Origin of the sequence: Aquimarina sp. AU119 (assembly GCF_900312735.1) — a bacterium.
Lineage (GTDB): Bacteria > Bacteroidota > Bacteroidia > Flavobacteriales > Flavobacteriaceae > Aquimarina > Aquimarina algiphila.
Map to the genome: position 1 here is coordinate 1 of NZ_OMPF01000006.1, position 115,343 is coordinate 115,343.

The following is a 115,343-nucleotide window of genomic DNA, read 5'->3' on the forward strand; positions in this document are numbered from 1 at the left end:
TCCAAAATTAAAATTTACAAATGAACTGGAAGTATTAATAATCAAAGATATCATCCTAAAATGTGGCGGAGATCCTAATAAAATTAATGAAATAATAAACTCAACATAAAGGTTTCGAACACTTATGATTACAAATCCGCGCTATCGCTATTAATAAAAGTAAGTAATGAGAAAAACATGTATTCTAGCATCCTTAATTATTTCAGGGCTATTTATATTGCTAGGAACCTATGATTACTTTAGTAGGAGGAGCATATCTCTGTATTTTGATAATATACAAGATGATTTAGGTTATTCTATTATCCGACCAGCAAAACTTTTTGGCATAATGGCTAGATTTATTGGTAATTATATTTATGATTCAGACTTGTTTTTCGTTTTAGGCCAATTATTAGGATTTGTAATTTATAGTTGTTTGATTTGGGTATTTATAATGCTTTTAAAAGTAGCTTATAAAAAAGTAAAATAGAGAAAACCATTTTGAATTAAATTGTTGAGAAATGACCTTATGAGAAAATTTAGAGGTATAATTATTGTTTCAATAATCATTTTAATTGTTGCAATAATCGGTTTAGGATACTTTAATTCTTATATCGGATATCATGGATATAATAAAGATAGTTATAGAAGGTTTTCAAAAACTGTTCGAGAGTCAAAAGAAAGAAAAGTTTTTATAAAGAAATTGAATTATAAAGCTAATACAGATAGTGTTGAAATTCTAAATGTATTTATTGAGAAAGGATATCGTTGGAGAAATTCATCTGATGAGATAGTTAAATTAGAAAAAGATGATTCACTGGTAAGAAATACTCCAAAACTTCCATTTCAAGTTGTAGTTTCATTTAAAAAAGATCAAAAATTTGGAAAACTATCTGTTTTTTCAGGAGAAAAATATAATAAGTACAGTCCATTTATTCCCATAGAACGGAATGTTCTAACAGATACAGTGAGTTTTAATCTTATTTTAGAGAATAGAAATGTTGGTAAGGTAAAAGCTTGGGAAAATAAGGATTGATCCCAATTTTCATTAGAGTATTATTGAAAGCACGGATTTCAAATCCATATGATCAGTTAGAAGAACTGACAAAAAGTTATAAAAAATGAAGAAAGATTTCAAAATACAAAGATGTATCACTTTTTATGAAAAAAGTAGTGAGACGTTTATTGGTGAACGAATTTTGTTAGAAGAAGATTTTCCATTAATAGAACTAAAAAGAATATTTAAAGCTTCTAAAAAAGCCCCTTTGCTTTATGAACAATATGATATAAATAAGAGAATGGCAAACTGTATAGCTAATACGATTGATTTTTCTTTTGATTTTGATAAATATGAGTACTTCTTTGAAACTTTTAATGTTGATGCTGACCTAGAAATTGGAAATGGAGTCAGATTGAAAGATCATTAATGTAAAATTAATTGCTTGGTTTCAAAAAATGAAACTAGTTAGTTTTACATTTGCTATAGATATTATTGACAGGGATTGCAAATCCTCGCGATCGGAATATAATTATGGACGATAATTTAAAAGATCTTTTTTCTTATCTAAATCAATCTCTCCCAAGTGATATTGACTATAGAGAATTGTCAAATTTATGTTTAACATTATTTTGTACTACTGGTATTTTACCCGAAAAATTTCAATCTTTAGAGCTCAATAAGGAAAATTTAGCAATCATCTTTTCTAAAATTGCAAAAGAAAAAAAGTTACCTACTTATCCTTCCTTAGCTTCATTGTATGGAGCTTCATTTCATAAAAGTCATGATAAGGGACATTGGTTAGAGGTTATGGCTAGTATTTTAAAATTAAAAAATGAACCCGATATAAAAGAAGCTGAAAAATTACTAATATTAAGTTGATCTTATATAAAAAACCAATACCGCAGATTTCAAATCCGTGCTAAGTATTATGAACAATCACTAAGACCATTAAGTTCACTATACGGCATAAAAAAAGCTGCTTCTACTATTAGAAACAGCTTTTTTAAACTATGTGGTCCCACTTGGGCTCGAACCAAGGACCCCCTGATTATGAGTCAGGTGCTCTAACCAGCTGAGCTATGGGACCTAAAACGGAGGGCAAATTTAAGGATTTGATATAAACACGCCAAACATTTTTTTCTATTATTTTAAGTATTCTATATTCTTGTACTATTTATTTGTAGTAACCGCTTGTTATATAGGGTATGAGAGCATCTTATTTTGGAACTTCCTGGCACAATTCTACCAAAACTCCATTAGTGGTTTTTGGATGAATAAAAGCGACTAACTTATTATCAGCTCCTTTCTTGGGCGTTTTATTAAGGATCTGAAATCCTTCTTGCTCTAATCGTTCCAATTCGAGTACAATATCATCTACATCAAAAGCAATATGATGAATGCCTTCTCCTTTTTTGGCAATAAATTTTCCGATGGGACCATCATCCTGTGTACTGGCCAGCAATTCTATTTTGCTATCACCTACCTTAAAAAAAGAAGTAATGACAGCTTCACTTTCTACAGCTTCCTGTTTATATGGAGGAACGCCCAAAAGCTTTTCGTATAAAGTATTGGCTTGTTCGATATCCTTAACGGCAATACCCAGATGTTCTATTTTATTAATATGGTTCATAATATACATTTATAACTACGTTGGTAAAAGTACAATTAATATGTATTTTTGCACCATGGAAACAAACAGACAGAAAAAAATAGCAGGAGTATTACAGCGCGATGTTGCCGATGTGATACAACTGGCATTGCGTGAAGCGGGAGTACAGGGGATTTTGGTTTCCGTAACCAAAGTAACAGTAACTACAGATCTTTCTATCGCAAAAGTATATATGAGTGTTTTTCCGCATCAGGAAGGTGAAAAAGTACTAAAAGAAGTAAATGCAGTAAAATCACAAATCAAACACCAGGTAGCACAACGAACCAAAAATCAGTTGCGTCGTATGCCAGAGGTGTCTTATTATATTGATGATTCTCTGGAGTATATCTCTAATATAGAAAAAGCAGTCAAAGGAGAAGAGAACCCACTTTTGAATCCTGATCTTCTGGAAAAACGTAAAAAGAAATAAAAAGATTCTTTAATAAAGGTTCGTTAAGTATCAAAACTAATTTTTTAGTGCTCTTTTTTAGGAAATTCATGGTAAGTAACAGAAATAACATTTTCATTTCTCTTTATTCTCTTATCTTTATTCCCAAATCAAATATAGTATCCCTTTTTTGAGTTGATACTCATTATAGGTATTCACAACTTAATGATCATCATAGCGAATTGAATTTTTCATTATACATCGCCAAGCGATATTTATTTTCTCCAGGAAGTAGTAATGCAATTAATATTATAACGATTATTGCAGCAGCAGGAGTGGTGATAGGAGCTATGGCGTTATTCCTGGTGTTATCGGGTTTTGCAGGTCTTAAAGATTTTAGTCTTCAGTTTTCTTCTTATTTTGATCCTGATCTTAAGATTTTTCCAGAAAGCGGAAAGACATTTACCTTTACCGATACCCAAAAAGAAAAACTGTCAAAACTCGAAGGAGTGATCAACTTCTCCGAAATTGTAGAGGAACGTGTATTTTTAGAATTTAGAGAAAAACAAAAAACAGCATATATCAAAGGTGTTGATAGTAATTACCATGAGGTCATCCAGACTGATAGTATTTTGGTGTATGGAGAATGGCTCACCAATAACGATTTTCAGGTAGTTGCCGGTAATGGAATTAGTAGAGAATTGAGCATGGGGGTCGAACAGACCTATACCAATCTGTTGAGTATATACGTGCCAAAACCAGGTAAAGGCATCCCTAATGACCCATCAAAAGCATTTAGCTCAGAAAAAGCTGTAAATATTGGTATTTATAGCCTTAATGATGAGCTTGATAAGAAATACATATTTACGACTACTGGTTTGGCACGCAAATTATTAGAATTACCGCAAGATAAAGTAACCCATATCGAACTTAAATTGGCACCTCAAGCCGATGAAGCAAAAGTAGTACAGGAGTTAGAAGCTATTTTTGATCATAAGGTGATTGTAAAAAACAGGATTCAGCTTAATGAGACCCTTTACAGAATGTTGAATACCGAAAATTTGGTTTCATACCTGGTGATTACTTTGATTGCCATCATAGCCTTGTTTAATGTAGCAGGAGCTATTATCATGATGATTATCGATAAGAAAAGTAATGTAAAAACACTATACAATGTAGGGGCATCCTTGGCGGGGATCAGAAAAATATTTTTGTTTCAAGGTTCCCTTATGACTATTTTAGGAGCGTTGCTGGGGCTACTTCTAGGGTTTATAATCATTGTACTACAACAACAGTTCGGCTTATTGATGATTACTCCGTCTTTACCTTATCCAACCCGCATTACTGGGATTAGTTTTGTAGTAGTGTTTTTCACGATTACCATTATTGGTTTTATTGCTTCATTACTGGCATCAAGTAGAATTAATCAGAAACTGGTAAGTTAACGGTTCATCTATTGCTATGCTGAGTTTTTGTCGAAGTGTATTCGATAATAACACTTTTAATACATCATCAAGTTCTAGATTGATAAGACCTGTCATTCCAACGTATGTAGAATTTACTTAAGAGCATAAATCATAGATTCTGGTCTACACCAGAGTGACAACTCTATTAATTATGATGTAATCTTTTAGGTTTATGATAAGATTTGGGCGTTCGAGCGGGCTATTCACGCTACACGGTAGCTTGTTCCTATCCCTAACGCAATTATAGCATATAGGATAGTAAAGAATTTATGTCGTTTACATTGATATTTAGAAGTATCGTAACATTATTGGTCATTTAGGTACATATTAGAGTAATTAATACCAATTTTGTAGTAATATTGGGTGTAGAAAACAAAATTTAATATGAATTTAAGTAGCATTCCCAGGGATCTTAAAACGGTTATAGACTCAGAACAAGTAGACTTTTTGGTAAAAAGTAAAAGGAATCATCCTATAAAAAAGTCGATCGCAATTTTGTTGTTTTCTCTTTTCTGGAATGGGTTTGTAAGTATTTTTGTAGTTGCTTTTTTTGGACCATTATTTAAAAAAGAAGAAGTTCATTTTACATCTAACGGGACTGCAATGGTAGGGAGCCTCGATAATTTAGAACCCTTATTATTTCCAGGACTAATTATTGGTTTGTTTGTTATAATTGGTATAGCAATGTTGATTTGGGGAATGTTTATGCTTTTTCAAAAAGGAGGATACTTTGTAGGAACCGAAAATAGATTAATAAAATATAGAAAAGGAACTATAGAAATAAAAGATTGGGAGCAGTTTTCGGGGAATATACAGATTAAGAAGAACAGAAATTCTGGTAATCTCGAATTAGAATTAAGAACCGGAAAAATGAGAAATAGAAAGAATGGTTCAAATCATTTTGTACCTGATATTATTTATATTTCTCAAATCGATAACGTCTTCGATATCGAAAAGAAATGCAGAACTAGAATTAAAGAGAACGATCCAACGCCAGTAGTACGCACAGATAATTATGGGTAAAGAAGTATTTTAATCAATATTAAACAAACTCAAATCCTGTAAATGTTTTTTGTACTTCGTCAAAGGTTGCAAATACATCTTCAGGATGGTCACTGGTAACCATTTTGGTTCGATATTCTTTAAAATGAGGTATCCCTTTAAAATAATTGGTATAATGTCTTCGGGTTTCAAAAACACCTAATTTTTCTCCTTTCCAGTCAATAGCCATTTGTAAATGCCTGCGTGCAGCAATCACACGTTCATCCAATGTTGGGGGAGGTAAGTGCTTACCGGTTTCAAAATAATGTTTCACTTCTCTAAAAAACCAGGGATATCCAATACTGGCACGACCAATCATAGCACCATCAAGGCCATACTGATCTCTCATTTCCATAGCACGTTCGGGAGTATTAACATCACCATTACCAAATACAGGGATGTGCATTCTAGGATTGTTTTTTACCTCGGCAATCGGTTTCCAGTCGGCATTACCCTTATACATTTGTGCACGGGTACGCCCATGGATAGAAATAGCCTTTGCTCCTATATCTTGTAATCGCTCTGCTACTTCTACAATTCTGATCGAATCATGATCCCAACCCAATCTCGTTTTTACCGTTATGGGGAGTTTAGTATGTTTAACCATGGCCTCGGTAAGGGAGACCATAAGGTCAATATCTTTTAATATTCCGGCACCAGCACCTTTACTTACTACTTTTTTTACAGGACATCCAAAATTAATATCAATGATATCCGGTCCTGATGCCTCTACGATTTCTACCGATTTAAGCATAGAATCCAGATTGGCTCCAAAAATCTGAATCCCTACAGGACGTTCTTTTTCGTAAATATCAAGCTTGATTACACTTTTGGCAGCATCTCGAATTAAGCCTTCGCTAGAGATAAATTCTGTATATACAACATCTGCACCTTGTTCTTTACACAACGCGCGAAAAGGTGGATCACTTACATCTTCCATCGGGGCTAATAACAACGGGAATTCCCCTACATCTATATCTCCTATTTTGGCCACAGCAATTAATTTTTTTGACAAAAATACGAATAATAACAAATCTTAAGACTACTATTCTTTAATCTCAATTTCTTGCACTATTCGTAGTGTTAAGAATAAGGTAGTTTTCTTTTAATTTACTTACTCTACAACAATCTTTAAAGTTTTAATGGTATCTATATTTTCCAGAGATAAAAAATAGAATTGTTTACTCAGAGGTTTTAATTCAATTACACCATTATTTATCACTCCTGATTCTACAAAACGTCCCGTTAAATCATACAATGAGTAAGAAGTAAATTCATCACTGTTTATAGAAATTTGATTTTCGGTAATAGGGTTAGGATAAATGATTAACTCTTCATTTATAGAGTCATCTTCTAGAATATTACTTATCACACCATTAGGATCGAGTTTGGCTAGTCCCCGTCCAGTTGCAAATATAGCATCCTGGATTTTGTTTATTCTAAAAGGATCAAAATCTATGGTTTGTAATAATCGTATAGTCTGTCCCCCGTCACCAGAATAATATATGTCATCGTTGTTAAAAAAATAAAACTCTTGAGAATTAACAAAAGTAAAGGCTCCTATATACTTATCTTGTAGCATAATTAATGGGATAATTTCATAAGAACCCCAGCCATCGGTAGTTTTATATAAATTAGGGGTAGTAACCGTGTTTCCGTTATTGTCAATGCTATTTTGAGGAACAATAGCATATCCGCTATTTTCATTTTCCATTGAAAACGCAGTTATATCTCTTGTATTTAAAATGACTGACCAATTCATACCTCCATCGGTACTCTTATAGATGCCGGTATTTGAATCGTAATTAAAAAATAATGAGCTATTTATAACTTCAAAATTGGGTATCCATGCAGTAGAAAATTGACATTGACAACTCCAGGTATTTCCTTTATCATAGGTAATGATGTATTTTCCAGATTGGAATGCTGTAATTATAGCAGTAGATTCATCAAGAATTATGATATCATATGGTTGAAAAATACCTTGACTTGTTGATGGGTTAAATTTTTGCCATGTTAATCCGCCATCAGAAGTTTTTAAATATTCTTCGGTAAAACTTCCTTTGATTCCGATGATACCATCAGTATTATTAAAAAAACCAACAGAGATAGGCACCCCTTCAACACTCATAAAAGGGTTAAGAGTTGTTTTATTCCAAGTGCTTCCACCATCAGTAGAAATCCCATAAAAGTAATTAGTATTTCCATTATTAACTTGATTTCCTACCATGTGTAAGGTATCGCCATATCCAGAAATATCGCTTACATTACCTTGGTTGATCTCTTCCCATGTTTGGCCATATGTGTACAATGATAAAAATAAAAATGGAAGTAGTAGTATATTTTTCATCACTATTGTTTTTTAGGTTATTTTATGCAATAAATTAATGATTCTGGGGACAGAAGTAGATTAATATATTTTTAATTGAGGCTCTTGAAATAAGAAGAAATGGGATAAGATAAATATACAAAAAAGAAAGGTTAGTAATAGAAACTGAATTTGAAATAAGTGTATTACATAGATGATCATGATAACTTTTATTACTTTTTCTAGAGAAAAAATAAGTGTAATGTATGTTTATAGAGCTCTTGTTTTGAGTAAATAGGATTAGTCTAAAAATACGGTAAGGGATAGTATAAAGCTTCTAAAATCGATTATATTTGCAGACTAAATGATTTTAATTCAGTTGAATTGAACTCATCGGGCAGGGATAGTAGTGGCATCCTTTTTATTTGTATGCTGAGCCTATCGAAGTATACAAATAAAAAGATATAACGAATAGCCCGGTTCAGCCCGCATAATTATTTGAAAAAGAAGAATGAAAAAGATTAGAAATTTTTGCATTATTGCGCATATTGATCACGGTAAGAGTACACTTGCGGATCGATTATTAGATTTTACAGGATCGGTAACTGCTCGTGAAGCACAAGCACAATTGCTGGATAGTATGGATCTGGAGCGTGAACGTGGAATAACTATAAAGAGTCACGCGATCCAGATGGAATATACGTATAAAGGAGAGGAATATATCCTCAATCTTATCGATACTCCCGGGCATGTAGATTTTTCTTATGAGGTATCTCGTTCTATCGCGGCATGCGAAGGCGCACTATTGATTGTCGATGCTGCACAAAGTATACAAGCACAAACGATTTCTAATCTATATCTGGCATTAGAAAATGACCTGGAAATTATACCGGTACTCAATAAAGTGGATTTGCCAAGTGCTAATCCAGAAGAAGTGACCGATGATATTGTAGATTTATTAGGTTGTGATGCAGAAGATGTAATTCCCGCCAGTGCCAAAACCGGTATCGGAATTGAAGAAATTCTTTCTGCTATTATAGAACGTATTCCTGCTCCAGAAGGGAATCCTGAAGAACCTTTACAGGCATTGATTTTTGACTCAGTATATAATCCGTTTAGAGGAGTAGAAACATATTTTAGAGTCATAAATGGAGAGATTAAGAAGGGGCAACAAATTAAATTTGTTGCAACGGGGAAGGATTATTCTGCAGATGAGGTAGGTACCTTAAAACTTAATCAGGTTCCTAAAAAGGTGATTAAGACAGGAGATGTTGGATATTTAATCACAGGGATTAAAGATGCTCGCGAAGTAAAAGTAGGAGATACTATTACAGATGCTAAAACTCCTACTCAAAATGCTATTGAAGGTTTTGAAGATGTGAAGCCTATGGTATTTGCAGGAATTTATCCTGTAGATACAGAAGATTATGAAGAATTGAGGGCTTCGATGGAAAAACTACAGCTTAATGATGCTTCATTGGTTTTTGTACCAGAGAGTTCTGCTGCTTTAGGTTTTGGATTTCGATGTGGATTCTTAGGAATGCTTCACATGGAAATTATACAGGAACGACTCGAACGAGAGTTTAATATGACTGTAATTACTACAGTACCTAATGTGTCTTATCATGCGTTTACTCACAAGCATCCTGATGATATCATTATTGTAAACAATCCATCAGATTTACCTGATCCTTCTTCTATGAATCGTGTAGAAGAACCCTATATTAAAGCATCGATCATTACCAAGTCTGATTTTGTAGGTTCGGTAATGTCATTGTGTATCGAAAAACGTGGGGAGATTACCAATCAGACTTATCTTACTACAGAACGAGTAGAACTAACATTTGACATGCCATTAGCAGAGATTGTTTTTGATTTCTATGATCGTTTAAAAACGGTGTCAAAAGGATATGCTTCTTTTGATTATGCCCCGATTGGTATGCGTTCTTCTAAACTCGTAAAAGTCGATATATTACTGAATGGAAATATTGTGGATGCGTTGTCTGCATTATTGCATAAAGATAATGCCTATGATATTGGGAAAAAAATCTGTGAAAAGTTAAAAGAGTTGATCCCGCGTCAACAATTTGATATTCCGATCCAGGCGGCAATTGGAGCAAAGTTTATAGCTCGTGAAACCGTAAAAGCACTTCGTAAAGATGTAACGGCCAAATGTTATGGTGGTGATATTTCACGTAAGCGAAAGTTATTAGAAAAGCAGAAAAAAGGTAAAAAACGTATGCGCCAGGTAGGAAATGTTGAGATTCCTCAGGAAGCATTTATGGCAGTATTGAAATTGAATGATTGATACGGTCGACAGTTGTGTCGATAGCAAGTAATTTTTGTTGAAGATTTTTAATTTGAGAGTTAATATGTAATAATTAAAAACTCGATTTTGAAGAAGTTAACATTGTTTTTATTGCTTGTTCCGGTTTATGTATTTTCCCAAAGTGTTAGTGGTGTAGTTGTCGATCAGAAAACGAAAAAACCTATTCAAACCGTAAATGTCTACCTGGAAAAAGTAAAAGAAGGGACGATTACAAATGAGAAAGGGGCTTTTTATCTTAAACTTGACTCTAAAGTCAAAAAAAAAGATACACTATATTTCTCTCACTTAGGGTATAAAACGAAGAAGTTGCTATTTTTGGAGCTTAAGAAAAAAGACACTATTTATCTTGTTAATGATCTTGAGAAACTGAATGAAGTTACTCTTATTTCTGATAAAAAATTAAAACCCAAAATTCAGTTTACAAAACTAGCTTCTCTAAAAAGTGGACTTTACTCTTTTGGATCCTTATTAATAGATAATAAAATCTATATAATTGGAGGTGATGCTTCATCTGAGGCAGATGTTGCTTTAAAAACTTTGAATGATCATCCCGAATTAAACATGCCAGGTGCAACGTTTAAAGATTTTTTGGAACAAACAAGGATTAGTACAAATTCTTTATGGAAGAATTATAATGGAAAACTGTCGATCTATGATATAACATTGGATACCTGGAAAGAGTCTTCACTAAAGTTTAGAAAAAGAGCATATCATAATCTTAACTACCACAATGGTAAGATTTATGTCTTGGGAGGCAAATATTTATCTGATAATAGGAAGTATGAATATCTGGATAATAAAATCGAAGTATTTGACATCAAAAAGAATATAATCAGTATTGATGATACCAATCCTCATCAAGCTATAGATTTTATGTCTTTTACCTATAAGAACCACATTATTGTAATGGGGGGGCTACTAAAGCTAAAAAAGACGGAACTAAAATATATACGAATAAAGTACATTTATATAATTTAGAAACAGGTTTTTGGTATAAGTTAGAAGATATGCCAGGTGCTGAAAAAATGAAAGGTATTCTGGTTAACCATAAAATATATTTGATAAGGAAGCATAAAGTAAAAGCTGTTTCAGAAATTAAAACGTATGATTTGATTTCTGGAAAATGGGAAAATGAAGGGGAATTACCTCTGAGAATTGATAATGCCGGAATCGTCTATAAAGAAGGGATCATTTATTTTTTTGAAGAAGGGAAATTATGTACATATAATGTAAATACCAAAGTACTGAATGAATATTTAATCAATTTGTTTTTGAAAGAATCTAGATTACATTGTGCAGATAATACACTTTATGTATTAGGAGGGTTCGAGGAAGATAGATTTTCAAAAGAACCATCGTCGGGAGTGTTTAGAATTGATTTAGATGAGTTAATACAAACTAGAATTCACAAATCAAAAAACCTGTAAAATTATATTCTGGAGAGTAAGGATATAATAATTTTTAACGAGCTTTTTTAGCTTCAATCATTTTGATCAACATATGTTCTACTCCATTATCATTATTACTCTTTGTTGAGTAGTTGGCAATAGCTTTTACATTGGGATGTGCATTTTCCATAGCAAAACTATATTTTGCTCTAGTCATCATTTCTAGATCATTGTTATAATCTCCAAAAACCATCGTTTCTTCAGGAAGTATATTATTTTTTTCCTGTAACTGCTGAAGCGCATGACCTTTATTGGCAAGGTTATGAGATAAGTCTAACCAGATTTCTCCAGATACTTTTACTTTTAACCTATTCTCGAGATGTTTTAATGCTGGATAAAGATATTGTTCTGAGCCTTTTTGATTGCAAATAGCAATTTTAAGATATTGATCGTCTACAACTTGAGACAAGTCTTGTACGATTTCATATCGGCCATAATATTCTGTGAACATATCGACAAAATCTTGTCCATAATCTTCGATATATCCTTTTTTTCTTCCGCAAAGGATCACTTGCGAGCCTTGTAGTGTTTTAGTGATATCAAGAAGTTCAAGATAAGTTTCTCGATCAATTTCTGTAGTCTGAAGCTCCCGATCCTGATGCATAGTAAGCGCTCCATTTTCGGCAATTACATAAATATCATCTTTGATGGGCTTTAACTTATCAATAATACTATAATATTGGCGACCACTAGCAGCAACAAAAGTTACTCCGAGATCGTTTAATTCTTCAAAAAGTTCGAAGAAGTGACGGCTTACTTCTCCTTTTGTATTAAGAAGTGTTCCATCCATATCGGTAGCAACCATTTTGATGTGAGATAAATCCATAGCAATGATAAATTTTAAGTAGCAAAGGTATATTGTTAAGAGAAATAGAATATGTTATGACTGTGAAATTTGTATTAAATTAGTAAAACTTCTTGTTATTCCAGCCTTTCGACCCAACTCATGATCAACTAAAGGCTGTAATCCAAATAGTGAATCACAATGATTAATAAAACTGTATGTTTGTTTTAGTTATAAAAAATAGATTCCAGCCTACACTGGAATGACAAAGTGTATGAAATTTTTTCAAAAAGAAGTGAAGTTGCAAGCGTTCGCTAGAGGTTTTCACTTGATTACAACCGAAGTTGTATCAAAAATTCCAGAATTAAAAGAGATCAATATTGGTCAATTACAGGTATTTATAAAACATACCTCTGCGAGTCTTACAATAAACGAAAATGCAGATCCTACAGTACGACAGGATTTTGAAAGCCATATGAATGTTATGGTTCCCGAAGACGCTCCGTATTATATTCATACCTATGAAGGATCAGATGATATGCCAGCTCATATTAAAGCATCGCTAATGGGAGCTTCTGTGCAGATACCTATTACAAACGGAAAATTAAACCTAGGCACCTGGCAAGGGATTTATCTTTGCGAACATAGAAATTATGGAGGTTCGAGGAAACTAGTGATTACAGCTTATGGAAACTAGAAATAATGGGTGTTTAACAGCGGTTCAAAAAAACAAATCCCGGACGAAATCCAGGATCATTTTTTTGAATACATCAATATAGATAGTATTCTAAATTCTGTTTGGTTTTAAAACCACTGCGCCCAGGGGATTCTAGATAACATAAGAATCCATCCGATGGTATAAAAAATAGCGAGCATTTTAAATTTTGGAGTAGAAGTAAGTTTCTTTTTATGTTTTGAATACCCCATTGTAATAAAAACAATAGTGAGTATCATTACCATTGGGTGTTCTACATTATATAGACGTAGCGTTGCATTTTTCATAATTTCTCCCATAGAATGAGTGCCTGAGAACCAAACTACTAATGGAGATACAAAGAAAATTATAATTCCTATTAAGAGTTGAATATGAGAAACAATTAAGGCGAATAAAGAGATTCTAAAATCTTTTGGAGCATATTCTCTTTTAGTAAAAAATCCGGCAAGTGCATTAATAGTTGCAAGGGTAACCACTAGAAGAACAAGATAAGCCCAATAGGAGTGAACGATTTGAATAGCTTCGTACATAATACATCGATGTGTTTAGTTTATCCAAAGGTACATATAATGAATAAAAAAACCTCATTCAATATTGAATGAGGTTGTACAAAATATAAAAAGTTTTTATTAGAATTTATAATTCAAATTTACGTTTCCAGTTCTATCTATTCCTATATATACTTTATAGAAATTTTTAAGAGCAATAGGGGTAGTGAGTTAGATAAGGCTCGCAACCCAAAAAATCTGTTTTATCTGTGCATTGGCCTCTCGAACCATTGTAATCATCACCCGCTTTGATATTTTCTAAAGCCTTTTCGTTCAATTTGGTAATTGTCGCTTTGTTAAATTTTAAGGACCGATTAAATGCTTTTTTTTTCATGTTTTTAGTTTTAAAAGTTTATCTAAAAATATAAATTAAATAAGGAGTATTTTTAAAATATAAAGTTAAACTAAACACAAAAACACCTAAAATTTAATTTTAAGAGATTTTAAAATGCTAAAATCTGACAAAAACGAAAATCATATTCAATTATGAAAAAGAATTGGAAACTCAATTAAAAAAGCTTTACAAATACTGAGATACATTGCTAATAGAAAATCACTGGAGCAAACTTTAGTTAAAGATGCAGGTATTTGTAATGGGACCTATGGAATTGCTCAAATTTTTAATCGACTCTTTAGGGAAACTAATGAAGAATTATTTGAAGAAACAGCTAGTTATTGGATAAATATGGGAATGAGTATGTCCACGTTTGAGGATGATCTTGTAGGGTATAAGTAGTGGAATCCAGCAAAGAATATTTAGGAAAATGAAACAGATTGTCTTACTACAATAGCTAGTATTGGTTTAGCAATTATTTTTCATTTATCAGGTTTTAAAAGTAACTGGTATGAATGTTTGATGATTGTATGATATTTCTTTTACAAATACTCTAAAGACGAAGCTAAAGGAGTATATTATTTTACAATCAAAAAATTATTAAAATCAGTTTTGTTGTTTTTTTGTAATAAATCCCACAACGACTTTAAAGAATTTCTCTTTTCTTTTGTTGTCTTTTGCTTTAAAGCATTGACGTAAATTGAAATAAAATTTTTATCAGGAAACTTATTTATCATATATTTATTTCTAAAATTAGAATCAAAAAAATAAGAATCTAATTTAAAACAACCAGGATGAATAATTTCAATTTTAAGTATTTTTGAATATACTAAAAAGATTTTGTTTAAAAATAGATAATAGTTCAAATCGAATTGATATCCTTTATTTTTAAGCAACTCGTCCTTAAGTTTACAAGTAGCGTATAGTTCCATTTTAATTTCTGTTTCACTTAATTTTCTAAATGGTTTTGACATTATATCTTTGGCTTCATTTTTTAATAACTCTAGTTTTCCGCTTTTATCAAAAAGAATTTTCCCGGTACAAAAAATTCTTGCTTGGAATTTAGAAAAAAGATATAATTGATTATCAAACATTTTGTAAACATCATCTATTGAACTCCCTAAAAATGAAATTTGCTTTTCTTCAATAATTTCAACTCCTTTTATAAATTTTTGACCATTATTATTTAAAATGATTCTAAAGTCGATGTCAGAATCTTTCATTTGCAAGCCAGTAGCGTAACTTCCTGTAAGAAGTATTCCTTCTACATTTTTTTCGGATTTCCATTTTTGAACAAATTTTTCAATTATTAAATTAATATCCATATTTTCTTTTCTTTAGGTTTATTTTTTGAAAGACAACTTATATGAAGAGAATTTTGAAACCTAAATGTTAATTCGAGCTTAAGTTAATAAAAATGTTCTATTGTTTTAATAAGAAATTTTATGAACGATTACTATAAATAATGCAGAAAATTGCTTAAATTTTTTCATGGTCTGCGTTTCCATGATACTACAAAAACATGAAGGATTTGAAGTTACGAAATGAGAACTATTTTTAATTCTGCGCTATCAAGCTTGGTGTTGAAGGCTAAAATCAAAACATCCAAAGTCATAATTGAGTAGATATTCTCTACTTATGGGGCTTCTTTTAATACTGTATATAAAAGCCTCATACGCTGAACGTATGAGGCTTTTTGTAAAATATAATTTTTATATATATTTAGAAGTTATATCTGATACTTGCGTTCCAGGTTCTTCCTAGACCAAAATATCCTCTATTACTTACATTGATACCATTAAAAGTTTCGTCTCCATCTTCTACTTGGTTCGCAGTAGTTAATTCTGATAAATAAACCTCATAGAAAAGGTTGTTTACGTTAACTCTAAAATCAATAGAACTTAACTTGTCTTTACCTAATAACATTTTATAAGAAATACCAGCATCTACAACATCATAACTTGGTAATTCAAGATTATCTTTTAATGTTCTGTCAGAATAAAGATCGTTATATAATCTCCAGTCTGCATCGATAGATAATCTCTCAATGATTTGATATTTTAACCCTAATCCAACAGTAAATTGTGCAGCATCTCCAACTTTTCCGCCGTCTACATCAGTATCATCTACAGAAAGAACATTCAATTCCTCGTCTCTTGTAGTAACCCTTACATTGTCTACATACTCCCAGTTTCCGAATGATGCGAAACCATTAATTCCTAATTGAGGAAATGGTTTTGCGGTAAAATCTATTTCTACACCTGTATGTAATTGTTCTACGCCTTCATTGGTAATAAAGATTTGATCACCAGTGGTTTCGTCACTATCAATTTCTGTAGTTACTCTATCTTTCCAAGAAGTTCTATATGCATTTACATTAGCAGAAAATAATCTACTTCTAAACTGATAACCAGCTTCTATACCAAGGATTTTTTCATTCTTAGTTAGAGGGTTTACAAAGTTTGTAAAATTTAAGAAAATATTATCATGATACGGCTGACGATCATAATATCCTGCATTTACGAATATTTGATTTTGCTCATTGATATTGTAACTACCACCAGCCTTTATATTAAATCCTTCGTTAGTTACGTTTTCTGAGTCCTGATTTCCTGGTAAATATTGGAATCTATCGGTTCTGTCATGAGACTGAAGAGAAGCAGCTGCTTGTAAGAAAGTAGAAAATTTATCTGTAGCATATTCTACTTGTCCAAAGAATCCACCATAACTTATGGTTTCTTCATAATCCCAAGCAATTCTTTGATCTTCATCAACATTTTCAAAAGTTGCTCTCCATGCTTGAGCAGGTAAACTTTCATTGATAGTTACGGGGATTGTTTCTCCAGTTCTTGTTCCGTTTGGACCTATTAAACGACGATCTTCAGTCCATCCATCTAGCCCTAAGAAATCAGTAGCTTGTCTATAATGTGTTCCATTATACGTTCTAAAGTCTGCACCAACATTAAAACTTAAGTTATCATTTACCTGGTGATTAAAATTAGTTACTAAACCATACCAGTTATGACTATTTATAGAGGCTCTAATAATATATGCATCGTTACCAAAAGAACCTATTCCATCAGAAACAGCATTGTTGTTTGCTACAATTGCATCAAAATCAACTCTTCCTTCAGCTGTTCTAACACGGTTCCCTCTGTTTCCAGTTCCACCACCTCGACCCCAAGAGGCATAAAGTACAGATGATAATGTAGATTTCTCACTTATGTTCCAATCCCAGTTTAAGTTAGCAACTGGCTTATGGTAGAAGTTTCTTCTTTCAGTTAAATAGTTACCACCTAAAGTTCCCCAGTTATTATTGTATCGTCTTCCAAATTCTAAATAGCTAGAAATACTTTTAGAGAAGTTCTGATCGTGAAACTGTGGAGCTCCTGTAATTAAGAAGTTAAAGTTATGGTTGTCATTTGGCTTATATCCAAAAGAGATGAAGTATGTTTGACCTTCACCAAAGTTACCTTCATTATATCCATCACCTTGCCAGTGCGATAACATAACACTTGTTCCAAATCCATTTTCGCTTATTCCTGTGTTATATGCTGCAGTTGTTTTTAAATAATTGTTATTAGCAACTCCAAGAGATACAAATCCACCTTCTCTTTTATCTGTAGCTCTAGTAACAAAATTCACTGTTCCACCAACGGAAGAGATTGCCAATTTAGAAGAACCTAAACCACGTTGAATTTGTATTACGTTTGCAATATCAGACATTCCAGACCAGTTGGACCAGAACATTCTACCATCTTCCATACTGTTAATTGGCTGTCCGTTTAATAGGAAAGCAGTATTGGTATCATCAAAACCTCTAACGATAATTCTAGAATCTCCAAATCCACCAGATTGACCAGCTACATACACAGAAGGTGTATTTATTAAAGCAGTGGTTACATCACCAGTACCAATTTTTTGTTGAATATCTTTTGCTTTGATTGTAGAAACGGCGATAGGTGTTTTTCTATCTTCAGCCAAATCGACAACTCCTGTACCAACAATTACAATCTCTTCCAGAGAGTTATCAAGACTTAAACTAATTGTTCCAAGGTCTTGATTACCATTAGTTACATCATAAGCGATGTTTTTAGCTCCAAATCCAACATAAGAAACATTAATTGTTCCTGTAGGTTTAGTTACTGTAATAGAAAATTTACCATCAAAATCAGATGTTGTTCCATTAGAAGTTCTTAATTCAACAATGTTTGCTCCAGGTAATGGACCATTTGATTCGGAATCGAATATCGTTCCTGTTACTACTCCTTGTGCAAACGTCTCCCCAACGACTGCCATAAGGATTACAACAAATAAAAATGTAATCTTTTTCATGAGTGTGTTTTAATTATTTTTAATTACGCTACGAAACCTTTAACGATTAAAAATTCCTATACTTTTAAGTATTTCAAAAACTGCTTAAATCGTATATGGTTTCAAAATAAATTATTGAGTTAATAATCGCCGCAAAAGAACGAATCTTTATGCAAACTAAGTTTACCTTAATGTTAAGAGTTTTTAACAAAAAAACTACAGATTAAAAGTAAAAGGAATTTCTAATTATGTTGGCTTTCAGGTATTTGAAGATATAAAAAGTTATTAACTAAAAAAATGTTAATTAATTATGTTTCTAAAGTTGCAACAATAAGATAAAAAAGCGGTTAGAATAAGAGATGTGTTGTGTTTTGATACGTGTTTTAACATTTTCCCTTTCTTACGTAAGAAAGGGAAAATGTTAATATGTTTATGAATTAGATTTTTCTAAATACCGTTTTAAAAGTGTATTTGTTGAAGAATCATGCTCAGAGATTTGTTTTGTATTAATTTCTGATAAGATAGTACTAGCTAGTTGTTTTCCTAATTCTACGCCCCATTGATCATAACTAAAAATATTCCAGACTACTCCTTGAACAAAAATACGTTGTTCGTACATGGCTACTAATGCCCCCAGACTTTTAGGAGTAAGTTTGTTTACTAATATTGTGGTCGTAGGCTTGTTACCTGCAAAGATTTTAAAAGGGAGTAATTGTTCTATTTTTTCTTGAGATAAAGATGTTGAGCTTAACTCCTTTGAAACTTCAGTCTTGGTTTTACCATTCATTAAGGCTTCTGTCTGCGCAAAGAAGTTTGCCATTAACTTATCCTGATGATCTTGATCTCCAAACAAAGCATTTTTAAAACCTATAAATTCTGCAGGAATTAATTTGGTTCCCTGATGGATCAATTGAAAAAAAGCATGTTGAGCGTTGGTGCCTGGCTCTCCCCATATAATAGTACCTGTTTGATAAGTTACAGGTTCTCCATTACGATCTACACTCTTACCATTACTTTCCATAATACCTTGTTGTAAATAGGCAGGTAATCTATGTAGGTATTGAGAATAAGGAATAATAGCTTCACTTTCTGCATTAAAAAAGTTGTTATACCATATACTTAACATACCTAAAATAACAGGAATATTTTTTTCAAATGGTGTGGTTTTAAAATGTTCATCCATTTCATGGGCACCGGCGAGTAATGCTTCAAAATGTTTGTAGCCTACAGAAAGACTTATCGATAATCCGACAGCGCTCCAAAGAGAAAAACGTCCGCCAACCCAATCCCATAAGGGAAAAATATTTGAAGAATCAATACCAAAATTAGTAACATTCTCAATATTACTAGATACTGCTACAAAATGCTTACCTACAGCTTCTATTGGAGCATGTTGTGTAAACCAGTTTCTTGCAGTTGTAGCATTGGATAAAGTTTCCTGAGTAGAAAAAGTTTTAGAAACAACTACAAATAGCGTTGTTTCGGGGTCTAAATTTTTTAAGCTTTGATGTACATGATCTCCATCAACATTAGAGATAAAATGAACGTTAAGGTGATTTTTGTAATAAGCAAGAGATTCAGTAATCATGGCTGGACCAAGATCAGAGCCTCCAATACCGATGTTTACAATATCGGTAAAAGCTTTGCCTTTGTATCCAGTGCGACTTCCAGAAATAATTTCATTACTGAATGCCTTTATTTTTTCTTTAACGGTATCAACTTCGGGAATTATATTTTTTCCATCAACAGTAACTGTGTTTGTTGAAGGCGTTCTAAGTGCAGTATGTAATACAGCTCTATTTTCAGTTTCATTAATAATACCTCCGCCAAAGTAGTTATGTATTGCTTCTTCTAATTTAACCTCTTTTGCAAGTTCAAGTAGCAGGGCTCTGGTGGTTTGATCAATTCTGTTTTTAGAATAATCGATATAAAAATCTTCCCAGGCAATAGAAAAAGCTTGCGCTCTGTCTGGGTGTTCCAGAAACAAATCCTTTAAGTGTGTGTCTTTTATGGTCTCATAATGAGATTTAAGTGCTTCCCAGGCTTTTGTGGTGGTGGGATTAATAGTTGGTAATGTCATTGTGTTTATAAAATTTCTTGTGGTTTAAATTGTATGCTGTCTAATGTAGCTTTTATGGGTTCTATAAAAGTAAAAAACTTAGGGCGAAGACTATCTGACAATGGTTTTGAAGCAGGGAGGTCTTGTTTGAAAGGGTCGACTTCTTTACCATTTTTCCAAAATCGATAGCAAACGTGAGGCCCTCCTGTGTTACCAGTCATACCTATATAACCAATAACATCTCCTTGTCTTACAAATTCACCTACTTTTACTGCTTGTCTGCTCATATGCAGATATTGAGTATCATAGGTTGCATTATGTCTTATTTTTACATATTTTCCATTGCCTCCTCTGCGTTCTGATTTGGTAACAATTCCGTCTGCCGTGGCTAATATAGGAGTTCCTATAGGTGCAGCAAAATCTGTTCCCCTGTGAGGTCTTATTTTATTTCCATAGTATTTGATTCTTCGTCTAAGGTTATATCTTGAAGAAATTCTACTGAATTTTACAGGAGCGGTAAGAAATGCTCGTCGTAAATTGTTAGCTTCTTCGTCAAAATAATCTACTCCCCCTGTTATCGAATCATCTTTAAATCTAAATGCATAAATGGGTTTGTTGATATGCTCAAAATAAGAAGCTTTGATTTGATCAACCCCTGCAGGAATGGTATCATCAATAAACTTTTCAACATAAATGACTTTAAACCTATCGCCTGCTTGTAATCTTGTAAAATCTATAGTCCAGGCGTAAATATCTGCCATATTGTATGCAACCAGAAAATTGAGATCTAAATCATCAAATGTTTGCATTAGGCTACTATTAATAATCCCAGATGCAGTTTTTTCTACAAGTTTTACCGGTTTTTTTCTTTTTTTGGCAATTATACTATCTCTAAAATCAATTACAGTGTAATCGATTTTATTGTTCTGATATACAAATACCTGCGCTTTTTCTGTAGTATCTTTTGATTTAAGGAGCATATATGGTTTTCCAGCCATAATTCTTGCTACATTAAATGTGTCTTTAATCTTATTTGTAATTTCGAATACTTTAGTTCTACTTATGCCATGAGTATCCATAATAGCTCCAAAACTATCACCGGGTCTAATGGTGTCTTTCACAACATTAAAATTATCTAGAACATAGCCAAATTCCTTAATTACAGGAGGTGTCTTTTTTTCTTCAACTACCTCTGGAATAGTGACTTTAGTTTCTTTTTTTTCTTTTTGACATGAAAATAATACTACCACAATTAGTAGTAAGTAACCTATTTGTTTCAACTGACGACTATTTTATTTTGCGGTATTAAATTGATGAGTAACCCATTGTTGACCCCAGTTTTCTTTTTCTTCTTCATTCCAAAGATTAGGGAAAAACATAATTCTTTGAAAGCTAGGAGGTAAGAAACTTTTCCAGTTTGTTCCTCCCGTGGCCAAAACTTCGCCTTTATCTTTATTAAGGTATCTAAAGGCGGCACCCATATGCATTAATAACCAATTAATATTCACATTGGTGTCAAAAGTACGTAATGCTTCGATAAGGTGCACATTATTTTGCTCTTTTTCTGGTAGTTCGAGATATTTATGGAATATTGTGCTATGTTGTACTTGTTTAGCAATACGCATCATTCTGGGAGTATACCGATATTCGAATTGTTTAAGAGTAAGTGTTTTTTCACCTGTTTCTTTATCAGTTGCACCAGATTTCCAGTATAAATGCTCAAATACTTCCCCAAGAGGGTCTTTTTCTGAAAATTGGGTTCTCTCCTTTGTATTTACAAGATTTGATAAAGGAGTGGAGTAAATTTCAATAAGTCTGAATTGTACAGATTGAAATCCACTGGCAGGAAGAAGTGACATTCTGTATTTAAGAAATTGATCTCTATCCATTCCTTTTATCATGACATCAAAAGAGTTGATTAAAACTCTAAAATATCGATTTACCCGATTGATTTTGGCAGTAAAGAACTCTGCAGTTTGTAATTTATCATCAATAATTTGCTTTAATTCATGTATAATGAGTTTAAAATAGAGTTCTGTAATCTGATGATAAGTGATGAATATTTCTTCGTCGGGGAAATGTGTTCTGGGTATTTGTAAGCTTAATAGCGTGTCAAGATGTATGTAATCCCAATAGGTAAGATAACGATCATGAAGAAGACCATCTAGATATGATCCTAAATCTTGACCAGAGTTTTTAAATTTTTTTTCTAATTGCTTTATTTTCTCAGCAATTTCGGGTTTGATGATTTCACTCATTGATCTATTACAATTTTGAATGGGTGTTTGAGTCCTTTAAATGCATCCAGGTCAGCTTTTATTGAGCCAACAAGGATGTCAGCTTTTATTCTCACTGGCATTCGGTTGTCATCATCACTTACCCATACAGTCATACTTTCTTCTTCTTTAAAGATTCTATCAGCTTGTACATAAGGCCTGAACTTTAAACATGCAATTTTACCCATTTTAGTTTTAATGATCTCTCTTCCTAAGAATTTTAACTTAAATCGGTAGTTTTCGTTATCAAAAAACATGTTTACATATTGTTCATCTCCTTTTTTTAATGAAGTTGTATTGATATTATTACGCAAATAATAAAAAGAAGACATCATATCCTGCACATTAGACTTTACAGGGAAAGATTTTTTGGTGTTATATTTTTTGTTAAATACTAAAGCTTCGCTTTGGTTGTGATCAAAATTAATTTCTATATCCTTAGTATGCCCTCCTTCATTGATTTTTCGAATAAACCTGTAGGGTTTAACTTCATTTTTATCGATATAGGTTTCATAATAATCCTCAACTTTAAAAAACACACTTAAAAGACCAGTAGATTTACCAGTGCCTACTACATGATGAACAGGCTTGTTATTGATAATATCATCTTTAACTTCTAGTGTTGCATAGCTTGCTGTAAAAACTCCATAATGGATCCTGAATCTAAACCATTCACCTGCATCAAAGGCTTTATGGCTTTCCTGAGCTATTGCGGGAAGAGCGATTATAACCAAAAGGCAAATTGTGATATACTTTTTCATAGTTTAGGGTATTGTTGAATTTGATATACATGCTAAATTGGTGATGTAAATACAATATCCATTCCAAAAGTACTATTTAATGTGAAGAGATAAAAATGAATACTGTTATCAAATGTAAAAATATGAACAAAAAAAGAGAGCCACCACAGCTCTCCTTTTTACTTTTATTAACCAACTAAAAACTTAAATTATGAGAATAATTATTGTTTTAGATATAAGTGGTAACCACTCCACCTATGATTACAAAAATGAACTTTTTTTGCATAATTATCAAACGAAAACGTTTTTTTATTATGAGTTTTAACAAAAATTTATAGTAAGTCGTCTAAAAATTGCATATTCCTCAAAATTTAACAAAAGTGGTTTTAATCCATAAAAAGGAATATATTCGATGTTTTTTATAAAGTACCTCTTTGTTGTTGCTCTCTTTCTATGGCCTCAAATAGAGCTTTGAAATTACCTTTTCCAAAGGATTGAGCTCCTTTACGTTGTATGATTTCAAAGAACATTGTAGGACGATCTAAAACAGGTTTGGTAAAAATTTGAAGAAGATATCCTTCATCATCACGATCAATTAAGATTCCCAATTCTTTTAATGGGGCAAGATCTTCATCTATTTCACCAACTCGATCCAGTACTGTTTCATAATAACCCGCGGGAACAGTAAGAAATTCAACTCCGCGATTTTGTAATGCAGAAACAGTCTCAATGATATTGTCTGTTGCTAATGCCATATGTTGTACTCCTGCACCATTATAGAAATCAATATATTCTTCGATTTGAGATTTTTTTCTACCTTCTGCAGGTTCATTGATAGGAAACTTGATTCGTCCATTACCATTACTCATCACTTTACTCATTAGAGCAGTATATTCTGTAGAAATATCTTTGTCATCAAAAGAGACTAGTTGTGCAAACCCCATTACTTTGGCATAGAACTCACACCACTTATTCATTTCATTCCAACCAACATTACCTACCATATGATCGATAAATTTTAAACCTGTAGATTCTGTTGTATATGGTTTATTCCATGGCATATAACCGGGTAAGAATGCTCCATGGTAATTTTTTCGCTCTACAAAAATGTGAACTGTTTCTCCATAGGTGTGGATCCCTGAAAATACAACGCTACCATTTTCATCTTCCTCTACCTTGGGTTTCATGTACGATTTTGCTCCTCGTTTAATGGTTTCTTCATAGCTTTTAGTAGCATCATCCACCCAAAGAGCCACTACTTTTACTCCGTCACCATGTGCATTGATGTGTTTATTGATGTCACCATCTGGTTGTAAAGGAGAGGTAAGGACTAATCGTATTTTATCCTGTTGCATCACATATGATACTTTGTCTTTTCTACCAGTTTCTAAACCGGCGTAGGCTACTGGTTGAAATCCCCAGGCCGATTGGTAATAATAAGCAGCTTGCTTGGCATTACCAACATAAAGTTCTACATAATCTGTTCCAAGTAGCGGTAGGAAATCTTCTGCTTGAGGAACTACTTTTTCTAAATCCTGAGGTGTTATATTAGTCGACATATTTTTTGTTTTTTTTAATTAGATAATGAGAAAATTGTACTGTGCGCTGGTTGTTTTTAGTCAAAACTTACCACATAGCTCTAAGGTGGGCTGTAATGTCTTTTCTATAATTTAGCATCATTCAGATTGTTTAAATTCTTTCATTATTCATTTTCTAATGGTTTACTCTAACCATGATTTATGATACTCTTCATCAGCTATTTTCATGGCCTCTTCGGTAACCATTAAAGGTTTAAATGTGTCGACCATAACAGCTAATTCATCGGTTTTTGTTTTACCAATGCTTCGTTCTGCTGCTCCTGGGTGAGGCCCATGTGGTATTCCTGCTGGATGTAAAGAAATATGACCAGCATCAATATCGTTTCTGCTCATAAAATCACCATCTACATAATACAATACTTCATCACTATCAATATTACTATGGTTATAGGGAGCAGGGATACTGTCTGGGTGATAATCATATAATCTAGGTACAAATGAACAAACTACAAAAGCATCTGTTTCAAAAGTTTGATGAACTGGCGGTGGTTGATGAATTCTTCCTGTTATTGGTTCAAAATCATGTATTGAAAAAGCATATGGAAAATTAAAACCATCATACCCTACAACATCAAATGGATGTGAAGCATATATCATATCAAAAATCTCATCTTGCTTTTTTACTTTGATCAAAAAGTCCCCTTTTTCATCATTTGTTTCTAATTCATAAGGAGCTCTAAGATCTCGTTCGCAGTATGGAGAATGTTCTAATAATTGACCAAACCAGTTACGATATCTTTTTGGAGTGTAAATAGGTCTTCTGGACTCGACTATAAATAAACGATTATCAGTAGAGTCAAAATCAAGTTTATAAATTGTTCCTCTTGGAATAACAATATAATCACCGTACTTAAAATCGAGATTTCCTAAATGACTACGAAATTTACCACTTCCTCGGTGTACAAAAATCAATTCATCTGCATCTGTATTCTTATAGAAGTAATCAGATGTAGATTCTTGAGGTGCAGATAAAATGATACTCGCATCACTATTAGTCAGGACATTTTTTCTGCTTTGTAAATAATCTTTTTCAGGATTTATTTTAAATCCATGAAATCGATAGGATTTAATATTGTTATTAATTGCTATTTTGGGAGCTACGCTATAACTTCCTTTAATTTCTTTTACTTGTGTTGGCCTTTGACAATGGTATAGATTAGTTGACATTCCGTCAAAACCTATTGTTCCGAATAATTGTTCGTAGTAAAGACTACCATCTGGTTTTTTAAAGATAGTATGGCGTTTGGGGGGTATTTTTCCCAGGGTGTGATAAAAAGGCATGATGTTGCAAGTTTAAGGTATTAACTATTTTCTAATAAGACAATAAATAGCAAGTCTACCTTATTCGGGATTGCGCTTAATAAGGTAGTGTAATAATAATAGTAAATCCTGCCAAAACAAGTTCATAATATTACAAATATCGTAAATATTTCTGTGATTTAAGCTATTAGTATCATCCATTTAAAACCAAAAACCAACACTAAAGAACCATAGACTTTCATCTAATTCTGGAGAATACGTATATTTTACTTGTATTGGGCCGGCAAAAGTATCCAGACCATACCCTAAGGCATATCCAGAATATTCTGGATCTTCGAACCATCTTCCGGTACTAAATAATTTGTTACCGGCATTTGCAAAATTAGCTGATGCATTAAGATGATGGTTTTTTAATATTTCGTAATCAGCTGTTATCAATGTTTTTGCAAAACTTTGCCCGGTTATTGCTAAAAAGTCATAGCCATAGAAAGGGATGAAGTTATTAATGGTTTTAGCTCCAAAACCACCAAGTAGAAAGTCAAGTGAATTAATAGCATTGTTTCCTATTTTGGTTCCTGCTTCTGCCGTAAAATTTAAAGTGAGATTTTCGTATAGTGTAGTGGCATACCCTAATTTTGCTTTGGCAATAGAAAATTCATCAAAACTATTTGTAAAATCAGAAGAAAAAAGATAAGTATGAATATCACCTTCGAACAAGATTCCTCGTTTTGGAAAATATTTATTGTCATAGGTGTCTAATTTGATATATCCTAAAGCACTCCAATAATCACTATTATCAAAGACAGTTCTCGGGATTTGGTTTTCATCTTCTCCAAATGTTTCTGAAATTATCCTAAGCCTTTTATATTCGGCACCTAGACCTACAGAGAATGTTTGTCTAAAAGGTGTTTCAACATAAGCCTGAACATTAAAATCAGTATAATCGATATCAATTGTATTAATATTTAAATCTGGGATTTCTCCAAATTGACCTATAAAGTCAAAATCAAATGCCTTCTTAAAATTGTTATAGCTGTATTTTAGTCCCGGACTTAGGTAGAACCCTTTGTAGATATGATAATCCAGATTATATCGGATATTATCTCCCAAAGCAGCATCTAGTGAAAGAACATCGTTATTAAAAAACAATCCTTTTCGCGTTACATTGACTAAAGCAGCAGTTTTGTATAAATCATCATAATGCAATGCAAAGCGTAATAGCATTTTATTTTCACTTTCTGTAACAGAAAGCTTGAGTTGCTTGCCTTCTTTTGTATCTACTAATCGATGACTTACACGATCAAAATTTCCTGTAGCGGATAGATTGTTTATTCCTTCGTTTAGTTTTTCATAGGTCGTGACCCGAGGAACTTTTAATTTTAATTTTCCCTTGATATAAGATCTGGTATATTTTTTATTACCAGATATGGTGAGACTATTAATTACAATAGTTTCAGAGTTTTTAGGAATTCTAGCTCTTGGGGCAGTTGGTTTTTGACGCTTTTTTATAGCTCTTAGTTTTTCAAAACTATCAAAAGCTGCTTTTTCACCACTGGCTATTATTTTATCGGCTTTGTCAAATGACATTACAGAAAACGCTTTAATAGATGGTTTAATATATACATCAGTTTCAGAAACTTTTGCTTTCATAGCATTGTAAGTCCTGAAATTACTGATTTGTAACATAATATTGGTTACAGAGTTTAACTCTTCTTTAGAAAGTAAACTGTCTTGTACATCAACACCTATAACTATTTCTGCTCCTTTTTCTCTTATTTCCTTTACAGGATAGTTATTGGTTACTCCTCCGTCAGTCATTAGTATTTCATTTAACTCTACGGGACTAAAAATAGATGGCAAAGCTCCACTTGCAGCTACAGCTTCAGGTAGATATCCTTTGTCTAAAAGTACTTGTTCTCCTGTTTCAATATTAGTAGACATGCAGAAAAAAGGAATAGGGAGGTCATTAAAATCATGTATATCATTTACATGAGCAGTATATCTTGAAAACTGGTTGTAAAAATTTTGCCCTTTAGACAAACCTTTAGGTAAACCAATTTTAAATTTATCAAAAGGTAAGGTGATCGCGTATTTTTCAGAATCTTCACGTTCATAAAAAGTCTTAGCATCTCTGGGTAGTTCGTCTTGTATAAATGCATTAAAATCCACTGATCTAAATATGGAATCGAGTTCTGATGGACGATAACCAGAAGCATATAGTGCTCCCACTATTGCTCCCATACTAGTTCCTCCTATATAATCTATGCGAACACCTGCTTCTTCAATTACTTTTAAAGCACCAATATGAGCCAGACCTTTTGCGCCACCACCACTTAAAACCAGTCCTACTTTTATGTCTTCTTGAGTAGATGAAGCATTAGGAGAACTTGTAACCTCTTTTTCTTGACCGCGAATGATATATGGACAGCAGGTCATTACTATAAGTATCAATCTGATCAAAAAGAGTTCTAAGGGGTTGTGTCTGTCCACGTTTATTCTTTTTTAGAAAGATAGTAATTAAACACTTTGGTTGCGCGAGAATCACCTATCACTTCACTTAATTCACTTTTAGAAGCTTCACTTATTCTTTTTACAGATCTAAAAGTCTTAAGTAATTCTATAACTGTTTTTTCTCCGATACCTGGAATCACATCTAATTCTGTATCTAATGCCGCCTTGCTTCTTTTTTGTCTGTGAAAAGTAATTCCGAATCGATGTGCCTCATTACGTAAGTGTTGTATCACTTTTAAAGACTCTGATTTTTTATCCAAATAGAGCGGAATAGAATCACCTGGATAGTAAATTTCTTCTAATCGTTTGGCAATACCAATAATTGTAATTTTTCCTCTTAATCCAAGATCATCAAGTGCTTTTAATCCAGAAGAAAGTTGTCCTTTTCCTCCATCCACAATTACAAGTTGAGGTAAAGGTTGCTCTTCTTCTTTTAACCGTTTATACCGTCGATAAACAACTTCTTCCATAGAGGCAAAATCATTAGCACCTTCTACTGTTTTTATATTAAATTTTCTATATTCTTTTTTGCTGGGTTTTCCATTTTTAAAAACTACACAGGCAGCAACGGGATTGGTTCCCTGGATGTTCGAATTGTCAAAACATTCAATATGTACAGGCTCTACTGGTAATCGAAGATCCTTTTTCATTTGTGCCATTAAACGCTTTACATGTCTATCTGGATCAATAATTTTGATTTGTTTAAAACGTTCTAGCCTAAAGTATTTTGCATTCCTTAAGGAAAGATCTAAAATTTTCTTTTTGTCCCCTAATTGAGGAACTGTAATTTTTAATTTTTCACCTAAATCCAATTCAAAAGGGACAAATATTTCTTTTGATTTAGAACCAAAACGTTGACGTAATTCGATAATTGCTAATTCTAAAAGCTCAGCATCAGATTCGTCCAGTTTCTTTTTAATTTCAGTAGTATGTGATCGTATAATAGATCCATATGATAATTGAAGAAAGTTTACATATCCATAGGATTCATCTGAGATAATCGAAAACACATCTACGTTGCTAATTTTTGGATTAACTACTGTAGATTTTGCTTGATATTTTTCTAAAACTTCTATTTTTTCTTTAATCCGTTGTGCATCTTCAAATTCCATCTTCACTGCATGTTCTGCCATTTGCTTTTTAAAACGACCAAGAGAATCTTTAAAATTACCTTTTACAATTTGCCGAATAGCTTCAAGGTTATCCATATATTCTTTCTCATCCTGCAAGTCTTCACAGGGGCCTTTGCAATTTCCTAGATGATACTCGAGACACACTTTATATTTACCATTATTGATTTTTTCCTGAGATAAATCATAATTACATGTTCTAAGTTGATATAACCCTTTGATAAGATCTAATAGCGTATTTACAGTCTTAAAATTGGTGTATGGGCCATAATATTCTGAACCGTCTTTGATTAAGTTACGAGTGGGAAAAATTCTGGGGAAACGTTCTTTTTTAATACATATCCAAGGATATGTTTTATCATCTTTGAGCATTACATTAAAACGAGGCTGATGTTTTTTGATGAGATTATTCTCTAACAATAATGCATCGGTCTCTGTTTCTACAACAATGTGTCTTATAGAGTGGATTTTTTTTACGAGAACTTTGGTCTTATAATTATCATGATTCTTATTAAAATAAGAAGACACTCTTTTTTTTAAGTTTTTTGCTTTTCCAACATAGAGTAATTTATCATCTTTATCATAATATTGGTATACTCCAGGTCCAGTTGGTAGTATTTTAATCTGTATGTCTAAAGTGGCTTCTTGCATAATCCAATGGTAAAGTTAAGGGTTTACCGTAATTGTAAAACAAAGATTGCGGATTTAATTTTTGTTAAATCAGTATAAAAATAACACCATTTATTAAAAAAGAAGGATAACATACAATGCATCTTGATTTTTATTACATTAGTAGTCCCAATATCAATCATATCTTTTGGAAAAAGAAAAGAAAATAATTGGCAGGACTGATAAAGCAGATTTTCCTCTTTTAGAATTGAAAAATATCGATGCTAAAATCGATACAGGAGCTTATACATCATCTATTCATTGTATAGATATCAAGGAAATTGATCAAACATTACAATGTAGTTTTCTTGACCCGATGCATCCAGAATATAATGGCAAAAGATTTACATTCAAAAATTATGATATCACTGCAGTAAAAAGTAGCAATGGTAAAGTAGAAATGCGATTCACTATTAGAACACAAATTATCGTATTTGGTAACACATATCCAATAACGTTCACATTATCTCCACGTGACGATATGCGTTTTCCTGTATTGATAGGGCGTAAATTTTTAAGCGGAAAATTTTTGGTAGATCCTCAATCAGAAAATCAGTCATATAATCAAAAATTGTAATGAATATTAAGATTTTGTCGCGTGGTGCGAATTTATATTCGACTAATGCACTTGTTCAGGCTGCAGTAAAGCGTAAACATAATGTACAGGTAATAGATCCTTTAAATTGTGATATTGTAATTGAGAGACAAAAACCTGAAATTTATTATCGGGGAAGAAAATTAGACCATGTTGATGCTGTAATTCCGAGAATAGGATCTTCTATTACTTTTTATGGTACTGCTGTGGTTAGGCAGTTTGAAATGATGAATGTATTTACTACTTTAAAATCACAGGCACTGATACAATCCAGAGATAAATTAAGAAGTTTACAAATTTTGTCTAAGGCTGGTTTGGGACTTCCTAAGACTGTATTTACTAACTATTCTAAAGATGTCTCTGAAGTAATTTCTCATGTGGGAGGAGCACCATTAATTATTAAATTGTTAGAAGGTACTCAAGGCTTAGGTGTAGTTTTAGCAGAAACTAAGACGGCGGCAGAATCGGTTTTAGAAGCTTTTAATGGATTGCAGGCTAGAGTTATTGTTCAGGAATTTATAAAAGAAGCAAAAGGAGCAGATGTTAGAGCTTTTGTTGTAGATGGTCAAGTAGTAGGAGCAATGAAGCGACAAGGTAAAGAAGGGGAGTTTAGGTCTAATTTACATAGAGGAGGTACAGCATCTGTAATTAATTTGACCAGACATGAAGAACAGGCTGCTATTATGGCCGCAAAAGCATTAAAAATGGGTGTAGCAGGAGTAGATCTGTTACAAAGTAATAGAGGACCTCTTATTTTAGAAGTGAACTCTTCTCCAGGGTTAGAAGGTATAGAAACTGCAACTGGAAGAGATATCGCAAAATCTATTATTCGTTATATTGAAAGAAGTTTGTAATACAATGACAAAAACAACTAATAATAATGTACTTAGTATTCTGGGAAATGAAGTATTACCCGGAATTAGTACTACCATAAATTTTAATATAGCAAAACTATATACTTCTACCAAGGTAGAAATACCAATCATTATAGAGAGATCAAAAATACCCGGCCCAACTGTACTTATTACAGCCGGTATCCATGGTGATGAAATTAATGGAGTAGAAGTTGTACGACAAATCATAGCAAAGAAAATCAATAAACCTGCAAAAGGCAGTATTATATGTATTCCTGTTCTTAATGTATTTGGTTTTTTAAATATGAATCGTTTTTTTCCTGATGGTCGTGATCTCAATCGGGTTTTTCCTGGCACCAAAAATGGCTCTCTTGCAAGTCGTTTTGCGTATCAATTTATAAATGATATTTTACCTGCTGCAGATTTTTGTTTAGATTTTCACACTGGTGGAGCCAGTAGGTTTAATGCGCCACATATTAGAGTAGATCCCAAAAACGAGAACCTCGTCGCATTGGCTAAAATTTTTAATGCACCATTCACCTTATTATCTAAAAACCTAGAAGGCTCCTATCGGTCGACCTGCGCTAAAAAAGGAAAGAATATATTATTGTTTGAAGGAGGAAAATCTCAAAACAGTAGTAAAGAGATTGCCATAGAAGGGGTTCAGGGAACGATGAGGATATTAAGTTACCTGGGTATGCTGAAAACTGAATTTGAAGTACCTGTTCGAGATTCTGATACCTTGCTAATTAGTACAAGCTTTTGGATAAGAGCAAAATATAGTGGTTTGTTACATATTAAAATACCTATTGGGAAACATGTCAATAAAGGTGAGATTCTAGCAACAATTACAGATCCTTACGGTAAAATGAGGCATGTTGTAAAAGCTACAAATGAGGGGTATGTAATTAATGTAAACGAAGCGCCTATTGTATATAAAGGAGATGCTATTTTTCGCATTACAAAGGAATTAGTAAATGAATAAGAAAGAGCTAAGGACACATTATAAAACATTACGATCTCAATTAAGTGATGAAGAAGTTGAGAATTTAAGTGTAGATATCGCAAATCAATTACTTCAATTACCAATTTGGGAAAAATCGTATTATCATATCTTTCTTCCTATAGAAAAACAAAAAGAAATCAATACAGAATATATTCTTCATATTCTTCAGGGAAAGGATAAAAATATACTAGTGTCCAAAAGTAATTTTGAAAATAATACGCTAGAGCATTTTTTACTAACAGATGGAACCAAATTAGAAGTAAATTCCTGGGGAATTCCTCAACCAGTAGATGGAATCCAAATACCAGAAAAAAAAATAGAAGTAGTTTTTATACCCTTATTAGCATTTGACCATATTGGCAATCGTGTAGGGTATGGTAAAGGTTTTTATGATAAGTTTTTAGCCAAATGTAATTCTGATACGTTAAAGATCGGACTTTCATTTTTTGATGCAGAAAAAGAAATTCAAAATGTAATCCCTACAGATATAGGTCTCGACGTTTGCGTTACTCCAACAGATATATATAATTTTGGGAATTAATTAACATTTTTTGTGTTCTATGATACTTTATGCTATATTCGAGACTTTTAATTGTTAGTAGCCCCTTAGAATGTCCCAAAATATAGAGCGTGTTTGCATCATAGACGATGACAATATTTATATAAGTTTAGTTCGTAAAATTATTGAATTAAAAAAACTATCAGATGTAGTTTTGGTTTTTAATAATGGTAGAGAAGCGTTGGATTTTTTTCTAAAATCCCTTGGCGATGAACAAAAAGAAGAAGTTCCTCAAGTAATTTTGTTAGATCTCAATATGCCTATAATGGACGGATGGGAGTTTTTGAATGAATTTTCTAAGATTAGAAATAAGATTAGTGAAAAAATAGACCTTTATGTGGTTAGTTCTTCTATAGATTCTAGAGATATAGAACGAGCAAAAGCGATAGATGTAGTATCTGACTATCTTACAAAACCCATCAAATTGAATGACTTCGAAAGGATACTAGTATGATTTAATAAAAGTCAGAGCTTGTTATTGATTTCTCTAATTACCATATAACCTCGTTATAACAATTTATAAGGAGAAGGTATTTTAAAAAAGGGTATGAGGGATATCTGTTGTCATCTCTTAAAAGCGAGAAACTACTAAACGGTATAATTTGGATGTCTCATAATCAATACATAAACCTACATCTTCAAAAGTATCATATTCTATTTCTTCGATCTCAATAATTACTTCAATAGTGAAATTTCCAATATCTGTTGGGTATCCAGAGATTTCGATAGTATCACAATCATATATATAATAATCTAAACCTCTTGGAAGATCTAAAATAAATACATCAGAAATACAATGATCAAAAGGAATCTTTGCCGAAATTAATTCAAAATAATCCTCCTCATAACTAGCTACAGATAATTCCTTATCCCTAAGCTCTGTAGTAGTACCAAATACACAACGTACAGTATCTTCGCAGCCGATAGATAAAAATACAGCTAATACTAATAGCATCTTAAATGATTTCATAAGGTTTTATCATGAATAAGTTGAGCTCTATATTTATCAAGAGTTATGCCAACCTTTAGACTCATTTTCTTTCTGATCTATGTCTGCTGCGGAAACTACTGGTATAAGAAGTTAGAGGATACCGATAAAAAAAGGAAATTATAATTATCTTTTTGAAATCATTTTTTTGGAAAAGCTTTTTTATTGAAGATAATCAATAAGAAAACTCCAACGCTTATTGCAGAATCAGCAATATTGAATACTGGATCAAAAAATGAAAAATGATCACCGCCCCAAAAAGGAATCCATTCTGGTAGGGTATCATCGTAAAATGTGAATTGGATCATATCAACCACTTTACCATAAAAAATGCTTTCATAACCACCACCTTCTGGTAAAAAACTTCCAATTGTTACTGGTGTGCTTTCGCTAAATAATAAACCATAAAATATAGAATCAATAATATTTCCAAATGCCCCAGCAAAAATCAATGCTATACAAAAAGTAAGAATTGCGGGACTATTTTTGCGAACCGAATCATAAAGCCAGTATCCAATCCCAGTAATAGCTACTAGTCTAAATAAAGAAAGTACTAATTTTCCATAACTCCCAGGAAGTTCAAAACCCCACGCCATACCTTTGTTTTCGACAAATATGATACGGAACCAATCAAATACCTTCATCTCTTCATGAAGAGAGAAATGAGTTTTAATATAGATTTTGGTGATTTGGTCAATCAGTAGAACTAAAATTATTACTAAAATAGATTTCTTTAAAGACATATAAGTATTGGTTTGTTTGGGTATTAAAACCGACGGACAAAAATAGTGTTTTATTTTGTTTTATAGATACTTATGTTTTTATGAGTTTTTAATTTTAATATTATACCCCATACCCTTTGATTTTAGGATTGATAGACCCAAAAAATGATTGTCCTATTAGATAAAAATTATAGGTACTATTTAGCTTCAAGAATCTGTTGCGTATATTGGATCCATTTGTGATCAGGAATGCTTTTATGGATATAATAATCAGGTTGAATACCTTTATCATCTATTGTCATTTCTGGGATTCTCATGCTTTTGGATATACTGTATCCGAGCTTTAAATCTTTACATGGAAAATCGACTAAATGCATATTAGAAATGTCTAGAACTCCAACGGTTGTGGTTCCGAAAAGCTTAACTTTTTTGCTTTGTTTGGCAGCTAATAAAAATTGTTCGGCAGTGCTTCCATTGCCTTTGTTGATCAGTATTGCAACATTTTGAGGAAAAGAATAAATGGTATCTAATTTTTTTGTTTTGACTATGTTATCATTAAGGTTAACAAACTCTCCCATATTTTTATTTAGTTTTTCTAAACTTTCCTTTGCCCATTTTTTATCCTTATCTGACCAATTTGGATCTTTCATGAATTTTTCCATTCTACTGTTATTTAGAGGAGTGGAGAGCAATTTGACCCCTACAGTTCTTATGGGGTTAGTGTATAAATATGGAATAATTTTCTCATAAGAAATATCGCTGCCTCCACCGTTATTTCTAATGTCAATGATGAGGTTTTTTTTATTAGTTAATTTATCGTGATTCGCCAGTATAAGACTATCAATACTTTTTTTATTAGAATGAGAAAAAGAAGGAATTCTAAACAGTATTGTGTTATGACTTAATTCCTTGATTAATGGAGTAGGAGTTTTAATAAGAGAATAGTGTTCTTCGATTGTTTTGTCAACTTCAAAGTTTGGTTTTAATCTCTTCAGGGTTATAGAGCCTATTTTTAGATGATTATTTCCTAATAATTCTACTTCTGTAAAATTTCTTACAGAATGATTTCTCATATAAAAAGTAGCTTCTTTTTTGTTGTCTTTAGTGTTTTTAATTCTAAATTTCACTTGGTTTTTTCTCCAGTAGATTCCATCAGCTTCAAGTATAAAACCAACATACCCTGTTTTGGTTTTAATAACCCCTATTTTATAAGGTTTGGATTCCCAGATCCCTTCATAACCTGGTTTGCTAAGTTTAGAAATGTATTTTTCAAAAGCCACTTCCTCTATTTTATATTTTTCCCAAGTACTAAACCGTTTAATAATTTCTTCTTCTGTTTGGTTTTCTTGTTCTACATTTTCCTGGATGATTAAATGTCCTGATCTAAAAAATAACAACCAATTATTTAGTACTGAAATACATTCCTCTTTTTGTTTGATTGCTTTTAAGCTGTTCAGGGTTTTTGTATTATGAGTTTTATATGCATTTTCTCCTTTTTGTTCTAGAGCATAGGAAAAACCAGCGTCATTTTCTTCAAATGTTTTTTTAAGCCAATTAAAATTATCTTCACAAGAACATTGTTGCGAAAAACCAAAGGAAGTAATAAAAACGAATAGAAAGGATAACTTTTTCATAGCAATTACACTAATAAAACCCCACTTTTATCTTTTGAATTAAAATCGAAATCACAGTGGTAAAGTGAGGTTTTTGAATTAACACTTTTGAAAATAATTTTATTGTTTTCTCAGGAAGATACTACCGCTTATAGTTTTAAGATGTAATTCGTTTTTTACATCTCCAAAAGTTCCGGTTACTTTACTTCCTACCACACGGTTTTTTCCATGATCAAATTCCATATCTTTATCAGAATAAATCATTCCAGAAATAGTTTCGGCTTTTAGTTTTGATTTGGCTACATTAATATCAATATCTCCACTTATAGTTTTTAGATTTAAGTCTCCGTTATAGTTTTTGATGTCAATATTTCCACTTATAATATCAACAATCAACTCTCCCTGGTAATTCTCAGATTCGACATCTCCAGAAATACTTTTTACTCTTAACGTTGAGCTTTTTGGAAGATAAAGAGTATAGTTGGCATCAATGTCTAAGTTGTTACAAGGGTTCCAATTGTTATTACGATTAGATCCTCGCTCTTTATTCCATTTGTCAAATAAATCTCCATAATCTGACTCGATATCAAGCACAGAGGATGTATTTTCTATTTTCAGATTAAAATAATCATCAAATTCGCCGCCGTTAACACTAACCTCTGCCTTTAAATATATATTATTCTTATCCCAGGTTTTTATAATAATATTATCAGCGAATTTGAATTCTACCTTAGTTAGACTGGTAGGAGTTTTAAGTTCTTTTTCGATTACTTTTTGTGCATTTATTTGTAATGAAACAAGGCACAATACCATAAATTTTAATACAGTTTTCATATGAGTTGTTTTTTGATTAGTGCCGAAACAAGTTCGGCATGAATTGATGATGACCTCTTTTATTTTTTTCTTAAATAAATACTTCCTGTGGATGACCTTAGAGCAATGTCCACTCCTCCGTTATTGATTTTGGTATTTATTGTTCTTCTTCCCCCGACTACTTTCATGTTATTATTTTCAGCAGGAAATTTTATATCAAAATCGGTATAAATCTCTCCCATAGATGTCTTTAATTCTAAATTGGCTGGTGTTCCCGAAGGTAAACTTACATCGATGTCTCCTGTAGCAGATATAATAGAAATAGGAGATTTCTGGCTTACCTTATTAAATACAATATTAATCTCTCCTGTTGCAGTTTTGGCAACAATAGGCCCTGTGACATCTTTTAATGTGATTCCACCTACATTGGTTCTGGCTTCTATTTCAGAGGAAAATCCGTTAAAAAATAAGCTTCCCAGGTTACTGCTCTCTGTTGTTATATGAATATCTTTAGGAAGATAAATTTCTAAAATTTTACTATGCATATTTTTTAGATTTCTAATAACAAGAGTTTCTCCATCCTTTTTGACATATATGCCAATTCCCGTATTATCGCTCCCACCAGAATAGACAGCTTTGAGTCCTTTTGCTTTTTCGGGTGTTTTTCTTCCATCTCCTTTGATCAAAAGCTCACTTTTGTCATGGGTTTTTGCTTTCACTCCTGATTCTGAAGAGATTCTTACCTTTTTTATACCTTGTAAAGACTGAGTATAATCTTGTGCCTTTAGAGTTCCTATGGTTAGAAGTGCGATTGCTATAATTGCTATTTTTTTCATGATTATTTGTTTTCTGATTGAAATTTTTAAATTAAACTTGGTAATCCAATTTTTACTTGATCTTTTACATAATCAGGTGTTTCTTCATTCTGAAGTAATTTTTCCATAGAAGGAATTGCGCGTTTTTCCTGAATGGATACTAATATTTGAATTAATTCAATTTGCATACCTGGATCTTGTTCTTTATCCAGAGCATTAATTAATGCTTTACGAACTATTTCGTTATCCGAAAATTTTGCAAGTGCTTCTGCTGCAGCTAGTCGCACATTAATATGATCGTCAAAATGCATTTTATTGATTAAAGCATTTAAGATATCATTTCCCGGTTTTTCAAACTCTTCTGCGTAGTTCACTGCTTGTAAACGCTTACTTGCAGATTCATTTTCGATTAAAGAAATGGTCATTGTTTGCTTCATTTGTTTTTTTTCTTTTTCTAGTACTGCCATTTCTTGTGAGAAAGATGTTGTATTCTCGTGTTTTCCATAGAAATACCCAGAAATAACAAGCGCAATAGTTGCAGCGATCTGTAAAGCGATTTTCCAGGAACCTTTGCTTTTTTTGTTCATTACAATGACTTTTTGATCATTGTTTAGTTCTTTTTCCTTTGCCAACATTTGTTCAAAGTTTATTTGTAAACTTTTGTCTGGAAATTGTATAGGATCACTATCCACAGCTTCAAAAACAGTTTGAAGTTCTTGTAAATCGGTACTACAATTTTTACAACTTTGGAGATGTGCATCAAATTTTTGATGTGTTTCATGATCCAAATTGCCATCTATATAATCGATGAGTTGATCTTTTATGTGGTTACAGTCCATGACTTTCTATATATTTTGTAAATAATGATCTTTTAATTTATGAATAGCTCGATGTACTTTGGTCTTAACTGCTCCAGCAGTTGAGCCTGTAATCTCAGCGATCTCTTGATATTTAATGCCTTGATATCTATTCATAATGACTAACTCTCTATCAACATTACTTAGTTGATTCAATGCTCTTTTTAGTTCTTCATTAGTTTCTTTTATATCCATTTGATCAGGCTCCTTTTGTTCTATCTTGTATTCAATAGTATCAAATCGTTCATCTTTATTTTTTTGACGCTGATAATAATCAGTAAAAATGTTTCGAGCAATAGTATAAATCCATGATGAAAACTTTCCCTTTTTATAAGAAGCTCGATACTTAATCGCTTTGTAAAAAACTTCTTGTGTGATATCCTGACTAACCTCTTTATCTCTTGTCATTTTAAATAAAAAGTTAAAGATCTTAATGTGATACCTGTCAAAAAGAACACTCATCATATCCAAATTACCATTGGATACCAGAATCATTAATTCTTCGTCATTTAGATTTTTCAAGATGTTACTCTTTTTTGGTTAGCTTCTATTACTTATACCTTAAATTTTAAAAAAGGTTACATGAGATATAAATTATTTTGCGATTTTATTGATTAAAAATTGATTTTAATCAATAAAAGCCTTGATTAAAATCATCAGATCTATTGATTAATGGTGAATGTTGATTTTTTTATAAATGTAATTTTGACATATAAAAATGTTAACCAAATTTAAATTGTTATGAAAACCACAAAGTTACGTATACATCGTGTACACTTAAAAGGATCAATTTTAGTAGTATTTTGTATAATACTATTATCTATTTTAACTTCCTGTGAAGGGGAAGAGACAATACAAGAACCAATTGTAGATAATACCAATAGCAATACTCGTGGAGTAAGTGAAATGGAACTTGCAAATATCTACTATGGAAAATCTTCATCTACAGATTGTAATTTTGAATATGAAGGTCTTGAAGGACCTGAGTTTTGGGCTAATCTTTGCGGAGATGAATGGGTAGATTGTGGAGGTAATGCTCAATCTCCTATTAATATTATTACTAGTGCTGTTACTGAAGACGGTAGTATTAATAACATAAATATTAATTATGGTGAAAGCACAACAGATATCATTAATAATGGACATACTGTTCAGTTCAATTATGATATGGGTAGTTATGCATCTCTTGATAATATTAATTATGACCTTCTGCAGTTTCATTTTCATACGGGTAGCGAACACACTGTTAATGGTAAAAGATATCCAATGGAAATGCATTTGGTACATCAAGATCCCATTACAAAACTATTGGGAGTAGTTGGTGTTTTCTTTGAAGAAGGAGAAGAAAATGATGTTTTAGAGGAATATCTTGATGACTTACCAGAACAGAAAGGTGATCATTTTACCAATACATCTACATTTAAGGTTGAAGATTTATTACCAGGGGATATGGATTTTTATACATATGGAGGCTCGTTAACAACTCCTGGCTGTTCAGAAATTGTAACTTGGTTCGTTGTAAAGGAATCTATAACAGCATCTACAGAGCAATTAGAAAAGTTTGAAAGTATCATGCATAAAAATTATAGACCAACACAAGATTTAAATGGTAGAATAGTGAAAACGAAGAGCTAAGATGGTTATTTACTTAGGTTAAGTATTAAGATCGTTTAAAACATTTTTAAATGGTCTTTTTATAAATACAAAAGGATGTCTTAATAGACATCCTTTTGTTATACTAATTTAATTTGTTTCTTAGCTCTGCATATTCTTTGCTTCAATACTCAATGTAGCATGCGGAACTAATTTTAACCGTTCTGGATTAATTAATTTACCCGTTACACGACAAATTCCATAGGTTTTGTTTTCGATTCGTAATAGTGCATTTTTTAAATCACGTACGAATTTTTCTTGTCTAATGGCAAGTTGCGTATTAGCTTCTTTAGACATTGTTTCACTTCCTTCTTCGAAGGCTTTAAATGTTGGAGAGGTATCATCTGTACCATTATTACCATCATTTTTATATGCACTTCTAAGTAATTCCAAATCTTTTTGTGCTTTTTCCACTTTATCAAGGATAATTTCCTTGAACATCGCCAAATTAGCGTCACTGTGCCTTACTTTGATATCTTCTGCCATATTCTTAATGTTTTTTAATTATCAATTGAGTTGCAATGTCGTCAAACGCAATTTCTGTACCGTTTATTACATCCGAAGCAAATTCAATTGTCTCAGTTAAGGTTTCATTTTTAATATAATTCTCATTACTAGCAATAGCTTCCTGGATTTCTTCATTTTCCTGAAAAACAATTTCTATTTTATCAGTTACCTCCAGACCACTATCCTTACGAATATTCTGAATACGATTAATAAGTTCTCTTGCAATTCCCTCTTTTTTAAGATCTGGACTTATTGTTACATCTAATGCAACAGTCAAAGCACCAGAGTTTGCTACTAACCAACCCTCAATATCCTGAGAACTGATTTCTACATCATCGGTACCTAAAGTAATAATTTTATCATTAATTTCTACATCAAAACTGCCAGTTTGTTCAAGAATTTTGATGATTTCTTGATCGAAAGATTGTATCTTATTGGCAATCAGTTTCATATCTTTTCCGAAACGAGGGCCTAATGCTTTGAAATTAGGTTTGATTTGTTTTACTAGTATCCCAGAAGCATCATCAATAAGTTCTATTTCTTTAACATTGACTTCGCTTTTTACCAAATCAGCAATATCATTTATCTCCTTTTTTTCAGCTTCATTTAGCACCGGAATCATTATGCGCTGTAATGGTTGACGTACTTTGATCTTTTCTTTTTGACGTAAAGAAAGCACCAAAGAAGAAATAGTTTGTGCCTTTTGCATTTTATGCTCAAGTGCTTTGTCAACAAAAGTCTCATCATATATTGGAAAATGAGCAAGGTGAACACTTTCTGATGTTTCTTGTTGAGTGCCGGCTACCAAATCCTTATACAATCGATCCATAAAAAATGGTGCGATTGGAGCTCCAAGCTTAGTTATTGTGAGCATACAGGTATATAATGTCTGATAGGCAGAAATCTTATCTTGTTGATAATCTCCTTTCCAATATCTTCTTCTACTTAATCTTACAAACCAGTTACTTAAGTTTTCTTGCACAAAATCAGAAATAGCTCTTGCAGCTTTGGTAGGTTCATAATCATTATAATATTCATCTACATTTTTGATTAATGTGTGTAACTCACTTAAAATCCAACGATCAATTTCTGGACGTTCGGCTAATGCTATATCAGCTTCGGTATAGGAGAAATTATCGATATTAGCATATAAGGTAAAGAACGAATAGGTGTTATAAAGTGTACCAAAAAACTTACGCCGTACTTCTGCAATACCTTCAGAATCAAATTTTAAGTTGTCCCAAGGGTTGGCATTGCTAATCATATACCAACGAGTAGCATCAGGGCCATAGGTTTTTAAAGTTTCAAAAGGATCAACAGCATTGCCAAGTCTTTTAGACATTTTCTGACCATTCTTATCCAATACCAAGCCATTAGAAACTACATTTTTATAAGCTACATCATCAAAAATCATAGTACCTATTGCATGTAAGGTATAAAACCAACCACGAGTTTGATCCACACCTTCTGCAATAAAATCAGCTTTTCTTTCACCTGATTCTACTTTTTCTTTATTTTCAAATGGATAGTGCCATTGCGCATATGGCATTGATCCAGAATCAAACCATACATCAATTAAGTCACTTTCGCGATTCATTGGTTTTCCTGATGGAGAAACTAAAGTGATTTTATCAACTACATTTTTATGAAGATCTACTTTATTATAGTTTTCTTCACTCATATCACCAATTACAAAATCGGCAAAAATATCAGCTTCCATTACTCCCGCTTCTATAGCTTTTGCCATCTCTGTTTTCAATTGTTTTACAGAGCCGATCATAAGTTCTTCTTTACCATCATCTGTTCTCCAGATAGGTAAAGGAATTCCCCAGAAACGAGAACGAGAAAGGTTCCAGTCATTCGCATTAGCTAACCAGTTACCAAATCGCCCTTCTCCTGTAGCTTTGGGCTTCCAATTGATACCAAGATTAAGTTCGTGCATACGATCTTTAAAATCAGTAACTTTTATAAACCACGAGTCCAGAGGATAGTATAATACAGGTTTATCTGTACGCCAACAGTTAGGGTAACTGTGTACGTATTTTTCTACCTTAAAAGCTTTATTTTCTATTTTAAGTTTGATAGCGATTTCTACATCTACAGATTTCTCTGGAGCTTCTCCATCGTCATAATATTCATTTTTTACATATTTACCGCCAAGATCTCCCATTTCCTTAATGAATCGACCTTGTAAGTCAACAGTAGGAACAAGATTGTCGTTTTCATCCATTACTAATAATGCAGGGACTTCTGGAGTAGCTTGTTTAGCAACAAAAGCATCATCTGCACCAAAAGTAGGAGATGTGTGTACAATACCAGTACCATCTTCTGTAGTAACAAAATCACCAGCGATTACTCTAAATGCATTTTCTGGATTATGATAGGGTTGTACATAGTCAATAAGTTGTTTATAACGAATATCAATAAGGTCAACTCCTTTACATTCTTTTAAAATGAAATAAGGGATTTTTTTATCTCCTTCTTTAAAAGCATTAACTTCTTCTTCGGTCTCTACCTGAACAAATTTTCCAGAAAATTGTTTCCCTACTAAGTTTTTAGCAAGAATGACATTAGTGGGCTCAAAAGTATATTGGTTCAATGTTTTTACAACAACATAATCAATTTTTGGACCAACAGTTAATGCTGTATTTGATGGAAGTGTCCATGGAGTTGTTGTCCATGCTAAAAAATAAATTGTTCCTTCAATATCTTTAAGAAAAGAAGGCAACGTATCTTGTTTGGTTTCGAATTGAGCAACAACCGTAGTATCTGTAACATCTTGGTATGTTCCTGGTTGATTAAGCTCATGAGAACTTAATCCTGTTCCTGCCTTAGGAGAATAAGGTTGTATTGTATAGCCTTTATATAATAAACCCTTATTGTAAATTTGTGAAAGTAACCACCATACACTCTCCATGTATTTGGATTTGTAGGTGATATATGGATCCTCCATATCTACCCAATATCCTATTTTTTGAGTAAGGTCATTCCAGATATCGGTATATCGCATAACGGCTTTTTTACAAGCTTCATTATACTCTTCTATCGTGATTTTTTTACCAATATCTTCTTTGGTAATACCCAATTCTTTTTCTACTCCAAGCTCAACAGGAAGTCCGTGAGTATCCCATCCTGCTTTACGTTGTACCTGATATCCTTTTTGTGTTTTATAACGACAAAAAATATCTTTAATAGCACGTGCCATTACATGATGAATTCCAGGTAATCCATTTGCCGAAGGAGGGCCTTCGAAAAAGACAAACGGTTCTGCTCCATCACGCTCACTAATACTTTTGTCGAATATGTTATTCTGTTGCCAGAAGTCTAGTATTTCGTTAGCTACTTTAGGTAAGTCAAGTCCTTTATATTCAGGAAACTTCGTGCTCATTTGATCGTTCTTTCTATTAAGTCTGCGAAAATAAGGATTTTCTGGAAAAAAGAAGCCTGAAATGATACCGTGATATAAAATAAATGTTAGGTAAATATGATTTTTTAACAAAGCTTTTCTTTTTTTGGCAAAAAATCATTAAAAATACCCTAAGATGCTATACAGATTTTTTTTGGTTTTAGAAATCTATAACAATTCCTATACTGGGTATAATTTGACCTGATTCTGTTTCAATTGCTGCTAGACTTCTTGGTTCTACGATTGTTCCGGTAGTATCTCTATTAAGTCCGAACTGTGTAGGTTCTGGGATTTCTTGTCCTAAAACATTTTGAGCTTCGATAAATACATTTAACGAAAGATTTTTGAAATTCCATTTTTTATCGATACGCAGGTCGAGTTGACTAAAGGTATCTAGTTTCTCTTCTCCTAAACGATCATAATCCAAAATAACTTCGGGATAATTAGCCAAAGTAGCATTAAGATCAGTAGGGACAAAAGGCGTGTTGCCTGCAAAGCGATATCTAGTACTGATCTCCCAATTCTTCTTTAGTTTATAGCCGCCTGTAAATGAAATAAGATGACGACTATCCCATACAGATGGTAAATAGTTGTTTCTATCAAAGCCAGTAAATTCACTATAAAACCAGGTATAGGCAAAGATTCCATAAAAGTTATTAGTCAGTTTTTGCTGAAATTGAAGCTCTGCTCCATAGCTTCTTCCTTTACCAACAGTTGAGACATCTTCACTTCCTAAAATTTCGAAGTCTGCACCTTTATTGGCAAGAGAGACGCCATCTAAGACTGAAACCGGGTAATCATCATAACGTTTGTAGAACCCCTCTAAAGAAATACTTGATGAAGGACCAAAATAGTGTTGCAAGCCAAGTACATAATGATCACTTACAGTATAATCTACATCTTGATTTACAAGGACATTATTATTATTTCTGAATCCTAAAATGGTATAAGGAGGTAATTTGTAATATCTACCTATCGACCCATTTAATCTCCAGTTTTCTTTAAACTCATAGGATAATGACAATCTTGGAGAGAATGTAGATAAGATATTATTCTCTTCTGTAAAAGTATCATCGTCTACTCTAAAACCAAAGGATACATCTAATTTATCACTGAAGAACGATTTAGTTACATTCGCAAAAAGTCCATACTTGAAGAAATCTATCTCAGTGTTAAAAATACTATTATCGGTTAGATTTACGGTTTCATTACTATAATCAGAATATTGTGTATTAAAACCTGTGGTAAGTTTCCAATCATCAATGAATTTTGTGAGTTGGTAACGTAACTTAGTTTCAGATTCGGTGGCATCGTTACTAAAAATCACTCCAGTTTCATTTTCAGGATCTTCATATCGAGTAAATTCATTAACCAAAGTGTTGTTGCTCACAGTTGTTTCCATAAAACCGGATCCATCTTTAAAACGTCGTTTCCAGGATAAACCCATAGCATTAGTACGTTGATTAATAAAAGGAGCCTGATCTAGTTGTGCTTGTTGTTCTGCATCAAAATCATCTGGTGCTTCTACCGAAAAATCATCAATAGAACCTAAACCGATAAAACTGATGTCATTGTAAGTGTCGATCCTATGGTTTATTTTGTATTGATAATCCCAGTAATTGGGTCTAAATGGAAGACCAATAACTTCAAACAAAAATTGTAGATAACTTCGTCTTGCTGATACCAAAAAAGTAGTTTTTGCTTCTTCGTTTTTACCTTTAAAAAGAGGTCCTTCTAGTGTAAGTGCCGCTTCACTAGCACTAATACGAAAATTACCGTTAAAACCTCTGTTGTTTCCCTGGCGCTGACTAAACTGTAATACTCCAGAAAGTGGGTTGTCATACTGAGCGCCAAAAGCTGAGGTAGATAGTGTTACATTATCTATGAATGATACATTAATAAGTCCAACAGGGCCTCCAGCACTTCCTTGAGTACTAAAGTGATTGATATTAGGAACTTCTATTCCGTCTAGATAATAGACAGTTTCATTAGGAGCTCCACCTCGAATTATCAAATCATTACGAAAACCTCCAATAGAGGGAGAAACACCAGGAAGTGTTTGGGCAACCTGTACTACATCATTGTTGCTTCCTGGGTAGGTGGCAATTTCTACAGCAGATAATGACTGTGTGGATAATGGAGTTTCTTTTGGTCTACTTATTTTGTTAGCATTACTTATAACCACTTCATCCAATGCTTCTGTAGACTCTTTCAGAACAAAATTGTTAGTGGGCGTTCCTTTTGATTTTACAATAACATTAAATTTGGTTTGTGTTTCAAAACCAACATAACTAACGATTAAATTATAGGATCCTGGAGTTATATTTTCAATTCTGTAGTTTCCATCAAAATCGGTTTGCGCTCCTTTTTCTGTTCCTTCAAGAAAAACTGAAGCCCCTAAAATAAATTGCCCGGTTTGATCGGTTACATTTCCAGAGAGTTCTCCATATACCTGGGCATGCATATGAGAAACAAATAGTATAGAAAGTATTAAAACAGTATTTTTGATTTTCATGATAGTGTAGCTTATAATGGTTATAACTATATTTTTGATTAACAAAACAAAGTGTTTATTTTTTTTGCACAAATATTAAACAAAAAAACAACTATATAGCACTATATTATTTTAATTTAGTGTTAAAAAATTATAATTAATGAAAATTTATGAATTAATAAAAGAGTTAATTAGTTTAACAGGAGAATTTGTGAAAAGCAGATCAGATGGTGAAATTCATATTAAATCATTTACAGATTGGTTGTCTAAACGAATGGATAAAACGGTTTCGACTGAAGAGTATGAAATTACAGGGCATAGCATAGAAGCAGAAATAGCAGCATACATAGGTAGAATGAGTAGGTATTCTAATTCATATATTAAATCTGCACTGGTTGATTTACCTTTTGCAACTGATATGGATTTTGCCTTTACAGCAATTCTTCACAGAGCTGGTTCTATTGGCAAAACAGATTTGATTAGAAAAATGGCTTATGATAAATCTTCTGGAATGGAAGTAATTAAACGATTATTGAAAAATGAGTTGATTGAACAATTTCCAAACCCAGAAGACAAAAGAGGTAAGCTACTGCGCCTGACCAAAATAGGAGAAGAAAATGTGATAAAAGCATATGCCGAAGCTCATAAAGCTGCAAAAACAGTGAGTGGTTGTTTATCTAAAAGTGAACAAATAAATTTGTTAAAAACCTTAAAAAAATTAGATGAATTTCATTTTCCGATATACTTAGAAGAAGAAAAAGATTTAAATTTAATTATTAATAAGTATTCTATAAAATGAACCAAACCTTACAAATAGCGCTTATACAATCTCATCTGGCATGGGAGAACCCAGTACAGAATCGAAAAATGTTTGCTCAGAAAATTGAGGCGATAACTCAGGATGTAGATTTGATTATTCTCCCGGAGATGTTTACCACAGGGTTTACTATGAATGCCCTTGAGGTTGCTGAGACCATGCGAGGAGATACTATGGTATGGCTTGCAGCAATGGCTAAAAAGGTTAGTTGTGCTATTACAGGAAGTATAATAGTCAAAGAAGAAAATAAGTACTACAATCGTTTGATCTTTATGTTACCTGATGGTACATGCAAGTGGTACGATAAACATCAATTATTTACCTTGGCCAAAGAGCATGAAGTATTCGAATCAGGTCAGGAAGAAGTAATTATCGAGTATTTGGGGTGGAATATTAAGTTGCAGGTATGTTATGATCTTAGATTTCCTGTTTGGGCGAGAAATACTACAGGCTATGATGTATTATTGTATGTAGCAAGTTGGCCAAAACCCCGTATTAATGCGTGGGATACATTGCTTAAGGCCAGAGCTATCGAGAATATGTGTTATTGTATTGGTGTAAATCGAATTGGTTTAGATGGAAAAGGATATGAATATAATGGACATTCTGCAGTGTATGATGTTCTTGGTCATTCTGTTATAGAAGAAGAGCTAGTCGAAAAAGAAGCAATTTTATACGCTTCTTTAGACAAATCTCATATTGAAAAAGTTAGAGGTAAATTGCCTTTTCTTGAGGATAGAGATGATTTTAAGTTATATTAGTTTTTGTTTGTAAATGTGACTGTAATCTCATATCTGTGAATATTGATTAGTCATCTGACTCTTTTTTGGATTCATCCTCTGATTCATCATCATTAAGAAGCCCTTTGGCTTTATCCCATAACTTAGAACCTTGATTTTTTATCTCATCTCCGGCATTTTCAAGACTCTCCATACTAGAATATTTGTCAATGTTTTCTATAAAATTATTGAAGGTGTCAATAATCTTAAATGTCTCATCTGTATATGGAATATTCTGTTCTTTCATCAATTTTTTCCAATCTACTTTTGCCAGAATTGATATCATGTATTTTGTAGCTATTTTACTTAAGAAGTATTTATCATAAATGCCATTAAGTACCTTGTCTGGTTCTCTATCTTTAAGATAAGTAATCGATTCTTCGATAGATTCTTTTTCTTTTTTAGAAAGCAATATGCTGGATTTTAATTTTTCCAGGGAAGAAATCGCTTTTTCACTGTTTTCTTGTTTTAGATGCAGATAGGTTTCTATGGACCAAATGATTTCGTTATCAAGACCTATTTTTTCTGCATCATTAAGGAATTCTTCAAAGTCGAGTAGTGCTCTTTCCTGATCAATGTCACGTTCCATCATCAATCTATCAAAACCTCTAAAAAGATGATTAAGTGCATGTAAACCAATATGAGTTTTTTGATTGTCAAGATTTCTCCATTGAAATATAGCCCTTGTAAGTGGTAGGTCTGTGTCTGGATTATTGTTTAGCCAAACTATATTTCGGGATATTTCATCTTCTGATAAGTAATATAATTTTTTTTCGAAAAATAGAAAACCTCTAAAATATTGCATCAAGGTTTTAATTTCACTATCAGGGAGTAACTCAGGATTTGTTTTTGAGCTCTCATATAGAGAAATTTCTTTTCCAAGATCCCGGCTTGCAATAACAATTGCACTTAAAAAGGCGTGCTCAATATTTTGCGTAACTATCTTTTCTTCATTGCTAAGTAAAGGGGCTGTTTTGGTTATAGAATCTCCATATACTTTGGTTAATGCTTCAGTTAAAGTTGGAAATATGTCTTCATCTGTTTCTTCTACAAAGTTTTTCATTGCTCTGTAATCTCGATATATTGAAATATAGTCCATAAGAGAAAGCTCTTCGGAATTTTCAATATCATAGGAAACAACTTTGTTAAAAATTTTATCAAATTTTGTTTTAAACTCCTTAAACTCGGGTGATACATCATTTTGTGCAGCAGAAGATCGGATACATATTTTTCCAAATTTGTAGGCTAATACTTTATCAGAATCTAGTTGTTCAATAAGTTCTTCCTTGTCTTTTTGTAATAAAGCTTCGTCAGTTTTTTCATCAGAACAACTTGTTAGAAGTAAAACAACTAAAACAAAAAGAATATGTACATGCTTCATGTGCCAAGTTTTATCAAGTATATATAGTTTAATAATAAGTAAAAATAATTAGAGTGTGTTATTTATGATACCCTCTTTTCAGTGAAACTTGCTTAAGCTACTCTGGAATATTTTGTTGAGAAATATAATGATTTCTGGACTTTGGCTAAGTATAGTGTATCATTTTTTTCATTTATACATCAATAAATCGAGATATCTCGATTTATTGATGTATATTTATAACATGAATTTTTTAGAAATAAATAAGGTATTGTCAAATAAGGTGCGAGTTGATATTCTTCATTGGCTTAAAAAACCAGAAGATAACTTTCCTCCACAAATCAATGTACCTGATTTTAATAATGGTGTCTGTGTTTGTCATATCCAGGATAAGACGGGTCTGTCTCAATCTACCGTTTCACATTATCTTACAATGATGCATAAAGTAAATGTTCTTACTGCAACAAGAATTGGAAAATGGACCTATTATAAAAGAAACGAAGAAGAAATACTTAATTATATAAATTCATTGAGGAGTGAACTTTGATTTTTTTAGATGACTAAAATTCTTAAATCAATAATAAAAATATAAAGATGGAACAAGAATTACTTTTAATGGGTGCTAATGCTTTAAGAAAAGCAGCAGTTAACGAAGAGGTAAAAGATTTTATTCTTTCTAACGAAGCACTATTTAAAACAATTAAAAAAGCTGCTAATAGATATATCGGCGGAGAAACACTTGAAGAAACAATACTTAAGGTTAAACACCAGAATAAAAACAAATTCAAGTGCTCAATAGAGTTTATGGGAGAAAATACACTGACCGAAAAAGAAGCAAATGATGCAACAAGCGAATTTATTAGGATAGTGCATGAGATTAAAAACCAAAATCTTAATTCGACTGTTTCTCTTGACCTTTCTCATATTGGGTTGGCAATTTCAAATGATTTGTGCTTAAATAATTTGATCTCAATATGTAAAGAAGCCAGTAAAACTAATATTGAGGTAATTATTAGTGCAGAGGGTATCGATAGAACAGATGCAGTGCTCAATACATATAAAACCATATCAAAAACCTATAAAAATACTTCAATAACACTTCAGGCATATCTTCACAGAACAAAGGATGATTTTAAAGATTTAATACAAGAAGAAGGAAGAATTAGAATGGTAAAAGGAGCTTTTGAGACCCCGGCACACCTTTCTATTCCCAGAGGAAAAGAATTAGACGAGAGATATTTATATTTTGTAGATCAATTATTATCTCAGAATCATAAATGTTCAATAGCAACACATCATTCCAAAATTCAGCAAGAAGTACTTAAACTTATTCAAAAATATAAAATAAGTAAGGATATTTACGAATTTGAAAGCCTCTTTGGAATCCAAACAGAACAGCTAACTCTTCTAAAAGAGCAAGGGTATCCAACAAAATTATACTTTGTATACGGTAAAGAGTGGTATTTGTATTTATGTAATAGGATAGCCGAATATCCGATGAATTTATTTAGAGCTCTAAATGATATTGTTGAACCTATTTCTGAATAACAGAGTTAGAGCCTAATATACTTTGCGTTACTCTTCTAATGTGAAGGTTTGTTTTATTTCCCAATTTGCTCGTAGTTCTATAGGCTCAAGGAAATAACGCATTTCTTCTGGCTGTATACCTTTTAAGAAATTACCAGTATCCCATTTACCATTATTATTTTGATCAAAAATTACTCTAATAAAATATTTGGAAGGGTTGAGGTATTCAAAAACAAGGGTTTCTTGGCTTTTTGCTATTTTTTCTGAAACTACTTCTTCCTTATCGTTTGTGATCTGGACTATTACCGGATAGGCTTTGACATTTTGAAGAGTTAGAAAAATTGTACCATAATCGGTAATTTTTTTTGTTCTGAAATTAAATTGTACCGTATCATTAACATTACCAATAAAATCTTTTATTGCATCAGGAAGTAGTTTTAAGTTGTAAGCATTACTTTCTGTTTTTTCAAAAATAAGTTGTGCTTCATTTTTAGCTTTATCTAATGTTATAGAAAAAGGAACATCCAATGTATCCTTATCGGTTAATGAGATTAAACTCTCATTGATACTATCCAAAGGAGTATTGGCCGAAAAGGTAAAGTTCTTATTAGGTTCAAGACTGGATTTTACAGATGAAATTAATTTAAGTGAATCTTTATATTGATCCTTAAATCTTGCAACTAATGTATCTTGATAATTTTTAGAATTGGTGACTTCAAAAATCAATGAGTCGGCTTCAAAAAATGGTCTAAACCAATAATGTAATGTATCTTTTTCTTTATCCGGAAAAACATGAGTATCGTAGTCATCCGGTATATCACTAAGCATTTTTACATTCATACTATCCAAAAGACCTTCATAAGGAAAAAGAAATTCGTTTTTTGATACCTGTTTTGGTTTTAATGCCTTAAAATCCAGAATTTCCTTAAAAATATTAAGATTAAATACTTTTGCTGTATCCTCTGGAAGCGTGATAATTTCTTCATAAAACCCTATTTTATCCTGTTTAGGTTCATATAAATAATTATTTGAAACATCTTTTAAAGCAACAAGTTTAAATTTCCCTTCTTTTAGATTATGTAAACTAAAACCAATACTATCTAGCGTATTGGTAATGTATCGCGGAACAGTTTTGTAAACCAGTGAATCCGAATAATTTTCATCAACCTCATATAGTGCAACGGTAATATAGGAATCGGGTTCTTTTTGGTAAGCGTCACTTATTGTGCCTTTTACACTTAAAGAATCAAGAAAGTCTCCTGTAGTAAAAACATATCTAAAAAAAGAGTTTGGGTTTTCTTCATTATTATCTACAATACTTTCTCCAAAATTGATACTATAGGTGGTGTTTTCTAATAAGGTATCAATAAATTTAATTTTAATGTATTTGCTGGGTACTCCTAGAGGTGTAATTGTCGGCTTAGGATCCATAGGAGGTGAGACGATGATTTGTTTTTGAGCATCGTTTAGTTTTATATATTCATCAAAATAAATTCGAATCTCATTTCTGTCAAAATTTGTTGAAAAATTGGGAGGTAAGGCTTTAATAAAAACGGGAGGTGTCTCATCTTTAGGGCCACCAGTAATCGAACCTTTTTTGGCACAATTTACTACCAGAAGTAATGATACCAAGGTAAGCAATACCATATTTAATCTTTTGCTCATATGCTCCGAGATGATTTTAAGTGACAAAGAAACAACTATATTTAAAAAACAAAAAACATAATGAAATACTATTTTAGAGGTTTCTGTTAGAAAAAACGCTAAAACTTTATATTTAATTCATCTTTATGTTAGATTACTCGGTTATAGCCATTGTTGCAATACTAATTTTAATCCCTGGGATGGTATTTAATTCCTTTACACAAGCTTCTATGGTAGCACCGGTTGTAACAATGTCATCAATCAATAAAATATGTTTATTTACAAGTAAAGACTCATTTTCAACCTTAAATGTTTCAGATGTATTGATCCATCGGCTAAGTCGCCCGTGTTTAGATTGTTTTTTATTGTAAGATTTTTTTTTCAATACAGAATCAATGTACTTAGCACTCAGTTTTTTGGCAATTTCGATTCCGAATTTTTCAACTTGATTATACCCTCTTTCCTGTAATCTTTTTTTATGTAGTGGAACAGGGATTACGATATCAATATCTTGATATTCAGATATTTGTGATAAATCAGAGCCTAGCCATTGCCCTAATTCTGTTCCTATTTCCTCTCTACCCCTATACTTAAGGTTATGAATTAGGTTTTGCACCAAACTATCCTTATGAAAAACAAATAGAGAAGTTGCATTTTCAATTTTGGCACGACCATAAAATACTTTTTCAATTTTTTTTGCGTTTACGTTATGGAAATTGCCTAAAGGGAGCTCGTGTCTACAAGAAGTACATAGTAACCTTTCATTTTTATATAGAGGACTGTTACAGGCAGCACAATATATAGGATAGAGTAAATACGCTAAGTCTCTTAGCATTTTATTAGGGAGATTAACATTAATTATTATATTTAGCTATTAAAATAACCATCAAAAATTATAATAAATTTTAATTATGACAACTCAAAACAATAACTTGACCCTAAAAATTCTAATTGGTGTTCTAGGAGCACTGTTGCTTATTCTAGGGATTTTTACGTATAAGTTTTACAACGAAGAGAAGCAAAATAAAGCAATTTTGCAACAAGAAAAGGATCTTATTGAAAGCGAATTAGGAGAATTGATCACAAAATATGACAATGCTATCGCTCTTAATGAAGTAATGGATGATCATTTGCTTAAGGCAAAAGAACGTATTGTTGTACTATTAGATAGTGTAAAAGACAATGATGCTAATCTAGCTTTGATCTCTCGTTACAGAAGAGAAGTAGGTAAACTTAAAAAAGAACGTGAAAGACTATTTAAGCTGGCAGATAGTTTAACTGCTGCTAACACGCAGTTGGCTACAGATCTTGATAGTACTTCTGTAGCATTAAATAGAAGAATTATTTTATCTGATTCTTTACAAACACAAAACACCAAACTTGCTGATATCGTAGAAAGAGGTTCTGCACTTACTGCTGCAAATATCAAAGCAGAAGGAGTACGTGTACGTAACAGTGGTAAAATATCAACTTCTTCTAAGGCAAGTAGAGCAGAAAAAGTAAGAGTATGTTTTACACTTTCTCCAAATAAATTGACAGAAAAAGGAGATAAAGATCTTTTTGTTCAGGTAATTAATCCAGAAAATAACTTGATCGGAGATAAGATATCTGTAAATTTTGATGATGCTGTACTTACTTATAGTGGACGCAATAAAGTATTCTATGAAAATGAAGCTTTAGATGTTTGTGTATTGGTTGATGCTGCACAAGGAGAGCTTGTAAAAGGGAACTATGTGGTTAACTTATTCTCTGGGCCAAGAATGATCTCTAACACACAGTTTGAGTTAAAATAATGTATTGAAATAAATATTAGAAAACCGTCATATTGTTTAAAAATATGACGGTTTTTTTATGCTTTCGATAGAAATTAATTTTGTAAGTGTTTAATTAGATAAATTCAATTATTTTTGCGCAATGGCAAAGCAAGAAGATAAATTTAAAAAGGTTATTGCCCATGCTAAAGAGTACGGGTATATTTTTGGTTCTAGTGAGATTTATGATGGACTAAGTGCAGTATATGACTATGGTCAAAATGGTGTAGAACTTAAAAAAAACATAAGAGAATATTGGTGGAAAAGTATGGTAAATATGCATCAAAACATTGTTGGTTTAGATGCGTCAATATTTATGCATCCAACTACCTGGAAAGCTTCTGGCCATGTAGATGCATTTAACGATCCCTTAATTGATAATAAAGACTCTAAAAAAAGATATAGAGCCGATGTACTCATAGAGGATTATGCAGAAAAACTAAATCAAAAGGCTCAGAAAGAGATTGCTAAAGCCAAAAAACGTTTTGGAGATTCTTTTGATGAAGCACAATTTATAACTACCAATCCTAGAGTAGTAAAGTATCTATCCAAAAAGGAAGAAGTTGTGCAACGTATGGCAAAATCTTTAGAAAATGAAGACCTTGCTGATGTAAAAGCATTAATAGAAGAGTTAGAAATAGCAGATCCTGATACTGGGTCCAAAAACTGGACAGAAGTTCGACAGTTTAATCTGATGTTCGGAACCAAGTTAGGAGCTTCTGCAGAGTCTGCAACCGATTTGTTCTTGAGGCCAGAGACTGCTCAAGGTATTTTTGTTAACTTTCTAAATGTCCAAAAAACTGGAAGAATGAAAATTCCATTTGGAATAGCTCAAACTGGAAAAGCATTTAGGAATGAGATTGTAGCGCGCCAGTTTATTTTTAGAATGCGTGAATTCGAACAAATGGAAATGCAATTTTTTGTGCGCCCCGGAGAAGAAATGAAATGGTATGAGTACTGGAAAGAAACCAGGTTAAATTGGCATTTGTCATTAGGATTGGGTAAAGAAAATTATCGTTTTCACGATCACGATAAATTAGCACATTATGCAAACGCTGCTGCTGATATTGAGTTTAATTTCCCATTTGGCTTTAAAGAATTAGAAGGAATCCATTCCAGAACAGACTTTGACCTTAAAGCGCATGAAGAACATTCAGGTAAGAAATTACAGTTTTTTGATCCAGAATTAAAAGAAAGTTATGTGCCTTATGTAGTCGAAACCTCCATTGGGTTAGATAGGATGTTTCTAGCAGTATTTTCTACAGCATTACAAGATGAAGAATTAGAAGATGGTTCGAGCAGAGTGGTGTTAAAATTGCCAGCTGTTGTAGCTCCGGTAAAAGCTGCAATACTTCCATTAGTTAAAAAGGATGGTTTGCCAGAGATCGCACAGCAGATTGTTGATGATTTAAAATGGAAATTTAATGTAATCTATGATGAGAAAGATGCGATCGGACGTCGATATCGAAGACAAGATGCCAATGGAACTCCATTTTGTATTACTATTGATCACGATACTGTAAATGATAATACAGTTACTATTCGGGATCGAGATACGATGGAGCAAAAACGAGTGCCAATCACTGATCTAAAAAATCTTATTGCAGAAAAAACAGATGCCGAATATTGGTTAAAGTAATATAGTAAAACATTTTTTGCTGAAGCTGCCTTATACAGGGCAGCTTTTTTATTTTAGAATAGAATGTATTGGGGTATAATTATTGATACACTGTTACTTCTAAAATGACAATTAAACTACAAAACAAAAGGCTTTTTCTTTATGCCTAAGGATAAAGTACTTTATCATAGCTGTATTTTGAAGTTTAGTTGTATTTTAGTCATAGAACTCATCTTAGTGTAATGTTATGGTATAAAGAATTTTATCTTTCATGCAGAAGGTTGATCAAAATGAGTTTTCTATATAAAATGGCCAAGTCTCATATATAAATTATTGCTCATGCTATTAAAGAAGATTGTAATTATTACTTTCCTGTTTTTTGTTACTGTTGGATTCTCTCAAAAGAAGAAAGAAATCATGAATGCAACTATGATTAGTTCGGCAGAATATATGAGAACGGTTGATCCTTTAGGAGGTAAAAAACTAATTCCGGGTAAACCAAGAGAAGGTAAAATAAACCCCAGAAGGACCGGTGCAAATAGAATTGTTCCGGGAAAAGGTTTTCCGAGAGGAATGGACCCTTTATTGGCAAAAGGAAAAAGCGCAGGAAGTACAAGGGCAACAAAAGCACCTTCTCTTACATTTGATGTGAACACAAGTTCTTTTTCACCTTCAGACCCAACAGGAGCTATTGGTCCTAATCACTATGTTAGTGCTAAAAACTTTGAATTTACGATACACGACAGAAGTGGGAATGTACTGGTTCCTTCTTCATCCTTAGAAAATATATTTCCGGGAGAAGATCTGGGAGATCCCATAGTGTTTTATGATAGTTTTGCAGATCGATTTGTAATTACACAGTTTTCTGATACCCCCAATGGATTTTTGGTAGCAGTAGGACAAGGACCAGACCCTGTAAATGATGGATGGTATATCTATCGATTTAATACCGGAAGTTTTCCCGATTATACCAAATTTTCTATATGGTCTGATGGATATTATGTAACCGCAAACAAAGATCAGGGGTCTGTACAAACAAGTGAAGTTGTTTTTGTGATCGAAAGGGAAAAAATGCTAAGAGGAGAAGCAGAAGAAAATGTAAAAATAGTAGGATTCCCTCTCCCAGGTGCAAGAATAGGAGGTTTTTATAGTCCGGCATCCTTTAACGCAATAGGAAATGCATTACCTCCTGATGGGGATGCCAGAATAATTTATTTTCAGGATGATGACTGGCAAGGAGTTACCCAGGATATGTTAAAACTCTGGAAAATAGATGTAAATTGGGTTTCACCTACTGAATCTACTATAGCAGAAGCAGAAGAAATTGCAGTAACCATGTTTGATTCTACTTTTGATGGGGGTTCTTTTGGAAATATACCACAACCAGGAACCGAAGGCCAGGATATTGACGTACTACAAGGAGCAGTAATGTATGCAAGTAACTATAGAAGGTTCTGTGATTATAATGCTGTTGTACTCAATTTTGCAGTAGATATAGATCCTGATGCAGATAATGTAGCGGGAATACGTTGGTATGAATTAAGACAAAATGGGGATGGACAACCCTGGACAGTGTTTCAAGAAGGAACCTATACCTCTACAGATGGTAAAAGTGCATGGTGTGGGAGTATGGCTATGGATATTTTTGGAAATATAGGCATGGCATATACAACCATGGGAACTACTGATAATGGAGCAAGTGCAGATAGCTTTGCTTCAATACGATACACAGGTAGATTAGCAGGAGACCCATTAGGGACGATGACCTTTGCAGAAGAAACCATTGCATTGGGAACCGGAATTGATCGAACAGATGAAAATCGATACGGAGATTATGCACAACTTACTGTTGATCCTGTCGATGATCAAACGTTCTGGCATATTGCAGAATATTTTGTCGATGTCCCTGCTAGTTATTCAAGAAATGCTGTTGGAGTATTTAAAATTGCTGAAGATGTTACTGCCGATGTTGGAGTTATACGTATTGACGTACCAGAAGATGATGCTACGTTTACTAATAACGAAACAATTACCGTAACGCTAAAGAATTTTGGATCTACTACACAAAATAATATTGCTGTTAATTATTCTATTAATGGAGCAGCAGCGGTAACAGAACTATTCGCTGGTCCTATTGATCCGGGAATGACCGCTTCCTTCTCATTTGGCACAACTGCAGATCTTACTGCAGAGAGAACCTATACCATTACTGCAGAAACCAATTTGGCAGGAGATCTTAAGCCAGAGAATGATTGTAGTGATAAAACACTTCTTAATTTGTTTTCTATTGATGTTGGTGCAGGAGAATTAATAACTCCTTCACTAGATAGTGGACTTTCTGTTTCTCCAGAGTCAGTTACAGTTACTTTATATAATTATGGAACCGTGGCACAGACCAATATTCCTGTTTTTTATATGTTAAATAATGGAACAAGAATTGAAGAAACCTTTACAGGAACCATTCAGCCTCAAGAAGAGGTGTCCTATACATTCAATACACAAGCAGAACTTATTGGTATAGGTAATTTTGAATTTACTATAGGAACGACTTTAGCAACCGATGAGAATACTGAAAATGATAATATTACAAGAGTCATTGAAAGAGAATTTTGTAGACCAACTTCAAATTGTTCGCAGTTTGGAGACGGGATTAGATCTTTTGAGTTGTCAAATGTTACAAATTCTCCAATAACCTGTAATACAGGTTATGAGGATTTTTCAGATGATTTTAGTATTAATTTAAATAGATCAATAGGAACCTATACGCTTACAGTACAAACCGGGTTTGCAGATCAGAATCGATCAGAACGAATCTCTTTATGGATTGATTTTAATGACAATTCTGTTTTTGAAGAATCAGAACTTATATTAAATAATGTAGTTGTAGAAGAAGCTGATACCGACCAGGAGTTTACAGTAACAATCAACAACCAAGCTGCTTTAGGAAGGCATTTACTTAGAATTCGTGCAGGGGACGTGAATACAAATAACGGGGCTTTATTAAACGATGCTTGCGGTTCTATGGATTTTGGAACTACTCATGACTATACTGTTGAAATAGGCGAAAATAAGGATCTGGATACGGGATTAATAGTAATTAGTGAGCCAGATAATCAATTCCTGATTACCAAAGCAGATTCTGGACCAGAAACACAAGTAAGAATTTATGTTTTTAATATGTTGGGGCAAGTGATCGTTTCTAATATGATTACTAAAGATGCTAATGGAAGATTTGTATATGAACTAGATATGTCCTTTGCGAGTTCTGGAGTTTATTTTGTTCGATTTGGTAAGAGCAGAAAAGCCGATGCCACAAAGTTTGTTGTACAATAATTTACTCTTTACGGGTATTAATTTCTAAAATAGAGACTGGTCGAGCATCATTACATCTGCTAGGTCTTCTTAAACTGGCAAATTTTACCCAAACTTGTGCAGGAACTTCAGTTTTAAAAAAATCACTAAGATTTACAGGATCCAAATTATCGTTATATTCCTCAACATTTAGAATATAAGGGCAGTCTTTAGATTTACTGCTAATAATAGTGCCTTTACTAAATCCTTTTTCAATCATCTCTTTAGAAATATCTTTTTTAACAATGGTATTGGAGGAAGTATTATCATTATTCCCCATACTATTTGTGGGTTTACAGTTAGATACACTTAAAAGTATAACTAGGATATATAACTTGCTCATTTTTGTACATTTAAATTGGATACATAAAGATCATAAAAAAAAATTAGAATATAAGTGTAATTGGTATAAGCTTGCAACATGCTAATATTTGTTTTGTATTTAGTATAGATAAAATAGTAGTAAGTTTTATTTTTACTAAAATTTTAAATCAAGATACAATGAAAATCGTCTCTTATAATGTAAACGGAATTAGAGCAGCGCTTAACAAAGGATTTATAGAATGGTTGAAACAAACCGATCCAGATGTTATTTGTCTTCAGGAAATAAAAGCTAACAAAGAACAATTGGATCTGGACATATTTGCTGAAGCTGGATATGCTCATAATTTCTGGTATAGTGCTCAGAAAAAAGGATATAGTGGTGTGGCGATTTTATCAAAAACAGCTCCAGATCATGTAGAGTATGGCACAGGAATAGAGTATATGGATTTTGAAGGCCGTAACATAAGAGCAGATTTTAATGGAGTTTCTGTAATGAGTTTATACCTGCCAAGTGGAACAAATATAGAGCGATTAGAGCACAAGCTGAAGTATATGGCAGATTTTCAGACGTATATCAATGATGTAAAGAAAGATTATCCAAATCTGGTTATCCTTGGAGATTATAACATATGCCATCAGGCAATTGATATTCATGATCCGGTACGTAATAAAAATGTATCTGGATTTTTACCCGTAGAGCGAGAATGGATCGGTAATTTTATGGATAGTGGTTTTATTGATTCGTTTAGGCATTTTAATACAGAACCACACCAATATTCCTGGTGGAGTTATAGAGCCAATGCCAGAGCGAATAATAAAGGATGGCGTTTGGACTATGGTATGGTGGCACGACCATTACAAGATAAACTCAAAAGAGCCGTTATTCTATCAGAAGCAAAACATAGTGACCATTGTCCGATTTTGGTAGAATTAGAAGGAGTAATATAATCTATAAGGATAAGGAAGCTAAATAGAATTTAAATGTCACACTGAGCTTGTCGAAGTGTTGTTGAAGTAGAATTGAACGAAGAATGTATTGGTCCTTGACAGACTTAGACCGACAACACAAAAATGTCTGAGGTCAGAAGTTGGAAGCCTGAAGAGGAGTTAATTTCATATTAAACTTAGATTCTTTGCAACTTTGCTTCTTTGAGACTGAAAATTAAAAACCCCTTAAAACTCACAATAAAAATGATTAGAAAAATTGCACTCTTAGTACTGGTAGGAACCTTGATGACATCATGTGTTTCTTCAAAAGTATTTAAAGAGCTAGAAGGCAAGTATGCCCGTCTTAAACGAGAAAATCGTAAAATGAAAGACGAATTAGGAGCGTTAGAAAGAACAAGTAGTGCAGACAAGAAAGCATTAGCAGCATTAGATGCTAAGTATCAAAAGCTCAAAGCAGAAAGAGACGATCTTGAAGGAAAATATAATGCAGCACAGGCTAATTATGAAAACTTAAAAGAGTCTTATGATGCCTTAGAAAAGAATAGTTCTGCAGCTATTGCATCCAATAGTAGAAAAAATAGAGAACTATTAAGACAATTAGAAGAAAAAGAACGTGCCTTGGCGGCAGAACGTAGTCGTCTGGATAAATTGCAGAGTGACCTAGAGGCGCGCTCTAAACGTGTGAATGAATTAGAGGGATTAATTGCTGCCAAAGATGCAAAAATGCAAGCGCTAAAAAATGCAATTTCCAAAGCACTGCGAAATTTTGAAGGGAAAGGTCTTACGGTAGAAGAACGTAATGGTAAAGTGTATATTTCTATGGAAAACAAACTCCTTTTCGAATCTGGCAGTTGGGCGGTTGGAGCTCAAGGACAAAAAGCAGTAAAACAATTAGGAAAAGTATTGGGCGAAAATCCTGATATCGCCGTATTGATAGAAGGGCATACTGATAATGTACCTTACACAGGGAATGCGCAATTATCTGGTAACTGGGATTTGTCGACAAAGAGAGCGACTGCTATTGTAAATATTTTGGTACAGAATAGGCAAATAGACCCGCAAAACCTTACAGCGGCAGGTAGAGGCGAGTTTGCTCCTGTGGCGTCTAATGATAATAGTGCAGGTAAAAGTAGAAATAGACGTATCGAAGTGATCTTAACTCCAAAACTGGATGAGATTACCAAATTACTAAATGATATATAATCAATCAAGTTGAGTATAAAACAAAAAGAGCGACTCCATTTGGAGTCGCTCTTTTTATTGTATTGATGATACTTTAAATGTTTTATAAACTATTAAGTATGCTTTCAATTTCTTTTTTATCATCTTGCTTAGAGCTTTCTTTAACTCGTCTTAAGACATCAAAAAATTTATCTACTACTTTATTAGCCATCAAAGGATCTGTTAGTTTAAGTTCTCTTCCTGTAGAAGTAAGTAATTTATAGTTAAAGAATTCAATTGGGACAGATTTATCTAATTCTTTTACTAAAGAAGTGGTTCCTGTACTTTTTACAATAGAAATCACATTACCATGAGCAATTACCTTATCTGTAATATCGGCTACATCTTTTGCTAATGGATATAATTCAGTATCATAAAGTTCGCTAAGCTCAGCCCAATTATGAGTTTGAGCTTGAGTGGTTAATCCTGCGCATAGTACAAGTGCAAGTAGAAATAATTTTTTCATAATGTTTGGGTGTTTAATAATGTATTAAAAGTTTATAGGTTAATTACACCGGTTACTTTAACGAGACAATTCTTTTTTTATTGTTAAAATAACCTTAAAAATCGAGTCAAAATACTCAATTTAATTGATAAAAACCAAAAAGTGTGCCACAGATTTAGTTAACAAAAATAAAATCCTTAATTATGCATATAGCAAAAAAGCATACAGGTTTTATATAAAAGCACAAAAATACAGAAGACAGATAACAAAAGGACGTTGCCAGACGTTTATTATACCCAATTAATTTAAAACTATAAAACAAATGAAGAGGCTACCCATTTTTGTAATGTTAATAGTATCTGTGATCAAAGGAGTGAGTCAAGAAACCGAAGAAGAATACCAGAACGAAGAAGAAATACAAAGTGAAGAAGAGGTACAGGAGGGTGAAAATGGAGAAAGCAACTACCTTGACATCTATGGATATTTTAAGTTCACCAATGATGAGTATTCCAATGCCTTGGATAAGGTGAATGATATGTATCCAGAAGATCAAAATGTCCTATTTACTTTGGTAGTAGAAGTCCAAAAAGATATAGTATTAAAAGATCGCTTGTTTAGGGAGTTGATCGCAAAACCCAAAAAAAAGAATCCTTTCAAGGGTAAAGACAGCCCAGGGTTTGTCTGTATTCTACGTGGCCTTATAGAAAACAAAACCATATATAATGAAGCTATTAAAGACGGAAGTTCTGAGGGTCAGGCCAGAAATGCCGCAGCCTTAGCCGAAAGAGCTGCTCGCAGAAAATGTGGCATAGCCAAGAAAGTGAATAAGTTATAGTATGGCTGTTTCCATATATTGGCAAAAAACATAAGCTTTCCTGCTATTCCAGTTCAAGTATAGCTTGAGTTCTTATTAAATATATACTTTTACCACATCTTATGTACTCGATCTTATGCTGCACTCTTTTGAGTTGTCATTCCAGACTTGATCTGGAATCTACCAGGTGATCATGGATTCTGGTTTACACTAGAATGACAATCAAAAAAGGTAGTAATTATAGCATCCAAATCATATCATTAGGTATTTTGGATTATTATAGTATCTTTATCGGCAACCTAATCCATTAAAAACCTACGTATTATGTTTATTATCTTCGGAACAAGAGGGATAAAACACACTGTGAGTGAAAGTCCTGTATTATCAAATTCATGTCCAAACTGTAATGATGGAAATCTGGTAAATAAACTTTATCGCAGATGGTTTACCCTATTCTTTATTCCTGTAATCCCATTGGATACTGTGGATCGATTTTATGAGTGTGATCGCTGCAAGAGTGCGTATAATGAAAGTATAAAAACAGTATTACAGCGCTCTCAGGAGGAGATTAGCGAAAACCAAAAACGGGCAACTTCTGTCTATGCAAAAGCATTAGTGGCTTCTATGACACATATGTCTGTAGTAGATGGTAATTTTGCTCCAGAGGAAGAACGTGAGATTATGGATGCTATTGAAGGCTTCCCAGAAATGAAAGATGAGTTAATGGCAATACATAAAAATGTAAAGGTAAATGCTAATAAAGATAATCAGGTGTTTGATTTCCTCAATAGCGCACGAAGTGAGTTATCATCAGAAGCCTTAATTAATATTTTGGCTCAGGCAGCTGTAGTATTATTAGCAGATGGCGCTATCGAAAAAGAAGAAGAAACGTTAATGAAAGAATATTTAATTGCTTGCGGGTTGCCAAAAGAAATGTATCAGACCTTGATCGATAAGTTGAAGCAAAAGGATATGACCGAAATCAAAAAAGAACAATTGAATTAGAATTATAATAACCGTCAATTCGAGTGATTTTTCGTAATGACCTCTCGACTCCGCTCGAGGTGACAGAAGAAAAATCGTATCGAGAATAGGTTTTTAACTAAATACGAATTAAAGTTCTGTTCTATAAAAACATAAACGGCCAACTATTAATTTGGCCGTTTTTTGTTCTTAATTTATAATACCTATCTTTACATCGTACAAATAGTACACGTTCTTTGTAATACCATACTCCATAGTTCTTGAATTATGTCAATTAGAAATTCGATTGACATTGAAGTTTAATTTTTAAAACTATGTATGATGAATTGGAAAATTCAAAAACTATTGAACGGAGAGACGATTGTCTCCAAAGAACCCGGTAATTCTATGTTACCCATTCTAAAATCAAAACAACCTGTTGTTCTTGAACCCGTAAACTGGGAAGATTGTGAAGCAGGAGATATTGTTTTTTGTAAAGTAAGAGGTAACTGTTTTACGCATTTGGTCAAAGGAAAAAATGCAAAACGAGGATTACTAATCGGTAATAACCGAGGACGCCTTAATGGGTGGACCAAAAATGTTTATGGTAAAGTAATAGAAATATTACCGACATCATAAAAGTAGCGCTAAGAGCGCTTTTTTTGTTTATATACATTACCGTTTTATCAAAGTAAATTTAAATGACTACCCGCAATAGAGGAAGAGAAGCCAGCGATGATCGCCTGTTTGGGGTGATGTCAATGCAGAAAAAATTAAAAGAAGCAGCAAAAGATATGCTGTACCTCCTTTCTCGTGGCTTTGCAGAAAAATCATCTGTACAATTGGTAGGAAATCGCTATAAACTTAATGCCAGACAGCAAAAGGCTTTGCATGGTATGAGTTGTAGTGAGCAGCAAATCGCGATTCGCAAAGAACGTATGATACTGCCAAAAATGTTAAAAGGACAAACCATAGCAATAGACGGATTTAATCTATTAATTATTCTCGAAAGTGCTTTGTCTGGAGCATACATTTTTAAAGGTCTTGATGGATATTATCGTGACGTATCTAGTGTTCATGGGACATACAAACGAGTCCAAAAAACAGAAGAAGCGATTCTAATCATAGGAAATACACTTCATAAGCTAGGAGTCAATTTAGTACATTGGTATTTTGATGCACCGGTTTCTAATAGCGGAAAACTAAAAACAACACTTCGAGAATTAGCAGAACACTACCATTTTCCCTGGACAATAGATTTGGTTAATAATCCAGATAAAGAATTGGCAAATTCAAAACATATTGTGGTGAGTTCTGATGCTTGGATACTGGACAGAGCACAAAAAAATACTAATCTTGCTGCTTACCTAATTGATCATTATATACAGAAAGCAAATATTGTATTAGCAGAATAATACTTCAAACTAAGCTTTCCCTCAATCAAACTAAGCTTTCCCTCAATCTGTATTTCATAAAATAGAGATCTCCTGTATTTTTGAGTAAACCAATAAACAATAATATGTTTTAATCTAGAAGTCAAAATTGGAATCAGAAATCAAAAGAAGTAAAATAAAAGGGAGGAATGTAACATTAAGGTATAGAATAAAGCGTATAGAAGTTTATTCCTAAAAGAAATTTGATGGATGTTGGAGGAATTAATTTTAGGTTGGTTAGTTGTGTGAAACGGATGCGGCAAGGGGTAGTCGCTTCCGTTTCAATTATGTGAAACTCTGTTTTGAAAATCCGCAGTGGCGGAAAATTCAAAATAGTAAGTTGAACTTATCCCACTGTAGAGTGGGATCTGGTTCTATATCCAGAACTTTAGATTGAGGATTAAGGCTTGTCTTAAGGTTTACTATCTATTTTTTAGATGTATAGCAAAAAAAGAGCTTCTAGACAGAAGCTCTTTTTCTGGTTTAAATAAGGTGCAGTCAGTGATAACCTTATTTTTCTGGATCAAACCATTCTCCCCTGGCATTCGTATACACAGTTTTAGAATCATTTCCCATGGCTAAAACTAATTTGTAGTTTCCAATTTTATCGGTATATGCTTCTGCAATACTAGCTCCGGGAAAATCCTTTTCTACGGCAGCTTTAATAATTTCAGAAAGCCTGTCAACTTTAAGAGGTTGGTAGTTATCCTGAACTTCTACTACTTCAATTGGATCAAGAGGAAGAACTTCTTGAGATTGTTGTGCAGAGACGTTTTGCATCGAAAATACAATAGCACATAATAAGGCGATCATAGGTATCTTTTTCATCTATTCAATTCATTTAATTATACATTATAGTATATTTAGAAATAATCATTCCATAAGACAAACTAAAACACAAAGAACTGTTTGTCAAGTGTTTAAAGATGGAATGATTTTTTTAGAAGTATAGTAATTGTTGATGAAACCCCTATTGTATGTAGATATATTTCACATTTAAAAAGCGAAAGGATATTGACGAAATCTATGGTTGACTGATTTATTATGATAATTTTTACATTAGTTTAATAGAAGAGTTTCTACTTTTGAAAGCAATAATCAACTAGAACGACTATCACAGAGTGAAATTGTCAAAAACAGTACATCTGACCACTAAAACAGCAAAATAAATAGATGAGATACACCACATTACCAGGAACAGACATCAACGTAAGTAAAATATGTCTGGGTAGTATGACCTGGGGAGAACAAAATACAGAAATTGAAGGGCATCAACAATTAGATTACGCAATCGACCAAGGGGTTAATTTTATTGACACAGCAGAATTATATTCTGTACCAGCCAAAAAAGAGACTCAAGGAAGTACAGAAAAAATTATCGGAACTTGGTTAAATAAAAGAGCCAAACGAGATGATGTTGTTATTGCATCTAAAATTGTCGGACCAAGTGATTTTGCAAAACATATTAGAACTGGTGGGTTTACAAAAGTAGAATTAGAGGATGCAATACATAAGAGTCTTCAGAGATTACAGACAGATTATATCGATTTATATCAATTACATTGGCCAGAACGAAATACTAATTTCTTTGGTGTAAAAGGGTATATACACGATACTTCAGAACAATGGAATGATAATTTTGCAGAAATACTAAGTTTTCTTCAAGATTTTATTAAGGAAGGAAAAATAAGACAGATTGGAATTTCAAATGAAACCGCTTATGGTGTGATGCGTTATGTTGAAGAAGCTCGAAAAGGGCTGCCAAAAATAATTACGGTTCAGAATCCTTATAATTTATTAAACCGAAAAGACGAAATTGGTCTGACTGAAGCACTTCATCGAGAAAACATTGGACATTTACCATATTCTCCATTGGGTTTTGGAATGCTTACAGGAAAATATTTAGAAGAAATTCCTAAAAACTCCAGAGTAGATCTATTTCCTAATTATAATCGTTATATGAATGAGAATAGTTATAAAGCGACTCGTGCATATAATGAAATAGCAAAGCAACATGGTTTAAGTCTAACTCAAATGGCGTTGGCCTTTGTGAATGATCGTCCATTTGTCACTAGTAATATTATTGGAGCAACTTCTTTAGACCAGTTAAAAGAAAATATTGGTAGTATTGATCTTACGCTTTCTGAAGCAGTCCTAAAAGAAATTGAAGCTGTACACGAGAATACTCCTAATCCAGCACCTTAACTTATTTACTAATCCAAAAAGGAGTTTTGCGTACTTAAAAGTACAATTGGCTCAATAGTTGTTGATATACTATTGGGCCTTTTTTAATTTGCATTATCAATACTTTTTAAGATGAAAAAAACACTTTTATTTCTGTTGGTTGGAGTATCATTAAATGCTCAATCTGAGTTTCCTGAATTCGATAATAGTCTTATATACTCTCCTGAAGCAATCCATAGACTTCAAGAAATTGTTGGAGATAAAAATGAGGAATTTAGAAAATGTGATTTAACAAAAGATTTTGTCTCAATACCTCAGGCAAAGGGGTTTTACTTTAATATAAAAAATCGTAGTAGAACAAAAATAGTAAAGGACATAAAAGAAGGAATTTCACTAGAAGATTTTAAATTAAAATATGATAATTTAGATACAGAGTTATCTCTTATAACAAAGCGAGAATATATAGATTATAAGAATAATAGTATTGTCTCCATTACCGAAATGCCAGATGAAAACTCTATCAAAATAAAACTTGAAAACTGGGGGAAATCAAAGATGGGAAATTGGATTGTAAAAGCACAACGAGGAAATAAAAATGTAATAGTTGTTTATATTCAAGAAGAATTTAAAACCTTAAAGCTTCCATATAAGTACTCTAGAATGATTCAATATGCAGAATGTATGGTTGATACTACAACTAGAATACATTTGAAAGAAAAAAAACATTTTAAAAGATATGATTGGGACGAAATTTTAAATGAAAGAAATGCTTTTTATAAATATATAGATCAGCAATTTAAAATTGAAAAGCCTGTTCTTAGTGATGAAATTTCAGAAATAGAAGATTATATAGAAATGATTGCCACGGAAGAATATAAAACGTTTAATAAAGATAAAGAAGAGTGGGAAGAATTACGTTCTAATTTTATAAGAGACTCACTTTCTAAACAGCCATATTTTATTGAACTGATTAATAAGGCTTATGAAGAAGCTTTTGAAAAACAACATTCTAATGACATATTTGAAGATTATATTTCAAAATATTTATCCAAAGAAAAGGCTTTAAAACTTAAACGAAGTAGAGTTGTTGTAGGGATGTGTAGTCAAGACCAAAGCCCCAGAATTCATGCGATGAACATAGCTCAATTATCTGCAGAAAGTTATAATTGGAATGTTTTTTTAAGAGCGCATTTAAATATCATGAATGATAGATTTCAAAGAGCTGCTGATGGAAGTTATGCCTGGAAGAGCAGAAATACTTACATAAAAGAATTGGAGGTTCTTAATATTGATGTTCCGCCTTTGATTTATGGTATTACCCTTAGAATAGACAATCCTAGTAAAAATCATTATTATGGAAGTATAAGAAGGATAGGAAGAGCTATTGCAGAGAGTCAAGATAAAGATAAAATACAGTCAGAGTTAATAGATATGATTAAAGACAATTCTTTAGATGATTATAATAGAGTCTTAGTATTTTATCTGTATTACAATTTACAATACAATCTTGATCATGATTATGATAAAGCAAAAATAAAACCAATTACAGCTTTATTACCAAAGCATTTAATTCCGAAAATTTAAATCTTTTTAAGCAAACAAATACTCAACTACATCTTCAATTTTGGTAACCATCTGAATTTGAATTTGAGTGTTTTGTAAGGATATTTTATTGTATTTGGAGACAAAAATAGTAGAGAAGCCTAGCTTCTCTGCTTCTTGTATACGTTGTTCAACTTTGGTTACGGGGCGTATTTCTCCTGCTAGTCCAACTTCTGCTGCAAAGCAAAAATCTTTGGCGATAGAGATATCTTCGCTAGAAGATAATATCGCGGCGACAACCGCAAGATCTATTGCAGGATCATCTACAGAGATGCCTCCTGTGATATTTAGGAATACATCTTTTGCACCCAATCTAAAACCGGCTCGCTTTTCCAGGACTGCTAAGATCATATTAAGACGTTTTAGATTATATCCTGTTGCACTGCGCTGAGGTGTGCCGTATACGGCTGTGCTAACCAAAGCTTGTATTTCTATCATAAGAGGTCGCATACCTTCTACTGTAGAAGCTATAGCAGTACCACTTAATTCTTCGTCTTTTTTTGAAATTAGAATTTCACTGGGGTTAGAGACTTCTCGTAACCCGCTTCCTAACATTTCGTATATACCAAGTTCTGAAGTAGATCCAAAACGGTTTTTTAGAGCCCTTAGGATACGATACACATGATTCCGATCCCCCTCAAATTGCAATACAGTATCTACCATATGCTCCAGTATTTTGGGTCCTGCAATATTTCCGTCTTTTGTAATATGACCGATTAGTAATACCGGTGTAGCAGTTTCTTTAGCAAACTTGATCAATTCTGTTGTGCATTCTCTTATCTGTGAAATACTTCCCGCACTACTTTCTATATAATCACTATGTAATGTCTGTATAGAATCTATAATCACAATATCAGGTTGTGTTTCTTCAATTTGCCTGAATATATTTTGAGTTTTGGTTTCAGTAAGAATTAGGCAGTTATCTGTTTTTGAAGTTATACGTTCTGCTCGCATTTTTATCTGCTGCTGACTTTCTTCTCCTGATACATATAGAGTCTTATATGGAAGTTTAAGGCTGATTTGTAATAAAAGTGTACTTTTTCCTATTCCAGGTTCACCACCTAATAATGTTAAAGAACCCGGAACTAATCCTCCGCCAAGTACCCGATTAAGTTCACTGTCATCAGTATTATAACGAGCTTCCTGACTTGTGTTAATTTCTGAAATCCTTAAAGGCTTAGCTATTTTGGTTGTCTTTGGAGTAGTACTAGCACTTTTCCAGTCGCTTGCAGATGCTTTTTGAACTACTTCTTCGGCAATAGTATTCCATTGTTTACATGATGTACATTGTCCTTGCCATTTGGCATATTGTGCTCCACAGTTCTGACAGAAAAAAACAGTTTTGATTTTGGCCATAAAAAAGATCAATAAGAATGTAAAAGTACTATTATTTTGATAACCTTATAAACAAAAAAGACCCTGAAAACAGGATCTTTTTATTCTTAGTATGAGGTAAAGTTTACCAACCAAAATCTTCTTTGATTTTGTTTACTTTATCCAGCATATAATCTTTGGTTAAAAAAGCAACTTCTGCAAGCTGAAAACCACTTTCGTATGCTCTCATTGCTTTTTTAGGCTCTCCTGTTTGCTCATAAAACATACCTAGATAATAATGTCCTAACATCAAATCAGAGTGTTCTTTTATCGCTAATTTACCTAGAGGTTCTAATTCTGACCAGTTCTCATTTTTTTCTATAGCTGTTGATACGGCAATAAAATCGTTTATTCTTATTTTTCGTTTGATACCATATAACTTTTCTGTAGTTCTATATATGTCTACCAAATAATCATAAGGAGAGGACTCTAAAGTAAGGAGCACTTCTTTATACGTTTTTTTGCTTATCGGACGATACATTTCAAAAATTCCTTCTAGAGCTTTTGGAATTGCTCTTCCTACCAATGTATAATGAGAGGATTCATCAAAATTATCAAATGTATAACTCATTTCAGGGTTCTCTATCGTAGATAATTGTTCATCCAAAGCTACTACACTTTGTTTGATGTTATCTGCATCATTGGTTGCAGTGGCAAGGTAATACCAGATATCCGCAGCTGTAGAAAGTGTACTGTTAATTCGTTCACCCATTGGTGGAGCTAATTCTGGACTTATACAAATATACCCTTGAAAAATAGGATTGTCTTTAAATAGAAAATAATTAATGAAATTGGCTGTATAATCATGGCCAACAATTATTTTTAATTGCGCGGTACGGTAGTTTTGATTGATATAAGGCACAAGTTCTTGCCCTATAAATTCAAAGAATTCTGCCCCTTTAAGTTCTGGTAAAAACTCTGCAGTATCATACCTACAATCGTCTTCTCTAGTCTTTCTTTGATTAACACCAACTACTATCGATTCGGGCATGTCTTCCCAATAAGAAAAATAATCTACATTACCTGCAACGGGTTCAAATAGATAATCCCCGTCCAATACAATAATCAAAGGATATATTTTATCTTCATTTTTTTTGTAATTACGAGGAAGTTGAATTTTTAACTCTCTACTTTGATCTAGTTTTATTGATCTGAAAGACTCATAAATTACCTGTCCATAACTGGAAGCGACAAAAACAAAAGCTATAATAAGAGTTACACTTTTTTTCATAAGTATGTTAAGATTACGGTTAAGCAAGGGACAATATATAAATTATTTCCTTATTTCTCTCTGTTTAAAATGGGGAGAAATAAAAAGGATAACGCTCCGATAATTATATTTATTGCGGTCTGAGACCCCCATAATATCCAACCAAAGGCTTCTCCGGCAGGTTTTTCTATATCAAAAAGCATTAAAATTGCTGCAATTGCTAATGGAAATGCGCCAATACCTCCATTAGTAGTAGACATAGCCAACGATCCAACAACAAAGGTTGCTAATATAGGACCGATTGTTAATGAAGCTGTTTCGGGGACGGTAAATTTAATCACATAAAACATGGCTAGATAAAGTGTCCAAATAAGAAATGTATGAAATACAAAAGCGCCTTTTTGCTTCATTTTTGATATTGTCTTTATACCCTCCAGAAGGCCATAGCCAAAATCACGAAGCTTAACTAGAAAAGAGTTTTCTGAAGTCTTTATGATCTTAAGAAAGATGATACCAACAATTAATAAACCTAATAAAATAGCAAGAGTAATGAATGGACTTGCAATTTTTTCTTCTAAATAGGATAATAAATGTTCTGATTGAAAAAGTAATGTGATTCCTATAATTAATAATAGCATAATCAAATCGATCACTCTTTCAGAAATTATAGTACCAAAAGATTTCTTGAATGGGATATTTTCATAAGTAGAAATAGTACCTCCACGAAGAATTTCACCAGATCTAGGAATTCCTAAATTTGCAAGATATCCTATCATAACAGCCATAAAGCTGTTTGATGTTTTTATTGAGAATCCTAAAGGTTCTAATAAAAATTTCCATCGATACGCTCTTGAAAGATGAGATGTAATTCCCATGATAAGGGATAAAAGAATCCATTTTGGATCAGCTTGAGTAATATATTGAAGTGTTTTTTGTCTTTCTTCAGGTGTTGCAGAAGAGATAGAATACCAAATTAAAAAAACTCCCAATGCTAATGGGAGTATAATTTTAAGAAACTTTATAAGTTTAGGATTCACTATTTACTTTAATAAATTATTTTCCTCATTCGGAAAAAGTAATTGCGGCTTGAAGTTTTTAGCATCTTCAATATCCATCATAGCATAGGTAATTAATATGAGGACATCTCCTTTTGCTACTTTTCGTGCAGCAGCACCATTCAGTGTGATTTCACCACTATTTCTAGGGCCTGGAATAGCATATGTTTCCAAACGCTCACCATTGTTATTATTTACGATCTGCACTTTTTCTCCTTCAATAATATTAGCAGCATCCATTAGATCTTCATCAATAGTTATACTACCGATGTAATTGAGGTCAGCGCCAGTCACTTTAACGCGATGAATTTTTGATTTTACTACGTGTACAAACATGTTACAAAGTTAGTTATTTTTTAATTTAGGGCAATGTTATCAATGAGTCTTATTTCTCCTGCGAATACAGCTATAAAAGCTCTGTATTTTGTGTCTTTTTGTTTTCGCTTTATGGATTTTAGATCAGATACCTTAGCAATTTCGAAATATTCCAATTGTAGTTCACTATTGTTTTTGAATTGATCTGATACCCATTTGTTTAGATAGGAAACACTTTTTGTGCCAAACTCCTTTTTTACTTGTTTTAGAGTAGAATAAATCAATGGAGATATATCGAGTTGTCTTTGGTTTAACCTCTTATTTCGGGAACTCAGAGCTAACCCACTTTCTTCCCTATAAATCGGGCATCCAATAATTTGTACTGACATTTTTTCAATTTCAACTAACTTTTTGACAATCTGTAGTTGCTGAAAATCTTTTTCTCCAAAATATGCTTTGTTTGGAGTTATAATACTAAAAAAATGCTTTAACACTGTTCCGACTCCATCAAAATGTCCAGGTCTAAATTTGCCCTCCATTTCATGCTCCAATCCTTTAAAATCATATTTAATAGATAACATTTCGTCTCCATAGACCTCTTTTGGTGTTGGAGCAAATACAATTATTTCTTCAGAAAGAACTGATAAAAGTTTAATGTCCTCATCCAAAGTCCTGGGATAATTAACTAAATCTTCAGAGGTGTTAAACTGTGTAGGGTTAACAAAAATACTAACTATTACTTTTTGATTTTCTTCGAGAGCTCTCTCTATCAGGGCAAGATGCCCTTTGTGTAATGCTCCCATAGTAGGGACAAAACCAATGGTTTTCTTCTGCTTATTAAAAGCTGCAACATCGGTTAGTATATCTAGTCTTTTTTTGTGAACCCGCATTGTTGTATAACTTAAAGGCGTGCAAAAATAAGATATTACTGGCAGACTGCATAAATTTTCGTAATTTTGCAAAATTAATTCCAAAAGGAGGACGATAAAAGTATCGATTATATGAAAGATAAGAGGATATTGTATGTATCATCAGAAGTAATACCTTACCTACCAGAGACTGAAATCTCATCTATGTCTTTTGAAGCGCCAAGAATGGTAAATAGCAAAGGGGGTCAAATAAGAATTTTTATGCCTAGATATGGTAATATTAATGAAAGAAGGCATCAGTTGCATGAGGTGATAAGACTTTCGGGTATGAATTTAGTTATTAATGATTTAGATATGCCTCTTATCATTAAAGTGGCTTCTATTCCAAAAGAGCGGATGCAGGTTTACTTTATTGATAATGAAGATTATTTTAAAAGGAAGGCAACTTTAACAGATGAAGAAGGAAAATTATTTCCTGATAATGACGAACGAGCAATCTTTTTTGCCAAAGGGGTTATTGAAACGGTTAAAAAGTTAAACTGGTCGCCAGATGTAATTCATGTACACGGTTGGCTTGCTTCACTCCTACCGCTATACTTGAAAAACTATTATGCTAATGAACCACTTTTTGGTCATAGTAAAATAGTAACTTCGGTATATAACCATGGATACGAAGGTACCTTGGATATGAAAATGATGGAAAAAGTGAAGTTTGACGGAATAGATGAAGAAAAAATAAGTGATTTGGCAAAACCAACATATAGTAATCTTATGAAGGTGGCTGTTGATAATTCTGATGCTATAATTGTAGGGTCTGAAGAAATTCCGGCAGAACTTGTAGAACACTTAAAGACTATAGACCAACCAGTTTTAGAATATAAAAAACCAGATGAATTTGCAGATGCCTATGAAGCTTTCTATCAAACGGAAGTGTTGGTATAAGCAAAACGATGAAATTATTTATGAAATTGAAGAACATTTTAATTAGAACTACAGTTATAGTAGCTGTTGTTTCTACCTTTTTGTCTTGTGATGACGATTTTAATACAGTTGGTAGTGAGGTTATAGGAGATGTTAATTTTGAAGACAATCAATATACAGCGATTCCCGTAGCGTTTAGTAGAAAATTTGACAGAGTACGTACAAATAGCCTGCCTCGTGATTTACAAGGAGCAATTCATTCTAATATATTGGGAGTATATAACGATCCGGTATACGGTCAATCGGTATATAGTATCTTATCCCAGGTTCAACCATCTCAATTTAGCCCAAGTTTTGGAACTAATGCGGTCTTGGATAGTGTTGTTTTTAGTCTACCCTATTCTAGTACTATTACGGGGACTACGTCAGTTGCGATAAGTGAAACGGTTACTGAAACGGCAACTACATATAGACTGGATTCTATATACGGAGATTCGCCATTTAGGCTTTCAATTTATAAATCAGATTACTTTTTAAGAGATTTTGATCCAGCTTCTAATGATAGACAAGTGTATTATTCTGACGATATCGAGACTAATTTTGGACCAGAAGTAGAAGGAACTTTATTGCATACTAATACTGCTTTTGTACCTTCTGAAGAAGAGATTATTTTAACAACAGAAACAACTGCTGCTGATGGTACGGTGACAAAAAACCGTGAACGTGTATCTCCAAGACTAAGAGTTAAGTTTTCTGATGAGGTTGTAGCACAGTTTAAAACATTGTTTTTGGATAAAGAAGGTAGTATAGAATTAAGTAATGTGAATAATTTTCGAAACTACTTTAGAGGAATTTATATTAAGGCAGAACCTGTAAATGATACAGGAAATCTGTTGTACCTTAATACTGCTGGAGCACAGCTAACATTACATTATAGTTTTGATACGACTACTACGGCAGATGATGGTTCTGCAATTAGAGATGATGGAGAATTGGCCTTAGGTTTTTCTAATATTATCATGAATTCTATAAAAACCGATTTTGATCCGACTATCGCAGACGAATTACTTCCTGAAAACCAAGATTCGACTAATGGAGAGGCTGATTTATACCTAAAAGGAGGTGCAGGATCATATGCAGTGATAGATTTGTTCGGGGGTAATGTTATTAATGAAAATGGAGAAGAAGAAAATGAGCTTAGTTTTCTAAAAAGACAAGATTGGTTAATAAACGATGCAAGTCTTAAATTTTATATTAATCAAGATAAAGTTTTGCCAGGAGTTACTGAACCAGAAAGAATCTTTATTTTTAATACAGAAACGGGAGAAGTGCTCGTAGACTATCTTGTGGACCCATCTATAACTGCTGATTTTCCAATTGTTTCTGGAACAAATCACTTAGGGCGAATTAGTAGAGATTCAGATGGTAATGGAGAGTTTTATAGAATACGTATTACACAGTATATCTTAAATGTCCTGAATGATCAATTTGATAATGTAAAACTCGGATTATCAGTTTCTCAAAATGTAAACATAATAACAAGTTCAATCGGTGATACCCCTATCACTAATAATGAGGTGATCCCCACCTCGTCAATAGTTTCCCATGAAGGGACAGTTCTCTATGGAAATGGAGCAAGTGTTCCTGAGTCTAAACGTTTAAAACTGGATATTTTTTATACAGCATCAAAAAACAACTAACAAAAAAACTTAAATCATGTGCGGAATAGTAGGGTACATAGGCCATAGAGAAGCCTATCCAATTGTTTTAAAAGGATTAAAAAGATTAGAATATAGAGGATACGATTCTGCAGGAATCGCTTTATATGACGGTAATGATATTAAATTGTCTAAAACCAAAGGCAAAGTTGCAGATCTTGAAGAACGAATAGTAAAAGAGATTCCTTTAGAAGGAAATATAGGGATTGGTCATACAAGATGGGCTACACATGGAGTGCCTAACGACGTAAATTCTCATCCACACTATTCTAATTCTGGGAATTTGGTGATTATACATAATGGTATAATCGAGAATTATGATGCCCTTAGGAAAGAATTGATAAATAGAGGGTATTCGTTTACATCTGAGACTGATACCGAGGTATTGGTCAATCTTATCGAGGATGTAAAAACTAAAGAAAATGTAAAATTAGGTAAAGCGGTTCAAATTGCACTTAATCAAACCGTAGGTGCATACGCAATCGCTGTTTTTGATAAACAAAAACCCGATGAGATTGTTGTTGCCAGATTAGGAAGTCCGTTAGCAATAGGAGTGGGTGAAGATGAATTTTTCATCGCTTCGGATGCTTCTCCTTTTATAGAATACACAAATAATGCTATTTATCTTGAAGATGGAGAAATGGCAATAGTTCGTAGAAATAAAGGAGTAAAAGTAAGGAACATTAAAGATGATAGTTTGGTAGATCCTTATTTACAGGAGCTGCAAATTAATCTGGAGCAGATAGAAAAGGGTGGATATGATCACTTCATGCTTAAAGAGATTTATGAACAACCTAACGCTATAAGTGATACCTATAGAGGTAGAATGCGGGTGGCTGATGGAATTATAAAAATGGCAGGAATAGATGATAACCTGGCTAAGCTTTTAAATGCTAAGCGTATTATCATTATAGCTTGTGGTACTTCTTGGCACGCAGGTTTGGTTGCAGAATATATTTTTGAAGAATTGGTTCGTATACCAGTAGAAGTAGAGTATGCTTCAGAATTCAGATATAGAAATCCTGTTATTCATCAGGATGATGTGGTGATAGCAATATCTCAGAGTGGAGAAACTGCTGATACAATGGCTGCAATCAAATTAGCAAAAGAAAATGGAGCTTTTGTTTTTGGAGTTTGTAATGTTGTGGGGTCTTCTATTTCTAGAGAAACTCATGCAGGTGCATATACACATGCAGGACCAGAAATCGGAGTGGCTTCTACAAAAGCATTCACAACACAAATAACCGTTCTATCTTTGATAGCCCTAAAACTAGCTGAAAGAAAAGGAACAATTTCAAATAGTGATTTTCATTACTATTTACAGGAATTAGAAAGAATTCCTGAAAAAGTAAAGTTAGCTTTAGAGTCAAATGACCATATTAAATTTATCGCAGATACTTATAAGAATGCAAAGAACTTCTTATACTTAGGTAGAGGATTTAATTTCCCGGTAGCATTAGAAGGAGCCTTAAAGTTAAAAGAGATTTCATATATACATGCAGAAGGATATCCGGCTGCAGAAATGAAGCATGGACCAATTGCATTAATTGATGAACAAATGCCTGTTGTAGTAATTGCAACCAAAAAAGGTCATTATGACAAGGTTGTAAGTAATATTCAGGAGATTAAATCCAGAAAAGGAAAAATCATAGGTATAGTTACCGAAGGAGATGTGACTGTAAAAGAATTAGCGGATCATGTAATAGAGATACCAGAAACGGAAGAGTTTTTGGCCCCGCTCCTTACTACCATACCACTACAATTATTGTCGTATCATATAGCAGTTATGCTTGGTAAAAATGTGGATCAACCTAGAAATTTAGCAAAATCGGTAACAGTAGAATAATATATCTATTATAAAAAAGAATTTCAAAAAAGACCACCTATTCAAGGTGGTCTTTTTTTATGACAAGAAATAGATGTTTTCTTGCACACTTACATTAGTAGTAGAAAAACCCAAATGATTATTTTTTTTAAAATTTTAAATCCTATAAAATTTAATTCATTATAGTTTTGTTAACTTTTTAAATCGGTTAAATGCGTTTTTTTTCGATAAAAAACATATTTTTCTTTGATTTTAATAAAAAAGGGTTAATTTTGCGACCTTAATTTATATTTTTACTATGCATGCATAGTAAAGTTAACTTGATTAATAAATCTATTTTATGAGAACAATTATATTAGTGTTTATGCTTTTTGTTGGAGTCATTAGTACTGCGCAAAATGTTATCAACGGTAAAGTTGTAGATGAATTCAATCAACCTATTCCTGGAGTTAGTGTTGCATTAAAAGGTACTACAGAGGGGACTATTTCAGATTTTGATGGAAATTTTTCTTTGACTGTCAGTAAAGCGTATCCTTTTACCTTGGAGGTCAGTAGTGTTGGTTTTGAAACTGGTACCGTTGTCGTTACTTCTGGCTCAGGTGATTTAACCATTACGTTAACAGAAATAACTTTTCTTGATGAATTAGTTATCTCTGCATCTAGAGCTCCTGAACGATTATTTGAATCACCAGTAAGTATTGAGAGATTTGGTGTAAAAGAAATAAAGAATACAGCTTCTGCAGATTTTTATGGTGGTCTTGAAAATTTAAAAGGTGTGGATATTAACACTAATAGTTTGACCTTAAAATCAATTAATACTAGAGGTTTTGCAACTTTTGCAAATACAAGATTTGTACAATTAGTTGATGGTATTGATAATACAGCGCCAGCACTTAATTTTGTGTTAGGAAACCTTATTGGTATGAGTGAATTGGATGTGCAAAGTGTAGAATTACTACCTGGTGCATCTTCAGCATTATATGGTGCGAATGCATTTAACGGGATACTTTTTATGAACAGTAAAAGTCCATTCGATCATCAAGGAATCAGTGCTTATGCAAAAGGTGGTCTTACTTCTCAAGAAGCAGCAGGAGACAATGAGTTTTATGATTATGGAGTAAGAATGGCACATGCTTTTTCAGATAAGTTTGCTGCCAAAGTGAATTTATCTATATTAAGAGGAACTGATTGGTTGGCTGCTGATAAACAAGATTTATCTAATCCAAATTCAACAAGAGAAAATGATCCTGGGTATAATGGGGTGAATGTGTATGGAGATGTTGTCGCTCAGACTTTAGATAGAGTTGGTGCTCAATTAGTGGAAGGCGGATTTTTAACTCCTGCTCAAGCAAGTCTTTTGCCAAATACATTGGTAAGTAGAACGGGTTATAATGAAGCAGATCTTAACGGAAATGATGCAGAGAGTTTAAAATTTGACGCAGCGTTACATTATAGACCGTTCGCAAATGATCTTGAGATTATTTATAATGGAAGATTTGGTAGAGGAACTACAGTTACTCAGGATGCTAATAGAACATCATTAAGAAATTTCTTTTCACAACAACATAAATTAGAAGTCAAAAACGATAATTTCTTTGTAAGAGGATATGTGACTGCTTCAGATGCTGGTGATTCATATGATATTCGTTTTACAGGTATAAATGTTAACAGAGCATGGAAGGGCGATAATCAATGGTTTGCAGAATATGCCGGAGCTTATCTTACGGCTTTAGGTGCTACTGGATCAGAAGAACAAGCACATGTAGCTGCAAGACAAGTTGCTGAAACTGGTCGTTTGATTCCGGGAACTCCTGAATTTAATACAGCTTTTGATGCTGTAACCTCTAATCCTGATTTAACAGAAGGATCTAGAGTAAAAGATGAATCACAATTTAGACATGCAGATGCTAACTATAATTTTAGTCATATTACTAAAGATTTTGCAGATATTCAAGTAGGTGGTTCTGTTAGAGAGTATAAGCTAAATTCTTTTGGTACTGTTTTTACAGATGCTAACGGACCTATTAAATATTCAGAATTTGGAGTATATACTCAAGTTCAAAAGAAATTATTAGATGACAGGTTAAAAATTACCGGTTCTGTACGTTATGATAAGTCTCAACTATTTGATGGTAATTTTTCTCCGAGATTTTCTGTGGGATATACTTTAGGAGCGAACAGAAATCGTAATCTTCGTGCGTCAATACAAACAGGTTTTAGAAATCCAACTACTCAAGATTTATATATTGGGTTAGATATCGGTGCAAATGCCTTACTTGGTTCTGCGCCAGATAACCTTGATAGATATGTTATACAAGATCCTTCTGGTAACCAAATTACAGGAAGAGATGCATATGAGAATTCATTCTCTGCTAGATCAGTACTTGAAGGAAATCCTACTGCTGCAAATATTGATATTGTAAAACCAGAAAGAATTACTGCGTACGAGGTTGGGTATAGAGCACAATTTGGATCTGTTATTTTAGATGGTAGTATATACTATAACCAATATGAGGATTTTATTGCTAATGAAAATGTAATAGTTCCAGGTGTAGGTAGAGTAAATGGTACGCCAGCAGAACAAGCTGCTGCTGCTACCGCTGCTGCAAATATTCAAACTAGAAAAATATTTACAGCGTCTACTAACTCTGACGTAGATATTAGTTCGTATGGTTTCATTGCTGGTGTTACAACTGAAATAAAAGGTTTTGATTTAGGCGTGAATTATACTTTTGCAGAGCAAGATTTTGACCAAAATGAAGATCCTGATTTTGTGAGTGGTTTTAATACGGCTAAGCATAGAGTAAAGGCAACGTTTGGTAAAGATGAGTTGTTTAAGAATTTTGGTTTCAATGTGAGTGGAAGATGGAGTGATGAATATTTATGGGAATCTGATTTTGGAACAGGAATGATCCCTTCTTTTACCGTTGTTGATGCGCAGATTAACTATGCTATTCCTAAACTAAAAACTAAATTAAAAATAGGAGCTAATAATATTACAGGAGAAGAGTACTTTACAGCTATTGGTTCTGGATTTATTGGTTCTCAATACTATGTAGGTTTAATAATAAACAACCTATAGGAAGGAAAAAATTCTTAGAATTTATAAAGCCTGTTTGATTTTTATCAGACAGGCTTTTTTGTTTCCACAAAAGTTTAAAAAAAAGAATTGTGATAAATGAAGTTTTTAATTATCAATAAATTTAAATAATAGTTTTTTTTATCATAAAAACACAAAGTTTTGGCTATTTTATTGAAAAATTACTAAAAAAACGTATATTGTTATCATAACTATTAAAACTCAGGGGTATGAAAAAAATTACATTAGTGATAATGCTAATGGTAGGTGTTATTGCTACTGCACAAACAACAATTAAAGGAAAAGTAGTTGATGAAAGTAATCAACCAATTCCAGGAGCTAACATTGCATTAGAAGGTGCTCGAGTGGGCACAGTTACCGATTTTGATGGGCTTTTTTCTTTAACAGTAGAAAATTCTCCGCCTTTTACCATAGTAGTAAGTACTGTTGGATTTGAATCTTCTTCAATTGATATTTCTTCTTCAGTTGACGATTTAGTCATTACTTTAAAAGAAGGTACCGAACTTGATGAAGTAATTGTTTCTGCCTCAAGAACACCAGAACGTATATTCGAATCCCCCGTAAGTGTAGAACGATTTGGAATAAAAGAAATTAAAAATACAACCTCGGTTGATTTCTATGATGGGCTGGAAAATTTAAAAGGAGTTGATATTAATACCAATAGTTTAACTTTTAAATCAATCAATACCAGAGGTTTTGCTGATTTTGCAAATACTCGTTTTGTGCAATTAGTAGATGGAATGGATAATACATCTCCTGCTCTTAATTTTGTTTTAGGAAATCTTTTAGGGATGACAGAATTGGATGTGAATAGTGTCGAACTATTGCCAGGAGCATCATCTGCATTATATGGTGCAAATGCTTTTAACGGAATCCTATTTATGACCAGTAAAAATCCATTTGATCATCAAGGAATCAGTGCTTATTTTAAAGGAGGAATTACCTCACAAGATGCCGCTGGAGATAATGAGTTCTATGATTATGGAATTAGGCTCGCGCATAAGTTTTCTGATAAATTTGCAGCAAAAGCGAATTTCTCTTATCTACGAGGAACAGACTGGTTTGCGACAAATACAGTTAATGTTTTAGATACCGCTACAGATCGATCAGACCCTAATTATGATGGTCTTAATGTGTATGGTGATGAGGTGAGTGTAAATATAAGAGGTGTTGGAGAACTACTTGTGGGTAGAGGGATTTTACCTCCTGGAGCAGAAAATCTATTGCCAGATGAGAATGTTAGTAGAACAGGATATGATGAACAGGATTTAAATGCATACAATGCAGAAAGTATAAAGTTTGATGCTGCTTTACATTATAGACCGTTCGCTAATGATTTTGAAATAATTTATAATGGAAAAGTAGGTCGAGGAACTACAATTTACCAAGGAGCTAACAGGTATTCAATTCGTAATTTTTTCTTGCAACAACATAAAATAGAATTTAAAAACAACAATTTCTTTGTAAGAGGATATTTGACAGATGAAAGTGCTGGAGACTCATATGACACACGTTTTACAGGGATAAATATCAACCGATCATGGAAAGATGACCCTACTTGGTTTGGAGAATATGCAGGAGCTTTTGTACAGGCGACGCTGGCAGGAGTTTTGCCAGAACAAGCACACGCCTTGGCAAGACAAACCGCTGATACAGGACGTATATTACCAGGTACTCCAGAATTTCAACAAGCTTTTGAGGCCGTAACTAATGATGCTGATTTGGCAACAGGTTCAAAATTTCAAGATGCTACTCAACTAAGACATGTGGATGTTAATTATAACTTTAGTCATATTACTTCAGATTTTGCTGATATACAGGTAGGGGGTTCATTTAGAGAATATAAGTTAAATTCTTCAGGAACAATTTTTACAGATTTTGATGGCCCTATTCGTTATTCAGAATTTGGGATATATACACAAGCTCAAAAGAAACTTGCCGATGAAAGACTAAAGATTACCGCATCTGTACGTTATGATAAGTCACAGTTATTTGATGGTAATTTCTCTCCAAGATTATCTGTAGGATATACAGTGGGAGAAGATAGAAATCATAATATTCGTGCCTCTGTACAAACTGGATTTAGAAATCCTACTACTCAGGATTTGTATATTGGTTTGAATGTTGGGCGAGCAGTATTGGTAGGTTCTGCAGAAGATAATTTGGATAGAGATGTAAGGGTTTTTGATGATGTGAGTGGAGCTGGTGTTGGTATTATAGGATCTGATACGGTGACTATAACTGGTAGATCAGCATATGAGAATTCTTTTTCTGCAAGTTCCGTAGAAAATGGAGCGCCAGTAGCTTCTGGTGCAAATCTCGTAGAACCAGAAAAAATCACAGCATTTGAAGTGGGATATAGAGGAAAGGTCAAAAAATTTATAATTGATATAAGTGGATACTATAATCAGTATAAAGATTTTATCTCTACACAAAATGTTATTGTTCCGTATTATGGTCAAGTATCAGATATTGCAAGTGGAGATTTGACTGCGTTAGCAGCATTAGATAACAGAGATTTTGAGGTGTATCAGGCGTATACAAACTCTGATGTTGATATCAAATCCTTGGGAGCAACCGTAGGTGTTACTACCAAAATTCATGGTTTTGATGTAGGAGTCAACTATACATTTACAGAACAAGATTTTGATAGAGATGAGGATCCTGATTTCAGAACTAATTTTAATACCCCTAAGCATAAAGTGAAAGGTACTCTGGGACATACTAATGTGTTTAAGAATTTTGGATTTAATACGAGTTATAGATGGAGCGATAGCTATTTTTGGGAAGCTGCTTTTGGAGATGGAAACATTCCTTCTTTTTCTGTTATAGATGCACAGATAAATTATAAAATTCCAAAACTAAAAACTACACTTAAGGCAGGAGCAACAAATATAGGAGGAGATGAATATTTTACTGCATTTGGAACAGGGTTTATAGGATCTCAGTACTACATTGGGTTAACAATAAACAACTTGTAAGAAAATAATAATGAATTCTATTAAAGAAATTTAGATATGAAAAAGGCTATGTGAAATATGTTGCTTTAAATACATACACATAATAACGATTTTCAATCTGATAAGTAAAAACAAATAAAAAAGAACAGATGAATACTCAATATAAATGGTTAATACTTCTGCTAATTTTTGGATGTATTTCCTGTGACTCAGACGATGATGCTTCTACAACAATGCAAGAAGTAGTAATTACTTCAGGTGACGCAGATTTTTCAACATATGTTTCTTTGGGAAATTCTTTGACAGCAGGATTTACTGATGGAGCATTATTTATTGCGGGGCAAGAAAATTCGATGTCAAATATTTTAGCAAACCAATTTGCTCTTGCGGGAGGAGGAGACTTTACACAACCCTTAATGAGTGATAATATAGGAGGAGCATTAATAGGTGGGATGCCAGCTTTGAATCCTCGATTTTATTTTTATAGTGACCCTAATCCAGAACCTCCTAACGAATCTGGACCACGATTATTAGGAACTACTCCAGAAGATAATACTCCAGAAATACCTACAACAGAAATTACTAATGTGCTGTCTGGACCATTTAATAATATGGGTATTCCGGGAGCTAAAAGCTTCCATCTATTAGCAGATGGATATGGTAATGCTGCAGGGTTGCCAAGCTTGGCAAATCCTTATTTTGTAAGAATTGCTTCTAGTGCTACAGCTTCTGTATTGGGAGATGCGATGGCGCAAAACCCAACATTTTTCTCTTTATGGATTGGAAATAATGATGTTTTGGGGTACGCTTTATCAGGAGGAGATGGTACAGACCCTATAACTGATCAAACCATGTTTACTAATGCATATAATGGGTTAGTAACTACGTTAACTTCTGGAGGAGCAAAAGGAGTTGCATTTAATATTCCAAACGTAACTTCGATACCACACTTTACTACAGTTCCATATAATCCAGTTCCTTTGGATGCTGCTACTGCTATGGCGGTTAATCAGGCATATGCATTGTATAATGCAGGATTGTTAAATGCAGAAGGTCTTGGTGCAATTGATGAAGCAGAAAGAAAAGCTAGAACAATCGAGTTTAAAGAGGGACAAAATGCAGTAGCAATTGAAGACGAAAGTTTAACTAGTTTGACAGGTTTGCCAAATTATAGACAAGCTACAGCTGAAGATTTATTGGTGTTGCCAAGTTCTTCTTTTATAGGTACAACAGTTGGAGGGAATCCACAATTGATTAATGGGGTTTCAGTTCCTTTAGAAGATAAATGGGTATTGATACCAGCAGAGCAACAAGAGATTGCTGCTGCAACAACAGCTTTTAATACAGTGATAAGTTCGGCAGTACAACAAGCAGGTTTGGCGTTTGTAGATGCAAATATGCTTCTTGATCAAATTTCTGAAAGCGAAAATGGAGTGCCATTTGATGAATTTTTCTTGAATGATAATTTGGTTTTTGGAGGTGCTTTTTCATTAGACGGAGTACATCCTACGGCAAGAGGGTATGCATTCTTAGCTAATAAAGCTATTGAAGAAATAAATACAACATATAATTCTAACTTACCGTTAGTAAAGGCAGTGGATTATCCAACATTTTATTCGCCAGCAATGTTGCAGTAAAATAATAGATAATATAATTTTCTTTTAAAAAACCACTTTGGACATATACTTCCAAAGTGGTTTTTTTAAGCTGTTTATTGAAGTAGTTTTTGAGTACATTCCTTTTTTAATACATCGAAAATAATGAGATGCTATACTTGAAACTGAAAATTCATATACAGCTGCATTTATTAAAATATTCGATCAAAATTAAAATGATAAACCGGAAATAGTACAACTCAATGCTACGGTATACGTCTCTATTAAGTTTAGTTTATTTAAAAACAAGTAAACCAGATATAAGTAAAAATTAATTCATAAACAATTCAAAGTCATTGTAAAGCAACTAAAAAAGTAGTGTTTTTAAGGCTTAAAGAAGAAGTAAAGTATGCCTCTAAAAAAACAAAAGAAAATGAGTTATTTTTTTCATTTTAAAAGACTATATTTGCAGCCTGAAAAAAGCTAGTATTCAGTACAGTTGGATACCTGATTTTTTTACTATAATTAAATACTAAACATTAAATAGTTATATAATGTCTAAAGTTACAGGTAAAGTATCTCAAATTGTAGGTCCGGTTATCGATGTAGAATTCGCTGCTGGTACTGAATTACCAAAAATTTATGATTCGTTAGAAATTAACAGAACAGACGGTAGCAAACTAGTGTTAGAGGTTCAGTCTCACATTGGTGAAGATACTGTACGTACTATTGCAATGGATTCCAGTGATGGATTAAGCAGAGGGATGGAAGTAGTTGCAACAGGAGCTCCTATCCAAATGCCAATTGGAGGAGATGTATATGGACGTTTATTTAATGTAATTGGAGATGCAATTGATGGTTTAGGAGATCTTCCAAAAGTTGGTGAAGCTGGTCTTCCTATTCACCGTAACGCTCCAAAATTTGAAGATTTATCAACTTCTACAGAAGTTTTATTTACAGGGATTAAAGTAATTGATCTTATTGAACCTTATGCAAAAGGAGGTAAGATTGGATTATTTGGTGGTGCCGGAGTTGGTAAAACCGTATTGATCCAGGAATTGATTAACAATATAGCAAAAGGTCATGGTGGTCTTTCTGTATTTGCAGGTGTTGGAGAAAGAACTCGTGAAGGAAATGACCTTCTTCGTGAGATGCTTGAATCTGGGATTATCAAATATGGTGATGACTTCATGCATTCTATGGAAAGTGGAGGATGGGATTTATCCAAAGTGGATAAAGAAGTGATGAAAGAATCTAAAGCTACTTTCGTATTTGGACAAATGAATGAGCCACCAGGAGCACGTGCACGTGTTGCACTTTCTGGTCTTACAATAGCAGAATATTTCCGTGATGGAGCGGGAGACGGACAAGGAAAAGATGTACTTTTCTTCGTAGATAATATTTTCCGTTTTACCCAGGCTGGTTCTGAGGTATCAGCATTACTTGGACGTATGCCATCTGCCGTAGGATACCAACCTACTTTAGCAACAGAAATGGGTGTAATGCAAGAACGTATTACTTCTACAAAGAAAGGATCGATTACATCTGTACAAGCAGTTTATGTACCTGCAGATGACCTTACCGATCCAGCACCAGCAACAACATTTGCTCACTTAGATGCAACAACGGTATTATCTCGTAAAATTGCAGAACTTGGTATTTATCCAGCAGTAGATCCTTTAGATTCTACTTCTAGAATTCTTTCTGCAGATATTTTAGGAGATGAGCATTATAATTGTGCACAACGAGTAAAAGAGCTATTGCAACGTTATAAAGAATTACAAGATATTATTGCTATCCTTGGTATGGAAGAATTATCTGAAGAAGATAAATTAGCAGTGGGACGTGCACGTCGTGTTCAACGTTTCTTATCTCAGCCATTCCATGTAGCGGAACAATTTACTGGTATTCCTGGATGTTTAGTAGATATCAAAGATACTATCAAAGCATTTACAATGATTATGGATGGTGAATTGGATCATTTACCAGAAGCTGCATTTAACCTTAAAGGTACAATCGAAGAAGCTATTGAAGCTGGTGAGAAAATGTTAGCTGAAGCATAAACCGAAGCTAATGCTGAACTTGTTTCAGTATTTTTTGTCGAAAATTAAGTAATAATAAGATCCTGAAAAAAGTTCAGGATGACAAACAAATTTGTCTATGTATTTAGAAATAGTAACTCCAGAAGCAGTTTTATTTAGTGGTGAAGTAACCTCGGTTGCAGTGCCAGGAGTAGATGGAGAATTTCAAATGTTAGATAATCACGCACCTATTATTTCTTTGTTAGGAAAAGGAAATGTAAAAGTGTATGGGGATATGAATTTGGAAGAAGAAGTTGCTAATAAATTCACTAAAGGTGAAAACGGAGTAACACTACTTTCTATTACCTCAGGAACTATCGAAATGAAAGATAATAAAGTAATTGTATTGGCTGATTAAGCCAGAAAGTACTTAAGATCTTTTTAAAATCAATATATTTAATCCCTGTTATTTAATTAACAGGGATTTTTTTATGTTTTTGAATAAACCTTTTCCTTTTACAAAACTATATAAAATTCACCTTATAATTGCAGGTATAGGGGGCTGTATATTGGCATTTATTCTAATCTTTCTTCAGCCTTTTGAAACAGTATATTTTCAGCATCAATTTAAGAATCTATTACTTTTTGGATATAGTATTTTTGTTTTTATAGGGTATCTAATTTTTCATTTTTTAGAAAACCTGTATTTCAAAAAATATAATTCTTGGAATTGGGGGAATGAAATTGCTTTTAGATTAGGATCGGGTTTTTTTGGAATCCTAATGGGATATTTTTATCATACATATGTTTTTTCTTCAGGAAGCTACTCTATATATACATTACTATTGTTTATATTCTATATTTGCTTGCCAATATTACCACTAGTTGAAGCACCTATACTTCTTTTAAGATACATAATGATTAAAGAATTAGGGGGGAAAGAAGTTGTTCCCAATAGTAATATTTTAGAGGAGAAAACATTAGTTTCATTTACTGATTATTCAGGAAAAGAAGAACTTGTAGTTCCACAAAATGCTTTGATATATGTAAGCTCTCTAGATAATTATGTGCAATTTTATTATCTAGATGATGATAAAAAAACGCATAAAAAAATTATAAGGAATACGCTTAGTAATGTTCAAGATACCGGGAACTTTTTAACTAGAATTCATCGATCATATTTGGTAAATATCAATTATATAAAACAGATCAATGGTAACTCTCAAAAGTCAACATTAAGCTTGGATTATTTAGAAGAACAGCTTCCGGTCTCAAAATCACAGTATAAAAATATAAAAAACACCTTATCTTCTCGCCACAAAACCTAGTCAGTTTACCGCATCAAAATAGCTTTAATCCCTATTTTAATCCCTTAGCCACATAAAATTTTATACTTATTTATGTTCCTTTTTCTTTGTTTTTAGGAATGAATTAAAACAAAAGACATGAAGCGAGTATTTAAATTTTTAGGCATATTTATTATAAGTAGCATTTGTATATTTTATATTGGAATAGGTGTTTTTCATCTTTCAGAGTATATTAAAGGAAATACGTACGTAAGTTATTTAGAAAAATATCAATTTGAATTCAACGAAGATTCTGATTTTTCATTTGATACAGATTTTTATACTCATCAATTGTTTATGATTGGTGAAGTACACGGTATCGCTAAATCCCCAGAAATAGATTATAATCTTTTTAAGCATTTACATCAGAAAACAGGTATGCGTTATTATATGGCAGAAGTGGACTATAGTCAAGCTTATTTTTTAAATAGATATCTCAAAACAGGTAATGACTCATTGTTATCACATAGTCTAAAGAAGTTTATACCAATTCAAGCTAGAGATAATAGAGATTATTTTGATAAATGGAGAAACCTCTATGCATACAATAAAACGCTTTCTGAAGCTTATAAAATTCACATTTTGGGATGTGACGCTATTGCTGATTATGATTTAGCAAAAGAACATCTTAAAAAGATCATTAAAAATACAACTTTACATCAAGATTTAGAATTTAATATGAATACTCAGGATGATTTGATTGTTTATGCTGAAAAAATGTTAAAAGATAAATTAGCATTAGAAAAAGCAGGTGAAATATTAGGGGATTCATATTTTGATTATTGGCATATTCTTAAAAATTTAAAAATGTCGAAGGATAAAGGACGTGAGGAGAAAATTTTTAAAAATTTTAAAGAAATATACCAACAATTTAATTTGGCAGATGAGAAAATATATGCTTATTACGGTTTAGGTCATGTGTTACAAGCACCACTAAAAAATGGGATAGAGCCATTAGCAAATAAAATAAAAATGTCTGGGTTAACCATTGGAGAAAATATGGTTTCTATGGCTATGACTTATGTCGATAGTAAAATGATAATGCCAAGTGATGCGCTTCCTGATTTTTTGCGTACTGGTAAGATATGGAGTGAATTAGATTATTCTTGTGAGTCCATATTTGTGTATTATCAACACGGTATCAAGGATCTAAAAAGAGTTTCTACTCCCAATACGACTAATATATATAAACTGGATGGAAGAAATAGCCCTTACATTGATTCAGACAGATTGCTCAATTTTAGTATGATTTTACCATTTCTTAAAAATCAAAAAATAGAGATAGATCCAGAATATAATACAACAGATTATGCTCAGTATGTTATTTTAATTAGGAATTCTGGTGCTGCAAGACCTAATGAATAAGCTTAAAGTAGTATTATTTTATTTAGTGATGAAGCTACTTTCTATTATCTCAGGAACTATCGAAATGAAAGATAAATAAAGTAATTGTACTAGCAGATTAAGCTAGAAAGAACTTTAGATCTTTTTAAAATCAATATATTTAATCCCTGTTATTAGTTAACAGGGATTTTTTATGTTTTTAAGTAACCCTTTTCCATATTCAACTTCTTTTCGAAATCATTTTTTGATTGCTTCGATCCTAAGTTTTATCGTGGTTTTTATACTTGTTTTTTTACAACCATTTGGATCAAATAACTTTAGTAACCCGTATAAAAACCTGTATTTTATAGGGTATGGAGTGATTTGTTTTATAGTATATATTGTTTTTCATCTTTTATCCAAATGGTATTATGAGAGTTTTAAAATATGGAAATGGGTCGAGGAATTATTTTTTTGCATCTTATACCTTTCTGTAGCAATTACTTTAGCTTTTATATATACAGAAGTTATTATAAACAAAAGACCCGAACATCTTACTTTAAGCTTGTTTCTATTTTGGTTTAAGCATATGTTCCTGGGGTTTGGATTAATATTATTTGTTCTTGCTCTTTTTTTTAGACATCGGTATGCAAGTAAAAAGAACATTATCAAGGACTATGTAGTTAGTACAATAGAAAATGAAGAATCCAAAAAGAAAACAATTCTTCTACAAGGAACGATGAAAAAAGAAATCTTTGAAGTCGTGACATCGCAAGTTATCTATGTTAAATCCGAAGATAATTATGTAATAATTTTCTATAAAGATGAGGAAGTAGTAAAAGAAAAAATACTACGAAATACACTTTCTAATACGAAAAAGCAACTTTCTTTCTTGTTGCAAACCCATCGATCTTATCTTGTTAATCCTAAATTTATGAAATCTCTTAAGGGAAATTCGCAGAATGCAAAACTTCTGTTAGAAAATATTGATAATGCTATTCCTGTTTCTAAAACTTATTTTGAAAGTGTAAAAAAGACTATTAATTAGCCACAGTTTTTTAGTATTTCACCACAAAAAATATGCGTTAACCACAAAAAAGACAGACTACCCACTTTCATTTTTTTTACAATGTATGACCTCTTTTATTTGTAATCAATCTATGATAGCAATAATAAATTATGAGGAAATTTGGTAAAATAATTAAAGGATCATTTGTAATCATTATTACTGTTTTGCTCTTAAGCACCTTGTATATTCGATTTTCAAGATATACAGATACAATAATTTATAAAACTAATGATGTAGGTTATGATACTCTTAAAACAGTATTCACTTATGAAGAATACTATTTTAAAATGGATGATCATGCTAAGATACACGGAGTGCTTTTTAAGACAGATACGATTCATTCAAAAGGAACTATTTTTCATTACGCAGGTAAAGGAATGCATTTACAGACATCCTTAAAGTATTATAAAACATTACTTTCAAGAGGGTTTCAGGTATTTAGTTTTGAACGTAGAGATTTTGGAAAGTCCACGGGTAGTGCAGACAATTCTCGTATCTTAAAAGAAGACGCATTATTTGTTTTTGATGAGATAATAAAGCACGAAGACGTCATCGATAAACCTATTATTATTTGGGGACAATCACTAGGAGGTGCTTTTGCAGTAATGAATGCAGCAGAAAGACAAGAAAACATTAGAGGTCTTATTGTAGAAGGTACATTTAGTTCCTTTCCTGATATTGGTAAGGTATATGCAAACGCTTTACATCTCGAAAACTTTAAATGGATTGTACCTCTTTTAATGAACAATGATTTTCCAGCAGAAAAAGAAATAAAACGCATTACAAAACCTGTACTAATTATTCATAGTACAGTTGATACAGAAGTACCTTATGTCTTAGGAAAGAAACTTTATGAAGCTTCAAATAAATCAAATACTGAATTTTGGAAAATACAAGGAAAACATATTCGAGGAATATTTGATTATGAAGATGAATACATAAAAAAAATCGAGAAAATGATAACTCCAAATGCTAATTAATTAGCATTTGGAGTTTCTAACTATACTAAGATTTATAAATGCTTTATATTATCAATTCTGTTTTTATCTAGTCGCGTTCCGTAAGGATCAATACTAATGTATTTAGGAATCTCATCAACAATAATCTTTATTTGAGAATTCTCTTTGTCAAAATGATACGCTTCTAAATATAAGATATCATCACCCACTTTGATCTTTTTAGGATGTTTTCTAAATAATCCTATTTGGATAGGTTCCTGAATCGAAATTTCTACATCTTTACCCTGATTTTTGGTTTCAAATCGTTTGGTTACTGCATCTAGCGTAATTTCGTATTTTCCACTTTTTAGTTCTTTGTATGAAGTGTTCTCTATTTTTAAATCATAAATAATAATACGCTTAAACCAATCATCAATTAGGGTGTGATATTTTGTAGGAGTTACCAGATAAATTTCTTCAAGAAAATCCAAGGTAATAATTTCAAATTCTTCTTTATTTCCAAATTTAGACACCAATTTATGAAGTATAGTATTTATTTTTCTACTTCCAATAAGCTCTTTGAGCGCTAGTAATACAGTGTAATTTTTGCCATATTGGAGATAGCTTTGTCCGTCTGATAAATAGATAGGAGGTTCTAGTTCTGAAGTGTATGAACGTCCTGTAAAATATCGTTTATTAGATGTTTCTGATAAATTCCACAAAGCACCTTTTCCGTAATACTTCTCCATTACTACCATTTCTGTGTATTTGGCTAACCCTTCTGTAAAAAAACCTCCCCCTTGAGTCATTTTGGGTGTTAGTATGTGTCCCCACCATTGGTGTGCTACTTCATGAATAGTACGTTTGGCTACCAGGTCAAAAACTTCAGGATCACGTTGATCCAATAAATAAAAGTTGTTTTCGACCATACTTATGGTTCCTGGCATAGCCTGTCCTCCAAAGGACCAATGTGCAGGAATTTCTGCAATACGAAGATGATCAAAAGGATAATCACCAAAATTTTGAGTACAATACTCTAATGTCTCTTTACTAGCATTCATAGCCGAAGTGATATTCATCTGATGCTCTGGATGAAAATATTGTTCTATATTGATACCATTATATTTTTCTTGTTGTACTTCGTAACGGGCAGAAAAATATCCAAGTAAAGGAGATATCTTACCATGTGTCTTATAGTGATAATAGTTTCTGTGACCCTCTTTCCATTTTTTAATAAGATTTCCTGGTGCAATAGCGATTTGATCTGTCTGTGTTGATACTATGGTTTCAAAAGGAACACGACCAATAAGGTTATCAGGTTTTGCATGTAAATTAGTATTGTTTATGATTTCTTCTTCTAATTTTGGTAACCCACGCTTTATTCGTTCGCTAGAATTTTTAATTTCCTTACTTCTTCTGTATCCCAAAGATGGTTCAAAGGAGGAATGTAAAATATAGCTGCCATTTTTTACAATAGAATTTCGAGTTTCGAAACCATCATTTTTTATGATGAGCTCATATTTAAATTTTAAATGCTGACCAGGCAATAAAGGATTTTTTAATTTGAACAGATGTGTTTTGAAAATAGAATCATATTCAATCAATACGGCATTTTCTAAAAATACGGATTGTAATGGTTCTCTTGGAGATATAAAAACAGTAGTAATCTTAGTGTCACTTTTATTACTTAAGATATAATCAGCTTTTACTGTGTATTTTTTCTCATCGGGATAGATATCCACGGCTGTTTTTAGATGGATGGGATACAATTCTTCAAGCGAATCGTATTGTTTAAATTTACGTTCATAAGCTTCGGCTAAATCTAATTCCTTATGAGAAGAAACATAACCATTTATAATATTGACATTAAAAAAAATTATGCTTCCAGAACTAATAAAAAGTAGAGCTAATACAAAAACAATACTTCTTTGGAGTGTTGTCCAATTCGAAAAAAGTAATCGTATTCTGAATTTTGCACTAGCGATGATTCCTCGTTTCCATAATTTGAAGGCTAGTACTACCAAAATTCCTGCAAGTGTTATCCAATATAAAGCATAATAATTAAAGGGTTTTAGGTAATATCCATAGCCATTCATATCGTTGTATATTACTTTAGATGTTCTTCCTAGTTGAAGTAGTGGATGTTCTATCCCAATAAAACTACTTAGCGAACTTCCTAATAAAAAAATAAGAATTCCAGAAAGAAACATTCCTATGTATTTGTTGGATACTATACTTTGAATGAAGAGTGTCAAAACGCCATAAAAAATCATCTCAGTACCCTGAAAGTAGAACATATTAATGTATTGTTGCCATTCAAAATCATAATAATCTCCAGCAATCTGAAAACTTATAGAAACTAGAATAGAAGTGATAATTAATAATAATGGTAATACGAGTAGTGCAACATATTTTGAGAAAAAAAAGATATTGTTTGATGCAGGAGTCGTGTCTAAAATACCGTTAAAATTTAAATTTCGTTCTTTCCATATTAATTCTCCGCTATAGAAAATAATAAGAATTAGACTTAAAATAGGTAGTGGTTCACTTATCAATTCAATTAATGATGATGTTGAAGGATATAAACTATCATGATAAAAACCACCTTCATAAATCCTATTATAAATTTCGGTTATAGCGATCAAAATCCATATCAAAAGTACTGCAATAAAGGGTAAGCTCTTAAAAATGTTTGTTAGCTCTAATTTTGTGAGGGATAAAAAACTAGAGCATTGTGCTTTTCTGGTTTTTGCAAATGTCAAAACTGGAGTGTACAATTTTTTCTGATGTACTCTTTCTAAAACGTCTTCATTTTTTTTTGCTTTTTGAGCATTTTTTCTAAAGGAGAACAGTTTATATGTAGTTCCCAAAAGAAGTATTGAAAGCGAGATCCAGATTATTCTGTTCCAAAGAAAATATCCAGAAAAGGATAGAAGTTGAGTATTCTTTTGAAAAGGAGTCCAATACATGGTTTGCTCAAAAAAAGCAGATAATCCAAATGGATCGGCTAATGCAGCAATAACCATATTTTCTTGAGAAGGTGGTACAGCCTGGGCAAGCATAGGAGAGTTGAGAAATATAGAACACCCCCAATATAAAGCATAAATAAGAACAGCACCGATATAGATGGTTAATGCTTTTCTAGAAAATACAGAAATTGAGAATAATAAAGCAGTAAGAATAAATAAATTGGGAAATAGTAGGGTTGTCCAAATAGATAAATAATGTATAATCTTAAAGGGAGCAAATTGGTCTGGGGAAGTGGGGAAAAATGTTCCTGTTCCAAAACCCACAAGTGCTAAAGTAAATACAATAAGGCTAACCAAAAATACTCCCAAAAACCGACTCCAATAATAATGATGTTTTTTGATAGAAGTAGTATAGATAATGCCTTCTGTATGATATTGTTGGTCTCTAATGATTGCATGCACGCAATAGAACATAATCGCAAAAACAGATACCAGGCTAAACATTCCAATAAAAAAACTAATTTGATATGGAGCATTACTTTTAATTAATTCTGAACTTCCTAATCTACCTTTTGATGACATGAAAAATCCAAAAAAGAAAAATGCAATAGAAAACATGTAGAATGATAATTGCCTGGAATGATATCGCCATTCGAATTGAAAAAGTTGAGTAAACATAATCGTGTTTATTTTGTAATTAATTTATGCTTGTAACGTGCTGAAATACACATCTTCTAATCCCGGATTAATAGGTTCAAATCCGGCTTCTGGTTTTTCATCTGCAAGAACATGAAGTTGCGTTTTGCCAGATATTAGTCGGGTAGAAATGACATTAAAAGCAGTTTGATAACTTTTTAGATCTTGTTTTTCTATGATCTTGTGCCAGATTTTGCCATGTAATTTCTCTGTTAATTGAGTAGGAATACCTTTTGTAATTATTTTACCCTGACTCATGATAGCCATATTAGCACATAAATCTTTTACATCTTCTACAATATGAGTAGATAGAATAATAATAATGTGTTCTCCTATTTCACTTAATAAATTTAGAAATCGATTACGCTCTTCAGGATCCAGACCAGCTGTTGGTTCATCTACAATAATCAACTTAGGATTACCTAATAATGCTTGTGCAATACCAAATCGTTGTCGCATTCCGCCAGAAAAAGTATATACTGCTTTTTTTCTATGCTGGTATAGATTTGTTTGTTGCAATAAGGCTTCTACTTGTTCTTTGCGTTCTTTTTTATTAATAATACCCTTTAAAATAGCAAGGTGATCCAGGAGTTTTTGCGCAGAAATTTTTGGATATACTCCAAATTCCTGTGGGAGGTATCCTAATTGATTTCTCAATTCCTGAGGTTGTTTAATAATATCAATTCCGTTAAACAAGATGTCTCCCGATGACTGTTCTTGTAAAGTCGCAATTGTTCGCATTAAAGAAGATTTACCTGCTCCGTTTGGTCCTAACAAGCCAAACATACCATTATGAATAGTTAGTGAAATAGTATCTAATGCTTTTACGCCGTTAGCATAGGTTTTTGATACATTTTTTATTTGTAATGTGTTCATACCAATTAATTTTGATTCTGACACGAACATAAATTGAGTTGGAAGAGAAACCCAATAATTTATATGAATACAAATAGAATTGAACAGATACTTTGAAAAACACAATAAATACGATTAATCAAAAAAAATGACGAGTTCGTTTGTATTTTGATAGCGTCTGTACATATAACTATTGTGATATGTATAGGTTTATTATTTTTGAGTTATGATTGGATTTTTAAAGAAATATAGAGCTATCCCATTTGGATTTATACTTCTCTTTTTTATAATTGAAGGCCTTAAGTATGTTGATTTTATTCGTATCGATTCTGAAGAAATACTAGTTAATGTATTGGGGTTTATATTTTGGGGATTAGTTATTTCTATTATTGTACACGCTGCATTTTTTCATAGAAAAGATAGGATTTTTTATTGGATGATAGCCAGTTGGACAATCTCTCTGATAGGATTTATGTTGGGGAAATTAATGGATTATAGAGTGTTAGGGATCAGTTGTATGTTTTTATTGTTTATAAGCAGTTTTTACATTCTTTGGTCATGGTTTTTACAGAAGTATAAGAATAAAAACACAATTACATTATTAAAAGAACGTAAGTCTATCTTGATAAAAATGATAATCCTTGCTATCATTTTTATTGTTATGTTAATAATAGATGACTATATGAGAGTGCCTGATAACCCAATTACTTTTTCCTTATTGACATTATTTTGGTTGGGAGTATTTTATATTTTGGCACCAAGATTTTTTCAAAAATACAGATTGTTGATTATCGGACTCTATGGAGGAGGGTTAGTGTTGTTTTATTTGGTTATAGCTTTTTTAGGTACCAGAACCCATGAAGAAAATCTCGATTTATTTATAATTTTTTTGTTTCCTATACCCTTGTTCATAGTATTGTGGCTGTATGATCAATGGAAATGGTTTCAAAATCTAAAAGCAGATAAAGCCAAAGCAGAGTTAGCATTGTTAAAACAGCAGGTAAACCCGCATTTCTTTTTTAATACCCTAAATAATTTATACGGACTTGCAAAACGTAAATCTGATGATGCTCCAGATCTTATTCTTAAACTCTCCGATATTATGAGATATGTAATTTATAAAGGGAAAGAATCTGAAGTAAAACTAGAAGAGGAGATCGAATATCTTGAGAATTATATAGAACTTCAGCAAATACGACATCATGAAAAGGTAGAAATTACTTTTAATAAAGATATTCAAGAATCTGATATCCTGATTCCTCCATTATTATTTATAATATTGTTAGAAAATGCATTTAAGCATGGAGTAGATTCTTTAGTGAAGGGAGCTTACGTCAATATAAATCTTGAAGTTTCTAATCGTCAGATTATGTTTGAAGTTTCTAATAATTATGATAAATCTGCTCAAAGTGATTCTAAAGGTATTGGACTAGAAAACCTGAAAAAACGATTAGAGATTATATATAATAATGCATTTACTCTTGATTTTGATATCCAGAAAGAAACCTATAACGTACGTTTAACAATTAATATCTAAACATGAATTATATCATTGTAGATGATGAACCTATAGCGCATACTATAATCGAAGATTATGCTGTGTCACTAAGTGATTTAACCTTGATTGGGAATTGTTATAATGCCATAGATGCAATAACATTTTTGCAGAAAAAACAAGTAGATCTGATTTTTTTGGATATTGAAATGCCTAAACTAAAAGGCTTGGATTTTTTACGAACGTTAACCTCCCCTCCGTTGATTATAATTACTTCTGCGTATTCAGAATTTGCAGTAGAAAGTTATGAGTTAGAAGTTTGTGACTATTTATTAAAACCTTTTTCTTTTGAACGATTCTTAAAAGCATATACCAAAGTAATCAAAGAAAAAGAGCATTCTTTGAAGAAAAATAAAATTGTCAAGGAGGCGACTAATACCAGTATTTTTTTAAAAGGAGATAAAGAAACTTATCATATTCAGTTAGATGATATTAAATATTTAGAAAGTTATGGTAGTTATGTAAAATTATACCTTCAAAATGAAATGTTACTTATCCATCAATCAATTTCTTATTTTGAAACCATTCTACCAACAGAACAATTTATAAGAGTACATCGCTCTTTTATGGTGAGTGTTTTTTCAATTAAAAGTATTGTAGGGAATCAAATTAAGTTAGAAGGAGCGGTTATTCCTATAGGACAATCGTATAAAGCGATTTTGAAAAACAGATTGTTTTAAAACAGTATTAAAAACTCGATCGTTCAAATATTCAGACTAATTTAATATAGATAACCTTTTATCAATATTAACGTAAAGTAGCCTTAAGAATTAGCTAAGCTTTTGAAAGGTGTAGGGTATTACTTTTAAGTGATTATTAACCAAACACTTTTCAATTATGAAAAAATCTATTTTATTTACACTCATCTTTATTGTTATTCTTAGTTGCGAAAAAGGGGATGATTTTACCCCTGATCAAACCCAGAGAGAGAATGCTATTAATTTAAACAAAAACCAAAATTTTTACCTCGACTTGGCATTTTACCATGCTCCGATTCATTATCAGGATGTTGACAGGACTGGTTCTCATGGTTTGAGTGGGAAAGCAGATTATATTACACGATATGATTTTGATGGAGATCTTAACGCAAAGAATAACTGGAGTAATATTTCAAAAACTAACAATCAAGGAAATGCTGTGGGGTATTATTCTGTAGTAGAAACAACAACACATTATTTTATTACTTATGCGTTTTTTCATCCAAGAGACTGGACAGATATTTTCTTTCTATATCGCATAGATGAACATGAAAATGATCTGGAAGGTGTTTTGACGGTTGTTAAAAAAGATAATTCGATGTATGGCAGTGCTTTGGGAGCTATAACCGTATTTCACTCTGATTTTTATTCTTATAAAGCACCTAACTCTGGATTAACTAATGGAAACGAAGATATAGATGGAACATTAACATTACAAAATCACAATGGAGTAAGTCGATTTAAAACCTCTGCAGAAGCCAAAGGCCATGGTATAAAAGCGCATTCAAAACAAAAACCAGGAGGGAGCGATTATATAGTGTATTTTCCAAGCAAAACCACAAGTGAGTATCCTTCTGATATCTATGATAGAAATGTAAAATATAAACTAGTAAACATTTTCGAAAATGGAGGGATGTGGGATCAAAGATTTAATACTAGTCTATTTAGTAATGCCAAATCTTTTCAGAAATCGTATGGGAATGGTAACGCTAATGCTCCTTGGAATTGGGATGATAAAAACGATGGAGGAAATCAAGGATTATTGGCAGGAGGAATAGCATATTACCCCGCTCACCTTGTAGATGAATATTTTAATGGACTAGAAAACTTTGATAAAACATATACCTATAATCCATATTTGGGAATTGAATAAAAACTTAATTATGGTACCATGAAGTCAATTTTTTGGTTTCATGGTATCATTGATTTAATACGAGTAAAAAGCGCAATATTTTTGATGTTCTAAAAAATTAACGGTATTACGATATAAATGCCTGATTTTTAGATAAAATTATGTTAAACAACCTATATTAGCAGAAAGGTTTTATACTTTTCCCCATGCAAAAACTCGCTAATATTAAAACTTGAATTATGATTCAAAGACTGATCACCTTTGTAGTTATACTAAGCACTTCATTTCTTTCTGCGCAGAAAAAGACTTTGACTCATGATGACTACGATTTATGGAAGAATATTACTAACGTAAAAATATCAAATAAAGGAAGACTAATTGTTTCTACAATCCAAACTAATACTAAAAGAGGCGATGGCTATTTAGAAATATATAATACTCAAAGTAAAACTAAATTCACTTATCCAAATGGATATCAGGCTTCAATTTCTTGGGATGAAAACTATGTGGTTTTTAAGAAAAAACCGGCATATCAATTAACTAGAAAAGAAAAAAAGAAAGAGATAAAAAAAGAAAACAGAACAAAGGATGCATTATTGATCTATGATGCAAAAACCAATAGCATTTCAGATTCTATTTTAAGAGTCAAGACTTATAAAATGCCCCAAAAAGAAGAAGGCTGGTTAGTTCTTGAAAAGTATAAAAAGGAAAAAAAGAAAAAGAAAGACGCTTCTGAACAGAAAAAAGACACGTTACAAAAAAATACTTCATTAGCATATAAACAAAATTATGCTCTGGTATATAACTTAGAAACTAAACAAAAAGATACCATACATCAAATAAAAGATTTTACTATTCCTGAGCGAGGAAATACTTTTTATTATACACTTAAAAAAAAAAAAGAAAAAGAAAGAGATCTAGGCGTATTTCAATACGATTTAATATCTGGGACAAAGACTGTTATAGATACTACAAAATACATGTATACTAAACTCTCGGTGTATAAAGATGGTAGTCAATTTACATATTTATCAGTTACAGATTCTACAGCAATAGACTCTTTAAAATTTGAACTACATTATTATAAAGATAGAAGATTACAAAAGCTTGTTGATGTTAAGGGTAAACACCTTAGGAAAAATTGGGAGTTGAGTAAGGATCAAATTCCTTTTTTCTCTGAAAATGGAAAACGACTTTACTTATTTTCAAAACCCAAAATTGTATATAGTAAGGACACAACTTTATTAAAAGATGAAATACCTCAAGTAGATGTTTGGAATTGGCAGGATAAGCTGATTCAACCCGAACAGAAATCCAAATTTGAAAAACTTAATAAGAAGGCTTATCTATCGTACTATAATACAGAAACCAAAAACTATATTCATATTCAGGATAATACTATTGATGATGTCATTTTTGATGATGATAGAGAACAGCAATTTGTTTTAGGATCAACGGGATCACCTTATGATGTTAGACGATCCTGGGATTTCCCTCGAACCAAAGATTATTATAAAATTAATACAAATACAGGGCAAAAGCATTTGATAATTAAAAATATAGGTTCTCGACCATATTTGTCTCCAGACGGAAAATATGCTTTGTATTATGATATGAATACCAAAAATTGGTGGTCAGTTAATTTGCACACCGAACAAAAAACAAATCTTACTAAAGATTTAGAAGTAGCATTTTATGATGAGGATAACGATAGACCTGCGTCACCTTTCCCATATGGGTTTGGAGGTTTTGACAATGAAGGTAATGCCTTGATCTATGATAAATTTGATGTTTGGAAAGTTTTGCTTTCGGGAAATAAAACACCAAGTAATATAACTAAAATCGGAAGACAAAATAATATCCAATATAGAACACAAAGACTAGATTCTGATCATAGAAATTTAGCGTCATATAGTAATAAGGCATTGTTGATTACAAGTTTTGATAAAAAGACAAAAGTTTCTGGTTTATATGTTTTACGAAAGGAAAAACTTATTGAAAAAATAAAACCATTAGAATTCTATATAGGATCTTATAAAAAAGCAAAATATAATGAGGTGTTTACCTATCGAAAGGAAAACTTCACTACTTTTTCTGATCTGTATGTAACAGATGATGGATTTAAAGAATCAAATAAAATCACAGAAATCAATCCACATCAAAAAGATTTTAAATGGGGAACTGCAGAGTTGTTTTCATGGAAAGCATTTGATGGCAAAAAATTAGAAGGAATTCTATATAAACCAGAAGATTTTGACCCATCTAAAAAGTACCCCTTGATCACTTATTTTTATGAGAAAAGATCAGATAGCTATAATTATTATCATATTCCAAGGCCTAGTGCTTCTACGGTAAATGCCTCTTATCTCGTAAGTAATGATTATATCATGTTTGTGCCTGATATTGTTTATGAAGAAGGTAAACCCGGAGCGAGCGCTTATAATTGTATCGTTTCTGGAGTAGAAGCATTAGAAAAATCTGGATATATTGATAGTGATAATATGGCTATTCAAGGTCAGAGTTGGGGAGGATATCAAGTGGCGTATTTAGTTACAGTAACTAATAAATTTAAAGCTGCAATGGCGGGCGCACCTGTGAGTAATATGACTTCTGCATATGGAGGAATCCGATGGCAATCAGGAATGAGTAGGGCTTTTCAATATGAAAAAACACAAAGTCGTATAGGTAAAAATCTATGGGATGGATTTGATTTATATATAGAAAACTCTCCATTATTTGGAATTCCCAAAATAGAAACACCACTATTAATGATGCATAATGATAAAGATGGAGCTGTCCCGTATTATCAAGGTATTGAAATGTTTATGGGAATGCGCAGACTGCAAAAACCAGCATGGTTATTGGTGTATAATGATGAAGCTCATAACCTAAGAAAGATAAAAAACAGACAAGATCTTTCAATACGGATGATGCAGTTTTTTGATCATTACTTAAAAGGTGAACTTGCACCAGAATGGATGACTAAAGGTGTTCCCAGGATACAAAAAGGAAGAGATTTTGGCTATGATCTAGAAACGGTAGGGAAACGACAAAGCATCACTCCCAGTTCCAATGAATAAGATGCCATTCTACACCATCGGATTTATGAGTAATTAATGTTTTAAAACCTATTGCATAATGCGCTTGTAATGAGCGTAAATTATTTGATGCAACTTCTGTAATAAGGAGACTATAGTTTTGTTGTGATTCTTTTTTGATGGTTTGATACAAACCTCTAAAAATGCCTTGTTTTCGATAGGCTTTGTCAATACAGATTTGCCCCATAACAAAATAAGAGATATGCGCATCTAAATGTGCTTCAATTTGAGTAAACATGGGTTTCAGAATTTCAATATCCTCTTTAAAATCTTTAAGCATACACAGTGCATAGCCAACCACTTTGTTGCCATCTTTGGCGATAACATGTGGTTGTAAAGTATTCATTTTTTTAAGGATTTCAAGATCATGTTGCACGGTAAGAAAGCCTTCTATTTCTTTTTCGCTTTTAGAAATTGATATAGGTAAGTTATTTTGTTGAAGAGTTAAGATTTGTTGTAATTCCTCTTCAGAAGTAACCGTGGTATACGTTATACTCATGATGTATGTGACTATTTAGCGTTTAACCATTTTTCACGTTTGTTTGTGGCTTTTTTACCAGCATTTTGTTGTAATACAATCTCAATTTTTGGATCCGTAGCAAGAGTCATTTCTGTTTCTATCTCTTTTTCAAACCTTTTGTAAGTGATCTTTATTTTTTCTCCAGGAGTATATTTTTTAAGTAATTCTTCCAGTTCTTTTTTATTAGTAAAGGAATCATCATTTATTGCTAAAATAATATCATCTTTATCTAATCCTACTTTATATGCTGGTGTTCCCTTTTTAGGATAATTATTGATTATTGCGTTATTATTTTTATCAAATTTTATTGAGATTCCGTGATATGGTTTTTTAGAATCATTAATTAACGAAACTCCAAACTCAGCAAATAAAGTTTTATAATCAGGGATTTGGCTATCATCAATATATTTTTTGAAGAAATCATTAGCAAAACTTTCTCCAGCGTATTCTTTTAAAGTGGTTCGTAAATTATTTTTGGTATATGGAATTTCAGTTTTACCATATTTTTTCCAGACTAGCTTCATATAATCATCCAGATTAAGGTCATCTTTAAGACTTCTTAGCGATAAATCAAGTGCTAATCCTAATACACTACCATAAGAGTAATATGAAATAAAGGTATTTCCTCGATTTACTGGATCTACTGATGTTGCGGCATCTACAAAAGGAGCTTGATAGCTCATTTCTGTTGGATTAAAATAGGCTCTGGCAGGTGAGTTCCAGACATAATTATAGGATCCTGCTAATCCCTTTATGTATTGCTCTTGACTTAAAATGCCGGCTCTACACAAGATTAAACCGGTATAATAACTGGTAAACCCTTCTGCAAACCATAATTCTCCCGACATATTAGCTTCTTCAAAATTAAAAGGTTCTAATGTTTTTGGTCGTATACGTTCCACATTCCAGGCATGAAAAAATTCATGAGATACAGTACCTATATTTTTTTCCATTCCTTCATTGGCAAGACTACGTGTACTGGTAAGTATTGTAGAATTTCTATGTTCCATACCATCTCCTGATACTTGTGGCATATAACAGGCTAAAAAAGTATATGTATTATTGTCAAACTTTGGATACTCTCCAAATACAGCTTTTTCCTGTACTACAATCTTTTTTATTTTTTCAAAGTAAGTACTGGCCTCTTCTTCTGTACCAGGGTGATGTAAAGCAAGCTTTATAATATAGTCTGAACCATTGGAAGCTACTTTAAACTCCCGTACTGTATGGTTACTAATTTCTACAGGACTATCCATAAAGTATTGTAGATTAGGAGCACCAAATTTATTCGTTCCCAAAGTCTTGAGTTGGGTAGCTATTTTCCAATTTAGATCTTTTCTAAGATCAAAAGTAATTTCTATCGGTCGATCTTTTAGTTCTGGGGCATATATAAAAGTGGCAGGAATATTAAGATGAGCATGAGTTTCATCAATTTGCGAATAGGTACCATCTGCTCGATCTGCAAATAAAGTATAAGAAACGTTAACAGTACCATCATGTCCCGAGATATCCCATTGATGTGGGTTAGGTCGAGTAGCGGTGATTTTTTTGCCTTTACCATCAGTAACTACTAGATCATAGACATTCTTCGCAAATTCATGCAAAGCATATCTTCCGGGAGATGTTCTACTCATCCTTACAGCAATAGTATCTGCTTTTAGATCTGTTAAAGTTAGTTTTATTTTGGCCTCATGATGGACCGCATTGTCAAAAGATATGCTATATTGATTTTTTGATTGCGAGAAGCCCAATTGTACAAGTAGTATCGCTATTAATATGTGTATGAGTCTCATGGTTTTCGTTTTATTGTTTTTTGATTGTTAGATCAAATTTGTATAGCGATTCCTAAATGATTTTAGACTTTTTTACTATACGCTTTCCATTGTGATTTGACTATGAATAAGTGATGAAATCCAAATATAAGTATTAATTAAAAATCCATCATTTTTTAAACTGTATTTGTTTTATTTTTGGACTGTTATGCAATTACCGCAAAAGCTTTTTAAAAAACTTCAGCATAGAGAAGAAAATAATGCACTTCGTGAACTTTCAGTACATGAAAGCCGAATCGATTTTTCTTCTAATGACTATCTGGGATTTGCTTCTTCAAAAAGAATTTTTGATCGATCTCATGAGTTCTTAAAAGAGAAAGAAATTTATAAAAATGGAGCAACGGGTTCCAGGTTGCTTTCTGGGAATCATACATTATATCCAGAAACGGAAGTTTTTTTAGCAAAATTTCATAATGCAGAAACTGCTTTGTTGTTTAATTCTGGATATGATGCTAATATTGGGATTTTTTCTGCCGTTCCTCAGCGAGGAGATGTCATTTTTTATGACGAGTTAATTCATGCTTCTATAAGAGATGGAATACAAATGAGTAATGCCAAATCCTATAAATTTAAGCATAATGACTTAGAAGATTTAGACGCGCACATTAGACGAGTTCAAAATGGGGATGATAAAAATCAGGAAATTTATGTGGTTACCGAATCTGTTTTTTCTATGGATGGGGATACTCCTGATCTAAATGGTTTTGTAGCATTCTGTAAAAAATATGATTGTCATCTTATAGTTGATGAAGCACATGCAATTGGTGTTCACGGAAAATATGGAACTGGGCGATTACAGCAATTACATATTGAAGATCAGGTTTTTGCAAGAATTAATACATTTGGTAAAGGAATGGGATGTCATGGAGCTGTAATTTTAGGCTCATTAGATTTAAAAAGGTATTTAATAAATTTTGCCAGAAGTTTTATTTATACGACAGGATTACCACCGCACGCTCTGGCTACTATCAATATTGCTTATCAGGAACTTTATACGACACCTGAAATAAAAAAACTTGCTGAGAATATTTCTTTCTTTAAAGATAAACTTCAAACACTTGATCTAAAATCACATTTTATTAAAAGTGATTCTGCGATCCATTGCTGTATTATTTCAGGGAATAAGAAAATAAAAGAAATAGCAACCAGAATTCAGGAAAAAGGATTTGAAGTAAAACCTATTTTGTCTCCTACAGTACCCGCAGGTGAAGAGCGATTGCGATTTTGTTTACATTCTTTTAATTCTAGAAAAGAAATCGATGAAGTTCTGGAGTTGTTAGCTACCTTTGTCAATACCTAAAAAAAAGGATAGTTATGTCTAGTAAAAAAAAGGGACATCCAAAAAAGATATTCATTACAGGAATAAGTACCGAGGTAGGAAAAACGATAGCTTCTGCTATTGTTGTAGAAGCACTGCAAGCGGATTATTTTAAACCAATTCAGGCAGGGGATTTAGAATTTTCAGATACTGATAAAGTAAGAACATTGGTATCTAATTCAATATCTAAATTTCATAAAAATAGTTATGCTCTAAAAACACCGATGAGTCCTCATGCCGCTGCAGAAATTGACAATATTGTCATTGATCTTGATAAGATAAAACCTCCAAACGTAAACAATGATTTAGTTATTGAAGGTGCAGGAGGGTTATTGGTTCCTTTAAATGATACCAAGACTATTCTCGATATTATTAAACCTGATTATAAAGTTATTGTGGTATCCAGGCATTATTTAGGAAGTATTAACCATACCTTGCTAACTATTCAGATTTTGAAAGAAAAAGGATATAACGTCTCTATTATTTTTAGTGGAGATGAACATAAAACTACAGAAGATATCATTCAAAAGATGACAGGAGTAAATATCATTGGTCGAATTGAAGATGAACCTTATTTTGATGAAAGAGTGGTTTCTTCATATTCAGAACTGTTTAAAGATGCCCTTGAATCTATTTAGCATAAAAAAATAAATCAAAAAGATATTCGTTTCTACGAAAATACGCTTCATATGACTTTAAAAGAAAGAGATAAAAAGCATCTTTGGCATCCTCTCACACAGCATAAAATACATCCCGAAGCATTACCCATCGTAAAGGCAAAGGGAGCTTTGCTATTTGATGAAGATGATAAAACATACATAGATGGTATTGCATCCTGGTATACTGCTATGTATGGGCATTGTAATGATTTTATATTAGAGAAAGTACAAGAGCAAATGCAGCAGTTAGATCAGATTGTATTTGCTGGATTTACGCATAAACCAGCAATAGAGTTATCTGAAGAACTTATCAAAATCTTACCAGATAATCAGGAGAAGATATTCTTTTCTGATAACGGTTCTACTGCAAATGAGGTGGGTATCAAAATGGCACTGCAGTATCATTTTAATAAAGGAGAAAAAAGAAATACGATTATTGCGTTTAAAGATGGGTTTCACGGAGATACCTTTGGAGCGATGTCAGCATCTGGATTATCTGTATATAATGGTCCTTTTGAAGATTTTTTTATTAATGTTAAACGTATTTCGACACCTAATTTTGAAAATATTGATAACGTAATAAAACAATTGCAAGCGTATATTAAAACTAATGAAGTAGCAGCTTTTATATATGAACCATTAGTTCAGGGGGCTAATGCAATGCATATGTATGAGGCACGATATTTAGATCAAATCTTAAGTATCTGTAAAGAAAATAATGTGATCACGATTGCCGATGAGGTAATGACCGGCTTCGGAAAAACAGGAAAACTATTTGCATCAGAATATATAGAAACAAAACCAGATATTATTTCGATGTCAAAGGCTTTAACTGCAGGGTTTGTTCCTATGGCGGTTACAAGTTGTACACAAGAAATCTATGATGCTTTTCTTGATGATTCTGTCGGGAAAGCTTTTTTTCACGCGCATACGTACTCTGCAAATCCGATAGCATGCTCGGTAGCATTAGCTGCAGTAGAGTTGTTACAAACAGAAGAATTCCAAAATCATATTGATAGGATAATTAGAACTCACAAAGATTTTGATACTAGGATAAAAGAGCATTCTAAAGTAAAAACGACAAGACAAAAAGGAGTCATCTATGCTTTGGAATTAAATATAGACATGGATCGATATGGTAAAAAGCGTTATGAAATCTTTGATCATTTTATGCAAAAAGGAATTTTTCTAAGACCACTGGGAAATACAATTTATATTCTGGCTCCATATGTAATTACTGATGAGCAATTGAATAGTGTTTATGATGCTATTGTTGAATTGTTAGATACGATTTAATCTTGAAAAAGCACTATAGACTTTTCTAATTCACCTTTAAATTCCTCTTTGTTATCTATAAAAAAAGCAATAGTTGTAAAGGTTTTTTGTATCCCATAAAGCCCGGTAAGTGTATTTTCTTTTTTTAGGGTAATGGTCATATTATGAGCTTCTAACTCACCAAAAGGAGATAACTTCCTGGTTTTGGTATCAAATACCATGTCTTTACTAGTGATTTCTATAGTATCAATATTGGTAATATCTATTATTGTTTCACTTAGAATTCCATATCGCAAATGCAGTTTGTCTTCTTCAATAGCAATAGGTCTTTTCATTAGAGATTTTAGAAAACCAAAAAGTTGAATACCTGAATACACACTTAATATGGTGGCTATCCAAGCAGCAATAGGACTCCATTTTAAAAGAAGAACATGCAGTACATAAGTTTCAATGGTGATAATAACGATCAATGCAATTAATAAAGAAATGGTTCCACTTTTTTTATGATAACTAAACTCATGTTGTGCTAGTCTTTTCTTTTTCCAATCTATAAAGCTATAATAGACTACTGCAAGCTCCATAGTAAGGAGTGAAGCTATTCTTTTAGGCAAAATTTCATGAGAAGTTTTTTTTAGAGCAGACAAAAAATCAGGTTTTAGTTTTGCATTAGCGTTATATCGTTTTATAGTCTTCCTAACTTTATAAAATAAATACATAAGCACCCCTAACTCTACAAAAGGAAAAATCCAGTTTTTTGCCCAATTTAGTAAAGACTGGTGTTCTTTTGGAATGATATAAGAAGTGATCAGCATTCCTATCACAAAGAAAGGAATGATAGTGGTTTTAGGAATGTTTTTCTTCTTAATTAATAAAAAATAGAGAATAGGTATAGTAAAAAGAAGGTCAATAGTTATAGCAAAAGAAAGCGTGCCTGGGTTGACCTCGAATATCTTTGATTTTGTGATTAAAACCATTGATAAAATAAGTAGTAAAGGTATTCCAAAAACTATTAAGCTATTGCTCGTTTTCGTTGCTGTATTGATCTTGCTCATATCCCAGTAAATCGATTTGTTCGTTGGTAGCGTCAATGATCACATACATTTCTTTATATGTCCATTGATCATTTAGTTTGGTGCCAACCACATATAGTTGTGCTTCTCCATTAGGGCCTTTTATCGGTATTGATATATCTGCAGAACCTACATTGTTTTCATAAGAAAGACTGCCATTCATGATTCCATTAGTCTCTATGGGTTCTCCCAGAATATTTATGACATAGTCGTCTTCGTTTACTTTGGCAATGGCATCTTGCGAAGGTGTTGATTGTGTGATCAATTCACTTACTCCAAATATTACAGAACCTAAAAAGACAAAAAATAAGATAATAATAGTGAGACAACCTCCTAAAGGAACTGCCCATCCCCAATTTCTTGCAAACCAACTTTTATGTTCAATAGTATCCATGGTGTAGTATATGATTCATTATATAAGTATAGATTGTAACGGTTTTGTTACAATCTATACGTTCTTCTTTTAAATACCATTTCCGAATTGAATCTACCCAATAAAACGATATCTTTTAGCCTCATTCTTCAAAATAAAAGTTAACTGTAGCTATGACTATACTTAACTTTTATTTTTCGTCTAAGACAAAAACATGTTGTTTTCTTATGAGCAAATTCAAGTCAGAACTGGTATAATGTATTTCAAATTTAATCAAAAAGAAATTCCCCAGCAGCATTCCCCATTTTTCTTTGGTTGTGCCCTACTCCTTCTACAATCTTTAGTTTCCAATTAAATTTGTACCCCATTTGCTTTGCTTTATTCTTAGCAGTTTCAAAAAAGTATTTCGCCCTTGCTAATCTATGTAAACCTTGTTTGTCTACCGTTTTTGATCGTAGTAAAATTCCACCTTTACTATGTTCGTTGTCTAGTTCTCCCACAAAAATGGTTAGTTTTTTGGCAAATGATTTTTTTAGATCTTTATTAGTAAGGTGTGTTTTTTTTGTGCCAAAAGGAAAATGAGTTTCAAAATCTGTCAAGGTATATGATCCAGAGTTTGCGGCTATAATACGATTGGCTTTTGATTTAGGATGAAAAATAGCAAAGCGATGTAAAATTTGTCCACCAGCAGAATGTCCAAAGATATCATATTGTTTCTGAGAGATTTTAAGATGACGGGTCGCGATATCAAACAATCTGTCAAAGTCATTAAAAATCCATTGTTTAGTATTGCTATTAATGTTAAAGGATACCTTTTCTTCATTTAAAAATACTCGATTAGAATTCTGTTCGAATTTGACGTTTTCTCTGATGTTTAAATCAGTTAAAATTCCTCCTAAGTGATACCCTTCATATGGATAGTCTTTTTCTGGATAACTTGGAGATAGGATTAGTAGATTGTGTTTTTCTGATTTTTCGATCCAACTATCTCTATAGCTGTCACCATTTCTTCCTGATCCGGGGATTACAATCAGGACTCTTGTTTTTTTACTAAATACTTTTGGTTTGTGATAGAATACCTGAATTATTTTTTCCTCATGTTTAAGGCTGCCTTCAATAGAAAACATACCAGAACCTTCCTGGATTGAAATTTCTTTGTTTTGGCTAAAAGTAAGGTTAAATAATGCAGATGCTAATATGATTCCCAGTGTTATACAAATACGTGTCATTGTAATATCAATTTTAAAATTCTTATCAAAAGTTGGAAAAAACTAATATTGAATTTTGGAAAATCGACGTATTAAAGATTCTTTGGGATGTAAAAATATTCTCAGAATATAAATACAATTGAGCATGTAAACATTAGAATTCATAACGATACAAGAGGTATTCATAGTTTTAGAAATATTCGAGATCATTTTTTCTACTCGAATTTTGTTCGATTTCGTTCGTTAGCTTCTAACCCTAATGCTATCTCTTTTAGTTCAAAAGTCATATTTCTAATAGGAAAAGGACGAATATTTCCCAATATGATGACAGTTAAACGATCATCAGTATAGCGATGTAAATTAGACATAAATCCATCCATAGTTCCTCCATGGCGAGTCAAAATGCCTTTTTTTCCCTTATTACGGCCTCGTTGATATTCATGAATACGAAATCCATAACCGTAGTTTCCAAATTCTGAGTTTTCTCCTTTGAATAGAAGCGCTTTACTTTTATCAGATAAGAGTGTGTTTTGATATAGCGCCTGATCCCATTTTAATAAATCTTCAACAGTCGAATAGATATCTCCGCTGCCTAAAGCATAGGAAACAATGTTTTCGTCGTTTTCAATTCCGAATGCTTTTTTATGATATCCCTTAGCTCTGTTTTTGGGTCTATTGGCGATCCTTTCGACACCAGAATTATTCATTTGCAAAGGGTCAAAGGTGTATTCTTGTAATACATCTGCAAAATTTTTTCCAGTAGCGTTTTCCACAGCAATAGCAGAAAGTGTATAGTTAAGGTTAGAATATTGATATTGAGTAGAAGGTGAAAATGATAACGATGAGGTATTTATGATTTGGATGATTTCCTGAGAAGATACATCTTTATTTTCAAAATTTGTGATTCTCTCTAAGTGAGGAGATAATCCGGATTGATGTTTCAGTAAGATGTGTAAGGTTAAATGTTCTGATAATTCGTTCTTGAGGTTGGGGATATATGATTGTATTGGAGCGTGTAGATCTAATATTTCCTTTTCTACCAATTGCATAACGGTGACAGCCACAAAAGATTTAGTCAATGAACCTATTAAAAATTGAGTTTCAATAGTATTCTTGATTTTCTCTTCTCTATTTGAATATCCATATGCACTTTTATGTATTGCTTTTCCTTCTTTAGCAACAATAACTGTACCTTGATAATGATCTTTTTCAACATATTTTTTGATATGATGATCTATCTTTTCAGATATACTTTTGGGGAATTTTTCTTCGGTACGAATACAATCAAAGTTTGTAAGTGTTATTCCAAATACAGAAAAAAGAAATACAAGAATGATGATCTTAGTTGTTGTATTTTTCATATTAAATCAGTGCTTTTTAGTTTATTTATGACAGTTTTATATTTGACTAACAGAATGATTGAATAATAACAATCTCATTCACCTCGAAATATGATAAAATTAAAGAATAGTATAAACAAATATCGATGACTTTGATCTTTAAGATGATATAAAGATTAAATTTTGGTATGAATGTAATTCGTCCTGAGAATCTTCTAATTGAGGAGTGTTTGATAAGAATTTATCGATGCGCAAAATGAATTCATGAATTATTTATTATTTTGGTTTTTATGGTTTTAATTAGAAATGTGTAAATGTTGAATCGGGCAGAAAAAATAACAGAACATATTCAAAATACGAAATGGGCAAAACATTTTATTTTTTGGCTGATAGTGATGTTCAGTTTTATAGCTAGAGATAGAATGCTGGATCAATATTCTTTGATAGCTTCTTTTATAAGGCAATTATGTATGCTTATTCCCCAGCTTATAGGTTCATATCTTTTTGCATATTATTTAATACCCAGATACATTCTAAGAAGAGAGAAATTTTTATATGTCGTAATCAGCATTTTAGCCATATATTTTACTAGTGCTTTAGGAAGGGTTTTGATCATTTATTTATCAGAACCATTAATACGAACATATCCTTTTGAACAAGAATCATTATTAGAAATAATACTAGATTGGAAAAAGCTTTTGTTTAACTATTTCCCTTCGGTATATGTAGTGGTATTTACATTTCTTTTCCTGAAATATTTTATCTACTTCGCAAATACAAAACAAGAAGAATTAAAATTAAAAAAAGAAAAAGTAGAAGCAGAACTCCATATCCTTAA

96 protein-coding genes and 1 tRNA gene (1 of these 97 running past the window's edge) are annotated in these 115,343 nt (G+C 32.5%); 51 read left to right on the forward strand and 46 right to left on the reverse strand.

The features are described 5' to 3' along the window. Nucleotides 1-508 precede the first annotated feature (508 nt). The 3 genes from DK442_RS06050 (at nucleotide 509) to DK442_RS06060 (ending at nucleotide 1,858) form a co-directional block, all read left to right on the forward strand. Complete coding sequence (locus tag DK442_RS06050; RefSeq protein ID WP_109434968.1) at nucleotides 509-1,015, forward strand: hypothetical protein; 507 nt, start codon at nucleotides 509-511, stop codon at nucleotides 1,013-1,015. Nucleotides 1,016-1,100: 85 nt separating this feature from the next. Beyond that, the gene (locus tag DK442_RS06055) at nucleotides 1,101-1,406 is read left to right on the forward strand and encodes a hypothetical protein (protein ID WP_109434969.1); all 306 of its coding nucleotides are present in this window, start codon (nucleotides 1,101-1,103) and stop codon (nucleotides 1,404-1,406) included. Between the two features lie 104 nt (nucleotides 1,407-1,510). Continuing rightward, a complete protein-coding gene (locus DK442_RS06060; protein ID WP_160114065.1) occupies nucleotides 1,511-1,858 on the forward strand; it encodes a hypothetical protein in 348 nt (115 codons plus the stop codon). A gap of 134 nt (nucleotides 1,859-1,992) precedes the next feature. On the opposite strand, the gene DK442_RS06065 is transcribed toward DK442_RS06060, so the two are convergent. Together DK442_RS06065 and mce are read right to left on the reverse strand one after the other, a co-directional pair. Then, nucleotides 1,993-2,066 (reverse strand) — tRNA-Ile (locus DK442_RS06065). A 129-nt stretch (nucleotides 2,067-2,195) separates the two neighbouring features. Then, entirely contained in the window at nucleotides 2,196-2,609 is a 414-nt protein-coding gene (gene mce, locus DK442_RS06070) for a methylmalonyl-CoA epimerase (RefSeq protein ID WP_109434971.1), read from the reverse strand. Nucleotides 2,610-2,664: 55 nt separating this feature from the next. On the opposite strand from mce, the gene rbfA reads away from it, so the two are divergent. The 3 genes from rbfA to DK442_RS06085 all read left to right on the forward strand — a co-directional run bounded on the left by rbfA (nucleotide 2,665) and on the right by DK442_RS06085 (nucleotide 5,504). After that, entirely contained in the window at nucleotides 2,665-3,057 is a 393-nt protein-coding gene (gene rbfA / locus DK442_RS06075) for a 30S ribosome-binding factor RbfA (RefSeq protein WP_109434972.1), read from the forward strand. A gap of 200 nt (nucleotides 3,058-3,257) precedes the next feature. After that, nucleotides 3,258-4,460 carry an ABC transporter permease gene (locus tag DK442_RS06080; RefSeq protein WP_109434973.1) on the forward strand — a complete coding sequence of 401 codons (1,203 nt, stop codon included), beginning with the start codon at nucleotides 3,258-3,260 and terminating at the stop codon, nucleotides 4,458-4,460. A gap of 405 nt (nucleotides 4,461-4,865) precedes the next feature. Beyond that, a complete protein-coding gene (locus DK442_RS06085; protein WP_109434974.1) occupies nucleotides 4,866-5,504 on the forward strand; it encodes a hypothetical protein in 639 nt (212 codons plus the stop codon). A gap of 19 nt (nucleotides 5,505-5,523) precedes the next feature. Here DK442_RS06085 and dusB read toward each other — a convergent pair whose 3' ends face one another. After that, nucleotides 5,524-6,516 carry a tRNA dihydrouridine synthase DusB gene (gene dusB, locus DK442_RS06090; protein ID WP_109435069.1) on the reverse strand — a complete coding sequence of 331 codons (993 nt, stop codon included), beginning with the start codon at nucleotides 6,514-6,516 and terminating at the stop codon, nucleotides 5,524-5,526. Between the two features lie 120 nt (nucleotides 6,517-6,636). Then, nucleotides 6,637-7,872 (reverse strand): T9SS type A sorting domain-containing protein, encoded by a 1,236-nt coding sequence (locus tag DK442_RS06095; RefSeq protein ID WP_109434975.1) that lies wholly within the window; start codon nucleotides 7,870-7,872, stop codon nucleotides 6,637-6,639. Nucleotides 7,873-8,341: 469 nt separating this feature from the next. Here DK442_RS06095 and lepA point away from each other — a divergent pair, with 469 nt between their 5' ends. The 3 genes from lepA (at nucleotide 8,342) to DK442_RS06110 (ending at nucleotide 11,586) form a co-directional block, all read left to right on the forward strand. Next, complete coding sequence (gene lepA / locus DK442_RS06100) at nucleotides 8,342-10,138, forward strand: translation elongation factor 4 (protein WP_109434976.1); 1,797 nt, start codon at nucleotides 8,342-8,344, stop codon at nucleotides 10,136-10,138. An 87-nt stretch (nucleotides 10,139-10,225) separates the two neighbouring features. Further along, nucleotides 10,226-11,137 carry a carboxypeptidase-like regulatory domain-containing protein gene (locus DK442_RS06105; RefSeq protein ID WP_160114066.1) on the forward strand — a complete coding sequence of 304 codons (912 nt, stop codon included), beginning with the start codon at nucleotides 10,226-10,228 and terminating at the stop codon, nucleotides 11,135-11,137. Between the two features lie 29 nt (nucleotides 11,138-11,166). Then, entirely contained in the window at nucleotides 11,167-11,586 is a 420-nt protein-coding gene (locus tag DK442_RS06110; RefSeq protein ID WP_109434978.1) for a hypothetical protein, read from the forward strand. Nucleotides 11,587-11,620: 34 nt separating this feature from the next. On the opposite strand, the gene DK442_RS06115 is transcribed toward DK442_RS06110, so the two are convergent. Then, nucleotides 11,621-12,433 (reverse strand): HAD family hydrolase, encoded by an 813-nt coding sequence (locus DK442_RS06115; RefSeq protein WP_109434979.1) that lies wholly within the window; start codon nucleotides 12,431-12,433, stop codon nucleotides 11,621-11,623. A gap of 232 nt (nucleotides 12,434-12,665) precedes the next feature. Between DK442_RS06115 and DK442_RS06120 the strand changes: the two genes are divergently transcribed. Continuing rightward, the gene (locus tag DK442_RS06120) at nucleotides 12,666-13,088 is read left to right on the forward strand and encodes a secondary thiamine-phosphate synthase enzyme YjbQ (RefSeq protein ID WP_109435070.1); all 423 of its coding nucleotides are present in this window, start codon (nucleotides 12,666-12,668) and stop codon (nucleotides 13,086-13,088) included. A gap of 107 nt (nucleotides 13,089-13,195) precedes the next feature. Here DK442_RS06120 and DK442_RS06125 read toward each other — a convergent pair whose 3' ends face one another. The 12 genes from DK442_RS06125 to uvrC all read right to left on the reverse strand — a co-directional run bounded on the left by DK442_RS06125 (nucleotide 13,196) and on the right by uvrC (nucleotide 30,527). Then, complete coding sequence (locus DK442_RS06125) at nucleotides 13,196-13,636, reverse strand: hypothetical protein (RefSeq protein WP_109434980.1); 441 nt, start codon at nucleotides 13,634-13,636, stop codon at nucleotides 13,196-13,198. 166 nt (nucleotides 13,637-13,802) lie between these two features. Beyond that, on the reverse strand, nucleotides 13,803-13,988 hold the full coding sequence (locus DK442_RS06130) for a class I lanthipeptide (RefSeq protein ID WP_109434981.1): 186 nt from the start codon (nucleotides 13,986-13,988) through the stop codon (nucleotides 13,803-13,805). Nucleotides 13,989-14,566: 578 nt separating this feature from the next. After that, a complete protein-coding gene (locus DK442_RS06135; protein WP_109434982.1) occupies nucleotides 14,567-15,313 on the reverse strand; it encodes a nucleotidyltransferase domain-containing protein in 747 nt (248 codons plus the stop codon). 397 nt (nucleotides 15,314-15,710) lie between these two features. After that, nucleotides 15,711-18,323, reverse strand: coding sequence for a TonB-dependent receptor (locus DK442_RS06140; protein WP_109434983.1), 2,613 nt, complete (start codon nucleotides 18,321-18,323; stop codon nucleotides 15,711-15,713). A 409-nt stretch (nucleotides 18,324-18,732) separates the two neighbouring features. Continuing rightward, nucleotides 18,733-20,382 (reverse strand): glucose-6-phosphate isomerase, encoded by a 1,650-nt coding sequence (gene pgi, locus DK442_RS06145; protein WP_109434984.1) that lies wholly within the window; start codon nucleotides 20,380-20,382, stop codon nucleotides 18,733-18,735. A gap of 5 nt (nucleotides 20,383-20,387) precedes the next feature. Next, the gene (locus tag DK442_RS06150) at nucleotides 20,388-21,641 is read right to left on the reverse strand and encodes a peptidoglycan DD-metalloendopeptidase family protein (protein WP_109434985.1); all 1,254 of its coding nucleotides are present in this window, start codon (nucleotides 21,639-21,641) and stop codon (nucleotides 20,388-20,390) included. A 12-nt stretch (nucleotides 21,642-21,653) separates the two neighbouring features. Next, a complete protein-coding gene (locus DK442_RS06155; protein ID WP_109434986.1) occupies nucleotides 21,654-22,619 on the reverse strand; it encodes a tryptophan 2,3-dioxygenase family protein in 966 nt (321 codons plus the stop codon). Then, entirely contained in the window at nucleotides 22,616-23,398 is a 783-nt protein-coding gene (locus DK442_RS06160; RefSeq protein WP_109434987.1) for a DUF3108 domain-containing protein, read from the reverse strand. The genes DK442_RS06155 and DK442_RS06160 overlap by 4 nt, the downstream gene beginning before the upstream one ends. A gap of 398 nt (nucleotides 23,399-23,796) precedes the next feature. Continuing rightward, nucleotides 23,797-24,936 (reverse strand): 4-hydroxyphenylpyruvate dioxygenase, encoded by a 1,140-nt coding sequence (gene hppD, locus DK442_RS06165; protein WP_109434988.1) that lies wholly within the window; start codon nucleotides 24,934-24,936, stop codon nucleotides 23,797-23,799. A 162-nt stretch (nucleotides 24,937-25,098) separates the two neighbouring features. Continuing rightward, complete coding sequence (locus DK442_RS06170; protein ID WP_109434989.1) at nucleotides 25,099-26,256, reverse strand: homogentisate 1,2-dioxygenase; 1,158 nt, start codon at nucleotides 26,254-26,256, stop codon at nucleotides 25,099-25,101. A gap of 180 nt (nucleotides 26,257-26,436) precedes the next feature. Further along, nucleotides 26,437-28,725 carry a patatin-like phospholipase family protein gene (locus DK442_RS06175; RefSeq protein ID WP_235010914.1) on the reverse strand — a complete coding sequence of 763 codons (2,289 nt, stop codon included), beginning with the start codon at nucleotides 28,723-28,725 and terminating at the stop codon, nucleotides 26,437-26,439. 2 nt (nucleotides 28,726-28,727) lie between these two features. Then, nucleotides 28,728-30,527: an excinuclease ABC subunit UvrC gene (gene uvrC / locus DK442_RS06180; protein ID WP_109434991.1), complete on the reverse strand. Its 1,800-nt coding sequence runs from the start codon at nucleotides 30,525-30,527 to the stop codon at nucleotides 28,728-28,730. 166 nt (nucleotides 30,528-30,693) lie between these two features. Between uvrC and DK442_RS06185 the strand changes: the two genes are divergently transcribed. The 5 genes from DK442_RS06185 to DK442_RS06205 all read left to right on the forward strand — a co-directional run bounded on the left by DK442_RS06185 (nucleotide 30,694) and on the right by DK442_RS06205 (nucleotide 34,013). Then, a complete protein-coding gene (locus DK442_RS06185; protein WP_109434992.1) occupies nucleotides 30,694-31,122 on the forward strand; it encodes a RimK/LysX family protein in 429 nt (142 codons plus the stop codon). After that, a complete protein-coding gene (gene rimK, locus DK442_RS06190) occupies nucleotides 31,122-31,994 on the forward strand; it encodes a 30S ribosomal protein S6--L-glutamate ligase (protein ID WP_109434993.1) in 873 nt (290 codons plus the stop codon). Before DK442_RS06185 ends, rimK begins: the two co-directional genes overlap by 1 nt. Before the next feature lie 4 nt (nucleotides 31,995-31,998). After that, complete coding sequence (locus tag DK442_RS06195; RefSeq protein ID WP_109434994.1) at nucleotides 31,999-32,979, forward strand: succinylglutamate desuccinylase/aspartoacylase family protein; 981 nt, start codon at nucleotides 31,999-32,001, stop codon at nucleotides 32,977-32,979. Next, on the forward strand, nucleotides 32,972-33,541 hold the full coding sequence (locus DK442_RS06200) for a 5-formyltetrahydrofolate cyclo-ligase (RefSeq protein WP_109434995.1): 570 nt from the start codon (nucleotides 32,972-32,974) through the stop codon (nucleotides 33,539-33,541). The genes DK442_RS06195 and DK442_RS06200 overlap by 8 nt, the downstream gene beginning before the upstream one ends. A 70-nt stretch (nucleotides 33,542-33,611) precedes the next feature. Beyond that, on the forward strand, nucleotides 33,612-34,013 hold the full coding sequence (locus tag DK442_RS06205; RefSeq protein WP_109434996.1) for a response regulator: 402 nt from the start codon (nucleotides 33,612-33,614) through the stop codon (nucleotides 34,011-34,013). Between the two features lie 117 nt (nucleotides 34,014-34,130). Here the strand turns inward: DK442_RS06205 and DK442_RS06210 are convergent, their stop codons facing one another. The 7 genes from DK442_RS06210 to DK442_RS06240 form a co-directional block, all read right to left on the reverse strand. After that, nucleotides 34,131-34,529 (reverse strand): hypothetical protein, encoded by a 399-nt coding sequence (locus DK442_RS06210; RefSeq protein ID WP_160114067.1) that lies wholly within the window; start codon nucleotides 34,527-34,529, stop codon nucleotides 34,131-34,133. 158 nt (nucleotides 34,530-34,687) lie between these two features. Continuing rightward, nucleotides 34,688-35,290 (reverse strand): lipoprotein signal peptidase, encoded by a 603-nt coding sequence (locus DK442_RS06215; protein ID WP_109434998.1) that lies wholly within the window; start codon nucleotides 35,288-35,290, stop codon nucleotides 34,688-34,690. Between the two features lie 176 nt (nucleotides 35,291-35,466). Beyond that, on the reverse strand, nucleotides 35,467-36,903 hold the full coding sequence (locus tag DK442_RS06220) for a S41 family peptidase (RefSeq protein WP_109434999.1): 1,437 nt from the start codon (nucleotides 36,901-36,903) through the stop codon (nucleotides 35,467-35,469). A gap of 99 nt (nucleotides 36,904-37,002) precedes the next feature. Beyond that, entirely contained in the window at nucleotides 37,003-37,716 is a 714-nt protein-coding gene (locus tag DK442_RS06225) for a DUF4097 family beta strand repeat-containing protein (protein WP_109435000.1), read from the reverse strand. 59 nt (nucleotides 37,717-37,775) lie between these two features. Continuing rightward, nucleotides 37,776-38,531, reverse strand: a complete 756-nt coding sequence (locus tag DK442_RS06230) for a DUF4097 family beta strand repeat-containing protein (RefSeq protein ID WP_109435001.1) — start codon at nucleotides 38,529-38,531, stop codon at nucleotides 37,776-37,778. Between the two features lie 26 nt (nucleotides 38,532-38,557). Next, nucleotides 38,558-39,349 carry a HEAT repeat domain-containing protein gene (locus tag DK442_RS06235; RefSeq protein WP_109435002.1) on the reverse strand — a complete coding sequence of 264 codons (792 nt, stop codon included), beginning with the start codon at nucleotides 39,347-39,349 and terminating at the stop codon, nucleotides 38,558-38,560. A gap of 6 nt (nucleotides 39,350-39,355) precedes the next feature. Next, nucleotides 39,356-39,889, reverse strand: a complete 534-nt coding sequence (locus tag DK442_RS06240) for an RNA polymerase sigma factor (protein ID WP_143916871.1) — start codon at nucleotides 39,887-39,889, stop codon at nucleotides 39,356-39,358. A gap of 219 nt (nucleotides 39,890-40,108) precedes the next feature. Here DK442_RS06240 and DK442_RS06245 point away from each other — a divergent pair, with 219 nt between their 5' ends. Beyond that, entirely contained in the window at nucleotides 40,109-41,002 is an 894-nt protein-coding gene (locus DK442_RS06245; RefSeq protein WP_109435004.1) for a carbonic anhydrase, read from the forward strand. A 120-nt stretch (nucleotides 41,003-41,122) separates the two neighbouring features. Here the strand turns inward: DK442_RS06245 and DK442_RS06250 are convergent, their stop codons facing one another. The 3 genes from DK442_RS06250 to DK442_RS06260 form a co-directional block, all read right to left on the reverse strand. Next, nucleotides 41,123-41,506 (reverse strand): TraR/DksA C4-type zinc finger protein, encoded by a 384-nt coding sequence (locus DK442_RS06250; protein ID WP_109435005.1) that lies wholly within the window; start codon nucleotides 41,504-41,506, stop codon nucleotides 41,123-41,125. 4 nt (nucleotides 41,507-41,510) lie between these two features. Beyond that, nucleotides 41,511-44,915, reverse strand: coding sequence for an isoleucine--tRNA ligase (gene ileS / locus DK442_RS06255; protein ID WP_109435006.1), 3,405 nt, complete (start codon nucleotides 44,913-44,915; stop codon nucleotides 41,511-41,513). A gap of 178 nt (nucleotides 44,916-45,093) precedes the next feature. Continuing rightward, the gene (locus DK442_RS06260) at nucleotides 45,094-47,448 is read right to left on the reverse strand and encodes a TonB-dependent receptor (protein ID WP_200825092.1); all 2,355 of its coding nucleotides are present in this window, start codon (nucleotides 47,446-47,448) and stop codon (nucleotides 45,094-45,096) included. Nucleotides 47,449-47,587: 139 nt separating this feature from the next. Between DK442_RS06260 and DK442_RS06265 the strand changes: the two genes are divergently transcribed. Together DK442_RS06265 and DK442_RS06270 are read left to right on the forward strand one after the other, a co-directional pair. Then, on the forward strand, nucleotides 47,588-48,226 hold the full coding sequence (locus DK442_RS06265; RefSeq protein WP_109435007.1) for a MarR family winged helix-turn-helix transcriptional regulator: 639 nt from the start codon (nucleotides 47,588-47,590) through the stop codon (nucleotides 48,224-48,226). Beyond that, nucleotides 48,223-49,005 (forward strand): nitrilase family protein, encoded by a 783-nt coding sequence (locus tag DK442_RS06270; protein ID WP_109435008.1) that lies wholly within the window; start codon nucleotides 48,223-48,225, stop codon nucleotides 49,003-49,005. The genes DK442_RS06265 and DK442_RS06270 overlap by 4 nt, the downstream gene beginning before the upstream one ends. Before the next feature lie 46 nt (nucleotides 49,006-49,051). On the opposite strand, the gene DK442_RS06275 is transcribed toward DK442_RS06270, so the two are convergent. Further along, nucleotides 49,052-50,404: a short-chain dehydrogenase gene (locus DK442_RS06275; protein ID WP_109435009.1), complete on the reverse strand. Its 1,353-nt coding sequence runs from the start codon at nucleotides 50,402-50,404 to the stop codon at nucleotides 49,052-49,054. A 223-nt stretch (nucleotides 50,405-50,627) separates the two neighbouring features. On the opposite strand from DK442_RS06275, the gene DK442_RS06280 reads away from it, so the two are divergent. Together DK442_RS06280 and DK442_RS06285 are read left to right on the forward strand one after the other, a co-directional pair. Further along, nucleotides 50,628-50,930 carry a helix-turn-helix transcriptional regulator gene (locus DK442_RS06280; protein ID WP_109435072.1) on the forward strand — a complete coding sequence of 101 codons (303 nt, stop codon included), beginning with the start codon at nucleotides 50,628-50,630 and terminating at the stop codon, nucleotides 50,928-50,930. A gap of 47 nt (nucleotides 50,931-50,977) precedes the next feature. Continuing rightward, nucleotides 50,978-51,931 (forward strand): proline dehydrogenase family protein, encoded by a 954-nt coding sequence (locus tag DK442_RS06285; RefSeq protein WP_109435010.1) that lies wholly within the window; start codon nucleotides 50,978-50,980, stop codon nucleotides 51,929-51,931. A 27-nt stretch (nucleotides 51,932-51,958) separates the two neighbouring features. On the opposite strand, the gene DK442_RS06290 is transcribed toward DK442_RS06285, so the two are convergent. Both DK442_RS06290 and DK442_RS06295 read right to left on the reverse strand, forming a co-directional pair. Continuing rightward, complete coding sequence (locus DK442_RS06290; RefSeq protein ID WP_109435011.1) at nucleotides 51,959-53,575, reverse strand: Ig-like domain-containing protein; 1,617 nt, start codon at nucleotides 53,573-53,575, stop codon at nucleotides 51,959-51,961. Between the two features lie 133 nt (nucleotides 53,576-53,708). Beyond that, on the reverse strand, nucleotides 53,709-54,389 hold the full coding sequence (locus tag DK442_RS06295; RefSeq protein WP_109435012.1) for a ComF family protein: 681 nt from the start codon (nucleotides 54,387-54,389) through the stop codon (nucleotides 53,709-53,711). A 76-nt stretch (nucleotides 54,390-54,465) separates the two neighbouring features. Here DK442_RS06295 and DK442_RS06300 point away from each other — a divergent pair, with 76 nt between their 5' ends. From DK442_RS06300 to DK442_RS06310, 3 genes are all read left to right on the forward strand, one after another. Then, nucleotides 54,466-55,347, forward strand: coding sequence for a hypothetical protein (locus DK442_RS06300; RefSeq protein ID WP_109435013.1), 882 nt, complete (start codon nucleotides 54,466-54,468; stop codon nucleotides 55,345-55,347). Between the two features lie 121 nt (nucleotides 55,348-55,468). Continuing rightward, nucleotides 55,469-57,004 (forward strand): glycine--tRNA ligase, encoded by a 1,536-nt coding sequence (locus tag DK442_RS06305; RefSeq protein ID WP_109435014.1) that lies wholly within the window; start codon nucleotides 55,469-55,471, stop codon nucleotides 57,002-57,004. 318 nt (nucleotides 57,005-57,322) lie between these two features. Beyond that, nucleotides 57,323-60,316, forward strand: a complete 2,994-nt coding sequence (locus tag DK442_RS06310; protein WP_109435015.1) for a T9SS type A sorting domain-containing protein — start codon at nucleotides 57,323-57,325, stop codon at nucleotides 60,314-60,316. 1 nt (nucleotide 60,317) lies between these two features. On the opposite strand, the gene DK442_RS06315 is transcribed toward DK442_RS06310, so the two are convergent. Next, a complete protein-coding gene (locus DK442_RS06315; RefSeq protein WP_160114068.1) occupies nucleotides 60,318-60,677 on the reverse strand; it encodes a hypothetical protein in 360 nt (119 codons plus the stop codon). A gap of 158 nt (nucleotides 60,678-60,835) precedes the next feature. Between DK442_RS06315 and DK442_RS06320 the strand changes: the two genes are divergently transcribed. Beyond that, complete coding sequence (locus tag DK442_RS06320) at nucleotides 60,836-61,606, forward strand: exodeoxyribonuclease III (protein ID WP_109435073.1); 771 nt, start codon at nucleotides 60,836-60,838, stop codon at nucleotides 61,604-61,606. A 243-nt stretch (nucleotides 61,607-61,849) separates the two neighbouring features. Further along, complete coding sequence (locus DK442_RS06325) at nucleotides 61,850-62,809, forward strand: OmpA family protein (RefSeq protein ID WP_109435017.1); 960 nt, start codon at nucleotides 61,850-61,852, stop codon at nucleotides 62,807-62,809. 82 nt (nucleotides 62,810-62,891) lie between these two features. On the opposite strand, the gene DK442_RS06330 is transcribed toward DK442_RS06325, so the two are convergent. Next, nucleotides 62,892-63,293 (reverse strand): hypothetical protein, encoded by a 402-nt coding sequence (locus tag DK442_RS06330; protein ID WP_109435018.1) that lies wholly within the window; start codon nucleotides 63,291-63,293, stop codon nucleotides 62,892-62,894. A 301-nt stretch (nucleotides 63,294-63,594) separates the two neighbouring features. On the opposite strand from DK442_RS06330, the gene DK442_RS06335 reads away from it, so the two are divergent. The 4 genes from DK442_RS06335 (at nucleotide 63,595) to DK442_RS06350 (ending at nucleotide 66,464) form a co-directional block, all read left to right on the forward strand. Next, nucleotides 63,595-64,107 carry a hypothetical protein gene (locus DK442_RS06335; RefSeq protein WP_160114069.1) on the forward strand — a complete coding sequence of 171 codons (513 nt, stop codon included), beginning with the start codon at nucleotides 63,595-63,597 and terminating at the stop codon, nucleotides 64,105-64,107. Nucleotides 64,108-64,410: 303 nt separating this feature from the next. Then, entirely contained in the window at nucleotides 64,411-65,091 is a 681-nt protein-coding gene (locus tag DK442_RS06340) for a TerB family tellurite resistance protein (RefSeq protein WP_109435020.1), read from the forward strand. A gap of 300 nt (nucleotides 65,092-65,391) precedes the next feature. Continuing rightward, nucleotides 65,392-65,688 (forward strand): phage repressor protein, encoded by a 297-nt coding sequence (locus DK442_RS06345; RefSeq protein WP_200825093.1) that lies wholly within the window; start codon nucleotides 65,392-65,394, stop codon nucleotides 65,686-65,688. A 62-nt stretch (nucleotides 65,689-65,750) separates the two neighbouring features. Then, nucleotides 65,751-66,464, forward strand: a complete 714-nt coding sequence (locus tag DK442_RS06350) for a DUF434 domain-containing protein (RefSeq protein ID WP_109435022.1) — start codon at nucleotides 65,751-65,753, stop codon at nucleotides 66,462-66,464. A gap of 528 nt (nucleotides 66,465-66,992) precedes the next feature. Here DK442_RS06350 and DK442_RS06355 read toward each other — a convergent pair. Next, a complete protein-coding gene (locus tag DK442_RS06355) occupies nucleotides 66,993-67,310 on the reverse strand; it encodes a hypothetical protein (protein WP_160114070.1) in 318 nt (105 codons plus the stop codon). Between the two features lie 345 nt (nucleotides 67,311-67,655). Between DK442_RS06355 and DK442_RS06360 the strand changes: the two genes are divergently transcribed. Together DK442_RS06360 and DK442_RS06365 are read left to right on the forward strand one after the other, a co-directional pair. After that, the gene (locus DK442_RS06360; protein WP_109435024.1) at nucleotides 67,656-68,687 is read left to right on the forward strand and encodes an aldo/keto reductase; all 1,032 of its coding nucleotides are present in this window, start codon (nucleotides 67,656-67,658) and stop codon (nucleotides 68,685-68,687) included. A gap of 111 nt (nucleotides 68,688-68,798) precedes the next feature. After that, entirely contained in the window at nucleotides 68,799-70,250 is a 1,452-nt protein-coding gene (locus tag DK442_RS06365) for a hypothetical protein (RefSeq protein ID WP_109435025.1), read from the forward strand. A 6-nt stretch (nucleotides 70,251-70,256) separates the two neighbouring features. On the opposite strand, the gene radA is transcribed toward DK442_RS06365, so the two are convergent. The 5 genes from radA to panC all read right to left on the reverse strand — a co-directional run bounded on the left by radA (nucleotide 70,257) and on the right by panC (nucleotide 75,112). Next, on the reverse strand, nucleotides 70,257-71,624 hold the full coding sequence (gene radA / locus DK442_RS06370; RefSeq protein WP_109435026.1) for a DNA repair protein RadA: 1,368 nt from the start codon (nucleotides 71,622-71,624) through the stop codon (nucleotides 70,257-70,259). Between the two features lie 103 nt (nucleotides 71,625-71,727). Beyond that, nucleotides 71,728-72,873, reverse strand: coding sequence for an alpha/beta hydrolase (locus DK442_RS06375; protein WP_109435027.1), 1,146 nt, complete (start codon nucleotides 72,871-72,873; stop codon nucleotides 71,728-71,730). A 50-nt stretch (nucleotides 72,874-72,923) separates the two neighbouring features. Continuing rightward, nucleotides 72,924-73,889 carry a lysylphosphatidylglycerol synthase transmembrane domain-containing protein gene (locus DK442_RS06380; RefSeq protein ID WP_109435028.1) on the reverse strand — a complete coding sequence of 322 codons (966 nt, stop codon included), beginning with the start codon at nucleotides 73,887-73,889 and terminating at the stop codon, nucleotides 72,924-72,926. A gap of 3 nt (nucleotides 73,890-73,892) precedes the next feature. Continuing rightward, nucleotides 73,893-74,243: an aspartate 1-decarboxylase gene (gene panD, locus DK442_RS06385; RefSeq protein ID WP_109435029.1), complete on the reverse strand. Its 351-nt coding sequence runs from the start codon at nucleotides 74,241-74,243 to the stop codon at nucleotides 73,893-73,895. A 20-nt stretch (nucleotides 74,244-74,263) separates the two neighbouring features. Next, entirely contained in the window at nucleotides 74,264-75,112 is an 849-nt protein-coding gene (gene panC, locus DK442_RS06390) for a pantoate--beta-alanine ligase (RefSeq protein ID WP_109435030.1), read from the reverse strand. A gap of 111 nt (nucleotides 75,113-75,223) precedes the next feature. Here panC and DK442_RS06395 point away from each other — a divergent pair, with 111 nt between their 5' ends. From DK442_RS06395 to DK442_RS06450, 12 genes are all read left to right on the forward strand, one after another. Beyond that, nucleotides 75,224-76,033: a glycogen/starch synthase gene (locus DK442_RS06395; RefSeq protein ID WP_109435031.1), complete on the forward strand. Its 810-nt coding sequence runs from the start codon at nucleotides 75,224-75,226 to the stop codon at nucleotides 76,031-76,033. Between the two features lie 20 nt (nucleotides 76,034-76,053). Then, nucleotides 76,054-77,712: a DUF4270 domain-containing protein gene (locus DK442_RS06400; RefSeq protein WP_160114071.1), complete on the forward strand. Its 1,659-nt coding sequence runs from the start codon at nucleotides 76,054-76,056 to the stop codon at nucleotides 77,710-77,712. A 16-nt stretch (nucleotides 77,713-77,728) separates the two neighbouring features. Continuing rightward, entirely contained in the window at nucleotides 77,729-79,576 is a 1,848-nt protein-coding gene (gene glmS / locus DK442_RS06405; protein WP_109435033.1) for a glutamine--fructose-6-phosphate transaminase (isomerizing), read from the forward strand. A 319-nt stretch (nucleotides 79,577-79,895) separates the two neighbouring features. Further along, nucleotides 79,896-82,637, forward strand: coding sequence for a TonB-dependent receptor domain-containing protein (locus DK442_RS06410; protein ID WP_109435034.1), 2,742 nt, complete (start codon nucleotides 79,896-79,898; stop codon nucleotides 82,635-82,637). Between the two features lie 227 nt (nucleotides 82,638-82,864). Beyond that, nucleotides 82,865-85,636 carry a TonB-dependent receptor domain-containing protein gene (locus DK442_RS06415; protein ID WP_109435035.1) on the forward strand — a complete coding sequence of 924 codons (2,772 nt, stop codon included), beginning with the start codon at nucleotides 82,865-82,867 and terminating at the stop codon, nucleotides 85,634-85,636. A gap of 128 nt (nucleotides 85,637-85,764) precedes the next feature. Further along, entirely contained in the window at nucleotides 85,765-87,252 is a 1,488-nt protein-coding gene (locus DK442_RS06420) for a G-D-S-L family lipolytic protein (RefSeq protein ID WP_109435036.1), read from the forward strand. A 512-nt stretch (nucleotides 87,253-87,764) separates the two neighbouring features. Then, nucleotides 87,765-89,273: a F0F1 ATP synthase subunit beta gene (gene atpD / locus DK442_RS06425; protein ID WP_109435037.1), complete on the forward strand. Its 1,509-nt coding sequence runs from the start codon at nucleotides 87,765-87,767 to the stop codon at nucleotides 89,271-89,273. A 97-nt stretch (nucleotides 89,274-89,370) separates the two neighbouring features. Further along, complete coding sequence (locus DK442_RS06430; protein WP_109435038.1) at nucleotides 89,371-89,649, forward strand: F0F1 ATP synthase subunit epsilon; 279 nt, start codon at nucleotides 89,371-89,373, stop codon at nucleotides 89,647-89,649. Nucleotides 89,650-89,722: 73 nt separating this feature from the next. Next, entirely contained in the window at nucleotides 89,723-90,559 is an 837-nt protein-coding gene (locus tag DK442_RS06435) for a LytTR family DNA-binding domain-containing protein (RefSeq protein WP_109435039.1), read from the forward strand. 117 nt (nucleotides 90,560-90,676) lie between these two features. Beyond that, on the forward strand, nucleotides 90,677-91,942 hold the full coding sequence (locus tag DK442_RS06440) for a hypothetical protein (RefSeq protein WP_109435040.1): 1,266 nt from the start codon (nucleotides 90,677-90,679) through the stop codon (nucleotides 91,940-91,942). A gap of 172 nt (nucleotides 91,943-92,114) precedes the next feature. Continuing rightward, nucleotides 92,115-92,948 carry a LytTR family DNA-binding domain-containing protein gene (locus DK442_RS06445; RefSeq protein WP_109435041.1) on the forward strand — a complete coding sequence of 278 codons (834 nt, stop codon included), beginning with the start codon at nucleotides 92,115-92,117 and terminating at the stop codon, nucleotides 92,946-92,948. 131 nt (nucleotides 92,949-93,079) lie between these two features. Further along, nucleotides 93,080-93,949 carry an alpha/beta hydrolase gene (locus DK442_RS06450; protein WP_109435042.1) on the forward strand — a complete coding sequence of 290 codons (870 nt, stop codon included), beginning with the start codon at nucleotides 93,080-93,082 and terminating at the stop codon, nucleotides 93,947-93,949. A 32-nt stretch (nucleotides 93,950-93,981) separates the two neighbouring features. Here DK442_RS06450 and DK442_RS06455 read toward each other — a convergent pair whose 3' ends face one another. Further along, complete coding sequence (locus DK442_RS06455) at nucleotides 93,982-97,554, reverse strand: M1 family aminopeptidase (protein ID WP_109435043.1); 3,573 nt, start codon at nucleotides 97,552-97,554, stop codon at nucleotides 93,982-93,984. Between the two features lie 24 nt (nucleotides 97,555-97,578). Next, nucleotides 97,579-98,448 (reverse strand): ABC transporter ATP-binding protein, encoded by an 870-nt coding sequence (locus tag DK442_RS06460; protein ID WP_109435044.1) that lies wholly within the window; start codon nucleotides 98,446-98,448, stop codon nucleotides 97,579-97,581. Between the two features lie 205 nt (nucleotides 98,449-98,653). Here DK442_RS06460 and DK442_RS06465 point away from each other — a divergent pair, with 205 nt between their 5' ends. From DK442_RS06465 to DK442_RS06480, 4 genes are all read left to right on the forward strand, one after another. Then, nucleotides 98,654-99,964, forward strand: coding sequence for a sensor histidine kinase (locus DK442_RS06465; RefSeq protein WP_109435045.1), 1,311 nt, complete (start codon nucleotides 98,654-98,656; stop codon nucleotides 99,962-99,964). 2 nt (nucleotides 99,965-99,966) lie between these two features. Further along, the gene (locus DK442_RS06470) at nucleotides 99,967-100,662 is read left to right on the forward strand and encodes a LytTR family DNA-binding domain-containing protein (RefSeq protein WP_109435046.1); all 696 of its coding nucleotides are present in this window, start codon (nucleotides 99,967-99,969) and stop codon (nucleotides 100,660-100,662) included. A 157-nt stretch (nucleotides 100,663-100,819) separates the two neighbouring features. After that, on the forward strand, nucleotides 100,820-101,833 hold the full coding sequence (locus DK442_RS06475) for a hypothetical protein (protein ID WP_109435047.1): 1,014 nt from the start codon (nucleotides 100,820-100,822) through the stop codon (nucleotides 101,831-101,833). A 218-nt stretch (nucleotides 101,834-102,051) separates the two neighbouring features. Then, on the forward strand, nucleotides 102,052-104,892 hold the full coding sequence (locus tag DK442_RS06480; protein ID WP_109435048.1) for a S9 family peptidase: 2,841 nt from the start codon (nucleotides 102,052-102,054) through the stop codon (nucleotides 104,890-104,892). On the opposite strand, the gene DK442_RS06485 is transcribed toward DK442_RS06480, so the two are convergent. Then, complete coding sequence (locus tag DK442_RS06485) at nucleotides 104,870-105,409, reverse strand: GNAT family N-acetyltransferase (protein ID WP_109435049.1); 540 nt, start codon at nucleotides 105,407-105,409, stop codon at nucleotides 104,870-104,872. The genes DK442_RS06480 and DK442_RS06485 overlap by 23 nt on opposite strands. 11 nt (nucleotides 105,410-105,420) lie before the next feature. After that, nucleotides 105,421-107,223, reverse strand: coding sequence for a M61 family metallopeptidase (locus DK442_RS06490; RefSeq protein WP_109435050.1), 1,803 nt, complete (start codon nucleotides 107,221-107,223; stop codon nucleotides 105,421-105,423). 187 nt (nucleotides 107,224-107,410) lie between these two features. Between DK442_RS06490 and DK442_RS06495 the strand changes: the two genes are divergently transcribed. Genes DK442_RS06495 through bioA form a run of 3 tightly spaced genes read left to right on the forward strand, consistent with a single transcriptional unit; the run spans nucleotide 107,411 to nucleotide 110,535 of the window. Further along, the gene (locus DK442_RS06495) at nucleotides 107,411-108,562 is read left to right on the forward strand and encodes a pyridoxal phosphate-dependent aminotransferase family protein (protein ID WP_109435051.1); all 1,152 of its coding nucleotides are present in this window, start codon (nucleotides 107,411-107,413) and stop codon (nucleotides 108,560-108,562) included. Nucleotides 108,563-108,576: 14 nt separating this feature from the next. After that, entirely contained in the window at nucleotides 108,577-109,218 is a 642-nt protein-coding gene (gene bioD, locus DK442_RS06500; RefSeq protein ID WP_109435052.1) for a dethiobiotin synthase, read from the forward strand. Nucleotides 109,219-109,269: 51 nt separating this feature from the next. Continuing rightward, nucleotides 109,270-110,535 (forward strand): adenosylmethionine--8-amino-7-oxononanoate transaminase, encoded by a 1,266-nt coding sequence (gene bioA, locus DK442_RS06505; RefSeq protein ID WP_109435053.1) that lies wholly within the window; start codon nucleotides 109,270-109,272, stop codon nucleotides 110,533-110,535. Here bioA and DK442_RS06510 read toward each other — a convergent pair. From DK442_RS06510 to DK442_RS06525, 4 genes are all read right to left on the reverse strand, one after another. Continuing rightward, entirely contained in the window at nucleotides 110,532-111,566 is a 1,035-nt protein-coding gene (locus DK442_RS06510; RefSeq protein WP_109435054.1) for a hypothetical protein, read from the reverse strand. The genes bioA and DK442_RS06510 overlap by 4 nt on opposite strands. Beyond that, a complete protein-coding gene (locus tag DK442_RS06515) occupies nucleotides 111,529-111,978 on the reverse strand; it encodes a cytochrome c oxidase assembly factor Coa1 family protein (protein WP_109435055.1) in 450 nt (149 codons plus the stop codon). Before DK442_RS06515 ends, DK442_RS06510 begins: the two co-directional genes overlap by 38 nt. A gap of 248 nt (nucleotides 111,979-112,226) precedes the next feature. Next, on the reverse strand, nucleotides 112,227-113,186 hold the full coding sequence (locus DK442_RS06520) for a hypothetical protein (RefSeq protein ID WP_235010915.1): 960 nt from the start codon (nucleotides 113,184-113,186) through the stop codon (nucleotides 112,227-112,229). Between the two features lie 194 nt (nucleotides 113,187-113,380). Further along, complete coding sequence (locus DK442_RS06525; RefSeq protein WP_109435056.1) at nucleotides 113,381-114,526, reverse strand: serine hydrolase; 1,146 nt, start codon at nucleotides 114,524-114,526, stop codon at nucleotides 113,381-113,383. Between the two features lie 293 nt (nucleotides 114,527-114,819). On the opposite strand from DK442_RS06525, the gene DK442_RS06530 reads away from it, so the two are divergent. Next, on the forward strand, nucleotides 114,820-115,343 hold the beginning of the coding sequence (locus DK442_RS06530; protein WP_235010916.1) for a sensor histidine kinase. It continues 559 nt past the right edge of the window; only the first 524 of its 1,083 coding nucleotides appear in the window; it begins with the start codon at nucleotides 114,820-114,822; its stop codon lies off the right edge, out of view.

Coding starts and splice junctions, on each gene's coding strand:
- DK442_RS06050 (WP_109434968.1), top strand. CDS start 509: ATGAGAAAATTTAGAGGTATAATTATTGTTTCAATAATCATTTTAATT.
- DK442_RS06055 (WP_109434969.1), top strand. CDS start 1,101: ATGAAGAAAGATTTCAAAATACAAAGATGTATCACTTTTTATGAAAAA.
- DK442_RS06060 (WP_160114065.1), top strand. CDS start 1,511: ATGGACGATAATTTAAAAGATCTTTTTTCTTATCTAAATCAATCTCTC.
- mce (WP_109434971.1), bottom strand. CDS start 2,609: ATGAACCATATTAATAAAATAGAACATCTGGGTATTGCCGTTAAGGAT.
- rbfA (WP_109434972.1), top strand. CDS start 2,665: ATGGAAACAAACAGACAGAAAAAAATAGCAGGAGTATTACAGCGCGAT.
- DK442_RS06085 (WP_109434974.1), top strand. CDS start 4,866: ATGAATTTAAGTAGCATTCCCAGGGATCTTAAAACGGTTATAGACTCA.
- DK442_RS06095 (WP_109434975.1), bottom strand. CDS start 7,872: ATGAAAAATATACTACTACTTCCATTTTTATTTTTATCATTGTACACA.
- lepA (WP_109434976.1), top strand. CDS start 8,342: ATGAAAAAGATTAGAAATTTTTGCATTATTGCGCATATTGATCACGGT.
- DK442_RS06110 (WP_109434978.1), top strand. CDS start 11,167: ATGCCAGGTGCTGAAAAAATGAAAGGTATTCTGGTTAACCATAAAATA.
- DK442_RS06115 (WP_109434979.1), bottom strand. CDS start 12,433: ATGGATTTATCTCACATCAAAATGGTTGCTACCGATATGGATGGAACA.
- DK442_RS06120 (WP_109435070.1), top strand. CDS start 12,666: ATGAAATTTTTTCAAAAAGAAGTGAAGTTGCAAGCGTTCGCTAGAGGT.
- DK442_RS06125 (WP_109434980.1), bottom strand. CDS start 13,636: ATGTACGAAGCTATTCAAATCGTTCACTCCTATTGGGCTTATCTTGTT.
- DK442_RS06130 (WP_109434981.1), bottom strand. CDS start 13,988: ATGAAAAAAAAAGCATTTAATCGGTCCTTAAAATTTAACAAAGCGACA.
- DK442_RS06135 (WP_109434982.1), bottom strand. CDS start 15,313: ATGGATATTAATTTAATAATTGAAAAATTTGTTCAAAAATGGAAATCC.
- DK442_RS06140 (WP_109434983.1), bottom strand. CDS start 18,323: ATGAAAAAGATTACATTTTTATTTGTTGTAATCCTTATGGCAGTCGTT.
- pgi (WP_109434984.1), bottom strand. CDS start 20,382: ATGACATTACCAACTATTAATCCCACCACCACAAAAGCCTGGGAAGCA.
- DK442_RS06155 (WP_109434986.1), bottom strand. CDS start 22,619: ATGAGTGAAATCATCAAACCCGAAATTGCTGAGAAAATAAAGCAATTA.
- DK442_RS06160 (WP_109434987.1), bottom strand. CDS start 23,398: ATGAAAAAGTATATCACAATTTGCCTTTTGGTTATAATCGCTCTTCCC.
- hppD (WP_109434988.1), bottom strand. CDS start 24,936: ATGTCGACTAATATAACACCTCAGGATTTAGAAAAAGTAGTTCCTCAA.
- DK442_RS06170 (WP_109434989.1), bottom strand. CDS start 26,256: ATGCCTTTTTATCACACCCTGGGAAAAATACCCCCCAAACGCCATACT.
- uvrC (WP_109434991.1), bottom strand. CDS start 30,527: ATGCAAGAAGCCACTTTAGACATACAGATTAAAATACTACCAACTGGA.
- rimK (WP_109434993.1), top strand. CDS start 31,122: ATGAATATTAAGATTTTGTCGCGTGGTGCGAATTTATATTCGACTAAT.
- DK442_RS06195 (WP_109434994.1), top strand. CDS start 31,999: ATGACAAAAACAACTAATAATAATGTACTTAGTATTCTGGGAAATGAA.
- DK442_RS06200 (WP_109434995.1), top strand. CDS start 32,972: ATGAATAAGAAAGAGCTAAGGACACATTATAAAACATTACGATCTCAA.
- DK442_RS06205 (WP_109434996.1), top strand. CDS start 33,612: ATGTCCCAAAATATAGAGCGTGTTTGCATCATAGACGATGACAATATT.
- DK442_RS06210 (WP_160114067.1), bottom strand. CDS start 34,529: ATGAAATCATTTAAGATGCTATTAGTATTAGCTGTATTTTTATCTATC.
- DK442_RS06215 (WP_109434998.1), bottom strand. CDS start 35,290: ATGTCTTTAAAGAAATCTATTTTAGTAATAATTTTAGTTCTACTGATT.
- DK442_RS06220 (WP_109434999.1), bottom strand. CDS start 36,903: ATGAAAAAGTTATCCTTTCTATTCGTTTTTATTACTTCCTTTGGTTTT.
- DK442_RS06225 (WP_109435000.1), bottom strand. CDS start 37,716: ATGAAAACTGTATTAAAATTTATGGTATTGTGCCTTGTTTCATTACAA.
- DK442_RS06230 (WP_109435001.1), bottom strand. CDS start 38,531: ATGAAAAAAATAGCAATTATAGCAATCGCACTTCTAACCATAGGAACT.
- DK442_RS06235 (WP_109435002.1), bottom strand. CDS start 39,349: ATGGACTGTAACCACATAAAAGATCAACTCATCGATTATATAGATGGC.
- DK442_RS06245 (WP_109435004.1), top strand. CDS start 40,109: ATGAAAACCACAAAGTTACGTATACATCGTGTACACTTAAAAGGATCA.
- DK442_RS06250 (WP_109435005.1), bottom strand. CDS start 41,506: ATGGCAGAAGATATCAAAGTAAGGCACAGTGACGCTAATTTGGCGATG.
- ileS (WP_109435006.1), bottom strand. CDS start 44,915: ATGAGCACGAAGTTTCCTGAATATAAAGGACTTGACTTACCTAAAGTA.
- DK442_RS06260 (WP_200825092.1), bottom strand. CDS start 47,448: ATGAAAATCAAAAATACTGTTTTAATACTTTCTATACTATTTGTTTCT.
- DK442_RS06265 (WP_109435007.1), top strand. CDS start 47,588: ATGAAAATTTATGAATTAATAAAAGAGTTAATTAGTTTAACAGGAGAA.
- DK442_RS06270 (WP_109435008.1), top strand. CDS start 48,223: ATGAACCAAACCTTACAAATAGCGCTTATACAATCTCATCTGGCATGG.
- DK442_RS06275 (WP_109435009.1), bottom strand. CDS start 50,404: ATGAAGCATGTACATATTCTTTTTGTTTTAGTTGTTTTACTTCTAACA.
- DK442_RS06280 (WP_109435072.1), top strand. CDS start 50,628: ATGAATTTTTTAGAAATAAATAAGGTATTGTCAAATAAGGTGCGAGTT.
- DK442_RS06285 (WP_109435010.1), top strand. CDS start 50,978: ATGGAACAAGAATTACTTTTAATGGGTGCTAATGCTTTAAGAAAAGCA.
- DK442_RS06290 (WP_109435011.1), bottom strand. CDS start 53,575: ATGAGCAAAAGATTAAATATGGTATTGCTTACCTTGGTATCATTACTT.
- DK442_RS06295 (WP_109435012.1), bottom strand. CDS start 54,389: ATGCTAAGAGACTTAGCGTATTTACTCTATCCTATATATTGTGCTGCC.
- DK442_RS06300 (WP_109435013.1), top strand. CDS start 54,466: ATGACAACTCAAAACAATAACTTGACCCTAAAAATTCTAATTGGTGTT.
- DK442_RS06305 (WP_109435014.1), top strand. CDS start 55,469: ATGGCAAAGCAAGAAGATAAATTTAAAAAGGTTATTGCCCATGCTAAA.
- DK442_RS06310 (WP_109435015.1), top strand. CDS start 57,323: ATGCTATTAAAGAAGATTGTAATTATTACTTTCCTGTTTTTTGTTACT.
- DK442_RS06315 (WP_160114068.1), bottom strand. CDS start 60,677: ATGAGCAAGTTATATATCCTAGTTATACTTTTAAGTGTATCTAACTGT.
- DK442_RS06320 (WP_109435073.1), top strand. CDS start 60,836: ATGAAAATCGTCTCTTATAATGTAAACGGAATTAGAGCAGCGCTTAAC.
- DK442_RS06325 (WP_109435017.1), top strand. CDS start 61,850: ATGATTAGAAAAATTGCACTCTTAGTACTGGTAGGAACCTTGATGACA.
- DK442_RS06330 (WP_109435018.1), bottom strand. CDS start 63,293: ATGAAAAAATTATTTCTACTTGCACTTGTACTATGCGCAGGATTAACC.
- DK442_RS06335 (WP_160114069.1), top strand. CDS start 63,595: ATGAAGAGGCTACCCATTTTTGTAATGTTAATAGTATCTGTGATCAAA.
- DK442_RS06340 (WP_109435020.1), top strand. CDS start 64,411: ATGTTTATTATCTTCGGAACAAGAGGGATAAAACACACTGTGAGTGAA.
- DK442_RS06345 (WP_200825093.1), top strand. CDS start 65,392: ATGAATTGGAAAATTCAAAAACTATTGAACGGAGAGACGATTGTCTCC.
- DK442_RS06350 (WP_109435022.1), top strand. CDS start 65,751: ATGACTACCCGCAATAGAGGAAGAGAAGCCAGCGATGATCGCCTGTTT.
- DK442_RS06355 (WP_160114070.1), bottom strand. CDS start 67,310: ATGAAAAAGATACCTATGATCGCCTTATTATGTGCTATTGTATTTTCG.
- DK442_RS06360 (WP_109435024.1), top strand. CDS start 67,656: ATGAGATACACCACATTACCAGGAACAGACATCAACGTAAGTAAAATA.
- DK442_RS06365 (WP_109435025.1), top strand. CDS start 68,799: ATGAAAAAAACACTTTTATTTCTGTTGGTTGGAGTATCATTAAATGCT.
- radA (WP_109435026.1), bottom strand. CDS start 71,624: ATGGCCAAAATCAAAACTGTTTTTTTCTGTCAGAACTGTGGAGCACAA.
- DK442_RS06375 (WP_109435027.1), bottom strand. CDS start 72,873: ATGAAAAAAAGTGTAACTCTTATTATAGCTTTTGTTTTTGTCGCTTCC.
- panD (WP_109435029.1), bottom strand. CDS start 74,243: ATGTTTGTACACGTAGTAAAATCAAAAATTCATCGCGTTAAAGTGACT.
- panC (WP_109435030.1), bottom strand. CDS start 75,112: ATGCGGGTTCACAAAAAAAGACTAGATATACTAACCGATGTTGCAGCT.
- DK442_RS06395 (WP_109435031.1), top strand. CDS start 75,224: ATGAAAGATAAGAGGATATTGTATGTATCATCAGAAGTAATACCTTAC.
- DK442_RS06400 (WP_160114071.1), top strand. CDS start 76,054: ATGAAATTGAAGAACATTTTAATTAGAACTACAGTTATAGTAGCTGTT.
- glmS (WP_109435033.1), top strand. CDS start 77,729: ATGTGCGGAATAGTAGGGTACATAGGCCATAGAGAAGCCTATCCAATT.
- DK442_RS06410 (WP_109435034.1), top strand. CDS start 79,896: ATGAGAACAATTATATTAGTGTTTATGCTTTTTGTTGGAGTCATTAGT.
- DK442_RS06415 (WP_109435035.1), top strand. CDS start 82,865: ATGAAAAAAATTACATTAGTGATAATGCTAATGGTAGGTGTTATTGCT.
- DK442_RS06420 (WP_109435036.1), top strand. CDS start 85,765: ATGAATACTCAATATAAATGGTTAATACTTCTGCTAATTTTTGGATGT.
- atpD (WP_109435037.1), top strand. CDS start 87,765: ATGTCTAAAGTTACAGGTAAAGTATCTCAAATTGTAGGTCCGGTTATC.
- DK442_RS06430 (WP_109435038.1), top strand. CDS start 89,371: ATGTATTTAGAAATAGTAACTCCAGAAGCAGTTTTATTTAGTGGTGAA.
- DK442_RS06435 (WP_109435039.1), top strand. CDS start 89,723: ATGTTTTTGAATAAACCTTTTCCTTTTACAAAACTATATAAAATTCAC.
- DK442_RS06440 (WP_109435040.1), top strand. CDS start 90,677: ATGAAGCGAGTATTTAAATTTTTAGGCATATTTATTATAAGTAGCATT.
- DK442_RS06445 (WP_109435041.1), top strand. CDS start 92,115: ATGTTTTTAAGTAACCCTTTTCCATATTCAACTTCTTTTCGAAATCAT.
- DK442_RS06450 (WP_109435042.1), top strand. CDS start 93,080: ATGAGGAAATTTGGTAAAATAATTAAAGGATCATTTGTAATCATTATT.
- DK442_RS06455 (WP_109435043.1), bottom strand. CDS start 97,554: ATGTTTACTCAACTTTTTCAATTCGAATGGCGATATCATTCCAGGCAA.
- DK442_RS06460 (WP_109435044.1), bottom strand. CDS start 98,448: ATGAACACATTACAAATAAAAAATGTATCAAAAACCTATGCTAACGGC.
- DK442_RS06465 (WP_109435045.1), top strand. CDS start 98,654: ATGATTGGATTTTTAAAGAAATATAGAGCTATCCCATTTGGATTTATA.
- DK442_RS06470 (WP_109435046.1), top strand. CDS start 99,967: ATGAATTATATCATTGTAGATGATGAACCTATAGCGCATACTATAATC.
- DK442_RS06475 (WP_109435047.1), top strand. CDS start 100,820: ATGAAAAAATCTATTTTATTTACACTCATCTTTATTGTTATTCTTAGT.
- DK442_RS06480 (WP_109435048.1), top strand. CDS start 102,052: ATGATTCAAAGACTGATCACCTTTGTAGTTATACTAAGCACTTCATTT.
- DK442_RS06485 (WP_109435049.1), bottom strand. CDS start 105,409: ATGAGTATAACGTATACCACGGTTACTTCTGAAGAGGAATTACAACAA.
- DK442_RS06490 (WP_109435050.1), bottom strand. CDS start 107,223: ATGAGACTCATACACATATTAATAGCGATACTACTTGTACAATTGGGC.
- DK442_RS06495 (WP_109435051.1), top strand. CDS start 107,411: ATGCAATTACCGCAAAAGCTTTTTAAAAAACTTCAGCATAGAGAAGAA.
- bioD (WP_109435052.1), top strand. CDS start 108,577: ATGTCTAGTAAAAAAAAGGGACATCCAAAAAAGATATTCATTACAGGA.
- bioA (WP_109435053.1), top strand. CDS start 109,270: ATGACTTTAAAAGAAAGAGATAAAAAGCATCTTTGGCATCCTCTCACA.
- DK442_RS06510 (WP_109435054.1), bottom strand. CDS start 111,566: ATGAGCAAGATCAATACAGCAACGAAAACGAGCAATAGCTTAATAGTT.
- DK442_RS06515 (WP_109435055.1), bottom strand. CDS start 111,978: ATGGATACTATTGAACATAAAAGTTGGTTTGCAAGAAATTGGGGATGG.
- DK442_RS06520 (WP_235010915.1), bottom strand. CDS start 113,186: ATGACACGTATTTGTATAACACTGGGAATCATATTAGCATCTGCATTA.
- DK442_RS06525 (WP_109435056.1), bottom strand. CDS start 114,526: ATGAAAAATACAACAACTAAGATCATCATTCTTGTATTTCTTTTTTCT.